At 69.0% G+C, this 114,157-nt stretch carries 103 protein-coding genes, 3 tRNA genes, 1 other RNA gene and 1 pseudogene (2 of these 108 running past the window's edge); 63 read left to right on the forward strand and 45 right to left on the reverse strand.

Going from position 1 to position 114,157, the window contains the following annotated elements:
* A protein-coding gene (locus FHG54_RS06420; protein WP_139416536.1) for a nitroreductase family protein crosses the window boundary here: on the reverse strand, positions 1–235 show its 5' end (the start). The gene continues 296 nt to the left of window position 1, outside the view; 235 of the gene's 531 nt are visible here — the first part of the coding sequence; the start codon lies at positions 233–235; its stop codon lies off the left edge, out of view.
* A gap of 24 nt (positions 236–259) precedes the next feature.
* The gene (gene msrB, locus FHG54_RS06425) at positions 260–661 is read right to left on the reverse strand and encodes a peptide-methionine (R)-S-oxide reductase MsrB (protein ID WP_139416537.1); all 402 of its coding nucleotides are present in this window, start codon (positions 659–661) and stop codon (positions 260–262) included.
* 265 nt (positions 662–926) lie between these two features.
* Here msrB and FHG54_RS06430 point away from each other — a divergent pair, with 265 nt between their 5' ends.
* The 7 genes from FHG54_RS06430 (at position 927) to FHG54_RS06460 (ending at position 7,429) form a co-directional block, all read left to right on the forward strand.
* The gene (locus tag FHG54_RS06430) at positions 927–1,223 is read left to right on the forward strand and encodes a DUF3263 domain-containing protein (RefSeq protein ID WP_139416538.1); all 297 of its coding nucleotides are present in this window, start codon (positions 927–929) and stop codon (positions 1,221–1,223) included.
* 27 nt (positions 1,224–1,250) lie between these two features.
* Positions 1,251–1,808 carry a LytR C-terminal domain-containing protein gene (locus FHG54_RS06435; RefSeq protein WP_139416539.1) on the forward strand — a complete coding sequence of 186 codons (558 nt, stop codon included), beginning with the start codon at positions 1,251–1,253 and terminating at the stop codon, positions 1,806–1,808.
* A gap of 195 nt (positions 1,809–2,003) precedes the next feature.
* A complete protein-coding gene (locus tag FHG54_RS06440; RefSeq protein ID WP_139416540.1) occupies positions 2,004–2,207 on the forward strand; it encodes a cold-shock protein in 204 nt (67 codons plus the stop codon).
* A gap of 77 nt (positions 2,208–2,284) precedes the next feature.
* The gene (locus tag FHG54_RS06445; RefSeq protein ID WP_139416541.1) at positions 2,285–3,331 is read left to right on the forward strand and encodes a DUF3048 domain-containing protein; all 1,047 of its coding nucleotides are present in this window, start codon (positions 2,285–2,287) and stop codon (positions 3,329–3,331) included.
* A 125-nt stretch (positions 3,332–3,456) separates the two neighbouring features.
* Positions 3,457–5,076 (forward strand): chaperonin GroEL, encoded by a 1,620-nt coding sequence (gene groL, locus FHG54_RS06450; RefSeq protein WP_139416542.1) that lies wholly within the window; start codon positions 3,457–3,459, stop codon positions 5,074–5,076.
* A 341-nt stretch (positions 5,077–5,417) separates the two neighbouring features.
* Positions 5,418–6,692: a multidrug effflux MFS transporter gene (locus FHG54_RS06455; protein WP_139416543.1), complete on the forward strand. Its 1,275-nt coding sequence runs from the start codon at positions 5,418–5,420 to the stop codon at positions 6,690–6,692.
* Positions 6,693–6,763: 71 nt separating this feature from the next.
* Complete coding sequence (locus FHG54_RS06460; RefSeq protein WP_139416544.1) at positions 6,764–7,429, forward strand: phosphatase PAP2 family protein; 666 nt, start codon at positions 6,764–6,766, stop codon at positions 7,427–7,429.
* Here FHG54_RS06460 and narI read toward each other — a convergent pair.
* Genes narI through FHG54_RS06480 form a run of 4 tightly spaced genes read right to left on the reverse strand, consistent with a single transcriptional unit; the run spans position 7,416 to position 14,276 of the window.
* Positions 7,416–8,180 (reverse strand): respiratory nitrate reductase subunit gamma, encoded by a 765-nt coding sequence (gene narI / locus FHG54_RS06465; RefSeq protein ID WP_139416545.1) that lies wholly within the window; start codon positions 8,178–8,180, stop codon positions 7,416–7,418. The genes FHG54_RS06460 and narI overlap by 14 nt on opposite strands.
* Entirely contained in the window at positions 8,177–8,851 is a 675-nt protein-coding gene (narJ, locus tag FHG54_RS06470) for a nitrate reductase molybdenum cofactor assembly chaperone (protein WP_232333715.1), read from the reverse strand. The genes narI and narJ overlap by 4 nt, the downstream gene beginning before the upstream one ends.
* 32 nt (positions 8,852–8,883) lie before the next feature.
* Positions 8,884–10,524: a nitrate reductase subunit beta gene (gene narH / locus FHG54_RS06475; RefSeq protein ID WP_139416547.1), complete on the reverse strand. Its 1,641-nt coding sequence runs from the start codon at positions 10,522–10,524 to the stop codon at positions 8,884–8,886.
* Positions 10,524–14,276 (reverse strand): nitrate reductase subunit alpha, encoded by a 3,753-nt coding sequence (locus FHG54_RS06480; protein ID WP_139416548.1) that lies wholly within the window; start codon positions 14,274–14,276, stop codon positions 10,524–10,526. The genes narH and FHG54_RS06480 overlap by 1 nt, the downstream gene beginning before the upstream one ends.
* Before the next feature lie 228 nt (positions 14,277–14,504).
* Between FHG54_RS06480 and FHG54_RS06485 the strand changes: the two genes are divergently transcribed.
* Both FHG54_RS06485 and FHG54_RS06490 read left to right on the forward strand, forming a co-directional pair.
* Positions 14,505–15,722: an MFS transporter gene (locus tag FHG54_RS06485; RefSeq protein ID WP_139416549.1), complete on the forward strand. Its 1,218-nt coding sequence runs from the start codon at positions 14,505–14,507 to the stop codon at positions 15,720–15,722.
* A 38-nt stretch (positions 15,723–15,760) separates the two neighbouring features.
* Positions 15,761–16,267 carry a MogA/MoaB family molybdenum cofactor biosynthesis protein gene (locus FHG54_RS06490; RefSeq protein ID WP_139416550.1) on the forward strand — a complete coding sequence of 169 codons (507 nt, stop codon included), beginning with the start codon at positions 15,761–15,763 and terminating at the stop codon, positions 16,265–16,267.
* Between the two features lie 45 nt (positions 16,268–16,312).
* Here the strand turns inward: FHG54_RS06490 and FHG54_RS16740 are convergent, their stop codons facing one another.
* The 5 genes from FHG54_RS16740 to FHG54_RS06515 form a co-directional block, all read right to left on the reverse strand.
* Positions 16,313–17,266, reverse strand: coding sequence for a DUF6457 domain-containing protein (locus FHG54_RS16740; protein ID WP_168197132.1), 954 nt, complete (start codon positions 17,264–17,266; stop codon positions 16,313–16,315).
* Positions 17,263–17,739 (reverse strand): cyclic pyranopterin monophosphate synthase MoaC, encoded by a 477-nt coding sequence (gene moaC / locus FHG54_RS06500; protein WP_139416552.1) that lies wholly within the window; start codon positions 17,737–17,739, stop codon positions 17,263–17,265. The genes FHG54_RS16740 and moaC overlap by 4 nt, the downstream gene beginning before the upstream one ends.
* On the reverse strand, positions 17,736–19,001 hold the full coding sequence (locus FHG54_RS06505) for a molybdopterin molybdotransferase MoeA (protein ID WP_139416553.1): 1,266 nt from the start codon (positions 18,999–19,001) through the stop codon (positions 17,736–17,738). Before FHG54_RS06505 ends, moaC begins: the two co-directional genes overlap by 4 nt.
* A gap of 70 nt (positions 19,002–19,071) precedes the next feature.
* Complete coding sequence (locus FHG54_RS06510; RefSeq protein WP_139416554.1) at positions 19,072–20,367, reverse strand: molybdopterin molybdotransferase MoeA; 1,296 nt, start codon at positions 20,365–20,367, stop codon at positions 19,072–19,074.
* A 14-nt stretch (positions 20,368–20,381) separates the two neighbouring features.
* A complete protein-coding gene (locus FHG54_RS06515) occupies positions 20,382–20,630 on the reverse strand; it encodes a MoaD/ThiS family protein (RefSeq protein ID WP_139416555.1) in 249 nt (82 codons plus the stop codon).
* Positions 20,631–20,895: 265 nt separating this feature from the next.
* Here FHG54_RS06515 and FHG54_RS06520 point away from each other — a divergent pair, with 265 nt between their 5' ends.
* The 3 genes from FHG54_RS06520 to FHG54_RS06530 all read left to right on the forward strand — a co-directional run bounded on the left by FHG54_RS06520 (position 20,896) and on the right by FHG54_RS06530 (position 23,021).
* Positions 20,896–21,333 (forward strand): hypothetical protein, encoded by a 438-nt coding sequence (locus FHG54_RS06520; RefSeq protein WP_139416556.1) that lies wholly within the window; start codon positions 20,896–20,898, stop codon positions 21,331–21,333.
* A 49-nt stretch (positions 21,334–21,382) separates the two neighbouring features.
* Positions 21,383–22,543, forward strand: coding sequence for a ThiF family adenylyltransferase (locus FHG54_RS06525; protein ID WP_139416557.1), 1,161 nt, complete (start codon positions 21,383–21,385; stop codon positions 22,541–22,543).
* Between the two features lie 64 nt (positions 22,544–22,607).
* Positions 22,608–23,021, forward strand: coding sequence for a molybdenum cofactor biosynthesis protein MoaE (locus tag FHG54_RS06530; RefSeq protein ID WP_139416558.1), 414 nt, complete (start codon positions 22,608–22,610; stop codon positions 23,019–23,021).
* A gap of 60 nt (positions 23,022–23,081) precedes the next feature.
* On the opposite strand, the gene moaA is transcribed toward FHG54_RS06530, so the two are convergent.
* The 5 genes from moaA to FHG54_RS06555 all read right to left on the reverse strand — a co-directional run bounded on the left by moaA (position 23,082) and on the right by FHG54_RS06555 (position 27,466).
* Entirely contained in the window at positions 23,082–24,200 is a 1,119-nt protein-coding gene (gene moaA / locus FHG54_RS06535) for a GTP 3',8-cyclase MoaA (RefSeq protein WP_139416559.1), read from the reverse strand.
* Positions 24,201–24,247: 47 nt separating this feature from the next.
* Complete coding sequence (locus FHG54_RS06540) at positions 24,248–25,366, reverse strand: sulfate/molybdate ABC transporter ATP-binding protein (RefSeq protein ID WP_139416560.1); 1,119 nt, start codon at positions 25,364–25,366, stop codon at positions 24,248–24,250.
* The gene (locus FHG54_RS06545) at positions 25,363–26,124 is read right to left on the reverse strand and encodes an ABC transporter permease (protein WP_233437942.1); all 762 of its coding nucleotides are present in this window, start codon (positions 26,122–26,124) and stop codon (positions 25,363–25,365) included. The genes FHG54_RS06540 and FHG54_RS06545 overlap by 4 nt, the downstream gene beginning before the upstream one ends.
* 89 nt (positions 26,125–26,213) lie before the next feature.
* Positions 26,214–27,056, reverse strand: coding sequence for a molybdate ABC transporter substrate-binding protein (gene modA / locus FHG54_RS06550; protein WP_139416562.1), 843 nt, complete (start codon positions 27,054–27,056; stop codon positions 26,214–26,216).
* Positions 27,053–27,466, reverse strand: coding sequence for a TOBE domain-containing protein (locus tag FHG54_RS06555; protein ID WP_139416563.1), 414 nt, complete (start codon positions 27,464–27,466; stop codon positions 27,053–27,055). The genes modA and FHG54_RS06555 overlap by 4 nt, the downstream gene beginning before the upstream one ends.
* Before the next feature lie 129 nt (positions 27,467–27,595).
* Between FHG54_RS06555 and FHG54_RS06560 the strand changes: the two genes are divergently transcribed.
* On the forward strand, positions 27,596–28,129 hold the full coding sequence (locus FHG54_RS06560) for a nucleoside deaminase (RefSeq protein ID WP_139416564.1): 534 nt from the start codon (positions 27,596–27,598) through the stop codon (positions 28,127–28,129).
* A 13-nt stretch (positions 28,130–28,142) separates the two neighbouring features.
* Here FHG54_RS06560 and xdhC read toward each other — a convergent pair whose 3' ends face one another.
* The 3 genes from xdhC to FHG54_RS06575 are packed head-to-tail and all read right to left on the reverse strand — an operon-like array spanning position 28,143 to position 32,859.
* On the reverse strand, positions 28,143–28,988 hold the full coding sequence (gene xdhC / locus FHG54_RS06565) for a xanthine dehydrogenase accessory protein XdhC (RefSeq protein ID WP_139416565.1): 846 nt from the start codon (positions 28,986–28,988) through the stop codon (positions 28,143–28,145).
* Between the two features lie 11 nt (positions 28,989–28,999).
* The gene (xdhB, locus tag FHG54_RS06570) at positions 29,000–31,417 is read right to left on the reverse strand and encodes a xanthine dehydrogenase molybdopterin binding subunit (protein ID WP_139416566.1); all 2,418 of its coding nucleotides are present in this window, start codon (positions 31,415–31,417) and stop codon (positions 29,000–29,002) included.
* On the reverse strand, positions 31,414–32,859 hold the full coding sequence (locus tag FHG54_RS06575; RefSeq protein WP_139416567.1) for a xanthine dehydrogenase small subunit: 1,446 nt from the start codon (positions 32,857–32,859) through the stop codon (positions 31,414–31,416). The genes xdhB and FHG54_RS06575 overlap by 4 nt, the downstream gene beginning before the upstream one ends.
* A 332-nt stretch (positions 32,860–33,191) precedes the next feature.
* Here FHG54_RS06575 and FHG54_RS06580 point away from each other — a divergent pair, with 332 nt between their 5' ends.
* From FHG54_RS06580 to menC, 9 genes are all read left to right on the forward strand, one after another.
* Complete coding sequence (locus FHG54_RS06580; RefSeq protein ID WP_139416568.1) at positions 33,192–34,484, forward strand: DUF6986 family protein; 1,293 nt, start codon at positions 33,192–33,194, stop codon at positions 34,482–34,484.
* Positions 34,485–34,517: 33 nt separating this feature from the next.
* A complete protein-coding gene (locus FHG54_RS06585; protein ID WP_139416569.1) occupies positions 34,518–35,330 on the forward strand; it encodes a bifunctional allantoicase/(S)-ureidoglycine aminohydrolase in 813 nt (270 codons plus the stop codon).
* A 20-nt stretch (positions 35,331–35,350) separates the two neighbouring features.
* Positions 35,351–36,727 (forward strand): allantoinase AllB, encoded by a 1,377-nt coding sequence (gene allB / locus FHG54_RS06590; RefSeq protein ID WP_139416570.1) that lies wholly within the window; start codon positions 35,351–35,353, stop codon positions 36,725–36,727.
* Positions 36,727–37,224: a 2-oxo-4-hydroxy-4-carboxy-5-ureidoimidazoline decarboxylase gene (uraD, locus tag FHG54_RS06595; RefSeq protein WP_139416571.1), complete on the forward strand. Its 498-nt coding sequence runs from the start codon at positions 36,727–36,729 to the stop codon at positions 37,222–37,224. The genes allB and uraD overlap by 1 nt, the downstream gene beginning before the upstream one ends.
* A complete protein-coding gene (gene uraH, locus FHG54_RS06600) occupies positions 37,221–37,562 on the forward strand; it encodes a hydroxyisourate hydrolase (RefSeq protein ID WP_139416572.1) in 342 nt (113 codons plus the stop codon). Before uraD ends, uraH begins: the two co-directional genes overlap by 4 nt.
* Positions 37,563–37,596: 34 nt before the next feature.
* A complete protein-coding gene (pucL, locus tag FHG54_RS06605; protein WP_210415480.1) occupies positions 37,597–38,496 on the forward strand; it encodes a factor-independent urate hydroxylase in 900 nt (299 codons plus the stop codon).
* Between the two features lie 80 nt (positions 38,497–38,576).
* Positions 38,577–39,851, forward strand: a complete 1,275-nt coding sequence (locus FHG54_RS06610) for a saccharopine dehydrogenase family protein (RefSeq protein WP_139416574.1) — start codon at positions 38,577–38,579, stop codon at positions 39,849–39,851.
* On the forward strand, positions 39,848–40,666 hold the full coding sequence (locus FHG54_RS06615) for a hypothetical protein (protein WP_139416575.1): 819 nt from the start codon (positions 39,848–39,850) through the stop codon (positions 40,664–40,666). The genes FHG54_RS06610 and FHG54_RS06615 overlap by 4 nt, the downstream gene beginning before the upstream one ends.
* A complete protein-coding gene (gene menC, locus FHG54_RS06620; RefSeq protein ID WP_139416576.1) occupies positions 40,663–41,871 on the forward strand; it encodes an o-succinylbenzoate synthase in 1,209 nt (402 codons plus the stop codon). Before FHG54_RS06615 ends, menC begins: the two co-directional genes overlap by 4 nt.
* A gap of 148 nt (positions 41,872–42,019) precedes the next feature.
* Here menC and FHG54_RS06625 read toward each other — a convergent pair whose 3' ends face one another.
* Together FHG54_RS06625 and ligD are read right to left on the reverse strand one after the other, a co-directional pair.
* Positions 42,020–42,874 (reverse strand): aminoglycoside phosphotransferase family protein, encoded by an 855-nt coding sequence (locus FHG54_RS06625; RefSeq protein WP_233437891.1) that lies wholly within the window; start codon positions 42,872–42,874, stop codon positions 42,020–42,022.
* Positions 42,871–44,106 (reverse strand): non-homologous end-joining DNA ligase, encoded by a 1,236-nt coding sequence (gene ligD / locus FHG54_RS06630; protein ID WP_139416577.1) that lies wholly within the window; start codon positions 44,104–44,106, stop codon positions 42,871–42,873. Before ligD ends, FHG54_RS06625 begins: the two co-directional genes overlap by 4 nt.
* 120 nt (positions 44,107–44,226) lie before the next feature.
* Between ligD and FHG54_RS06635 the strand changes: the two genes are divergently transcribed.
* Positions 44,227–44,712, forward strand: a complete 486-nt coding sequence (locus tag FHG54_RS06635; RefSeq protein ID WP_139416578.1) for a hypothetical protein — start codon at positions 44,227–44,229, stop codon at positions 44,710–44,712.
* Positions 44,713–44,767: 55 nt separating this feature from the next.
* Complete coding sequence (locus FHG54_RS06640) at positions 44,768–46,642, forward strand: helicase HerA-like domain-containing protein (RefSeq protein ID WP_139416579.1); 1,875 nt, start codon at positions 44,768–44,770, stop codon at positions 46,640–46,642.
* 34 nt (positions 46,643–46,676) lie between these two features.
* On the opposite strand, the gene FHG54_RS06645 is transcribed toward FHG54_RS06640, so the two are convergent.
* The 3 genes from FHG54_RS06645 to ffs form a co-directional block, all read right to left on the reverse strand.
* Entirely contained in the window at positions 46,677–47,282 is a 606-nt protein-coding gene (locus FHG54_RS06645) for a hypothetical protein (protein ID WP_139416580.1), read from the reverse strand.
* 118 nt (positions 47,283–47,400) lie between these two features.
* Positions 47,401–47,485, reverse strand: a tRNA-Ser gene (locus FHG54_RS06650).
* An RNA gene (gene ffs, locus FHG54_RS06655) (signal recognition particle sRNA small type) lies at positions 47,484–47,580 on the reverse strand. The genes FHG54_RS06650 and ffs overlap by 2 nt, the downstream gene beginning before the upstream one ends.
* Positions 47,581–47,718: 138 nt before the next feature.
* On the opposite strand from ffs, the gene pta reads away from it, so the two are divergent.
* The 5 genes from pta (at position 47,719) to FHG54_RS06680 (ending at position 54,341) form a co-directional block, all read left to right on the forward strand.
* Positions 47,719–49,896: a phosphate acetyltransferase gene (gene pta / locus FHG54_RS06660; RefSeq protein WP_139416581.1), complete on the forward strand. Its 2,178-nt coding sequence runs from the start codon at positions 47,719–47,721 to the stop codon at positions 49,894–49,896.
* Positions 49,893–51,083, forward strand: a complete 1,191-nt coding sequence (locus tag FHG54_RS06665; RefSeq protein ID WP_139416582.1) for an acetate/propionate family kinase — start codon at positions 49,893–49,895, stop codon at positions 51,081–51,083. Before pta ends, FHG54_RS06665 begins: the two co-directional genes overlap by 4 nt.
* An 85-nt stretch (positions 51,084–51,168) precedes the next feature.
* A complete protein-coding gene (locus FHG54_RS06670) occupies positions 51,169–51,747 on the forward strand; it encodes an ArsR/SmtB family transcription factor (RefSeq protein WP_139416583.1) in 579 nt (192 codons plus the stop codon).
* Complete coding sequence (locus tag FHG54_RS06675; protein ID WP_139416584.1) at positions 51,711–53,048, forward strand: MFS transporter; 1,338 nt, start codon at positions 51,711–51,713, stop codon at positions 53,046–53,048. Before FHG54_RS06670 ends, FHG54_RS06675 begins: the two co-directional genes overlap by 37 nt.
* Positions 53,049–53,255: 207 nt before the next feature.
* Positions 53,256–54,341, forward strand: coding sequence for a fatty acid desaturase family protein (locus FHG54_RS06680; protein ID WP_139418330.1), 1,086 nt, complete (start codon positions 53,256–53,258; stop codon positions 54,339–54,341).
* A 63-nt stretch (positions 54,342–54,404) separates the two neighbouring features.
* Here FHG54_RS06680 and FHG54_RS06685 read toward each other — a convergent pair whose 3' ends face one another.
* Positions 54,405–54,776, reverse strand: coding sequence for a TraR/DksA family transcriptional regulator (locus FHG54_RS06685; RefSeq protein ID WP_139416585.1), 372 nt, complete (start codon positions 54,774–54,776; stop codon positions 54,405–54,407).
* Between the two features lie 78 nt (positions 54,777–54,854).
* Between FHG54_RS06685 and FHG54_RS06690 the strand changes: the two genes are divergently transcribed.
* The 3 genes from FHG54_RS06690 to FHG54_RS06700 all read left to right on the forward strand — a co-directional run bounded on the left by FHG54_RS06690 (position 54,855) and on the right by FHG54_RS06700 (position 58,601).
* Entirely contained in the window at positions 54,855–57,443 is a 2,589-nt protein-coding gene (locus tag FHG54_RS06690; RefSeq protein WP_139416586.1) for a DNA polymerase III subunit gamma and tau, read from the forward strand.
* Between the two features lie 2 nt (positions 57,444–57,445).
* On the forward strand, positions 57,446–58,042 hold the full coding sequence (gene recR, locus FHG54_RS06695) for a recombination mediator RecR (protein ID WP_139416587.1): 597 nt from the start codon (positions 57,446–57,448) through the stop codon (positions 58,040–58,042).
* Between the two features lie 199 nt (positions 58,043–58,241).
* Entirely contained in the window at positions 58,242–58,601 is a 360-nt protein-coding gene (locus tag FHG54_RS06700; protein WP_139416588.1) for a nuclear transport factor 2 family protein, read from the forward strand.
* 5 nt (positions 58,602–58,606) lie between these two features.
* Here FHG54_RS06700 and FHG54_RS06705 read toward each other — a convergent pair whose 3' ends face one another.
* Positions 58,607–59,101 (reverse strand): hypothetical protein, encoded by a 495-nt coding sequence (locus tag FHG54_RS06705; protein ID WP_139416589.1) that lies wholly within the window; start codon positions 59,099–59,101, stop codon positions 58,607–58,609.
* 149 nt (positions 59,102–59,250) lie between these two features.
* On the opposite strand from FHG54_RS06705, the gene FHG54_RS06710 reads away from it, so the two are divergent.
* A complete protein-coding gene (locus tag FHG54_RS06710; protein WP_139416590.1) occupies positions 59,251–60,525 on the forward strand; it encodes an aspartate kinase in 1,275 nt (424 codons plus the stop codon).
* A gap of 323 nt (positions 60,526–60,848) precedes the next feature.
* Entirely contained in the window at positions 60,849–61,907 is a 1,059-nt protein-coding gene (locus tag FHG54_RS06715) for an aspartate-semialdehyde dehydrogenase (RefSeq protein ID WP_139416591.1), read from the forward strand.
* Between the two features lie 75 nt (positions 61,908–61,982).
* Here FHG54_RS06715 and FHG54_RS06720 read toward each other — a convergent pair whose 3' ends face one another.
* On the reverse strand, positions 61,983–62,603 hold the full coding sequence (locus FHG54_RS06720; protein ID WP_139416592.1) for a MerR family transcriptional regulator: 621 nt from the start codon (positions 62,601–62,603) through the stop codon (positions 61,983–61,985).
* A gap of 83 nt (positions 62,604–62,686) precedes the next feature.
* Between FHG54_RS06720 and FHG54_RS06725 the strand changes: the two genes are divergently transcribed.
* The 4 genes from FHG54_RS06725 to FHG54_RS06740 all read left to right on the forward strand — a co-directional run bounded on the left by FHG54_RS06725 (position 62,687) and on the right by FHG54_RS06740 (position 67,503).
* Positions 62,687–63,103 carry a hypothetical protein gene (locus FHG54_RS06725; RefSeq protein WP_139416593.1) on the forward strand — a complete coding sequence of 139 codons (417 nt, stop codon included), beginning with the start codon at positions 62,687–62,689 and terminating at the stop codon, positions 63,101–63,103.
* A gap of 116 nt (positions 63,104–63,219) precedes the next feature.
* Positions 63,220–63,666 carry a VOC family protein gene (locus tag FHG54_RS16745; protein ID WP_139416594.1) on the forward strand — a complete coding sequence of 149 codons (447 nt, stop codon included), beginning with the start codon at positions 63,220–63,222 and terminating at the stop codon, positions 63,664–63,666.
* Between the two features lie 157 nt (positions 63,667–63,823).
* Complete coding sequence (locus tag FHG54_RS06735; protein WP_233437906.1) at positions 63,824–65,254, forward strand: malate:quinone oxidoreductase; 1,431 nt, start codon at positions 63,824–63,826, stop codon at positions 65,252–65,254.
* Positions 65,255–65,721: 467 nt separating this feature from the next.
* Positions 65,722–67,503 carry an ABC-F family ATP-binding cassette domain-containing protein gene (locus FHG54_RS06740; protein ID WP_139416596.1) on the forward strand — a complete coding sequence of 594 codons (1,782 nt, stop codon included), beginning with the start codon at positions 65,722–65,724 and terminating at the stop codon, positions 67,501–67,503.
* A 49-nt stretch (positions 67,504–67,552) separates the two neighbouring features.
* Here the strand turns inward: FHG54_RS06740 and FHG54_RS06745 are convergent, their stop codons facing one another.
* Positions 67,553–68,956, reverse strand: a complete 1,404-nt coding sequence (locus FHG54_RS06745; protein ID WP_139416597.1) for an MFS transporter — start codon at positions 68,954–68,956, stop codon at positions 67,553–67,555.
* A 264-nt stretch (positions 68,957–69,220) separates the two neighbouring features.
* On the opposite strand from FHG54_RS06745, the gene FHG54_RS06750 reads away from it, so the two are divergent.
* Positions 69,221–69,529, forward strand: a complete 309-nt coding sequence (locus FHG54_RS06750) for a hypothetical protein (RefSeq protein WP_139416598.1) — start codon at positions 69,221–69,223, stop codon at positions 69,527–69,529.
* 691 nt (positions 69,530–70,220) lie between these two features.
* Here FHG54_RS06750 and FHG54_RS17050 read toward each other — a convergent pair.
* Positions 70,221–71,111 carry a trypsin-like serine protease gene (locus tag FHG54_RS17050; protein ID WP_338025698.1) on the reverse strand — a complete coding sequence of 297 codons (891 nt, stop codon included), beginning with the start codon at positions 71,109–71,111 and terminating at the stop codon, positions 70,221–70,223.
* Between the two features lie 112 nt (positions 71,112–71,223).
* On the opposite strand from FHG54_RS17050, the gene FHG54_RS16520 reads away from it, so the two are divergent.
* From FHG54_RS16520 to FHG54_RS06795, 7 genes are all read left to right on the forward strand, one after another.
* On the forward strand, positions 71,224–72,933 hold the full coding sequence (locus tag FHG54_RS16520; protein ID WP_198165973.1) for an Rv2578c family radical SAM protein: 1,710 nt from the start codon (positions 71,224–71,226) through the stop codon (positions 72,931–72,933).
* 138 nt (positions 72,934–73,071) lie between these two features.
* Positions 73,072–74,325 carry a sensor histidine kinase gene (locus FHG54_RS06770; RefSeq protein WP_139416600.1) on the forward strand — a complete coding sequence of 418 codons (1,254 nt, stop codon included), beginning with the start codon at positions 73,072–73,074 and terminating at the stop codon, positions 74,323–74,325.
* Positions 74,322–75,473 (forward strand): hypothetical protein, encoded by a 1,152-nt coding sequence (locus FHG54_RS06775; RefSeq protein WP_139416601.1) that lies wholly within the window; start codon positions 74,322–74,324, stop codon positions 75,471–75,473. The genes FHG54_RS06770 and FHG54_RS06775 overlap by 4 nt, the downstream gene beginning before the upstream one ends.
* A gap of 19 nt (positions 75,474–75,492) precedes the next feature.
* Positions 75,493–76,134: a thymidine kinase gene (locus FHG54_RS06780; protein ID WP_139416602.1), complete on the forward strand. Its 642-nt coding sequence runs from the start codon at positions 75,493–75,495 to the stop codon at positions 76,132–76,134.
* 117 nt (positions 76,135–76,251) lie between these two features.
* Complete coding sequence (locus FHG54_RS06785; RefSeq protein ID WP_139416603.1) at positions 76,252–77,133, forward strand: universal stress protein; 882 nt, start codon at positions 76,252–76,254, stop codon at positions 77,131–77,133.
* Positions 77,130–78,254, forward strand: a complete 1,125-nt coding sequence (locus FHG54_RS06790) for a heparan-alpha-glucosaminide N-acetyltransferase domain-containing protein (protein ID WP_139416604.1) — start codon at positions 77,130–77,132, stop codon at positions 78,252–78,254. The genes FHG54_RS06785 and FHG54_RS06790 overlap by 4 nt, the downstream gene beginning before the upstream one ends.
* A 23-nt stretch (positions 78,255–78,277) precedes the next feature.
* Positions 78,278–79,585: a UDP-glucose dehydrogenase family protein gene (locus FHG54_RS06795; protein ID WP_139416605.1), complete on the forward strand. Its 1,308-nt coding sequence runs from the start codon at positions 78,278–78,280 to the stop codon at positions 79,583–79,585.
* 41 nt (positions 79,586–79,626) lie between these two features.
* On the opposite strand, the gene FHG54_RS06800 is transcribed toward FHG54_RS06795, so the two are convergent.
* From FHG54_RS06800 to FHG54_RS06820, 5 genes are all read right to left on the reverse strand, one after another.
* Positions 79,627–79,700: transfer RNA gene (locus tag FHG54_RS06800), tRNA-Pro, on the reverse strand.
* A 366-nt stretch (positions 79,701–80,066) separates the two neighbouring features.
* The gene (locus tag FHG54_RS06805; protein WP_168197133.1) at positions 80,067–80,528 is read right to left on the reverse strand and encodes an SIR2 family protein; all 462 of its coding nucleotides are present in this window, start codon (positions 80,526–80,528) and stop codon (positions 80,067–80,069) included.
* Between the two features lie 269 nt (positions 80,529–80,797).
* On the reverse strand, positions 80,798–81,289 hold the full coding sequence (locus FHG54_RS06810) for a hypothetical protein (RefSeq protein ID WP_139416607.1): 492 nt from the start codon (positions 81,287–81,289) through the stop codon (positions 80,798–80,800).
* Between the two features lie 71 nt (positions 81,290–81,360).
* Positions 81,361–83,793: a glycoside hydrolase domain-containing protein gene (locus tag FHG54_RS06815; protein WP_139416608.1), complete on the reverse strand. Its 2,433-nt coding sequence runs from the start codon at positions 83,791–83,793 to the stop codon at positions 81,361–81,363.
* Positions 83,790–84,875 carry a hypothetical protein gene (locus FHG54_RS06820; RefSeq protein ID WP_139416609.1) on the reverse strand — a complete coding sequence of 362 codons (1,086 nt, stop codon included), beginning with the start codon at positions 84,873–84,875 and terminating at the stop codon, positions 83,790–83,792. The genes FHG54_RS06815 and FHG54_RS06820 overlap by 4 nt, the downstream gene beginning before the upstream one ends.
* A gap of 781 nt (positions 84,876–85,656) precedes the next feature.
* Between FHG54_RS06820 and FHG54_RS06825 the strand changes: the two genes are divergently transcribed.
* Positions 85,657–86,250, forward strand: a complete 594-nt coding sequence (locus FHG54_RS06825; RefSeq protein ID WP_139416610.1) for a hypothetical protein — start codon at positions 85,657–85,659, stop codon at positions 86,248–86,250.
* 417 nt (positions 86,251–86,667) lie between these two features.
* On the opposite strand, the gene FHG54_RS06830 is transcribed toward FHG54_RS06825, so the two are convergent.
* Positions 86,668–87,147: an ATP-binding protein gene (locus FHG54_RS06830; RefSeq protein ID WP_139416611.1), complete on the reverse strand. Its 480-nt coding sequence runs from the start codon at positions 87,145–87,147 to the stop codon at positions 86,668–86,670.
* On the opposite strand from FHG54_RS06830, the gene FHG54_RS06835 reads away from it, so the two are divergent.
* Positions 87,131–88,344, forward strand: a protein-coding gene (locus FHG54_RS06835; RefSeq protein WP_139416612.1) for an IS3 family transposase whose coding sequence is annotated in 2 segments (ribosomal slippage) — positions 87,131–87,425 and positions 87,425–88,344 — 1,215 coding nt in all. Because the reading frame shifts where the segments join, the coding sequence is not laid out codon by codon here. The genes FHG54_RS06830 and FHG54_RS06835 overlap by 17 nt on opposite strands.
* A gap of 36 nt (positions 88,345–88,380) precedes the next feature.
* Positions 88,381–88,713 (forward strand): annotated as a pseudogene (locus tag FHG54_RS06840) (transposase); the annotation flags it as partial.
* 23 nt (positions 88,714–88,736) lie between these two features.
* On the opposite strand, the gene FHG54_RS06845 reads toward FHG54_RS06840, so the two are convergent.
* From FHG54_RS06845 to FHG54_RS06875, 7 genes are all read right to left on the reverse strand, one after another.
* Entirely contained in the window at positions 88,737–88,976 is a 240-nt protein-coding gene (locus FHG54_RS06845) for an ATP-binding protein (RefSeq protein WP_232331630.1), read from the reverse strand.
* Entirely contained in the window at positions 88,973–90,250 is a 1,278-nt protein-coding gene (locus FHG54_RS06850) for a Mu transposase domain-containing protein (RefSeq protein ID WP_233437893.1), read from the reverse strand. Before FHG54_RS06850 ends, FHG54_RS06845 begins: the two co-directional genes overlap by 4 nt.
* 611 nt (positions 90,251–90,861) lie before the next feature.
* Positions 90,862–91,485 carry a response regulator transcription factor gene (locus FHG54_RS06855; protein ID WP_139416613.1) on the reverse strand — a complete coding sequence of 208 codons (624 nt, stop codon included), beginning with the start codon at positions 91,483–91,485 and terminating at the stop codon, positions 90,862–90,864.
* Entirely contained in the window at positions 91,482–92,540 is a 1,059-nt protein-coding gene (locus tag FHG54_RS06860) for a sensor histidine kinase (RefSeq protein WP_139416614.1), read from the reverse strand. The genes FHG54_RS06855 and FHG54_RS06860 overlap by 4 nt, the downstream gene beginning before the upstream one ends.
* 329 nt (positions 92,541–92,869) lie before the next feature.
* Entirely contained in the window at positions 92,870–93,424 is a 555-nt protein-coding gene (locus FHG54_RS17130) for a peptidoglycan-binding domain-containing protein (RefSeq protein ID WP_139418331.1), read from the reverse strand.
* A 100-nt stretch (positions 93,425–93,524) separates the two neighbouring features.
* Complete coding sequence (locus FHG54_RS06870) at positions 93,525–94,526, reverse strand: metallophosphoesterase (RefSeq protein ID WP_139416615.1); 1,002 nt, start codon at positions 94,524–94,526, stop codon at positions 93,525–93,527.
* A gap of 13 nt (positions 94,527–94,539) precedes the next feature.
* Positions 94,540–97,200, reverse strand: coding sequence for a transglycosylase domain-containing protein (locus FHG54_RS06875; RefSeq protein ID WP_139416616.1), 2,661 nt, complete (start codon positions 97,198–97,200; stop codon positions 94,540–94,542).
* 174 nt (positions 97,201–97,374) lie between these two features.
* Here FHG54_RS06875 and FHG54_RS06880 point away from each other — a divergent pair, with 174 nt between their 5' ends.
* The 3 genes from FHG54_RS06880 (at position 97,375) to FHG54_RS06890 (ending at position 99,327) form a co-directional block, all read left to right on the forward strand.
* Positions 97,375–97,602: a Sp36 family protein gene (locus tag FHG54_RS06880; protein ID WP_056652364.1), complete on the forward strand. Its 228-nt coding sequence runs from the start codon at positions 97,375–97,377 to the stop codon at positions 97,600–97,602.
* A complete protein-coding gene (locus tag FHG54_RS06885) occupies positions 97,602–98,072 on the forward strand; it encodes a RidA family protein (protein WP_139416617.1) in 471 nt (156 codons plus the stop codon). Before FHG54_RS06880 ends, FHG54_RS06885 begins: the two co-directional genes overlap by 1 nt.
* 322 nt (positions 98,073–98,394) lie before the next feature.
* Positions 98,395–99,327 carry a DUF559 domain-containing protein gene (locus tag FHG54_RS06890; RefSeq protein WP_139416618.1) on the forward strand — a complete coding sequence of 311 codons (933 nt, stop codon included), beginning with the start codon at positions 98,395–98,397 and terminating at the stop codon, positions 99,325–99,327.
* A gap of 392 nt (positions 99,328–99,719) precedes the next feature.
* On the opposite strand, the gene acs is transcribed toward FHG54_RS06890, so the two are convergent.
* The gene (gene acs / locus FHG54_RS06900; RefSeq protein ID WP_139416619.1) at positions 99,720–101,672 is read right to left on the reverse strand and encodes an acetate--CoA ligase; all 1,953 of its coding nucleotides are present in this window, start codon (positions 101,670–101,672) and stop codon (positions 99,720–99,722) included.
* Between the two features lie 466 nt (positions 101,673–102,138).
* Here acs and FHG54_RS06905 point away from each other — a divergent pair, with 466 nt between their 5' ends.
* Genes FHG54_RS06905 through FHG54_RS06925 form a run of 5 tightly spaced genes read left to right on the forward strand, consistent with a single transcriptional unit; the run spans position 102,139 to position 105,369 of the window.
* Positions 102,139–103,314, forward strand: a complete 1,176-nt coding sequence (locus FHG54_RS06905; RefSeq protein WP_139416620.1) for a TadA family conjugal transfer-associated ATPase — start codon at positions 102,139–102,141, stop codon at positions 103,312–103,314.
* Positions 103,315–103,322: 8 nt separating this feature from the next.
* Complete coding sequence (locus tag FHG54_RS06910; protein WP_168197134.1) at positions 103,323–104,333, forward strand: type II secretion system F family protein; 1,011 nt, start codon at positions 103,323–103,325, stop codon at positions 104,331–104,333.
* 58 nt (positions 104,334–104,391) lie between these two features.
* A complete protein-coding gene (locus FHG54_RS17135; RefSeq protein WP_139416622.1) occupies positions 104,392–104,661 on the forward strand; it encodes a DUF4244 domain-containing protein in 270 nt (89 codons plus the stop codon).
* Positions 104,662–104,677: 16 nt separating this feature from the next.
* A complete protein-coding gene (locus FHG54_RS06920; protein WP_232331615.1) occupies positions 104,678–104,986 on the forward strand; it encodes a TadE family type IV pilus minor pilin in 309 nt (102 codons plus the stop codon).
* On the forward strand, positions 104,986–105,369 hold the full coding sequence (locus FHG54_RS06925; protein ID WP_139416624.1) for an Rv3654c family TadE-like protein: 384 nt from the start codon (positions 104,986–104,988) through the stop codon (positions 105,367–105,369). The genes FHG54_RS06920 and FHG54_RS06925 overlap by 1 nt, the downstream gene beginning before the upstream one ends.
* Positions 105,370–105,451: 82 nt before the next feature.
* Here FHG54_RS06925 and FHG54_RS06930 read toward each other — a convergent pair whose 3' ends face one another.
* Positions 105,452–105,688 (reverse strand): hypothetical protein, encoded by a 237-nt coding sequence (locus tag FHG54_RS06930; RefSeq protein WP_139416625.1) that lies wholly within the window; start codon positions 105,686–105,688, stop codon positions 105,452–105,454.
* A 210-nt stretch (positions 105,689–105,898) separates the two neighbouring features.
* On the opposite strand from FHG54_RS06930, the gene topA reads away from it, so the two are divergent.
* The 5 genes from topA to FHG54_RS06955 all read left to right on the forward strand — a co-directional run bounded on the left by topA (position 105,899) and on the right by FHG54_RS06955 (position 112,301).
* Positions 105,899–108,718: a type I DNA topoisomerase gene (gene topA, locus FHG54_RS06935; RefSeq protein WP_139416626.1), complete on the forward strand. Its 2,820-nt coding sequence runs from the start codon at positions 105,899–105,901 to the stop codon at positions 108,716–108,718.
* Positions 108,715–109,335 (forward strand): dTMP kinase, encoded by a 621-nt coding sequence (gene tmk / locus FHG54_RS06940; RefSeq protein ID WP_139416627.1) that lies wholly within the window; start codon positions 108,715–108,717, stop codon positions 109,333–109,335. The genes topA and tmk overlap by 4 nt, the downstream gene beginning before the upstream one ends.
* Positions 109,336–109,378: 43 nt before the next feature.
* The gene (locus tag FHG54_RS06945) at positions 109,379–110,569 is read left to right on the forward strand and encodes a DNA polymerase III subunit delta' (RefSeq protein ID WP_139416628.1); all 1,191 of its coding nucleotides are present in this window, start codon (positions 109,379–109,381) and stop codon (positions 110,567–110,569) included.
* On the forward strand, positions 110,566–112,146 hold the full coding sequence (locus FHG54_RS06950; RefSeq protein ID WP_139416629.1) for an alpha/beta hydrolase: 1,581 nt from the start codon (positions 110,566–110,568) through the stop codon (positions 112,144–112,146). Before FHG54_RS06945 ends, FHG54_RS06950 begins: the two co-directional genes overlap by 4 nt.
* A gap of 79 nt (positions 112,147–112,225) precedes the next feature.
* A tRNA-Thr gene (locus FHG54_RS06955) sits at positions 112,226–112,301 on the forward strand.
* Between the two features lie 83 nt (positions 112,302–112,384).
* Here FHG54_RS06955 and FHG54_RS06960 read toward each other — a convergent pair.
* Positions 112,385–112,891, reverse strand: coding sequence for a winged helix-turn-helix transcriptional regulator (locus tag FHG54_RS06960; RefSeq protein WP_233437894.1), 507 nt, complete (start codon positions 112,889–112,891; stop codon positions 112,385–112,387).
* 21 nt (positions 112,892–112,912) lie between these two features.
* On the opposite strand from FHG54_RS06960, the gene FHG54_RS06965 reads away from it, so the two are divergent.
* Positions 112,913–114,157 carry the 5' portion of an MFS transporter gene (locus FHG54_RS06965; protein WP_233437895.1) on the forward strand. Its footprint extends 207 nt past the window's final position, so only the first 1,245 of its 1,452 coding nucleotides appear in the window; it begins with the start codon at positions 112,913–112,915; its stop codon lies off the right edge, out of view.

The following is a 114,157-nucleotide window of genomic DNA, read 5'->3' on the forward strand; positions in this document are numbered from 1 at the left end:
GCGGAGCGCGCAACGGTTTGGCCGCGAGCCGGGCGCCGGGCTCGCCGTCGAGACCCGCGGCGGCAGCGAGTGCAGCGCCGACGCGGTCCCGCGCGTCGCCCCGCAGCGCGATGACCCGCCAGGGACGGAGCGCACCGTGGTCGGCGACCCTTCCGGCGGCCTCGAGCAACGCGCGGATCTCATCGTCGTCGGGCGCAGCGTCGGTGACCTTCGGTGCCGAGCGCCTCGTCAGCATCGCCTCGCGAACCGGCGAGCCCACTCAGGACTCGGCGGTGAAGTCGAGGGCGAGGGAGTTCATGCAGTAGCGGTCGCCCGTCGGGGTGCCGAAGCCGTCGGGGAAGACGTGGCCGAGGTGCGAACCGCAATTGGCGCAGCGCACCTCGATGCGCACCATGCCGAGCGAGGAGTCCTCGATGAGCGTGACCGCCTCGGGCCGCACGGACTCGTAGAAACTCGGCCAGCCGCAACCCGAGTCGAACTTCGTGCCGCTCTTGAACAACTCGGCGTCGCAGGCGGCGCACGAGTAGACCCCGGCGCGCTCCTCATCGAGGAGTTCGCCCGTCCACGGGCGTTCGGTCGCGGCCTCGCGCAGCACGGCGAACTGCTCGGCGCCGAGTTCGGCGCGCCACTCGTCGTCGGTCTTCTGAACGTTGTACGCCATGATGGTCCTTCCGGTGCTCGCGTGGATGCCTCTCCATGCTTGCAGGTCTGCCTGTGGATACCGACATCGGTTGCAACGCGGCGTCGCACCGATGTGTTCCGCCGAGACCTGCGAAGGGTGCCGTCGCCTCGCCTGATCCTGCGCGCGGCCTGCGCGCGGTCTGCGGGCGGAGGGCACACGCCGTCGCCGCTCGGCTCGTGCACGGCTCGCGGTGTCTAGGATGACGAGCAGGCGGTGCACCGTGCTCGCCGCGACGGGAGGTCGGATGAGCGCCGAGCGCCTGCCGAACCGTCCCGCCGATCCGGCGCTCGACGAGCGTGCCGTCGAGGTGCTCGCGTTCGAGGCCCGTGCCTGGCAGCACCCCGGCGCGAAGGCCGAGGCGATCCTCGACGAGTTCGGCATCTCGGCCGCCCGGTACTATCGGATTCTCGGCGAGCTCATCGACACGCCCGCCGCTCTCCGGCACGACCCGATGCTGATCAAGCGACTGCAGCGGATGCGTGCAGCCCGAGCGGCGGCGCGAACGCGGCGTTCGCTCTCGACCGGCCGACCGCTCGACTGAGCACGGCCCCGACACCTGACTGGACCCATGGCGCAGAAGTTCCCCCGCGATCGTTTCGACTCGATCCCGCACGGCATCGACCGTGTCGGTGCGCATCGAGCGCCGGCGCGTCGAGGTGCAGGCTGGATCGCGTTCGGCTGGGCGACGCTCGCGACGGTCGTGCTCGTCGCCGTCGGCATCGGCGGCGTCATGCTCTTCAACGATCGCCTGAGCTTCGGCGACCCGCCCGTCGCGACGCCGAGCGCAGCACCGGTCGAGACCGCCGAGCCCGTGGTCGCCCCCGACATCCCCGTGCTCGTGCTGAACGGCACCGCGACGTCGGGGCTCGCGGCGCAGGCCGCAGAGACGCTCACGGCCAACGGGGTGCCCGTCGGATCGACGGCGAACGCCAGCGAAGAAACGCTCACCGAGACGGTCGTGTACTACGCGACCCCCGAGCTCGAGGGCGCAGCTCGCGGCGTCGCGCAGTTCCTTCCCGAGGCCGATGTGCGCGTGTCCGACCAGTTCCTCGCCACCGGCAATCAGCTCGTCGTCGTGCTCGGTTCCGACTACGCGACGGCAGTGGCGGCCCCGCCGGCGGGCTGATCCCGCGAATCGTTGCCATTCCGATATCCGCACAGCTTCGCAGCCCCTTGTGCAGGAGCGCCCGGTCGTGAGTATCTGGATGCGGCCGCTCTCCGGCGCGGCGGGGTTCCGTACCGGCGCCCTGCACGCGACTGAGCGGCCCGGCACAGGCCACGGGCGCGTGCTTGATCGGACACGGCAACATGGGAGCAACGCATGGCGAACGGAACCGTCAAGTGGTTCAACGCTGAAAAGGGCTACGGATTCATCACCGTCGATGATGGAGGGCAAGACGTCTTCGTTCACTTCTCGGCGATCGACATGGCCGGGTACAAAGTGCTCGAAGAGGGCCAGCAGGTCGTCTTCGAGGTCGGCACGGGCTCGAAGGGCCCGCAGGCCGAAGCGGTCCGCCCGGCCTGACGAGGCTTCGGGAACGCGCCGCCGCCCCGGCGGCGCGTTCCCGCCTGCCCCGCGGTGCTCGCGGCTACGCTGACGGCATGGCAACGCAGTCTGCGCCGGTCGGGCGTCGGGGGGCGCGCCCCGCGCTGCTCGTCGCGGCCGCCCTGCTTCTGGCGGGATGCCAGTCGGTTCCCGGTGAACAGCGCCCCGATCAGGGCGAGCCGGCCAGGCCGACGGCCGATGCCGCGGCATCGGCCGTCTCGTTCGCACCCCTTCGCGGTACGCCCGCAGACGCCGCGGCGATGGCCCACCCCTCGCTCGCCGCGAAGATCGACAACCACGAGGCTGCGCGTCCGCAGATCGCGTTGAACCGCACCGACCTCGTCTTCGAGGAACTCGTCGAGGGCGGCATCACCCGCTACGTCGCGATCTGGCACTCCGACATCCCCGACGAGATCGGTCCCGTGCGATCGATCCGGCCGATGGATCCCGACATCGCCTCGCCGTTCGGCGGCATCATCGCCTACTCGGGTGGCCAGGAGCAGTTCGTCGAGATGATGATGGCGACGCCGCTCGTCAACGTCGTCTTCGACTACGACGACACGGGACTCTTCTTCCGGGGCGATGAACGGCCGGGTCCGCACGACGTGATCCTCCGTTCTGCGGAGGCCGTCTCGCGCAATTCCTCGCTCGCGCCGCCGCCGCCGCAGTTCGCGTACGGCTCCGCCGACCCGCTCGCCGAGCCGGCGCTCGTTGCGACACCGACATCGCGCATCGACCTCGTCTTCTCGGATGCACGGTTCCCCGCATGGGAATGGGATGCCGCGGCATCCGTCTGGCTGCGCTCGCAGGAGGGCGCACCCGACCTGGAGTCCTCGGCCGAGCGGGTGCGCGCGACGAACGTCGTGACGCTGCGGGTCGGCATCGATTGGAGCTACGGCGAGGTGCCGAAGACCGTCATGATCGGCTCGGGCGAGGCGTGGGTGTCGGTCGCGGGCCGCACGGCGCACGGCACCTGGGCGAAGGATGCCGCGGACACGCCGATCACCCTCACCGCAGACGACGGCTCGCCGCTGCGTCTTGCGCCGGGCAACACCTGGGTCGAACTCGTGCCAGGCGAGGGTTCGGCGACCTTCACGCCCTGAGCGGACAGGCTCGGGCTCGCTTGCACTCATGGCGGTCGAGTGCCAGAATCGAGTTGGCACTCACTCGATTTGAGTGCTAACCCAACGAATCTTTGAAGACGTCCGAGAAGGGACGAGAAACACACATGGCAAAGATCATTGCTTTCAACGAGGAGGCCCGTCGCGGCCTCGAACGCGGCCTCAACACGCTCGCCGATGCGGTGAAGGTGACCCTCGGCCCGCGCGGTCGCAACGTCGTGCTCGAGAAGAAGTGGGGCGCCCCCACCATCACGAACGACGGCGTGTCGATCGCCAAGGAGATCGAGCTCGACGACCCGTACGAGAAGATCGGCGCCGAGCTCGTCAAGGAGGTCGCCAAGAAGACCGACGACGTCGCCGGTGACGGCACCACGACCTCGGTCGTGCTCGCCCAGGCGCTCGTGCGCGAGGGCCTGCGCAACGTCGCAGCCGGCGCAGACCCGATCTCGCTGAAGCGCGGCATCGAGAAGGCCGTCCAGGCCGTCGAGGTCGAGCTCCTCGCCAACGCGAAGGACGTCGAGACGAAGGAGGAGATCGCAGCGACCGCCTCGATCTCCGCCGCCGACGAGCAGATCGGTGCACTCATCGCCGAGGCGATCGACAAGGTCGGCAAGGAGGGCGTCGTCACCGTCGAGGAGTCGAACACCTTCGGCACCGAGCTCGAGCTGACCGAGGGCATGCGCTTCGACAAGGGGTACCTGTCGGCGTACTTCGTGACCGACCCCGAGCGCCAGGAAGCGGTCTTCGAAGACCCCTACGTGCTGATCGTGAACAGCAAGGTCTCGAACATCAAAGACCTGCTGCCCATCGTCGACAAGGTCATCCAGACCGGCAAGCAGCTCCTCATCATCGCGGAAGACGTCGACGGCGAGGCGCTTGCGACCCTGATCGTCAACAAGATCCGCGGCATCTTCAAGTCGGTCGCCGTCAAGGCTCCCGGCTTCGGTGACCGTCGCAAGGCGCAGCTGCAGGACATCGCGACCCTCACCGGTGGCCAGGTCATCTCCGAGGAGGTCGGCCTCAAGCTCGAGAACGTCACCCTCGACCTGCTCGGCACGGCTCGCAAGGTCATCATCACCAAAGACGAGACGACCATCGTCGAAGGTGGCGGCGACGAGGAGGCCATCGCCGGCCGCGTCGCGCAGATCCGCAAGGAGATCGAGAACACCGACTCCGACTACGACCGCGAGAAGCTCCAGGAGCGCCTCGCCAAGCTCGCGGGCGGCGTCGCCGTCATCAAGGCGGGTGCGGCGACCGAGGTCGAGCTCAAGGAGCGCAAGCACCGCATCGAAGACGCCGTTCGCAACGCGAAGGCCGCCGTCGAAGAGGGCATCGTGGCCGGTGGCGGCGTCGCCCTCATCCAGGCCGGCAAGTCCGCCTTCGAGAAGCTCGACCTCTCGGGCGACGAGGCGACCGGTGCGAACATCGTTCGCGTCGCGGTCGACGCGCCGCTCAAGCAGATCGCCCTCAACGCCGGCCTCGAGCCGGGAGTCGTGGTCGACCGTGTGCGCAACCTCCCCCTCGGCCAGGGCCTGAACGCCGCGACCGGCGAGTACGTCGACATGCTCACCGCCGGCATCAACGACCCGGTGAAGGTCACCCGCTCGGCACTGCTCAACGCAGCGTCGATCGCCGGCCTCTTCCTCACCACCGAGGCCGTCGTCGCCGACAAGCCCGAGAAGAACCCGGCTCCGGTCGCCGACCCGACCGGCGGCATGGACTTCTGATCCTGAGCGGAGCGCAGCTCCCGTGGTGGTCGGGGCCCGGTGACCGGCGCTTTCAGTCGGTCGTCTCGAAGCCCGGTCCGCGCCTGATCTGACGCACACGCCTGATCCGACGCACCAAGATGGGCGTCTCCCTCCGGGGAGGCGCCCATCGTCGTTTCCGCTCGGGGGTTGTTCTCAGCTTTCCGCGCGGTATGATGAAGGGTTGTCGAATCGATTCGAGGCCGCGCAGTCCGCCTTGGATCCTCGATCGGCGGCGTCCGTGTGACGACGCCATCACCATTCACCGGGTGTCCGAGGACGTGCCCCGCCCAGCTCACGCTCGACCCCGCTCAGGAACTCGCATGTCCGTCACTTCTTCCATCCCCGTCATCCGTCCCGACGACTACCGGCAGCCGGCGCACCCGGGCGACCGCCTCACCCGCCGGCAGCGGCTCGTCTACGTGCTCGTGCTCGGTGCGCTCACCGCCCTCGGGCCGTTCACGATCGACCTCTACCTGCCGGCGTTCCCCGTGCTGCAGGAAGAGCTCGGCGTCTCAGCGGCGGCGGTGCAGCTCACCCTGACCGGCACGATGGTCGGCTTCGGACTCGGTCAGCTCATCGTCGGACCATGGAGCGACAAGGTGGGTCGCCGCCTTCCGCTCATCCTCGCGACGGCCCTGCACATCGCGGCATCCCTCGCCGCGGCCTTCGCGCCCGACATCGTGTGGCTCTCGGTCTTCCGCTTGTTGCAGGGCTTCGGGGCCGCCGCCGGCGGCGTCGTCGCCATGGCCATGGTGCGCGACCTCTTCGGCGGCAAGCCGCTCGTTCGCATGCTCTCGCGCCTCGCCCTCGTCAACGGTCTCGCACCCGTCATCGCGCCGGTCATCGGATCGCAACTGCTCTCGGTCATGGACTGGCGCGGCATCTTCGTGGTGCTCGCGATCTACGGTGCGGCCGTCGTCGTCGCGGTCGCGTTCTTCATCGTCGAGACCCTGCCCGCCTCGCAGCGCGGAGTCTCGGGTCACACGACGCTCCGCGATCGCTACGCAGCCCTCTTCCGCGACCGGGTCTACCTCGGCGCGGCGATCATCGGCGGCATGACGTTCACGGGGCTGTTCAGCTACCTCTCGACCTCGTCGTTCCTCTTCCAGGAGGTCTACGCGTTCAACGCGCAGGAGTACGGACTGCTGTTCGCGGTCAATTCCGTCGGCGTCATCATCGGCGTACAGACGAGTGCCCGCCTCATGCGCGGCCCGGTGCAGCCGCAGTGGATCCTCGCCGCCACGACGGTCGTGCACCTCGCGATGGCCGCGACGATCATGATCCTCGACAGTTCTGGCGCCGGGTTCTGGGGCACGGCGATCCCGCTGTGGTTCTACATCCTCGCGTGCGGCTTCTCGTTCCCGGCCGTGCAGGTGCTCGCCCTCGCGCACCACGGAGCTGAGGCCGGCACCGCTGCGTCGCTGCTCGGTGCGCTGAACTTCGGCCTCGCGGGCGTCATCTCGCCGCTCATCGGCCTCATGGGGGTCGGCAGCGCCGTGCCCATGGCGCTCGTGATGGTGCTCGCGGCGGTCGTGGCCGTCGCTGCGCTCTGGCTCCTGGTGCGCCCGAAGACGGTGCCGCCGCTCAGCGAGTGAGGCCGCGACATCCGTCGCCGAATCGGCCGGGCATGACGCGGATGCCGCGGCGCCGCCGGTAGCGTGAGGGCATGACGAGCGAATCTGCCGAGACGTCGGCGACCGTGCGCGGCGTGCGGCGCGCGCCGGTCGTCATCGCCGGAGCGTCGGCCCTCGTGCTTGCCGCCCTGCTCGGCATGCTGGTCACCGTCTGGACGGGCAGCATGCCGCTCGCCGTCGACGAGGCGTGGGCGGAGTTCGCGGTGAGCCTGCGCACTCCCGTCGGCGACTGGTTCGCCTACGCCATGAACACCGTGGGCGGAGGCGACATCGGTGTGTTCGTCGTGCCGATCGGGGCTGCGATCGTGCTGCTCATCGTGCGCCGTCCATGGGGCGCCCTGTATTTCATCGCGGCGTCGGCGGCGAGCGCCGGCGTCGTGCAGGTGCTCAAGCAACTGTTCGGGCGGGCGAGGCCCGAAGACATGATCGTCGTCTCAGACTTCGGATCGTTCCCGTCGGGCCATGTCGCCAACGCCGCGACGATCGCAGTGGTCGTCGGCGTGCTCGTTCCGCGCACGTGGGTGTGGGTGGCCGGCGCGGTGTACACACTGCTGATGGCCTTCAGTCGCACCTACCTCGGCGCGCACTGGCTGACCGACACGGTCGGCGGGGCACTCGCGGGGGTCGGCATCGCGCTGCTGCTCTGGGCGGCGCTCGCGCGCCCGCTCGAGCGGGAACGAAGGATCAGAGCCGGGTGAGCTTCTTCGGGTCGGGTTTCTCGATCGGTTCCCACCCGCGCCGGGGCTTGCGGTTCGAGCGCTGGTCGTCGCGTGACCGGTAGACGATGTACGGCCTGAACAGGTAGCCGATCGGCGCCGAGAACACGTGCACGAGCCGCGTGAACGGCCAGAGCGCGAACAGCAGGGTCGCGGTCACCACGTGCAGCTGGAAGGCGAGCGGCACGTCGGCCATCAGCTCGGGCTGGGGCTGCAGGAAGATGAGGCTGCGAAACCACGGGCCGATCGTGCCGCGGTACTCGTACCCTGGACCGAGCACCTGGTACATCACCGTCGCCGCGGTGCCGAACGCGATCGTCGCGCCGAGGAAGACGTACATGACCTTGTCCATGGCCGTCGTCGCGAGGAACACCGTTCCGACGGTGCGGCGGCGGTAGATGAGGATGACGATCCCGGCGATGGTGAGCACGGCCGCCGCCGTGCCGAGCACGGTCGCGCCGATGTGGTACATGTGCTCGTCGATGCCGATCGCGTAGAGCCACTCCCGCGGAATGATGAGGCCCACGAAGTGACCCGCGATCACGAACAGGATGCCGAGGTGGAACATCGGCGATCCCCACCGCAGCAGCCGGTTCTCGTACACCTGGCTCGAGCGCGTGGTCCAGCCGAACTTGTCGTACCGGTGGCGCCAGACGTGACCGACCACGAATGTCGCGAACGCCGCGTACGGCAGCGCCACCCAGAGCAGGATCGAGAGTGCATCGCCGTTCATGCCCGGACCTCCTCATGGGGTGCGCCCGTCGGCGAATACGGCGCCAGGTTGCCGAGGAACGAGAGCCCGACCGTCTCGGTCGGTGGCCCCTCGTTCACGAGCGTCAGGTATCGCTCACGGGTCGCGTCGTCGATCTCGGGCAGCGACATGCACACGGCGCTCGCCACGGCCGCGTACGGACTGTCGATGCGGGCGAGCGCAGCCCGCAGCACCTCGAGCCCCTCGCGGTGGGCGGCGATGAGCTCGGCGGCCACGGGCGAGTCGCTGCGTGCCGAGAACTCGAGCACAGCGGGCAGGAAGTCGGGCAGTTCATCGGCCTCGAACTCCCAGCCCGCGGCGCGGTACGCCTCGAGGAACGCCACGAGCGCGGTGCCGCGCCGACGGGTGTCGCCCGCGGCGTAGTAGCTGAGGTACAGGCAGCACTTCCGCTTGAGGTCGAACGTCGCGACGTACTCCTGTTCGAGCGCCGTCGACGACACGGCGCGCGCGTGGCCGAGGAAGGTCGCGAACTCGGCCGCGAGCGGCTCGGGCAGGGCGGCGACGGATGACTCGATCAGGGGCATCCGCGTCGCGAACTCCGGCCCGGGGTATTCGAGCAGCAGCGATGCGGCCATGTGCGCCACACGGCGTTGCTCGGGCGTGAGCTTCAGGGTCTCGACGGGCCGCGGCATCCGATTCAGTCGAATCTGCAGTGGGAGTCGCATCAGTTGCCGTCCTTGTTCGGAGGGAACAGGCCGCCGGGGCTGCCGTTGCCGTCCCAGTTGAGCAGATTGACCCGGCCGGGCGTCGACGGGCGGTCGGCGGTCTGCCGGTCTTTCAGCGCGTGGAAGTTCTCGACCGCCACGGGAACCTGATCTCCGCTGGCCGCGCCGAACGGGCCGGCGCCTCCCATGCCCGGTCCGCCGTCGTAGTCGAGCGAGCACGCGAGTTCGTCGAGTTCACGCGCCTGCTCGGTGTGGGCGGCGGGAATCACGTAGCGCTCTTCGTACTTCGCGATCGCGAGCAGGCGGTACATCTCCTCGATCTCGGTTCCCGTCATGTCGACGGATGCCGCGATCGACGGATCCTGCTGTTCGCCGAGGTTGACGCGGCGCATGTGCGATCGCATCGCAGCGAGCTTGCGCAGCGAGCCGGCGACGGCGGGCACGTCGCCGGCGGTGAAGAGCCCCGCGAGGTACTCCATGGGAATGCGGAGCCGGTCGATCGCCGCGAAGAGGGTGCGCGCGTCTTCGCCGTCGTTGCCGGAGGAGGCCACGACGTCGACCACGGGCGAGAGCGGCGGGATGTACCAGACCATCGGCATCGTGCGGTACTCGGGGTGCAGCGGCAGCGCCACCTTGTAGTCGTTGATGAGCTTCCAGATGGGGCTGCGCTGCGCCGCATCGATCCAGTCTTCGGGGATGCCCGCCTCGCGGGCAGCCTCGACGACCGCGGGGTCGTGCGGGTCGAGGAACACCGCGCGCTGCGAGTCGAGCAACTGCGTCTCGTCTTCGACCGACGCGGCCTCGGCGACCTTGTCGGCGTCGTAGAGCACGAGGCCGAGGTAGCGGAGCCGCCCGACGCAGGTCTCCGAGCACACGGTCGGCAGCCCGACCTCGAGCCGCGGGTAGCAGAGCGTGCACTTCTCGGCCTTGCCGGTCTTGTGGTTGAAGTAGACCTTCTTGTACGGGCATCCGCTCACGCACATGCGCCAGCCGCGGCAGGCGTCCTGGTCGACGAGCACGATGCCGTCTTCGACGCGCTTGTACATGGCGCCCGACGGGCACGAGGCCACGCACGACGGGTTCAGGCAGTGCTCGCAGATGCGGGGCAGGTAGAACATGAAGGTCTGCTCGAACTCGGCGGCGACGTGCTCGCTCATGTGTTGGAGGATCGGGTCGTCCTGCATCGTCTCGCGCGAGCCGCCCAGGTTGTCGTCCCAGTTGGCCGACCACGAGATCTTCATGTCTTCGCCGGTGAGCAGGCTCTTCGGCTTGGCGACGGGAGTGTGCTCGCCGGCCGGCGCGTTCAGCAGCATGTCGTAGTCGTAGGTCCACGGCTCGTAGTAATCGTGGAGCTCGGGCAGGTTCGGGTTCGAGAAGATGCGCGAGAGCTTCTTCAGCCTCCCGCCGCTGCGCAGCTTCAGGCGCCCGCGCTTGTTGCGCACCCAGCCGCCGCCCCACTTCTCCTGGTCTTCGTATCCGCGCGGGTAGCCGATGCCCGGCCGCGTCTCGACGTTGTTGAACCAGACGTACTCGACGCCCGAGCGGTTCGTCCACGCCTGCTTGCAGGTGACGCTGCATGTGTGGCATCCGATGCACTTGTCGAGGTTCATGACCATCGACATCTGGGCCATGACCTTCATCAGTACTCGACCTCCTGGCTGCGGCGGCGGATCACGGTGACCTCGTCTCTCTGGTTGCCGGTCGGCCCCAGGTAGTTGAACGCGAAGCTGAGCTGGGCGTATCCGCCGATCAGGTGGCTCGGTTTCAGCAGCACCCTGGTGAGCGAGTTGTGGATGCCGCCGCGCAGGCCGCTCGTCTCGGTGCGCGGCACGTCGACGGTGCGATCCTTCGCGTGGTACATGTACACCGTGCCCTCGGGCATGCGGTGCGAGACGATCGCGCGGGCGACGACGACGCCGTTGCGGTTGTACGACTCGATCCACTCGTTGTCGCGCACCCCGATCTTCTCGGCGTCCTTCGGGCTCATCCAGATCGTCGGTCCGCCGCGCGAGAGCGAGAGCATGAACAGGTTGTCCTGGTACTCCGAGTGGATCGACCACTTCGAGTGGGGCGTGAGGTACCGCACCGCGACCTCGGCGTGACCCTCGGATCCCGATGCGCCGGTCGCGTCGGTCGACCCGACCTGCGAATCGCCGAACAGCCGGTGCAGGTCGAGGGGCGGCCGGTAGATCGGCAGGTTCTCGCCGAGCTCCGACATCCAGTCGTGATCGAGGTAGAAGTGCTGGCGGCCGGTGAGGGTGTGCCACGGCTTCAGGTGCTCGACGTTGATCGCGAACGCGGTGTAGCGGCGCCCGCCGTGCTCGGATCCCGACCACTCGGGGCTCGTGATCACCGACACGGGGCGCGCCTGCGTATCGGCGAAGGTGATGCGCGATCCCTCGTGGTCGCGGGCGAGGTGGGCCATCTGCTGCCCGGTGCGCCGTTCGAGCTGCTCGAAGCCCTGCACCGAGAGCCGCCCGTTCGTGGTGCCCGAGAGCGAGAGGATCGCCTCGCAGGCCTTGATGTCGGTATCGAGCAGCGGATGCCCCGCGCCCGCCCCGCTCGTGGCCACTCCGTTGACCTGCTTCAGGCGCTCGACCTCGGGCGTCGGGTCGAACACGATTCCCTTGGTGACCATGCCGAGTTTCGTCGCGAGCGGCCCGAGGGTCGTCATCTTCTCGGCGATGGCCGTGTAGTCGCGCTCGACCGTGATGAGCTTCGGCATCGTCACGCCCGGCTTGGGCGGCAGGCCCTCGACGACCGTGCCGTGCGGCGTGGCCATGGCGTCGGGGGTGTCGTGCATGAGCGGCGCCGCGACGAGGTCGGTGCGGGTGCCGAGGTGCCCGACGGCGAACTCGGAGAGACGCTTGGCGAGCAACTGGAACAGGTCGAAGTCGGTCTTCGTCTGCCACGGCGGCGCGATGGCCGGGTTGAACGAGTGCACGAACGGATGCATGTCAGTCGACGACAGGTCGTACTTCTCGTACCAGGTGGCCGCGGGGAAGACGACGTCGGAGAAGAGGGTCGTCGAGGTCATGCGGAAGTCGGTGGTCGCGAGCAGGTCGAGCTTGCCCTCTGGAGCCTCGTCGTGCCATTCCATCGTCTTCGGCCGGCGGTCGGGGCTCGTCTCGGGGGCGCGCACGGCGGAGTCGGTGCCGAGCAGGTGCTTCAGGAAGTACTCGTTGCCCTTGCCCGACGAGCCGAGGATGTTCGCGCGCCAGACGTTCAGGACCCGCGGGAAGTTCTCGGGGGCGTCGGGGTCTTCGCAGGCGTATCTCAGCGACCCGTCTTCGAGGCTCTCGACGACGTAGTCGGCGGGCTCGCGCCCCGCGGCACGCGCGTCGTCGACGAGGTCGAGCGGGTTGCGGTTGAAGCTCGGGTAGCTCGGCATCCAGCCGCGCTTGGCGGACTCGACGAGGCAGTCGGCCGTCGTGCGCCCCGTGAACGCGCCCTTCGCGAGCGGTGAGGCGAGCTGGTCGGCCGGGAGACCGTCGTAGCGCCATTGGTCGGTCGCGAGGTACCAGAACGCCGTGCCGATCATCAGTCGGCCGGGACGCGACCAGTCGGAGCCGGTCGCGTACTGGTTGTACCCGGTGAGGGGGCGCACCTTCTCCTGGCCGACGTAGTGGGCCCAGCCGCCGCCGTTCACGCCCTGGCAGCCGGTCATCGTGGTGAGCGCGAGGAACGTGCGGTAGATGGTGTCGGAATGGAACCAGTGGTTCGTGCCGGCACCCATGAGGATCATCGATCGCCCGCCCGACTTCTCGGCGTTGTCGGCGAATTCGCGGCCGATGCGCTCGGCCTTCTCAGCGGGAACGCCGGTGATCTCCTCCTGCCATGCCGGGGTGCCCGGGGTCGAGGCGTCGTCGTAGCCGGTGGGCCAGTCGCCGGGGAGCCCGTCTCGGCCCACCCCGTACTGGGCGAGCAGCAGGTCGAACACGGTCGTGACGGTGTGCTCGCCGATGCGGGCGACCGGCACGCCGCGGCGCACGGCGCCGGCGCCGCCCTCGTGTTCGCCTCCGGGTTCAGGGGCTTCATCGAAGCGCGGCAGGTCGACGGCGACGGATGCCCCGCGCCATACGTTCCCGTCGGCGATCGAGAGCAGCGGATCGATGTCGCCGAGATCGAGGTTCCACGAGCCCTCGGCGTCGGCGTCGAATCGATGGCCGAGCGAGCCGTTCGGCACGACCGGCTCGCTCCTGGAGTTCAGCACGACCGTCTTGAACGCGGCGTTCCCTGCGCGTGCCGTGAAACCGCCGAGGTCGGCGGCGGTGACGAACTTGCCGGGCACCCACGCATCACCCCGGCGGTCGAGGGTGATCAGGTACGGGGCATCCGAATACGTCTTCAGGTACTCGGCGAAGCGCGGGGTGCGCCGTTCGACGAGGAACTCGCGGAGGATCACGTGGCCCATCGCCATCGCGAGGGCGGCGTCGGTGCCGGGATGCGGGGCCAGCCATTCGTCGGCGAACTTCGTGTTGTCGGCGTAGTCGGGCGAGACGGTGACGACCTTCTGCCCGCGGTATCGGGCCTCGGTCATGAAGTGCGCGTCGGGGGTGCGGGTGACCGGCACGTTCGAGCCCCACATCATCAGGTAGCTCGCGTTCCACCAGTCGGCCGACTCGGGTACGTCGGTCTGGTCGCCGAAGACCTGCGGGCTCGCGACCGGCAGGTCGGCGTACCAGTCGTAGAACGACTGCATGGTGCCGCCGATGAGGTTGATGAACCGCGACCCGGCGCCGTGCGAGACCATCGACATCGCCGGGATCGGCGAGAAGCCCGCGATCCGGTCGGGGCCATAGGTCTTGATCGTGTGCACGTGCGCGGCCGCGACGATCTCGAGCGCCTCGTCCCACGTCGCCCGCACGAGTCCGCCCTTGCCGCGGGCCCGCTTGTAGGCGCGGGTGGCATCGGCGTCGGACATGAGCGCGGCCCACGCGTCGACGGGGTCGCCGCCGACCCGCTGCTTCGCGTCGCGGTAGAGCCCGAGCAGCGCGCCTCGGATGTACGGGTAGCGAACCCTGGTCGGCGAGTACGTGTACCAGCTGAACGCGGCGCCGCGCGGGCAGCCGCGGGGTTCGTACTCGGGTGAATCGGGACCGACCGATGGGTAGTCGGTCTCCTGCGTCTCCCACGTGATGATGCCGTCTTTCACGTACACCTTCCACGAGCACGAGCCCGTGCAGTTCACCCCGTGCGTCGACCGCACGACCTTGTCGTGCGACCAGCGGTCGCGATAGAACACGTCGCCCTGACGGCCGCCCTCGAGGAACACCGACCGCAGGTCGGGCGAGACCGTGCCCGGTCTCAGGAAACGGCCGAGCGAGAGCAGCCCATCTGCGAGCGGGCCGTCGGTGGACGGCTGGTTCGAGGTGCTGGACGCTTGGCTCACGGAGGCCTCCCTGAACGGGCGGCGAGTGTCACCATGAACTCGGCTTCACGGCCGCGGTCTTCCGCCCATTATGCGTGAGTTCCATCGCGGGGCATAGAACCTCGCCGCAACTGATCGATCCGCGGAAGCACCGTCTGATGATGCCGGGTGCTGGCGCAGCGGGAAGGGTATCGATATGGTCGGCACCAGACGGCGCGGCCTCATGATCCCGCCGAGCAGGGGGGCGACATGCAGGCGACGGCGACGAGGCGCGAGGCAACCGGGCTGCGGGGCCAGTTCGGCCAGGTCCTGCTGGCGACCCTCGCGTCGACGGTGGGCTTCTGGGCATGGATGGCGATCGCGCCGCTCCAGCAGACGTACGCGACCGAGATGGGTCTCGATGAGGGGCAGATCTCGCTCATCCTCGCGATGCCGGTGCTGGTCGGAGCTCTCGGCCGCATCCCAGTGGGCGCGCTCACCGACCGGTTCGGCGGGCGCAGGATGTTCACCTTCGTGCTGCTCGCTTCGGTGCCGCCGCTGCTGCTCGTCGCGCTGGCGGGCGTCCTCAAGAACTTCCCGCTGCTCATGGTGGCGGGCTTCGTGCTCGGTGTGGCCGGCACGATCTTCGCCGTCGGGGTGCCGTTCTCGAGCGCGTGGTACGAGGCGAAGCGCCGGGGATTCGCGACGGGCGTGTTCGGCATGGGCATGATCGGCACCGCGGTCTCGGCGTTCTTCACGCCGCGATTGGCCGAGAGCATCGGATACCTGCCGACCCACCTGCTCATCGCGGGGGTCATGGTGGCGACCGCGATCGTGGTGTGGCTCTTCCTGCGCGACTCGCCCGTCTGGGAGGCGAGCCGCCAGCCGCTCATCCCGAAGGTCATGGGGGCGCTCCGGCTCCGCATCACGTGGGAGATGTCGTTCCTCTACGCCATCGTCTTCGGCGGCTTCGTCGCCTTCTCGACCTTCCTGCCGAAGTACCTCACCACGATCTACCCCGACGAGGTCGACCCGATCGGCGCGGGCACCCGCACGGCGATGTTCGCCGTGGCCGCGGTGGTCGCCCGCCCGATCGGCGGTGTGCTGGCCGACCGGTTCGGGCCGAAGATCGTCTCACTCGTCTCGCTCGCGGGCATCGTCGCGTTCGCCTACGTCGTGGGCCAGCAACCGCCGGAGGGCATCGTCACCGGCGCCACGTTCCTCGCGATGGCCGCGGCGATGGGGCTCGGCATGGGCGGTGTCTTCGCCTGGGTCGGGCCGTCGACGCCGAAGGACAAGGTGGGTGCGGTGACCGGGGTCGTGGCGGCGGCCGGCGGTCTCGGCGGGTACTTCCCGCCGCTGGTGATGGGCGCCACGTACTCCAGCGTGACGAACTCCTATGCACTCGGGCTGTGGCTGCTCGTGCTCGTCGGCGCCGTCGCGCTCGTCGTCGCCGGCATGCTCCGCGACGCGCGGCCGGGCTCCTGATGGCGGCCGCCCGCGAGCAGCGGGCCTAGCCTTGGTGCATGGCAGAGCACGGTGAGCGCATCAGGGCGGCGGTGATCACGGTCAGCGATCGCTCGGCCAGCGGTGAGCGAGCGGATGCCTCGGGCCCGGCCGCCACCGCAGGCCTGGCCGGTGCCGGATTCGAGGTCGTGCACGTCGCCGTCGTACCCGACGGCGCCGAGGCGGTCGAGGCCGCCCTCGCCGCGGCGCTCGCCGCGGGCGTTCGCCTGATCGTGACGACGGGCGGCACCGGTGTCGGCCCGCGCGACCTCACCCCCGAGGGCACGCGTCCGCTGCTCGCGGCCGAACTGCCCGGCGTCTCCGAGGAGATCCGTCGGCGCGGGGCATCCGTCGTGCCGACCGCAGTGCTCTCGCGCGGGCTCGTGGGAATCGCTGCGACCCCAGGCAGGCCGCGCGCGGTCGTCGTGAACCTGCCCGGCTCGACGGGTGGCGTCGCGGACGGGCTCGCCGTCGTCATCCCGCTGATGCCGCACCTGGTGGCACAGCTCGACGGCGGCGATCACTGAGGTGTGAGATCCGGCGCGTGCGCTCGACCGCCTCAGGCGGTCGGGTCAGGCGGTCGGGTCAGGCGGCCAGCCCTCGGCGAGGACCGTCGCCCTTGCCGACAGCTCGGCGATCGATCCGTTGCCGGCGCCCGCTGCGAGGCCGACGAGGAAGGTGCTGAGCGGCGCTGCCGGCCGTGCGACGCCGTGGGCGACGTCGCGGGCGAGGTCGAGGATGTCGCCGACCGGAACCGCGGCAGGGTCGATGCCGAGCTCGGCCGCCAGGGCGACGATCCACTCGTCGAGCGATTCGGGCGAGTGCGATGCGGTGGACATATCGGCTCCTTCGGTGGCGGGCGCGGTGGCGGGGGAGTGGGGTGGACGTGCGCGCCGGGCGCGCTCGAGGTCGTCCCAGGTGTCGACGTCGTCGGCGAGCCCGTCTGCCGCGACGATCGATGTCAGCGCCAGTCCGTGCACGAGGGTGCGCATCGACGCGCCGTTCGGGTCGTGGAGGCTGTCGAAGGCCCGTGCGAGCGCGTCGCGCCGGTAGACCGCGGTGAGCCATTGCTGGCGGCCGTCGTCGAGGCAGACGCCGTCGACCGTCGCTTCGGCGCGTCGCGCGGCGTCGATGAGCGCGACGGCCGCGTCGCCTGCGTGCGGCAGGTCGCATGCGAGCACGAGCACCCATCTGTTCGCCGGAGTGTCGCTCTCGGCGGCGCTGTGGTCGACTCCCGCCCGATCGAGTGCGGTGAGGCCGGCCGCGAGCCCGGCGACGGGACCGCCGAACGGCGGCTCCTCGCGCGCCGTGAGCATTGCACTGGTGGTGTGGCTCTCGCGGCCTGCGCCGAGACTGTCGGGGCCGACGACGACGATGCGTTGCGCCGCGACCGTGGCCGCCGCGTCGACCGCGATGTCGACGAGGCGCGTGCCGCCGATCACGAGTTCGGCCTTCGGCGAGCCCCCGAGTCGCGATGAGCGGCCGCCGGCGAGCACGACGGCCTCGAGACCGGGCCATCCGTTCACGGGCGGTGCCAGTCGCCCGACTTGCCGCCCGTCTTCGTCTCGAGCCTGACGCCCTCGATCGACACCGACTTGTCGATGCCCTTGACCATGTCGACGATGGCGAGGGCGGCGACCGACACCGCGGTGAACGCCTCCATCTCGACGCCCGTGCGGTCGGCGGTGCGCACCGTCGCCGAGATCGCGACCCCGTCGTCGTCGACGGCGAGGTCGACGACGACGCCGTGCACGCCGATGACATGGGCGAGGGGCAGCAGTTCGGCGCATCGCTTCGCAGCCTGGATGCCGGCGATGCGGGCGACCGCGAGCACGTCGCCCTTCGGCACGCTCCCGTCGCGCAGGTGCTCGACGACCTCGGGGCCGCACGCGACGCGGCCGGTCGCAGTGGCGCTGCGCACCGTGGGCGTCTTGTGCGTCACGTCGACCATGCGGGCTTCGCCGTGCGCATCGAGGTGGGTGAATGGATGCTCGTTCATGAGGCCACCAGCATGACAGTCACGGGGTCGCCCCCGCGAACCTCGTCGACATCGGCGGGAACGATCGCGTACCCGTCGGCGGCCGCAAGACCGCCGACGAGGTGCGAGCCGGCGCCGCCTCGGGTCGCCGGGCGCACCAGCGGGCGGGAGCCGGCGTCGACGAGATCGTCGGCGTCGAGGAGCACGACGGGCATGAACTGCACCCGTGCGCTCGGCACCCGCCAGCCCTCGGCGGCGATCGCCGCGATTCGGGGCCGCTGCACGTCGAGTGCTCCCTGCAGTCGCATCAGCGCAGGCCGTACGAACGCCTCGAACGAGACCGCCGTCGAGACGGGGTTGCCCGGCAGCCCGAACACGGGGGTCGGCGGGTCGTCGCCTCGGTGCAGCATGCCGAACGCCTGCGGCTTGCCCGGCTGCATCGCGATGCGGTGGAAACCGACGGTGCCGAGCGGGGCGAGCGTCGCCTTGACGACATCGTGCGCGCCGACGCTCACGCCGCCCGAGAGCACGATCACCTCTGCGCCGGCGTCGAGGCCGCGGGCGAGTTCGGCGAGGAGCGCTGCTTCGTCGTCGGGCACCGTTGCGACGTGCACGATGTCGGCGGATGCCTCGCGCACGAGACCGGCGAGCAGCAGCGAGTTCGATTCGGGGATCTGCCCCCGTTCGAGCGGATGGCCAGGCGCGACGAGTTCGCTGCCGGTCGAGATCACCCCGACGCGGGGCGCCCGGCGCACCGCGACGTGCGCGAGCCCAGCGGCAGCGAGTGCCGACACACGCGCGGCGGTGAGTCGCACCCCGGCGGAGAGCACGGCGTCGCCGGCCCGCAGATCTTCGCCTGCGCGCCGCACGTGTGCGCCGGGTCGCGGGCTCGTCGACACGGTGACGACCGGGTGGCCCGCGTCGGTGTGCTCGACCGGAACCACCGCGTCGGCCGAACTCGGCATCGGCGCACCCGTCATGATGCGCACGGCTTCCCCAGCGCCGAACAGGGGGTCGTCGGCACTGCCGGCGGCGACTTCGGCGACGATCCGCAGTGCCACCGGGCGATCAGTGCTCGCCGCGGCGACGTCGGCATGCTGCACCGCATAGCCGTCCATCGCCGAGTTGTCGAACACCGGGATGTCGAGCCGGCTGCGCACGTCGACCGCGAGGACATGCCCGTGCGCGTCGGCGAGCGGCAGCTCGACGGGGGCGAGCGGATGCATCGCGGCGAGCACGCGTGCCACGTGTGCATCGACGGTGTCGAGGTCGCCGGTGCTCATCGCGCCTCGATCATCATGCGCCCGACGTCGGTCACGAATCGCCCGCCGTCAGTCATCGATCCGCCAGACGTCAGTCATCGATGCGCCAGACGTCGACGAGTGCTCCTGCAGGCAGCGCGTCGACGCCGACCGGCAGGTGCACGAGCACGGTGGCGATCGCGTAGGCGTGCAGCAGGTGCGAGCTGGGTGCGCCCACCTCGACGGCGCCGTTGCCGTCGATGACGCCGCGTCGCACCTGGTGCTTGCCGATCGGTGAGGTCACCGAGTGGGCGAGCCTGAGATGAGCACGCGGCCGGTCGGGAGTGAGCCCCGCGAAGGCGCGCAGCACCGGCCGCAGGAACAGTTCGAACGAGACGAGCGCGCTCACCGGATTGCCGGGGAAGGCAAGGACCGGCACTGCGGTGGTGCCGGGGCCGAGAACGACCCGGCCGAGGCCCTGCGGACCGCCCGGCTGGATGGCGACCTTCACGAACCCGACGCCGCGCGATGCGAGTGCATCGCGCACCACCTCGAACGCTCCCGCGCTCACGCCGCCGGTCGTGACCACGAGATCGACCATGCCGGCCGAGCCCTCGAGTGCGGCGATGACGGCGTCGGGGTCATCGGGTGCAAGCGTGTCGCGCACGAGGGCACCCGCCTCTTCGAGCGCGGCTCGGAGCATCGAGGTGTTGGCGTCGTGGATCTGCCCGGGCGAGAGCGGCATGCCGGCAGGACGTAGCTCGTGGCCGGTCGAGAGCAGCAGCACGCTGATGCGGCGTCGCACCGCGACCTGAGTGATGCCGGCCGCGGCGAGCGTGCCGAGCTGAGCAGGGCCGAGCCGGGTGCCGGAGGGCAGCAGCACAGCGCCGCGCGCGACGTCGGTGCCGACCGCGCGCACGAAGGTGCCAGGAGCGACCGGGTGGGCGAATCGCACGGAGGTGCCGGGCGCTGCATCGCGCGTGCGGCCGCCGAGCCGGGGAAAGCGGGGCGGATCGGCGGCTTCGACCGGAACGACGGCGTCGGCGCCGTCGGGCACGGCTGCGCCGGTCATGACGGGTGACGCGGTGCCGGGGGCGTGCGTGCGGATCGGATCGCCCGCGGCGGTCGTTCTGCCGACCGGCAGCGCGACGGGCGTCTCGGGTCGAGCCGCCGCAAGGTCGGCCGAGGCGACCGCGTACCCGTCCATCTGCGAGTTCGCGAACGCGGGAAGGTCGTCTGGGGCGAGCACGTCGTGCGCGAGCACCCGGCCGTGCGCGCGTACGCGACTGTGCGGGCCCGAGACGGCATCGAGTGCGAGCACCTCTGCACCCTCCGCCGCCTCGAGCGATGCGTGCAGAATGGCGAGCAGTTCGCGCACCGCGCGCTGATGCTCGACGAAGGTGCGCATGTCGGCCACCGTGCTCAGCCGCCCGCGAACGGCGGCAGAATGTCGACCCGGTCGGCGAGCGGATGCCCCGCCTCGCGTCGCACCGTGCCGTCGACGAGGAACGAACCCGAGCGCAGCACCCGTTCCATCGGCGCGCCGTAGCGCGAGACGAGTTCGTCGCGCAGCGCCCCGAGCGTTGCCGTGCCACTGACTTCGAGCCGCTCTTCGTCGACGCCGGCCGCCTCTGCGGCCGCCGCGAAGTACCGAACGGTCACGAGCGCCATGACACTGATGCTACCCGCACCGTCCCGGGCCACGCTGTCGTGTGTTCAGGGGGAGAGTCGGGACGAAGTACGTCTAGCCAGCGGAAATCCGACTGCGCCGGCGGGTCGAGTTGCCTCCGATCCACAGCCCGATCAGCAGCATACCCACGAAGCCGTACTTCAACCGAGCCGCTGCTCACGGAACGCGTGGCGACCGCTGCTTCGCGATGCTCCTCCGCCCTCGACTTCGGGGCGCGTTCGTTCTGTCTGGGGCTACCGTTGAGGCATGGACGACACCCGGCCGGCGACGGCGGAGGACGTGCACGATCTGGCCGCGTCGATGCCCCACGTCGTTCTGTCTACCGGGCGGCTCGGCAATGCCGTGTACCAGGTCGGCAGCACGTCGTTCGTGTTCTTCCGGAACCCGCGTCCGGAGGTCGTGATCGCTGCGGCGGCCGCCGAAGTCGGCCCGTCGGTCGAGACCGAATGCACGGGCAGAGAACGGCTTCGCATCGATGAACTCAGCGCCGACCAGTTGCGCGCCGACCAAGTGCGCGCCGACCAGTTGCGCGCAGACGCGGCACGCGACCTGCTGCTCGACGGCACCCTCGACTTCCGAATCCACGCTGGCCGACGCGGTCTCGCAGGTGCGGCCGGTCGTTCACGTGACGGTTCCGGTGCTGAAGCTCGTGGGAGAGTCCGAGTCGCCCGGGATCCGTCCTGATCCAGCACGATTCAGTTCCGCACACACGCACCGAACGTAGAATTGCCGCATGCGCGCACGTCCGGCACCACTGGTCGAGCCGTCGGCACCGCTCGCCCCCGAGCGCATCGCGCGGTTCAGCCGGCAGATCATGCTGCCCGGCTTCGGCGAACTCGCGCAGCGCCGCCTCGCCGCAGCACGCGTGCTCGTCGTCGGTGCCGGCGGACTCGGCAGCGCGCTCGTGCCCTCCCTCGCGGGCGCGGGCGTCGGCACGCTCGGCCTCGCCGACGACGACATCGTCGAGCTCTCGAACCTGCACCGCCAGATGAGCCACGGCGTCGCCGACATCGGCCGGCTCAAGGTCGACTCGCTCGCCGACACCGTCGCCGCCATCGACCCGGAGTGCCGGGTCGTGCGCCACACCGAGCGGTTGAGCGCGGCGAACATGCGCGACATCCTCGCCGGGTACGACCTGGTCGTCGACGGCAGCGACAACTTTCCGACCCGCTATCTCACGAGCGACGCCGCCGTGCTCGAACGCAAGCCGCTCGTGTGGGGCGCGATCCTGCGGTACCACGGTCAGGTCGGCCTGTCATGGCACGAGCACGGCCCCACCTATCGCGACCTCTTCCCGTTGCCGCCGGCGCCCGACGAGGTGCTCTCGTGCGAGCTCGGCGGAGTGCTGCCGACCCTCTGCGCCACCGTCGGGGCTCTCATGGCGGGCGAGGTCGTCAAGCTCATCACCGGCATCGGTGAACCGCTGCTCGGCCGTGTGTCGACCGTCGACGCGCTCTCGGGTCGCAGCCGTGAGATCGAGTACGAAGCGATTGCGGATGCCCCGGCGATCACCTCGCTCGTCGACTACGAGCTGTTCTGCGGGGTCGACGACGCCGCGGCGCAGGCCGCCGCCGCATCCGTGCCGCCGATCTCGTCGGCCGAACTGCTGCGTCGCCTGCGAAGCGGCGAGCCCATGCACCTGATCGACGTGCGCGAGCCCGCCGAGGCGGCGTTGCGGCGCATCAGCGGCAGCGAGCTCGTGCCGCTCGGCGAGCTCGTCGGCGGCGCCGTACCCGGTGCCGGCGAGGGCGCCATCGTCGTCTATTGCGAATTCGATGTGCGGTCGCGCCGCGCAGCACGCCTGCTGCGCGAGCTCGGGCACGCCGACGTCGTGTACCTGGCCGGCGGCATCGACGCGTTCTCGTCGGTCGCCGGCGAGCTCGTGCACCGCTGACCACCTCCGACACCACCGCCAACTCCGACACTCCGACACCACAGCCACCACGCGAGAGGCACGCATGAACCCGAACGCCGCCGTCGTCACCACCGAGCCGATCGACGAGGCTGCCGTTCGTGCCGCGGTCGAAGCAGAGACGAGCGGCGCGGTGGTGATGTTCCACGGTGTCGTCCGCAACCACGACGGCGGCCGCGAGGTGCTCGCGCTCGACTACCGGGCGCATCCCGACGCCGAGCGGTTCCTCGCCGAGTGCGTGCGGCGCATCGCCGACGAGACCGGCGTCGCCGTCGCGGCCGCACACCGCACGGGTGAACTGCGCATCGGCGACGTCGCGCTCGCCGCCGCGGCATCCGCTGCCCATCGTGCCGCAGCCTTCGACGCGTGCCAGCGCCTCGTCGACCTGATCAAGCAACAGGTGCCCATCTGGAAACGCCAGCACTTCGCCGACGGCGCCTCGGAGTGGGTCGGGCTCTGAATCGTGCCTCGTTCGCGGTGAGGGCGGCCACGCGCGGCGACCCGGGGCGTCAACCGCCGGTCAACCGCCGAGGTACGACATCTCGGGCTTTCGGCGGGCGGTTCGCAGCTCTGGTGTGAGGCTCGCCCGCTCCTCGGAGTAGCGGTCGTCGCGTGCGCCCCAGATCGAGGCCATCGCCCGGGCGAGCCCATCATCGTCGACGCCCCCGCGAAGCAGCGCCCGCAGGTCGTGCCCTTCTGTCGCGAACAGGCACGTGAAGAGCTTGCCCTCGGTCGAGATGCGCGCACGGTTGCAGGTGCCGCAGAATGCATTCGTGACGCTCGAGATCACGCCGATCTCACCGCCCCCGTCGACGTAGCGCCAGCGCGCAGCGGTCTCGCCCGGCACCTGCGCACCGATCCGTTCGAGCGGGAGCTCGCGGTCGATCGTTTCGACGATCTCGGCCGAGGGCACGACCTCGTCGAGGCTCCAGCCGTTCGAGTTGCCGACATCCATGTACTCGATGAACCGCAGGCTGAACGGCGTTCCGTGGAAATGGCGCGCCATCGGCAACACTTCCCGGTCGTTCACCCCGCGCTTGACGACCATGTTGACCTTGATCGGCCCGAGTCCGGCGTCGTGCGCCGCGTGCAGACCCGCGAGCACGCGCGCCACCGGGAACCTCACGTCGTTCATCGCCTGGAACACGGCGTCATCGAGCGAGTCGACGGACACCGTCACCCGGGTCAGACCTGCTTCGCGCAGTGCCGCCGCCTTCACCGCGAGCGCCGCACCGTTGGTCGTCAGCGCGATCTCGAGCGGCCTGCCGTCGGGCGTGCGCAGCTCGGCGAGCGCGGCGACGAGGTCTTCGATGCCGCGTCGCAGCAGCGGCTCGCCGCCGGTGAGCCGCAGCTTCTCGACGCCGTTGGCCGCGGCCGCCCTGGCCAGGCGGGTGATCTCCTCGAAACTCAGCAGCTCATCGTGCTCGAGAAAGGCGTGGTCGCGACCGAAGACGGTCTTCGGCATGCAGTAGACGCAGCGGAAGTTGCACCGGTCGGTGACCGAGATGCGCAGATCTCGCAGCGGGCGATCGAGCCGGTCGGCCAGCCCCCCGGTCGACGGCAGGCGGCGCGCGCCGGCGGAGGTTCCGTCGCGGGAACGGGGCGTCTCGAGTGCAACGTCCGGGTTCACGATGGTCACCCCCTGTCCGTGGCGTCCACCGTAACACCGTCGGCGCCGCGGCCGGTTCAGGATCGGGCTCGCACCGAGACCTCCGAGGCCGGAACCGTGAACATGAGCCGGGCGTCGGTCGCGAGGTCGAGCGCGACGGCGGCGGCCGAGGGCACGTCGACCGCCAGCCGCGGGTACTCCGCGATGCCGATGCGCACGCCGCCGGGCACGGGCTGCAGTACCGCGACGGTGCCGATCCAGCGGTTGGCGGATGCCGCAGACTCGCCGGGCCCGGCAGGCGTCACATGCACCGAGCCCGGGCTGAACACCGCCGATGCCGGCGTGCCCGGTGCCGGTGGTGTGCCGGCGCCCCGGAGCGCGGGCGCCGCTTCGGCGCCCGACATGCTCGAGACGACGACCCCGTCGTCGTCGACCGAACCGATGACGAGGTTCACGCCGGCGAGTGCCGCCACGAACCCGGTCGCCGGGTGTCCGAGCACCTCGGCCGTCGTGCCCCGCTGCACGATGCGTCCGTCGTGCAGGATCGCGGCCCGATCTGCGAGCACGATCGCGTCGAGCGGATCGTGGGTGACGAGCAGGATCGGGATCGGCGTCGGCCACGGCCGATCGGTCAGAAGCGCCCGCATGGCGGCAGCGGTCTCGACGTCGAGCGCCGCGAAGGGTTCGTCGAGCAGGAGTACCTCCGGGCGCGCGGCGAGCGTGCGGGCGAGGGCCACGCGCTGCTGCTGACCGCCCGAGAGCGCTGCCGGGCGTCGCGCCGCGAGTTCCGGCGACCCCACGCGTTCGAGCCAGCGCCTCGCCGTCTCTCGCGACGCCTGCACGCCGGCACCCTGGGCGCGCGGTCCGAACGCGACGTTGTCGAGTGCGCTCAGGTGCGGGAACAGCATCGGCTGCTGGCCGAGCAGGCCGACTCGGCGGTCCTCCGGCGGGATGTGGCGCAGCGCACGACCCGGTTCGGCGTCGCTGAGTTCACGACCGTCGACGTGCACCGAACCCCGACTCGGCGCGAGCTGGCCCGCGATGGTCTGCAGCAGCGTGGTCTTTCCCGAACCGTTCGGGCCGAGCACCGCGAGCGTCTCGCCCGGTGCGACCTGCAGTGAGACGTCGAGCGAGAAGTCGCCGAGCCGGGTCGTGACGGCGGCGACGAGCCCTGCGGATGCCGCTGCGTCGCTCATCGCGCGGCATCTTCACGCCAGCCGCGCATCACGAGGAGCACTGCGACCGCGACGACGATGAGCATGAGCGAGAGGGCGATCGCCGTGTCTTCGCTGACGCCCGATCCGTTGAACGCCGTGTAGATCGCGAGCGGCATCGTGCGAGTCGTGCCCGCCGCATTGCCGGCGAAGAGCGCGGTCGCACCGAATTCGCCGAGCGCCCGGGCGAAGCAGAGCACGGTTCCGGCGAGGATGCCCGGGCCCACGAGCGGCAGGGTGATGCGCCGGAACACCGTCGACCGGCTGGCGCCGAGCCTTGCGGCGACGACCTCGAACCCGGTGCCCGCGGTGCGCAGCGCACCCTCGACGGAGATCACGAGGAACGGCAGCGCGACGAACGCCTGCGCGATCACCACGGCGGCGGTCGTGAACGGCACTCGAACGCCCGCCACCTCGAGCACTCCGCCGAGCAGGCCGTTGCGCCCGAGCAGCGCGAGCAGCGCGATGCCCCCGACGAGCGGCGGCAGCACGAGCGGCAGCGTCGCGAGCGTGCGCAGCACGGCGGCCACCCCACGCGAGGCGCGGGCGATGACGACGGCGAGCGGCACCCCGAGCACGATGCACACGAGGGTCGCGACGCTCGCCGTCGTGAGCGAGAGGGTGAGCGCCTCGAGCGCGGCGGGGGAGGTGACGGCGGCCGGCACTCCGGCCCAGTCGAGTCGCACGAGCAGGGCGAGCAGCGGAAGCACCAGGAGGGCGGCACCGAGCGCCGCCGGCACCGAGAGCCAGACCGGGAACCCGGTGCCGGAGACGCGCCGCGGTGCTGCCGTCGGCGCCTGCCGTTCGCGCGGCGGGTCGTCGACGACGGTCACGGACTGCCGAACCCGAACGAGGCGAGCACCTTCGCTCCGTCGGCGGAGTGTACGAACTCGATGAACGCGCGTGCGGCCTCGGGATTCGCCGCGTCTTCGAGTGCGGCGATCGGGTAGACGTTCGTCGCGGCATCCGCACCCTCGATCGGAATGCCGTCGACCTCGCCATCCGCCGCCGTGATGTCGGTGACGTAGACGAGTCCGGCGTCTGCCTCGCCCGTGCGTACCTTCGTGAGCACCGCGCTCACGTTCTGCTCTTCGCTCGCGGGGGTCAGGGTGATGCCGGCGAGCTCGATGAGTGTGGCGGCCGCGTTGCCGCAGGGCACCTCGGGTGCGCAGACCACGACGAGCGGGTCTGCGGTCGCTGCATCGTCGAGGTCGTCGAGGCTCTCGATGCCGAGCGGGTTGCCGGGTCTCACGGCGATCTCGAGCACGTTGGTCGCGAATGCTTCGGGCTCGCCGGCGATGAGGCCCGCGTCATCGACCTTCGCGAGGTTCCGCTCGTCAGCCGAAGCGAACACGTCGGCGGCGGCGCCCTCGATGAGCTGGACGGCGAGGGTGGATGAGCCGTCGTAGGTGATGGGTGCGACGTCGAGGGAGGGGTGGCGCGCTTCGAACTCCGCCGCGAGTTCGTCGAATGCGCCGCCGAGCGAGGCGGCGGCGAAGATCGTGAGCTCGCCGCGCAGCTCGGTGGTGGAGCCCGTCGCATCGGACGGTCCGTCCGCGCCGGCGGACGAGTCGGTTGCCGTACCCGCGCCGGCCGCGCAGCCTCCGAGGGTCAGCGCGACGAGGGCGGCCGACGCGATGAGCGCGAGCGGATGGAACGCCTGCCGGCTCATGCGCGGGTGTCCTGCTCGGTCTCGAGGATGACCATCGTGGCCTTGACCACCGCGACCCCCTTCGAGCCGACCTCGAGGCGCAGCTCACGGGCGGCCTCCGCCGACATGAGGGAGACGACCCGATGCGGCCCGCACTGCAGCTCGACCTGGGCCATGAGGCCGTCGATCTCGACGCGGGTGACGAGGCCGACGAACCGGTTGCGCGCGCTTCGGCGAACACTGCTGCGATCGGTCGGGGCCGTGTTCGCAGCGATCTCGGTGGCGCGCGCCGCGAGCTCGTCTCCGGCGACGACCTGGCGCCCCGCGGCATCCTTCTCGGCCCGAAGCAGGCCTTCGTGCACCCACCTGCGCACGGTGTCATCGCTCACGCCGACGAGCGAGGCCGCTTCACTGATCCGATACTGCGTCATGAATTGGACGATAGTTCCGCGAACGCGGAACTGCAAGCAGGTTCTCGTCGTTCGCACCATCAGGGCTGAGCGAGCCGGACGCCCGGCTGTTACGGTCGAAAGTCAGGCGAGACGGCGAGGAGGCACCGAATGGATCCGTTCGACACCGAGGCCGCTCGGCAGACTCCGGCGGCCATTCCCGACGCCGGGGTCGCGGCCGGCCACCTCGACCGTGCGGTCGAACTCGCCACCGAGAACGTGCGCCGGAGCGGAGGGCCGTTCGGTGCCATCGTGGTCTCGGCCGACGGGCAGATCTTCGAGGGCGTCAACCGGGTCACCGCGAACCTCGATCCCACCGCGCACGCGGAGATCTCGGCGATCAGGGCGGCATGCCAGGGCCTCGACACCTTCGATCTCAGCGGCGCCACGCTCTTCACGAGCTGCGAGCCGTGCCCGATGTGCCTGGCGGCCTCGCTGTGGGCCCGCATCGATCGCATCTTCTTCGCCGCGGATCGGAACGATGCCGCGGAGGCGGGCTTCGACGATGCGGCGTTCTATCGCTACTTCGAGGGCGGCGCCGAGGAACGGAACGTGATGCCGGTCGCGAGCCTCGATCTCGGTGATGCACGGCGCGTCGCGCCGTTCACCGAGTGGAGCCGCACCACCTCGCGGATCGAGTACTGACGCTGCGAGGGTGTCAGTCGGTCATCGGCTGCACGTCGCCCGGATCCGGTTGCGCGATGAGCTGGAGAAGTCGCGCCGCGACGCTCACCGCGATCGTCGCGGGGGCCTTTCCGGCGACCTCCGGGATGCCGATCGGTGTCTCCACGCGTGCGAGGGCCGTTTCGTCGTGGCCGAGGTCGAGAAGCTGCGTGCGGAATCGTGCCCATTTCGAGTGCGAGCCGATGAGGCCGATCGACCCCAGGGCCGCGTGCCGCAGCGCGGTGTCGGTGATCGCGAGGTCTTCGACGTGATCGTGCGTCATGATCAGCACGTGCGCGCCAGGCGGCAGCAGGGCCAGCCCGGCCTCGGGAACGGGCTCATGGTGGAGGTGCACCGAGGCGACGGCGTCGCCGAGGATGCCCGAGACGCCCGGCACGCCGAGCCGCTCAGGTGCGAGCATCTCGCTTCTGGAATCGACGAGGTGGAGTTCGAGTTCCTGGCGGCCGAGGATGCGGGCGAGTTCGATCCCGACGTGACCGACGCCGAACACGGCGACCGACGCCGCGACCGGCACGGGTTCCAGCAGCATGGTGACCTCTCCTCCGCAGCATTGCACGCCGTAGTCCGTCGTCGTCTTGTCGCTGAGTGTCATCGTCAGCAACTCCGGCTCCGCGGCCGCGGCGGCGAGCATCTCACGAGCGCGGTCGGTCGCGGTCTGCTCGAGGTTGCCGCCGCCGACCGTGCCGTGCACCGCATCGGGCGCGACGACCATCTTCGCCCCGCCGTTGCGTGGGGCATGACCGCGCACCATGGCCAGCGTCACGATCACCGCGGGCGTCCGTTCGTCGCGGAGACGCTGCAGGGCGTCGAGCCAGTCCATGGCGCCCCCGGCTAGGGCCCGGTCGTGCCGGCGGGGACGAGCCCGGGTGCGCGCTCGTCGCCGGCCCTGTCGTGCGGATCGGGGCCGGCCGCAGCGTCGGCGGCCGCGGCGCGTGCGGCCTCGATGGCCCAGAAGATCTGCTCGGGCGTCGCAGGCGAGCCGAGTTCGACGCTCCAGCCGGCTGGGCCGAACTCGCCGACCGCCGCGCGGATCGCCTCGCGCGCGCTGAACGCGAGCATCAAGGGCGGCTCGCCGACGGCTTTCGAGCCGTAGACCACACCGTCTTCGCGGGCGTTCTCGAAGAGATCGACGTTGAACTGCCCGGGCATCTCCGAGAAGCTCGGCAGCTTGTAGGTGCTCGCCGACTGGGTGAGCAGTCGTCCGCGCTGCTCGCCGTCGGACTCGTCCCAGCGAAGCTCCTCGAGCGTGAGCCATCCGACTCCCTGCACATACGCGCCCTCGATCTGGCCGACGTCGACCATCGGCGAGAGCGAGTCGCCGACATCGTGCACGATGTCGACGCGGCGCAACCGGAGCGCCCCCGTGAAGCCGTCGATCTCGACCTCGGTGACGGCGGCTCCGTACGCGAAGTACTTGAACGGCGAGCCCCGCATCAGTTCGGGGTTCCAGTGCAGCCCCTCGGTTCGGTAGTAGCCGGTCGCCGACAGCTGCACGCGCTGCAGGTACGCTTCGTTCGCGACCTCGGCGAACGTGAGGCGTTCGTCGAAGCGGCCGAGCGCGGTCACGAACCCGCCCTCGAACCGCACGTCCCGTTCATCGACTCCGAGGAGCCTGCCCGCGACGGCCGCCATACGACCGCGAATCTGCTCGCAGGCGTCTTTCACGGCGCCGCCGTTGAGGTCGGAACTCGAGGAGGCGGCGGTGGCAGAGGTGTTCGGCACCTTGTCGGTGCGGGTCGGGGCGAGCCGAACCTGCTCGAGCCGGAGGCCGAGCGCCGTCGCCGCGACCTGCAGCATCTTGGTGTGCAGGCCCTGGCCCATCTCGGTACCGCCGTGGTTGACGAGCACCGAGCCGTCTTTGTAGACGAGCACGAGGGCGCCGGCCTGGTTGAACGTGGAGAAGTTGAACGAGATGCCGAATTTCACCGGGGTGATCGCGATCCCCCGCTTCGTTTCGGCGGTCGCCGCATTGAACGCGGCGACCTCACCCCGTCGTGCGTCGAGATCGCTCTCGGCGACCAGCCGGCTCCAGATCGCCCCGAGCCGTTCGGCGTCTTTCACCGGCTGTCCGTACGGAGTGCTCTGGCCCGGCCGGTAGAAGTTCTTCCGCCGCAGCTCTGCCGGGTCGATGCCGAGCACCGGGGCAGTGCGGCCGAGGATGTCCTCGATGAGGAACATGCCCTGCGGTCCGCCGAAACCGCGGAAGGCGGTCTGCGAGGTCTTGTTCGTCTTCGCGATGCGGCCGCGTACATGCACGTTCGGAATCCAGTACGCGTTGTCGAAGTGGCAGAGCGCGCGCCCGAGCACCGGCTCCGAGAGATCGATGCTCCATCCGCCGTCGGAGGTGAGGGTGGCGTCGAGCGCCTGGATCATCCCGTCTTCTGAGAACCCCGCCTTCCAGGTGATGTGGAAGGGGTGACGCTTGCCCGTCATGGTGATGTCCTGCGTGCGGTTCAGTCGCAGGCGCACCGGTCGCCCGGTGAGCTTCGCACCGAGCGCGGCGATCGCAGCGAACCCGTGGGGCTGCATCTCTTTGCCGCCGAACGCGCCGCCCATGCGGAGGGACTGCACGGTGACCCGATTCGACGGCACGTCGAGCACGTGCGCGACGATCTCCTGCGTCTCGGACGGGTGCTGCGTCGAGCACTGCACGAAGTACTGGCCCTCGGAATCGAGGACGGCGAGCGAGGCATGCGTCTCGAGGTAGAAGTGCTCCTGGCCGCCGACCTCGCAGACGCCCTCGAAGACGTGGGCCGAGCCCGCCATCGCCCCCGATGCATCGCCGCGAACGACCGTGCGCGCGGTGCCCTGGAACGAATCGGCGGCGATCGCCTCGGCCACGGTGATGCACGAGGGCAGCGCCTCGTACGCGACCCGCACTGCCTCGGCACCGAGTCGCGCCGCCTCCGGCGTCTCGCCGAGCACCCAGACGAGGGCGTGACCCGTGTACATCGCCTCGCTCGGGAAGAGCGGTTCGTCGTGCCTGATGCCGGCATCGTTGACACCGGGCACATCGCCCGCCGTGAGCACGCGAACGACGCCGGGCACCTCGTAGGCGGGGGAGACGTCGACGCTCACGCTGGCGTGCGCCTCGGTCGACTGCACCGGCCAGGCGGTGAGCACGCCTGCGGTCTTCGCGGCGAGATCGTCGGTGTACATCGCCGCTCCGGTGACGTGCAGTGCCGCGCTCTCGTGGGCGGTGCGGAGGCCGACGACGGGATTGGCCGGGCGGTCGGCGAGCGAGCTCATGCCGGAACCTCCCTCGATGCGATGAGCGTGGTGCTGTACACCTTCAACAGCGCGTTGCCGAGCATGAGCGAGCGGTACTCGCTCGACGCACGGTGATCCGAGATCGGTGTGCCCTCGGCCCGCAGCACCTTCGAGGCGGCGCGAACGGTGGTGAGGCTCCATGGCCGGCCGACGAGTGCCGCTTCCGTGGCGCGGGCGCGCAGGGGCGTTGCGGCAACCCCGCCGAGACCGACGCGTGCAGCGGTGACCACTCCATCGTCGACGTCGAGCGCGAAGGCTGCGGCGACGCTCGAGATGTCGTCGAACCGCCGCTTGGCGATCTTGTGGAACGCGGCGATGCCGGCGAGCGGCAGCGGGATGCGCACCGAGCGGATGATCTCATCGGGTCGGCGCAGCGTCTGACGGTAGCCGGTGAAGTACTCGGCGAGGTCGACCTCGCGCTCACCGCTGCGGGAAGCGAGCACGAGGCGTGCGCCGAGGGCGAGGAGCGCGGGCGGGGCGTCGCCGATCGGCGACCCCGTACCGAGGTTGCCGCCGAACGTCGCGCGATTGCGGATGAGCCGCGACGCGAACTGGGGGAGGAGTTGCGCGAGCATCGGCACGCGCCCGTCGAGTCGGCGTTCGACCTCGGAGAGCGTGAGGGCCGCCCCGATCTCGATCACCTCGCTGCCGACCACGAGCGCCCGCAACTCGTCGAGATGCTCGATCGCGACCACGAGCGCCGGGCGGAGTCCGCGGAGATTCACCTCGACACCGAGATCGGTGGACCCCGCGACGAGCACCGCCTCGGGTTCGTCGCGGAGCACGTCGACGGCCTCGTCGAGGCTCGCCGGGCGCAGGAACCGGCCGCCGCCGGATCGGACGTCGGTCGGCACGGCGACGGGCGCGGGCGCGGCACGGCGCGCGGCCAGGTCGTCGTCTGCGGCCGGAGAGCCGAGCGCGTACGCGGCATCGCGGATCGGACGGTAGCCGGTGCACCGGCAGAGGTTGCCGCTGAGGGCGTGCAGGTCGAATCCGTTGGGCCCGAGCTCCTCGTGCGCTTCGCCGGTGCTCACGGGGGCCCGACCGGCACGGTAGTACTCGTCGGCCATGCTGCAGGCGAACCCGGGGGTGCAATACCCGCACTGCGAGCCGCCGGCTTCGGCGAGCCTCTCCTGCACCGGGTGCAATGCCTCGGGCGAGCCGAGGCCCTCGGCGGTGACGATCTCCTGCCCGTTCAGGGCGGCGGCGGGCACCAGGCAGGCGTTCACGGCGGTCCAGGCCGTGCCGCCCCGGTCGTCGGGCGTGGCGAGCAGCATCGCGCAGGCGCCGCACTCGCCCTCGGCGCAGCCCTCTTTGCTGCCCGTCAGCCCGGTATCGCGCAACCAGTCGAGTGCCGTCGTATGCGCGGCGGCGAGGAGGGGCCGTCGCAGACCGTTGACGGTCACGGCGACGTCATCCATGGTCGTACCCCTCTGCGGCGCCGCGCTGCGCTGCGCCTGCCACCGGGTCGCGTCCGGCGTCCGGTGGTTCGAGTCTACGCGTCGACTCCGGCAGACCCGGGAGCTCCCGAGCGTCGCCGTGCCACGAGACATTGCGGCCATGTCGCCGACACCGCGAAGATGAAGGGTATGCGGGGCGCCTCGGTATCAGCGCTTCGCCGCGAGCCACGAAGGAGTGGAACCGCATGACCTGCCACCTCACCGTGCCCGCGCTCACCGTGATCGCGCTCATCGTGCCCGCCCCGACCGTGCCGGCCCCGACCGTGCGCGCCGCCGAGGGACTCGGCTGAGCGATGGCCCACATCCGCAGCGCACGCGCCGCTCCCGCTCCTCGCACCGCACTCACGGCGGCCGATCTCGCCTCGGTCGACCGCCGCCTCGCCTCGACCGACGCGCTCCTGGCGACCGCCTACCCGGGCGACGACGGCTCACGGCAGCCGGTGCACACCGTCTACGTGCCGGCCGACCGGTACGACGCCGGACTTCCGGCCGATTGGGGCGTCGCCGCGCTCGCCGCTGTCGAGTCCGTGGGCGGTCTCGAAGCGCTCGCCGCCCGAGTCGGCCTCGACCCGGAGCTGGCCGGCACCGTCGCGGCCGACGTGCGCGACAAGCTCGAACGGGAACCCATCGAAGACCTCCGCCTCGACTTCGAGGACGGCTACGGCGATCGCGGCGACGAGGTCGAGGACGCCGACGCGTGGCGCATGGCGGAACGCGTCGCGGCGGCCGTAGGAGCGGGTCTCGCCCCGCCCTTCATCGGCGTGCGCATCAAGGGCTTCGAAGCGTCGGCGCGGGCGCGCGGCATCCGCACCCTCGATCTCTTCGTGGGCACGCTCCTCGCGCGCGGCGAATTGCCCGACGGGCTCGTGATCACCCTGCCGAAGGTCTCGACGGTCGCGCAGGTCGAGGCGATGGCCGAGGTCGCGGCAGCGCTCGAGCGTGTGCACGGGCTGCCCGACGGCCGGCTCCGCTTCGAAGTGCAGGTCGAGACCCCCCAACTGGTGCTCGGCCCCGATGGCGTCGCGCCACTCGCCCGGTTGCCGCTCGCCGTGCCCGGTCGCATCAGCGCGCTGCACTACGGCACCTACGACTACAGCGAGGCGCTGGCGATCTCGGCGGCGAACCAGTCGTTGGATCATCCCGTCGCCGACCACGCGAAGGAGGTCATGCAGCTCGCGGTCGCGGGCACCGGCATCCGGCTCTCCGACGGCTCGACCAACATCCTCCCGATCGGCGACCGGGCCGGCGAAGCCTGGCGCCTCCACGCCCGCCTCGTGCGCCGGTCGCTCGACCGCGGCTTCTACCAGGGCTGGGACCTCCACGCGCACCAGCTGCCGACCCGGTTCATCGCGACCTACGCGTTCTACCGGGAAGGGTATGCCGCGGCATCCGTGCGCCTGCGCGACTACCTCGAGAGCACGCCAGGTGCGGTGCTCGACGAACCGGCCACCGCCCGCGCGCTCGCGGGCTTCGTGCTGCGCGGCGTCGAGTGCGGGGCGCTCCCCGGATCCGGCGTCGTCGCCGACCTCGGTATCGATCGACACGCGCTCACCGTGCTCGCCCATCCGAAACTCGCGAAGGGCTGAACGGATGCCCCGCCCCGACGACAAGGAAACCGCATGAGCTACTTCACCCCGCAGGGCGGGCTGCCCGCCCAGACCGAACTCCTCACCGATCGCGCGATCGTGAAGGAGGCCTACACGGTCATTCCGAAGGGGGTGCTCCGCGACATCGTGACGAGCAGGCTGCCGGGCTTCACCTCGACGCGGTCGTGGATCATCGCACGGCCGATCGAGGGATTCGCGACGACCTTCTCGCAGCTGATCGTCGAGATCGGGCCGGGCGGCGGGGCCGAGCAACCCGAACGGGAGGCCGGTGTCGAGGGCGTCGTGTTCGTCACGGCCGGTTCGCTGACGCTCGCGCTCGACGGGATTCGGCACGTGCTGCAGCCGGGCGGCTACGCCTATCTCGCGGCCGGTGCGACGTGGTCGCTCGCGAATGAGGGTGCCGGGGTGACGAGCTTCCAGTGGATCCGGAAGGCCTACGAGCCGGTCGACGGCATCGCACCGCCCTCGTCGTTCGTCGCCCGCGACCAGGACATCGAGCCGCGTGAGATGCCGGGCACGAACGGGGCATGGGCGACGACCCGCTTCGTCGATCCCGACGACCTCGCGCACGACATGCACGTCAACATCGTGACGTTCGAGCCGGGCGGAACGATCCCGTTCGCAGAGACGCACGTGATGGAGCACGGGCTCTTCGTGCTCGAAGGCAAGGCCGTCTACCGACTGAACGACGACTGGGTCGAGGTCGAAGCGGGCGACTTCATGTGGCTTCGAGCGTTCTGCCCGCAGGCGTGTTACGCGGGCGGCCCCGGTCCGTTCCGCTACCTGCTCTACAAAGACGTGAACCGGCAGATCCGGCTCACATGAGTCGCGCGGAGGGTGCGGAGATGCCGGATGATTCCTTCGTCGCGTCAGCGGGGTCGATCGAGACCTTCGATCTCGTCGTCCGAGGCGAACGCGTGCTGCTCGGCGAGGAGTTCTCGCCGGCCGAGGTCGCTGTGCGGGGCGGCGTCATCGCGCGCATCGCGCCGTCGGGCACCGGGCTGAGGGCGCCGGAGACCGTACAGCTCGCCGCCGACGAGGTGCTGATCCCCGGCCTCGTCGACACGCACGTGCACGTGAACGAGCCCGGCCGCACCGAGTGGGAGGGCTTCGTCTCGGCGACGCGTGCGGCTGCGGCGGGAGGGGTGACGACCATCATCGACATGCCGCTCAATTGCGATCCGCCGACCACTTCGGTCGCCGCGCTCGATGCGAAGCGTCGCGCAGCCGCCGGGCAGATCCTCGTCGACGTCGGGTTCTGGGGCGGGGTCGTGCCGGGAAACCTCGCCGAGCTCGGGCCGCTCGACGACGCAGGGGTCTTCGGGTTCAAGTGCTTTCTGCTCGACTCCGGCGTCGAGGAGTTCCCCGCGATCACGGCCGACGAGATGGAGGCCGCGATGACGGAGCTCGCCAGGGCCGGCTCGCTCCTCAACGTGCACGCCGAAGACGCGCACCTGATCGACGCGGCACCGCATCCGCACAGCACCCGGTACGCCGACTTCCTCGCCTCGCGACCCCGCGAAGCGGAAGACACCGCGATCGCCGCCGTGATCGAGCGCGCTGCGCGCACAGGCGTGCGCGCGCACGTGGTGCACCTGAGCTCCGCGGACTCGCTCGGCCGCATCGCGGAGGCCAAGCGTGCCGGGGTGCGACTCACGGTCGAGACGTGCCCGCACTACCTGACCCTCACCGCCGAAGAGATCCCGGCCGGGGCCACGGCGTTCAAGTGCTGCCCGCCGATCCGCGAAGCTGCCAATCGCGACGCCCTCTGGGAGGGGCTCGAGTCGGGCGTGATCGACTTCATCGTCTCCGATCACTCACCCGCGCCGCCCTCGATGAAAGACCCGGGTCACGGCGACTTCGCCCCGGCCTGGGGCGGAATCGCCTCGCTCCAGCTCGGTCTCGCCCTCGTCTGGAGCGAGGCTCGCAGGCGCGGCATCCCGCTCCAGCGGGTCGTGGAATGGATGTCGGGAGCACCGGCGCACCGGGCCGGACTCACGGGCAAGGGCCGCATCGCCGAAGGCGCCGCGGCCGACCTCGCCGTCTTCGCACCCGACGAGACCTTCACCGTGAACGCCGCCGCGCTCGAGCACCGCCACCCCGTGTGCCCGTACGACGGGCGCGACCTCTCGGGTGCGGTGCGGACGACCCTGCTCGCGGGACATCCGATCGACCGGAACGTCGCGCGCGGCCGGCTGCTGCGCAGAGAGAGGATCGAGTGATGCGGCTCGAAGAGTTCAACGCGCTCGATCGCCCGACGGCGATCGAGGCGCTCCGTCCGTGCCTCGACGTTCCGCGCTGGGGCGAAGCGATCGCCGACGGCCGCCCGTATGGTTCGACCGACGAGCTCGTGGAGGCGGCCGGAGTGGCGGCGTCGCCGCTCAGTCCTGAGGAGGTGGAGGGCGCGCTCGTGCACCATCCGCCCATCGGCCGACGGCCCGGAGGTGAGACCGCCGAAGCGCGGATGTCGCGCGGCGAGCAGGCGGGCGTCGACCCGGCAGACTCCGCCGTCACTGCGGCGCTCGCCGCCGGAAACCTCGCGTACGAGGAGAAGTTCGGGCGGGTCTTCCTGATCCGCGCCGCGGGCAGATCCGCGAGCGAGATACTCGAGGTGCTCGGCGAGCGCCTCGCGCACTCGTCAGCAGAGGAAGATGCCATCGTCGCCGAGCAGTTGCGTGAGATCGCCGCGCTCCGGCTGAAGGGACTCGTGACCGCATGACCACTTCCCAGATCACGACGCACGTGCTCGACGCGACGGTCGGCCGCCCCGCCGTGGGCGTTCCCGTCGAGTTGTCCGTTCGCGAGGCATCCGATTGGGTGCGCATCGGCGCGGGTGTCACCGACGACGACGGCCGGGCGACCGGCCTCGGCCCGGCCTCGGTGCCCCCTGGCGAGTACCGCCTGCACTTCGATACCGGCGCGTTCTTCGCCGCGAGTGGCACCGACACGTTCTATCCCGAGGTCGTGCTCCACTTCGAGGTCGCCGAGGCGGGCCGGCACTACCACGTGCCGCTCCTGCTCAGCCCCTTCGCGTATTCGACGTACCGAGGAAGCTAGGCACCCGCGAATGGAGACCCCGAATGGAGACTCGATGACCGACCGCAAGATCGTCCTCGGACCGAACCGGTACGGCAAGGCCGAGGTTCGCGTCGTGAAGGTGACCCGCGACACCGACCGTCATGAGATCGAAGACCTCAGCGTCACGTCGCAGCTTCGCGGCGACTTCGCTGCGGCGCACCTGTCGGGCGACAATGCGCACGTGGTTCCGACCGATACGCAGAAGAACACGATCTTCGCGTTCGCGCGCGACGGAGTCGGCTCGCCCGAGGCCTTCCTGCTGCGTCTCGCCGACCACTTCACCTCTTCGTTCGACTGGGTGAGCGGTGGCCGCTGGCAGGCCGAGAGCTACGCCTGGCAACGCATCGAGGCGCACGGTGAACCGCACGACCATGCCTTCGTGCGCTCTGGTCGGGAGACGCGCACCGCCCTCGTCGTCGTTGACGACGGCGAACGGCACGTGCTCGGCGGGCTCGAGGGGCTCACGGTGCTGAAGACCACGCAATCGGGCTTCGAGGGCTTTCCCCGAGATCGGTACACCACCCTGCAGGAGACGGGCGACCGAATCCTCGCAACGGATGTCGCGGCCCGCTGGCGTTACGTCGGCGCCGAAGTCGACTTCAACGCCGTCTACGACAGTGTGCGGGGGCTGCTGCTCGAGGCGTTCGCCGAGCGGTACTCGGCCGCCCTGCAGGCGACGCTCTTCGAGATGGGCACCCGGGTGCTCGAGGTGCACCCCGAGATCGCCGAGATCCGGTTCTCGATGCCGAACAAGCACCACTTCGTGGTCGACCTCAGCGGGTTCGGCCTCGACAACCCGAACGAGGTGTTCTACGCCGCCGACCGGCCGTACGGGCTCATCGAAGCGGCCGTCACGCGCGAGGGGCTCGCGCCCGCGCCCTTCGCGTGGGAGGGCGTCGACGGATTCTGCTGATCGGGTGGCGCGAGGCATCCGCTCTTCGACGAATGATGCCGCGCATCGACGAACGATGCCGGCCACGCTACCGTCGAGACATGCGCATCCTCCTCGTCGGCGCCGGGGGCGTCGGTGACGCCATCGCCAAGATCGCCGCCCGCCGTGATTTCTTCGAGCTGCTCGTGATCGCCGACTACGACGAGTCGCGTGCCGAGCGCACCCTCGCGTGGATCCGCGGTCGGCACGGCGACGAGGTCGCGGCGCGGTTCGACACCGCGCAGATCGACGCCGGCGACCCCTACGTCGTCACGGCGGTCGCACTCGAGTACGGTGCGACCCACGTGATGAACGCCGTGGAGCCGAAGTTCGTGCCCTCGATCTTCGCCGGTGCACTCGCCGCGGGCGCCGACTACCTCGACATGGCGATGAGCCTTTCAGAACCGCATCCGAGCGAGCCGCACTCGCTCACGGGCGTGAAGCTCGGCGACGACCAGTTCGCGCAGGCGGGCGACTGGGAGGCCGCAGGGCGGCTCGCCCTCGTCGGCATGGGTGTCGAGCCCGGGCTCTCCGACGTGTTCGCACGCTACGCCGCCGACCGGCTCTTCAGCGAGATCGACGAGCTCGGTGTGCGTGACGGCGCGAATCTCGTGGTCACCGACGAGGAGGGCACTGAGATCTTCGCCCCGTCGTTCTCGATCTGGACGACGATCGAGGAATGCCTGAATCCGCCCGTGATCTGGGAGAAGCACGCCGGGTGGACCACGACCCCGCCGTTCTCCGAGCCGGAGGTGTTCGACTTCCCCGAGGGCATCGGCCCTGTCGAGTGCGTCAACGTCGAGCACGAGGAGGTGCTGCTCATGCCGCGCTGGATCGATGCGAAGCGCGTGACCTTCAAGTACGGACTCGGCAGCGAGTTCATCAACGTGCTGCAGGTGCTGCACCGGCTCGGTCTGGATTCGGTGAGCCCGGTGGCGGTGCGCAGCGACGACGGGCGGGTGCACGTGGCCCCGCGCGACGTCGTCGCCGCGACGCTGCCCGAACCGTCGAGCATCGGTCCGCGGATGACGGGCAAGACGTGCGCCGGGGTCTGGGTCACGGGCACCGGGGCCGACGGCGCCCCGCGCGAGGTCTACCTGTACCACGTCTCCGACAACGAATGGACGATGCGCGAGTACGAGAGCCAGTGCGTCGTCTGGCAGACCGCCCTGAACCCGGTCATCGCCCTCGAACTGCTCGCCGGCGGCGTGTGGGCCGGCCGCGGCGTGCTCGGCCCTGAGGCGTTCGACGCGGTGCCGTTCCTCGAGCTCATGGCACGGCCCGAGGCCGAAGGCGGGTACGGCCAGGCCTGGGGCATGGAGGATCGGGCGGCGTGATCGAGCCGCGTCGGAGTGCGCCTGCGCCCGCGTGGCCTGCGGCAGTCGAGCTTGCGGATGCCGCGGCCGCGCGTGCGGGTGTCGTCACCCGATCGGCGGCGGGCGCCGAACTGGGCCGGGTGCTCGCCCGGTTCGAGGCGACGTGGGGCGCAGGGCGAGGGCCCGACCGGTCGATGCTGCAGGCGATCGCGCACGCGGGCAACACGATCCTCGTCGCCGTACCCGCTGCCGAGATCGGAACGGATGTCTCGGTGCTCGGCGCCACCCTCGGCTTCCTCGGTTGGGAGGAGGGCCTCCACCTGCATTCCCACATGAACGCCGTCGACCCTTCAGTGCGGGGCCGCGGCATCGGGGTCGCCCTGAAACTGCGCCAGCGCGCTCTCTGCCTCGAGCGCGGCATCGACGAGATGCGGTGGACCTACGATCCGCTCATCCGCCGCAACGCCCACATGAACCTCGTGCGGCTCGGCGCCGAGGTCGCGGCCTTCCGCCCTGACTTCTACGGCCGCCTCGACGACCGCATCTCGGGCGCCGACCGCAGCGACCGATTCGAGGTGCGGTGGCGCCTCGATTCTCCGCGCACGCGGCGCGCACTCGCCGGCCGGCCCCAGCCGGACTGGTCGTCGCACGGCGGCCTGGCGCTCGTCGCGGACTTCGAGCAGGTGCGAGCGGATGCCCCGGCTGAGGCCGCACGTCTGCGCGAACGCGCGCACGAGTCCTTCGCCGCGCTCGACGCGGCACGGCTGCGCCCCGAGGTGGGTGCGACGGGCGACTACGTCTTCACGAACGACGATCCCGATCGGGAGGCATCATGACCGGCCAGGCCCAGACGCACGCGGCGCCGACATCCTCGGCGCCGCGCATCGAGGCGATCGAGCTGCATCGCATCGAGGTGCCGCTCGTGCGTGCGTTCGAGACGAGCTTCGGCCGGGAGACGGAGCGCGAGGCGCTGCTCGTGCGGGTGCGAACCGACGCCGGCGACGGCTGGGGCGAGTGCGTCGCCGGCCGCGACCCATTCTACTCGGCCGAGTACGTCGACGGAGCGGCATCCGTCGTCGAACGCTACCTCGCTCCGGCGCTGCTCGACGCACGCGGTACGACGGCTCCCGCGCGCGACGACTCCCGATCGGCGGGCGTGCCGCTCGCGGCATCCGTGGCACCGACGCTCGCCTTCGTCGCCGGCCACCGCATGGCGAAGGGCGCCCTCGAGGCCGCCGTGCTCGACGCCGAACTGCGGTCGCAGGGGCGTTCGATGGGGGAGTCGTTCGGTGCGGAACGCGACTGGGTCGACTGCGGCGTGTCGGTCGGCATCGCCCCGACGCTCGAGGAACTGCTCGACGAGGTGACCGGCTACCTCGAAGAGGGCTACCGGCGCATCAAGCTGAAGATCAAGCCCGGCTGGGATCTCGTGCCGGTCGCCGCGGTGCGCGAGCTGCTCGGCCCGGACGGTCTGCTGCAGGTCGACGCGAACACGGCGTACACGGCCGACGACATCCCGTTGCTCGCGAGCCTCGATGCATTCGGGCTGCTGCTCATCGAGCAGCCGTTCGCCGAAGAGGACCTCGCGACCCATGCACTGCTCGCGCAGGCGTGCGAGACGCCCGTGTGCCTCGACGAGTCGATCCTCGACGCCGCGACGGCCGTCGATGCGATCGAGCGCGGCGCGACCTCGGTCGTCAACATCAAGCCCGGGCGAATGGGCGGGTACCTCGAGGCGCTGCGCGTGCACGACGCCTGCCGGGCCCTCGACGTGCCCGTGTGGTGCGGCGGCATGCTCGAGACGGGTGTCGGCCGGGCCGCGAACGTCGCCCTCGCGGCGCTGCCGGGATTCGTGCTGCCCGGCGACACCTCGGCGTCGTCGCGCTACTATGCCGACGACCTCACCGAGCCGTTCGTGCTCGGCACGGGGGAGCACCGCGGGCAGCTTCGGGTTCCGGATGCCCCGGGCACGGGCGTGACCGTGCGCGAAGACCTCGTGCGGGAGTGGGCGAGCGCGGCACCCGTCGCGCTCGCGCGCTGACGGGCTCGCGCCCGCGCGCTGACGCCGTCGCGCCCGCTGCACGTCGCGACGCCGTCGCGCCCGCTGCACGTCGGAGGACGGGTCTCGTGTCGGAGGCAACCGATCGGCTCACTCCGACGCGAGAACCGTCCTCCGACGCACGGTGACCTCACGCTTCGAGGAGGGTGAGCGCTCGCTCGCCGATGGCGGCCGCCGAGTCTGCACGCGCCGGGTCGTCGTCGAGTGCGAACCAGGTCGACGAGAGGGCGCACCACGCGACGAGCCACCGGGCGAGCCGCGCCGACTCGATGCCGCTCGCCTCGGCGACCACGCCGAACTGTCGCTCGAGGCGGCCGGGTCGCGCCGCACGCTCGTGCGAGGGGTTGCAGAGCACGTTGCAGTAGTCGAAGGATGCCTCGCCGATGAGGCCCTTCGGGTCGATCGCGAGCCAGCCGCGCTCGCCGAAGTCGAGCACGTTGCCGTGGTGCAGGTCGCCGTGCAGTACAACGGCGTCGCGAGGATCGTCGAAGAGCTCGGCTGCGAGGTCTGCGCCTCGCCGGTGCAGCGGTCCGAGCCGGTCGGCGCCCGCGAAGAGCTCGCGGAACCAGGTCGGCAGGTCGATGAGTCCGGGCGGATCGGGGCGTTCGAGCACGAGACCGGATGCCCCGTGGATGCGGCCAGCCGCCTCGCAGATGATGCGGGTGGCTTCGTCGTCGCGGCCGTCGGTCACCATGCGCACGAGGTCGCGGGGCCCGGTCGCGCGCTCGAGGAGCAGGGCCTCCCCGTCGTGCTCGAGCACGCGCGCGGCGCCCCGCCCGGCGAGCGCGACGAGCAACTCGGTGCCACGCACCTCCTCGTCGGTGTGCGCGAGCCGCAGCATTGCCGGCACGCCGTCGCCCGTCAGCACGGGGATGATCCGGCTCGATGTCGTGGTCAGCGGATCGCCGTCGGGGCGCAGCCGCCAGCGTCGGAGCCACGCGGCATCGCCGGCCAGCCCGGGGTCGACGGGTCCGAGGTCGCTCACTCGCGGTTCCACTCCCTGCCGGCCCACGGGTCGTAGTCGATCTCGAGCGGCTCCTGCTCGGGCCGATCGGCCTCGGGCACGTGCTGCAGGTTCACCCGGATGCGGTACCAGAGCGATGAGCTGCCGCGCATGCCGTCGACGAGGGTGTCTGCGGGGTGCAGGAGGGCAGCAGCCCCGGGATGCCGGGCCTTCCATCGCTCGAGTCCTTCGAGCGCCTCGGGCTTCGTCTCGGCTCGTGCGATCTCGATGAGCGGCATCGTCGAGGTACGGCGCCCCGAGCCGTCGGTGGACCTGGGCGGTTTCTCGGCCGGGCCGAGCTGTTCGGCGAGCGCGAGCAGTCCCTCGAGGCTGCCGACCTCGTCGTCGATGCCTGCCGCCGGATCGCCTCGCTCGGCGAACCGCTCGAGCACGGCCCTGACGGTGAATCGCTCGGGATGGCTGCTGCGCACCTCGCTCCAGTCGAGCGGCGTCGAGACCCGTGCGTCCGGCAGCGGACGGATCGAGTACGCGGATGCCACGGTGCGATCCTTCGCGTTCTGGTTGAAGTCGACGAAGACGCTCTCGCCGCGCTCCTCCTTCCACCATCTCGCCGAAGCCAGGCCCGGTGCCCGGTTCTCGACCTCGCGCGCGAGGGTCTCTGCGGCGAGCCGCACCTCCCGAAAGTCCCACCTCGGCTCGATGCGCACGTTGATGTGCAGCCCGCGCGAGCCCGAGGTCTTCGGCCACCCGACGAGCCCGTGATCGGCGAGCACTTCGCGCGCCACCATCGCGACGTCGATGATCTGCCCCCACTCGACGCCCGGCATGGGGTCGAGGTCGACGCGCAGTTCGTCGGGGTGGTCGAGGTCGGAGGCTTGCACCGGATGCGGGTTGAGGTCGAGGCATCCGAGATTCACCACCCAGGCGAGCGCGGCGGCGTCGCGGATGACGACCTCTTCGGCCGAGTTGCCCGAGGCGTAGTGCAGCGTCGCCGTCTCGATCCATTCCGGACGCTTCTCTGGGGCGCGCTTCTGGAAGAACGCCTCCTGGTCGATGCCCTTCACGAAGCGCTTCAGCACCATCGGCCGCCCGCCGGCGCCGCGGAGGGCTCCTTCGGCGACGGCGAGGTAGTACCGCACGACGTCGAGCTTCGTGAGGCCGGGCTCAGGAAACACGACCTTGTCGGGGCTGCTGATGCGCACCTCGCGGTCGTCGATCTGCAGCACCTCGGCCGTCGTCGCCTTGGGGCTCACGGTCTCCACACTATGACGCGGCGCGGCCGAGCGGGAGGGTCGCGTCACCTCATCGAGGGAGTGCGAACGCGGACCGCGTTGGAGTACCGTGTTGCCACCACTGGTCGCGAAGGAGTCACCATGGGGCGGACATCTGCGTTTCGGATCGTGCGCTGGGAGCGCAAGTTGCTCTACATCGCGGTCGCATGGATGGTCGCGATCGCGATCGCCGACCTGTCCCGGGCGCTCGGCGCGACTGAAGTCGCATACGAGTTGGTCAACACGCTCGTGAACCTCGCCGCGTTCGCGTTCGCGGTGCGGGTCTTCCGCGGTCAGGGCGAGCCGGTCGACCCGCCCAGGGCATGGTGGCGCATGACCGCCTGGCCGGCGCTCAGCCGTCGACTCGGCATCCTGTTCGCCGTGCTTGCCGCGATGGGGGTGCTCGGTCTGGCGTTGCCGGCGGCGGGCGTCGGCCAGTTGCCGCGAGCCGCGTCGGTCGCTCTCGTGATCGGCGGGTCGGTCCAGATGGCGTTGCTCGCAACCCTCTACCTGAACTCGGCGGTGCGCATGGCCCGCCTCGGCATCGCGAAGCCCGAGCGTTTCCGCTCGAGCATCCGTCTGACCTGAGCGGAAGCCGAGCGGCGCTCGGCCCTGCTCGCACGCCCCGCCATATGATCGCATCATGGTCGATGACGCGGTGAAGCAGGCACAGGAGGCGGCCGACGCGGCCGCCGAGGCGGCGAAGGCACTGCAGGCGCAGGCCGTTGAGGCGATCCGCAAGGCCGAGGAGGCCGCCGCGCTCGCGAAGGCTGCGGCCGAAGCGGCGACGGATGGCTCGGCCCCGGCTGATCCCGACGCGCCGGCCACCGACGCGCCGGCCACCGACGCCCCGGCCACCGAAGCGCCGGCCGCCGAAGCATCCGGCCCCCTCGATGCGGCCCAGATCGAGGTGATCCGCAGCGGCTATGCGCTGCAGGGCGCCGCGCTCGAGATCGGCGCCCTCGTCAACGGAGAGGCGCTGCCCGACGTGCCGGTGCGCATCCCGCTCGCGATGACGAACCGGCACGGGCTCGTGGCGGGTGCGACCGGCACGGGCAAGACCCGCACGCTGCAGGTGCTCGCGGAACAGCTCTCGGCGGCCGGCGTCGCCGTCTTCGCCGCCGACATCAAGGGCGACCTCTCGGGAATCGCAACCCCGGGGGAGGGCAGCGAGAAGCTGCTCGCTCGCACGGCCGGCATCGGCCAGGAGTGGACGCCGGCGAGCTTCCCGACCGAGTTCTACTCCCTCGGCGGGGTCGGCCGGGGCGTGCCCATTCGGGCGACGATCTCGGGCTTCGGGCCGCTGCTGCTGTCGAAGGCCCTCGGACTCAACGAGACCCAGGAATCGAGTCTCGGCCTCGTCTTCCACTACGCGAACACGAACAACCTCGCCCTGCTCGATCTCGAAGACCTGCGGGCGGTGCTCGCCTACCTCGTCAGCGACGAGGGCAAGCCAGAGCTCGAGGGCCTCGGCGGGCTGTCGAAGGCGACCGTCGGCGTGATCCTTCGTGAACTCATCACCTTCGCAGACCAGGGCGCCGACGTCTTCTTCGGCGAACCCGAGATCGACACGGCCGAGTTCCTGCGCGTGGCATCCGACGGGCGCGGTGTCATCAGCCTGCTCGAGGTGCCGGGCGTCGCCGACAAGCCGGCGCTGTACTCGACGTTCCTCATGTGGCTGCTCGCCGACCTCTTCTCCGACCTGCCTGAGGTGGGCGACCTCGACCAGCCGAAGCTCGTCTTCTTCTTCGACGAGGCGCACCTGCTCTTCGCCGACGCGTCGAAGGACTTCCTCGCTCAGATCACGCAGACCGTGCGGCTCATCCGATCGAAGGGCGTCGGGGTCTTCTTCGTGACTCAGACGCCGAAGGACGTGCCGGCCGACGTGCTCGCCCAGCTCGGCTCCCGAGTGCAACACCAGCTGCGCGCCTTCACCCCCGACGACGCGAAGGCGCTGCGCGCGACCGTGTCGACGTATCCGAAATCCGGCTACGACCTCGAAGAGGCGCTCACCCAGCTCGGCACGGGCGAGGCGATCGTCACGGTCATGAACGAGAAGGGAGCCCCGAGTCCCGTCGCGTGGACGCGACTCCGGGCGCCGCAGGCGTCGATGTCGCCGTCGCCCGACGCCGTGATCGACGCGGCCGTCGCCGAGTCGCCCCTGCTCGTGAAATACGGCACCGGCATCGACCGGGAGTCGGCGCACGAGATTCTGACGAAGAAGCTCGCGGATGCCGCGGCGAAGGTCGACGCCGAAGAGGCCGCGAAGGCGAAGGCGAAGGCGGAGGCCGAGTTCGAGAAGATGCAGGCGAAGATCGCAGCGGATGCGGCGAAGGCCGACAAGAAGGCGGGGGCCGAGTACGACCGGCTGATGAAGCAGACCTCGGGCGCCGCACGATCGCGTTCCTCCCGCTCGAAGGAGAAGTCGGCCCTCGAGCAGGTGCTCGGATCGAGGACGACGCGCAACGTCATCACGAGTGTCATCACCGGTATCTTCGGCATGGCCAAGCGTCGGTGAGGCTCGTCGTGCGAGCGTTGCGCGATCGCCGCGTTCAGCGACTGAGCGAGCGCCGTTCGAACCAGTAGAGCAGGCGCGGGTTCGACTCCCGCAGGTCGGCGAGCGTCATCGGCTCCGACCCGGCGGTCTCGTCGACACCGAGAACTTCGGCGACCCGGTCCATGGTCGGTCCGTCCCAGAACCTGCCGCGCATGCGGAACGCGCCGCGGCCGGTGCGGTCGACGACGAAGAGTTCCTGGCTCGTGTCGAGGCTGTTGCCACGGTAGAGCTGCACACGCAGCACTCCGGCGATATCGCGGCCCGCGACGGTCGAGACGCCGCCGAAGAACCCCCGCTCCACGATGCCGTACCTGCTGATCGACGCGTTGGCCCGGCGGTAGCCGACCCATGCGGTGAAGATCACGGCGAGCACGGCCACGGTGGCCACGGCGATCAGCGGCCAGGCCTCGACCGGATCAACCAGCCAGAGCACGGCGGCCAGCACCGGAACGGTGAGCACGGCGATCGGCAGCCCGACGCTGCGCCCGAGCGTGCGGCTGGGCCTCAGGGTGATCACCCTGAGGCCCTCGCCCCCAGGTGCCGCAGCTTCGATCGAGGAGTCCCCTGCGTCCCCGCTCCTCGTCTCCATCGCCGCTGACATCCCTCACATGATGGACGCTTCGCAGGATCGGCACCATTCGGCATTAATGAGGACACGGGCGGGTGAACAAAGAACGGCCCCGAGTGATCGGGGCCGTTCTCGGTGTGGTGCCACCGGGCGGAGGATGGGGGATTCGAACCCCCGAGGGCTTGCACCCAACACGCTTTCCAAGCGTGCGCCATAGGCCACTAGGCGAATCCTCCCGGGGACTCCTCACGCACCCGCCAGAGCCCGGTTGCCCTTGCTGCGTTTCCGCCCTGGGGGAGTTGGCCTGGATGGCGCCACGTGAGGAGCCGGAGACAGTCTACCCGAGCGCGAACGCCGTCTTGACCGCGGGCCGCGAGCCGGCGTCGCACCGGCCGGGCTCGAATCCATCGAAGGGATGCCGAGGCGGATTCCCAGATATCCGCCCTGCCGCGGCCAATAGGCTGAGCGTGTGGCGCACCGCATCTACATCTGTTCGGCAGAGGGCAACACGGGCAAATCCACCGTGGCACTCGGCACCCTCGACACCCTGACCCGCAGGGCGACCCGGGTGGGGGTGTTTCGCCCCATCGCACGCTCGACGGCCGAACGCGACTACGTGCTCGAACTGCTGCTCGCCCACGAGGGTGTCGTCCCCATCGACTACGACGACGCGGTCGGCGTGAGCTACGACGACGTGCACGTCGACCCCGAGGGCGCCCTCGCGACGATCGTGCGGAGGTTCAAGGCCGTCGAAGACCGGTGCGACGCGGTCGTCGTCATCGGTTCGGACTTCACGGATGTCGGGAGTCCGACCGAACTCGCCTACAACGCGCGCATCGCGGCGAACATCGGCGCCCCGGTGCTGCTCGTGCTCGGCGGCAGGGTGAGCCATGGGCAGGGGAGCAGCCGCACCGAGCGGCTCGGCTATTCCGACGCGCGCACCCCCGAGGCGCTCGCCCAGCTCACGGAGCTCGCCGTCGAGGAACTCGAGCGCGAGCACGCGAGCCTGCTCGGTATCGTCGTGAACCGGGCCGACCCCGATCGGCTTCCCGAGATCGTCGAGGCGATCGCCCGGGCCCCGTACGTCGAGGCGTCGCTTCGACAGATTCAGGGCGGCGCCGGGCCGCATCAGGACACCGTGGTCGCCGCATGGGCGATTCCTGAAGACCCCTACCTCGTCGCCCCCTCGATGCTCGCCATCATGAACGCGGTCGACGGAACCCTGCATGCCGGCGATCCCGAATTGCTCAACCGCGAAGCGCTCGGGGCCATCATCGCCGCGATGTCGATGGAGAACATCCTCACGCATCTCACCGAGGGCGCTGTGGTCGTCGTGCCGGGAGACCGCAGCGAGGTGCTGCTCGGCGTGCTCACGGCGCACGCGAGTGCGACCTTCCCGTCGTTGTCCGGCATCGTGCTGAACGGCGGCTTCCCGATCGCCGAGCAGGTCGAGCGCCTCGTCGACGGACTGAAGGCCGGGCTGCCGATCATCCGCACCGAACTCTCCAGTTACGACACCGCGCTCGCGATCACCCACACGCGGGGCCGGCTCGCGGCGGACTCGCAGCGAAAGCGCGACACGGCGCTCGCCCTCTTCGAGACGCACGTCGACGGCCAGGCGCTGCTCGACCTGCTCGAGGTCAGACGGCCCGAGGTCGTGACGCCGCTCATGTTCGAGTACGAGCTGCTCGAGCGCGCACGGCAGCAACGACGACGCATCGTGCTGCCCGAGGGGTACGACGACCGAGTGCTGCGTGCTGCGGCGACACTGCTGTCTCGAGACGTCGCCGACCTCACGATCCTCGGCGAAGAGATCGAGGTGCGCTCCCGTGCGCTCAGCCTCGGCCTCGACATCTCGAAGGCCGAGGTGCTCTCCAACCACGACTTCGTGCATGTCGCCCGCTTCGCGGAGGAGTACCAGCGCCGGCGTGCACACAAGGGCGTCACGCTCGAGCAGGCGCGAGAGACGGTGCAAGACGTGTCGTACTTCGGCACCATGATGGTCGAGCTCGGTCTGGCCGACGGCATGGTCTCCGGTGCCGCGCACACCACGGCGCACACGATCCGCCCGTCGTTCGAGGTCATCAAGACGAAGCCCGGCGTCGAGGTCGTCTCGAGCGTGTTCCTGATGGCGCTCGCCGATCGGGTGCTCGTCTACGGCGATTGCGCGATCGTGCCCGATCCGACCGCCGAGCAGCTCGCCGACATCGCGATCTCGTCGGCCGAGACGGCGGCGCAGTTCGGCATCGAGCCGCGCATCGCGATGCTCTCGTACTCGACGGGCGAATCCGGCTTCGGCGCCGACGTCGACAAGGTGCGGCGCGCCACCGCACTCGTGCGCGAGCGAGCCCCCCAGCTCGCGGTCGAGGGGCCGATCCAATACGACGCCGCGGCCGATGCCGCGGTCGCCCGCACGAAACTTCCCGAGTCGCAGGTCGCTGGGCGTGCGACGGTCTTCATCTTCCCCGACCTCAACACCGGCAACAACACGTACAAGGCGGTGCAGCGCTCCTCGGGCGCGGTCGCGATCGGGCCCGTGCTGCAGGGCCTCAGAAAACCCATCAACGACCTCTCTCGCGGCGCCCTCGTGCAAGACATCGTGAACACCGTGGCGATCACGGCGATCCAGGCGGCGGATGCCTCATGAGCGTCGTTCTCGTCATCAACTCGGGCTCGTCGTCGCTGAAGTACCAGCTCATCGAGGTCGAGGCCTCGCAGACGCTCGCGAGCGGGCTCATCGAACGCATCGGCCGGGGCGTGGGGCACTCCAGGCACGACAGCCTCGGTTCCACCTGGGATGCAGCGGTCGAGGTCGCCGACCACGAGGGCGCCTTCGCGGTGATGCTCGAGGCGTTCGCCGCGCACGGCCCGTCGCTCGAGGCCCATGCGCCGATCGCGATCGGACACCGCGTCGTGCAGGGCGGTGCGCGATTCATCGAACCCACCGTGATCACGCCGCTCGTGAAGATCAACATCGATGAGCTCTCGGCACTGGCACCGCTGCACAACCCCGCGAACCTCGAGGGCATCGAGGCGGCGCAGCGCGCGTTTCCCGACGTGCCGCACGTCGCCGTCTTCGACACGGCATTCCACCAGACCATGCCGCCCGCGGCATACACGTACGCGATCGACCGCAAGCTCGCAGAGAAGCACCGCATCCGCCGATACGGGTTCCACGGCACCTCGCACCGCTTCGTCTCGCGGGCGGCGGCGGATTTCCTCGAACGCCCCGTCGACGAGCTCCGCATGATCGTGCTGCACCTCGGCAACGGGGCATCGGCCTGTGCGGTCGCCGAGGGGCGCTCCGTCGAGACGAGCATGGGCATGACCCCGCTCGAGGGGCTCGTGATGGGCACCCGTTCCGGCGACATCGACCCCGCGGTGCTGTTGCATCTCGAGCGACGGGCGGGTTTCGACGCCGACGGGCTCGACGACCTGCTGAACACGAAGAGCGGCATCCTCGGCCTGAGCGGACACGCCGACATGCGCGACCTCGTCGCCTCGCGTGCGACGGGGGATGCCGCCGCGACGCTCGCCCTCGAGGTCTACGCGCACCGTGTGCGCGCGTATGTCGGCGCCTACGCCGCGCAACTCGGCCGGGTCGACGCGATCGCGTTCACGGCAGGAGTCGGCGAGAACTCGTCTGAGGTTCGCGAACTCTCGCTCGCGGGGCTCGAGGGCTTCGGCGTCGAACTCGACCCCGAGCGAAACCGCGTGCGGGGCACGCACGCCCGGCGCATCTCGACGGATGCCTCGAAGACGGCCGTGCTCGTCGTGCCGACGAATGAGGAGCTCGAGATCGCCCGCCAGACACTGGAGCTCGTCGGCGCCTGACCGGCAGCGAGCAGTGTTCCACGCTCGCACGCAGCATTCTACAAGAACTCTTGTGCAAGTGTTCTTGCAGAACTAGCATGGGGCCATGGCAGAACCCGGAAGTTCGATCGACCTGCACGATGCGGGCCCGATGCGCGCGCTCGCGCACCCGCTGCGACTGAAGATCCTCGGCCTGCTCCGCGTCGACGGCCCGCAGTCGGTGGGGCAGCTCGCCGAGGCGACTGGCGCGGCATCCGGCTCGGTGAGCTACCACCTCGCGACCCTCGCGAAGCACGGCTTCATCGTTCCGGCACCGGAGTTCGAGCGAGACGGCCGCGAACGGTGGTGGCAGGCCGCTCACGAGTGGACGAGCCTGTCGTCTGCCGAGTTCCTGGGCGATCCCGACCGCTACGAGGCATCCGAGGCACTGAGGCGGGCGGTGCTCGAGTCGTCGCACCGCGAACTGCAGGAAGCGCTCGCCGCCGAGCACACCCTCGAGCCCGAGTGGGTCGCGGCATCCGACTCGAGTGACGGTGCGGCCCACCTCACGCTCGAGGAGTTCCGCGAACTCACCGCCGATCTCGCGGCCGTTCGCGAGAAGTGGATGGTGCGGGGCCGTGCGGCGAAGCCGGGCACCCGCATCGTGCGATGGATGACCCACACGTTCGCCAGGCCCGAACGATGAGCGAGGCCGCGGTGCTCGCCGAGCGAGTCGAGGGGAGCCGTGCATCGCGCCGGCGCCTGCCGATCTCCGCGCTGTTCACCGCGCAGTTCTTCTCGCTGTCGGGCAATGCGATCGCCCTCATCGCGATCCCGATCATCGCCCTGGCCCAGACCGGATCACCGCTCGCGGCGGGCGTCGCCGGGGTCTTCGCGACCGTGCCGCTCGTGATCGGCGGCGCCCTCGGCGGCGTGCTCGTCGACCGGTTCGGCTACCGCGTCTCCAGCATCGTGGCCGACGTCGCGAGTGCGCTCACCGTGATCGCGATCCCGGTGCTCAGCGCCACCGTCGGCCTGCCGTTCGGCGTGCTGCTCGCGTTGGTGTTCCTCGGCGGCCTGCTCGACCCGCCGGGCGACACTGCGAAGACGGTGCTCGTGCCCGATCTCGCCGAGGTCGCGCGGATGCCGCTCGCCCGCGCGGCGGGAGTGCAGGCGACTGTGCAGCGCACCGCGTCAATGGTCGGCGCGGGCGCTGCAGGCGTTCTCGTCGCGTTCATCGGCGCGACGCCCGCGCTGGTGGTCGACGCCGCGGGGTTCGCGGTCTCGGCGGTGCTCGTCGCCTGTTTCGTGCCGCGTCGCGCCGCGACATCCGCCGCCGCGATCGGCGACGGCGATCGGGCGAAGGGCGGCTTCATCGCCGGCATCCGTTTCATTGCCGCGTCGCCGCTGCTCCGCGTCATCGTGCTGCTCGTCACGCTCACGAACGCGATCGACGTGGCCGGAATGACCGTGCTCAAACCCGTCTATGCGACCGAGGTGCTGGGGGAGCCCGCAACGCTCGGCTTCATGCTCGGATGCTTCGCGGCCGGCGCCCTGAGCGGGTCGGCACTGTTCGGGGCGTTCGGGCATCGCTTCTCGGGGCGGCTGATGTTCGCGAGCTGTTTCGTGCTCGGCGGTGTGCCGCCGTATCTCACGATGGCCATCGGTGCTCCGTTGCCGGTGCTGCTGACCGTGCTCGCGCTGTCGGGGCTCGCAGCGGGCGCGATCAACCCGATGATCTCCACGGCCATGTACGGCCAGGTGCCAGACGGCATGCGGGCGCGCGTGTTCGGTGCGATGACGGCCGGCGTCGCGGCATCCATGCCCCTCGGCGCTCTGCTCGGCGGGCTGGCGGTCGAGCAGTTCGGCCTCGTGCCGACGCTCGCCGTGTGCGCCGGGATCTACCTCGCGCTCGCGTCGAGCCCGCTGTACCTCGGCTCGTTCGCTGGGCTCGCGGCCGCGCGCCGCGAGAGCGCCGACCCCCGAATCGGCGTCGATGCCGACTGACACCCCTACGGGGGTACGGGGGGTGAATGGCTCACTCGTGTGATGTGATCGCGCGTGCCGTGTTCGTACGCTCACGGCACGGCCGGCATCAGCAGGTCGAGCACACCCCCGAAACGTTCGTCTGACTCGTTCGCGCTTTCGGGCGACGAGAGATGAGCGCATGTGAGCCTGCAGGTCGTAGATCGCCCCGACGAAGCCCTGGGCACGATGTCGCCCGTCATTCTCACAGCGGGTCGCCGTCGCGAAGGCGTGGATCCGGCGCAGAGCGGGTTCGCCCGGCTCTCGCGCCAGATCAAGGCCGAGGGGCTGCTCGACCGTTTCGTGGGCTTCTACGTGAGGAAGGCCGTCTTCTGGGCCGTCGTGTTCGGCGCGGCCGTCGCGGCATCCGTCGTCATCGGCGACTCGTGGTGGCAGCTCGTCGTGGCCGCCGCGCTCGGCGTGATCCTCACCCAGTTCGCGTTCCTGGCGCACGAGGCCTCGCACCGGCAGGTCTTCCGGTCGGGACCGGCCAACGACTGGGCTGGTCTCATCCTCGCGAACTTCGTCGTCGGCATCAGCTACAGCTGGTGGATGAACAAGCACACCCGGCACCACGGCAACCCGAACGTCATCGGCCGCGACCCCGACATCGCGAAGGACACGATCTCCTTCCTCGAAGAGGATGCCGCAGGCAGCCGCGGTCTCGTGCGCATGATCACGCGCAAGCAGGGCTACCTGTTCTTCCCGCTGCTGCTGCTCGAGGGCATCAACCTGCACGTGCACGGCATCCGGCATGTGCTCGGCAGCGGCAAGGTCAAGCGACGCGGTCTCGAGATCACGCTCATCGCCGTTCGCCTCGTCGGTGTTCTCGCCCTCCTGTTCTGGGCCTTCCCGCCGCTCCTGGCCACGGTCTTCCTGCTCGTGCAGCTCGGTGTGTTCGGCGTGTACATGGGCGCCTCGTTCGCCCCGAACCACAAGGGAATGCCGCTCATCCCGCGGGGCGTTCGCGTCGACTTCCTCGAGCGTCAGGTGCTGACGAGCCGGAACATCCGAGGGGGCCGGTTCATGGACTCGTTCATGGGCGGCCTGAACTACCAGATCGAGCACCACCTGTTCCCGAGCATGGCGCGGCCGGCGCTGGCTCGCACGCAGCAGATCGTGCGCGACTACTGCCGAGAGAACGACGTGCGCTACACCGAGACCGGACTCGTCGAGTCGTACGGGATCGTCATCGCGTACCTCAACCGGGTCGGGCTCGCCGCCCGCGACCCCTTCGACTGCCCGATGATCAACTCGTACCGTCGCCGCGACTGACGCGAGGCGCTTGCGTGCATGCGGGCGCCGGCGCGGGCGGGTCGGCGGCGTGCGAAGCCGTGGTCAGCGCGCGTGCCTGGCGCAGTCGATGCAGAGCGTCGCGGTCGGGCGTGCCTCGAGGCGCGGCACGGTGATGCGCTTGCCGCAGTTGCCGCAGAAGCCGTAGCTGCCGTCGTCGATGCGCGCGAGCGCGTGGTCGATGTCGGCGAGTTCGGCGCGAGCGTCGGCGAGCACCGCGGTGCGCTGCGACCACTCCTGCGTCATGGTCGGCCCTTCCGGGTCGTGCTCGTCGTCGGCCGTCGCACCCGATCTGGCGGCACGCACCTCGCTCATGACGTCGCCGAACTCGGCGAACCTGCCCTCGGCATCAGCACGCTCCTGCAGAAGTATCGCCCGGAACCGATCGAGCTGTGCCGGTGTCATCGTCGACGTCATGGCGCCCCCTTCCGATCCCCGAATGGTACGCCAGCGACGTCAGTTCGTCGTGTCGGACGCGGCAACTACGATTGATGCGTGGTCACCGCACTGTATCGCCGCTACCGGCCAGAGACGTTCGCCGAGATGATCGGGCAGTCCCAGGTGACCGAGCCGCTCATGACGGCGCTCCGCACCGATCGCGTCAATCACGCCTACCTGTTCAGCGGCCCACGAGGCTGCGGCAAGACGACGTCGGCTCGCATCCTCGCGCGCTGCCTGAACTGCGCAGAGGGCCCGACGGATGTCCCGTGCGGCGTCTGTGCCAGCTGTGTCGAGCTCGCACGAGACGGCGGTGGGTCGCTCGACGTCGTCGAGATCGACGCGGCCTCGCACAACGGCGTCGACGATGCTCGCGACCTCCGCGAACGCGCCGTCTTCGCGCCCGCGCGCGATCGCTTCAAGATCTTCATCCTCGATGAGGCGCACATGGTCACGCCGCAGGGTTTCAACGCGCTGCTGAAGCTCGTCGAAGAGCCGCCCGACCACATCAAGTTCATCTTCGCGACGACCGAGCCAGACAAGGTGCTCGGCACCATCCGCTCGCGCACGCATCATTACCCGTTCCGGCTCGTGCCGCCGGGCCCGATGCTCGAGTACGTGCAGCAGCTCTGCACCGAAGAGGGCGTCGAGGTCGCGCCCGGCGTGCTGCCGCTCGCCGTGCGCGCCGGCGGCGGATCGCCGCGAGACACGCTCTCGCTCCTCGACCAGCTCATCGCGGGCTCCGACGGCCCGACGATCGACTACGAGCGTGCGGTGGCGTTGCTCGGCTACACGCACGGAGCGCTGCTCGACGAGGTCGTCGATGCGATCGGCGCCGGCGACGCGGCGGGGGCGTTCGCCGCGGCCGACCGGGTCGTGCAGACCGGGCAAGACCCCCGTCGCTTCGTCGAAGACCTGCTCGAACGACTGCGCGACCTCATCGTCGTTTCGGCATCCTCGCCCGAGACGGCCGCGGCCGTGCTTCGCGGAGTGCCCGAAGACGAGCTCGCCCGCATGGCGGCCCAGGCCGCGGCCTTCGGCCAGGCCGAGCTCTCGCGCGTCGCCGACCTCGTCAACCAGACCCTTACCGAGATGACCGGAGCCACCTCGCCCCGACTCCACCTCGAGCTCATGCTCGCGCGTGTGCTCGTGCCGGCGGCCGACCACACCGAGCGCGGCGCACTCGTGCGCGTCGAGCGGCTCGAGCGCCGCGTCGGCGTCGACGACGGAGCGGGGGCGGCACCGGACGCGGTCGAGTCGCGCCCGGCGACGCGCCCTCGGGTTCCGGCGGCCGAGCCGGTGTCAGCGCCGCGGTCGGCGCCCGCTGCACCCGTCGAAGCGGTGCCCGCAGCGGCGCTCGCGCCCGAGGCGGCGGCTGCGTCTGCGCAGGCAGAGCCGGCTGCGCCTGCGGCTGCGTCTGCGCAGGCAGAGCCGGCTGCAGAGGCAGAGCCGGCTGCGCCTGCGAAGCCGCTCGCGCCGGTCACGCTCCAGCAGATGCGCGACGCGTGGCCCGAGGTGCTCGCGTCGCTGCAGCGCACGAAGCGCAGTGCGTGGATGGTGGCGTTCACCGCACAGGTGCGCGACTTCCGAGACGGCGAAGTGCTCGTGCTCACCTTCCCGAGCGAACAGGATGTCGCGGGCTTCCGGGGCGGCGCACCGGGCCAGAGCGTCAGCGACATGTTGCGCGGCGCCATCGTCGACGTGCTGGGTGTGCGGGTGAAGTTCGTCGCGAAGGTCGACGGCTCCGGCGGCACGCCGGTCGGCGCGTCCCCGACGGCTCCTGCGCCGACACCTTCCGAACGGCACGATCGGGGTGCGACATCGGCGCAGCCAGCTGCGGGGGCACCGACCGACTCGGCGTCGGGGTCGCCCGGTCGGGGCGCCGAGACCGCACCGTCCGCGCGCCGGCCGTCGGGGTCCACGGCGGCAACTCCGACTCGGTCGAGCTCTGCGCCGGGTTCGTCGGCACCGGGTTCGTCGGCACCGGGTTCGTCGGCGCCGGGTTCGTCTGCGCTGGGTTCGTCTGCGCTGGGCTCGTCCGCGCCGGGATCGTCCTCCCCGTCCGGCCCGGTGGACTCGTGGGCGACCGTCGCCATCCCGCGTGACCCGGTCGAGGGTGACGGCGCCGCCGACGGCGCCGAGCCTGGGCGATCGGTGACTCGCACCGCAACGGCCGTCGCCGAGCGGCCCGTCGCCGAGCGGCCCGTGGCCGTGCGGTCGGTACCGGGCGCCGACTCATCCGTCACACCGCCTGTCGAGGGCGGTCGCGACGACCTCGGCGATGTGCCCGACGACGCAGATGCGCCGCCCGAAGACGAGGAGCCGCCGTTCGATCCCGGGCCGGCGCCCGAGACGACCGTCGAGGCATCCGTGCGCGCAGCAGAACCTGCCGCCCCCGCCACCGGCCCCGCTCCCGCCACCGCCCCCGCCCCCGCTCCCGCCCCGGCCCCCGCCACCGCTCCCCATCCCGCAACTGCCGCCACTCCCGGTCGTGCACCGAAGGGAACGAGCCGCCCGCTGCCGACCTCGTCGGGCGCCGGCGGCATCCAGCGCTATGGTGAGGCCGTCGTGCGCGAGGTGCTCGGGGCGACCTTCCTCGAAGAGGTCGAAGCACCGCCGCGGCCCGGCTTCGGGGAGCGTGGCTGAGCATGTACGAGGGCATCGTCCAAGAACTGATCGACGAACTCGGGCGTCTGCCCGGCATCGGTCCGAAGTCGGCGCAGCGCATCGCCTTCCACATCGTGCAGACCGAGCACTTCGACGTCAGCCGGCTCGCCGAGATCCTGATGCAGATCCGCGACAAGGTGCGGTTCTGCGAGATCTGCGGCAACGTCTCCGAAGAGGCGACGTGCGGCATCTGCCGCGACCCGCGACGCGATCCGACCCTCATCTGCGTGGTCGAGGAGGCGAAGGACGTCGTCGCGATCGAGCGCACCCGCGAGTTCCGCGGGCTCTATCACGTGCTCGGCGGCGCGATCAGCCCGATCGACGGCATCGGCCCCGATGAACTCCGCATCCGCCAGCTCATGCAGCGGCTCGCCGACGCCACCGTGACCGAGGTCATCATCGCCACCGACCCGAATCTCGAGGGTGAGGCGACCGCGACCTACCTCAGCCGACTGCTCTCGACCCTCGAGATCCGCATCACCCGGCTCGCCTCGGGCCTGCCCGTCGGCGGCGATCTCGAGTACGCCGACGAGGTCACCCTCGGACGCGCGTTCGAGGGGCGGCGCGTCGTCGGCTGACGACGCTCGCGCGCGCCGTGCGCTCGCGCGCTCGCGCGCGATCCCGTCGGAGGACGCGTGTTCGGTCGGAGGCAACGGATCCGCATCCTCCGACCGAACAAGCATCCTCCCACGCGAGCCGGCGGCGGGGCGGCGGCAAGCGCGGCCGACGGCGGGCCGGTCGCTTGACGCTCTGCGCGAGCGACGTTAGAACGGAGTCATGGCGAGCAACGGTGCGAAGTGGGTCGCGGGGTACGTCGCGGCGTGGAAGTCCAACGATCCCGGGCAGATCGGAGCGTTGTTCACCGACGACGCACGATATCTCACGAGCCCCGATTCCGAGCCGCGGGTCGGTCGAGACGCGATCGTCGCGGGCTGGCTCGACGACCTCGACGAGCCCGGCTCATGGGCGTTCGACTGGCACATCGTGCATGAAGACGATGGCTTCGTCGTGATCGAGGGGCGCACCGAGTATCCGGCCGACCGCGACTTCCTGAACCTCTGGATCGTGCGTCTCGCCGACGACGGCCGGGCGACCGAGTACACCGAGTGGTACATGCCGAGGCCGCACGAGGGCTGACCCCGTCAGCGCAGCACTTCGACGAGCACGACCCACGCCAGGGTGAGCGCAGAGATGATGCTGAGCATCGCTCCGACCGCCATGGCGATCAGGCCCGCCTCGACCGCGCCCGCCAACACGAGGACGGCGCCGATCAGGAACCCGGCGATCGGAAGCACCCCCAAGAAGCCCTTCGCGATGCGGTCCCGCGTCGGAATGTCGTCTTCCCTGGCCACCACGATGATCACGTGCCACTGGAACACGCCCGCCAGCACCGCGGCGACGAGCACTTCGATGCCGTAGGCGGCGACGGGTTGCCCGGGAACGAGGCCGAAGGCGCTGGCCACGATGGCGAGCACGAGTGCGGCGATCGACGACGCCGCACGCGCCGGCAGCGTCGCCGAGGTCATGATCACGGAGATGTTCACCGACATCGCCACGATCAGGAGTCCGGCCAGCGCGGCCGTCGCGCCGACCATCGCAACGTTGAACTCGGACCACACGTCAAGCGCATCGGACATGACCGCATGTTAGCGGCGTAGAGAAGGGGATGCGAGGATGCGCGGCGGCCTTCACATGGCCGTCACAATGCCGGGCGCACATGTGGGCCGCCGTAAGATGGTCGACGCCGGGTGGATGTTCCCCGGCCCATCCAATCGGGAGTGACCACGTGAGCTTGATCGTGCAGAAGTTCGGCGGATCCTCCGTCGCCGATGCGGAGAGCATCAAGCGGGTCGCCAAGCGCATCGTCGAGGCCCGAAAGGCGGGCAACGACGTCGTCGTGGCGGTCTCCGCGATGGGCGACTCGACCGACGAACTCCTCGACCTCGCGAACGAGGTCACGCCGATCCCGGCGCCGCGCGAGCTCGACATGCTGCTCTCGGCGGGCGAGCGGATCTCGATGGCGCTCCTCGCGATGGCGATCAAGAGCATGGGCCACGATGCGCGTTCGTTCACGGGCAGCCAGGCCGGCATGATCACGGATGCCACGCACGGCGCCGCCCGCATCGTCGACGTCACTCCCGTGCGTCTGCGCGAAGCGCTCGACGACGGCGCGGTCGTCATCGTTGCGGGCTTCCAGGGCTTCAACCGCGACACCCGTGACATCACGACGCTCGGCCGCGGCGGCAGCGACACGACGGCGGTCGCGCTCGCGGCGGCGCTGGGGGCCGACGTGTGCGAGATCTACACCGATGTCGACGGTGTGTTCACCTCCGACCCGCGCATCGTGAAGAAGGCGCGCAAGCTCGACCGCATCACCAGCGAGGAGATGCTCGAGCTCGCGGCATCCGGAGCCAAGGTCCTGCACATCCGAGCCGTGGAATATGCTCGCCGCCACGGCGTGACCCTGCATGTGCGCTCGTCGTTCAACAACAGCGAGGGGACCGTCGTCTACGACCCCGCGCGCCTTCCCGAAGGAGAAGCTGTGGAAGAGTCCGTCATCGCAGGTGTCGCGGTCGATCTCACCGAGGCCAAGATCACGGTCGTCGGCGTGCCCGACAAGCCGGGGGTCGCCGCGAAGATCTTCAAGATCGTCGCAGGCACGGGTGCGAACGTCGACATGATCGTGCAGAACGTCTCGGCGGCCTCGACCGGTCGCACCGACATCTCGTTCACCCTTCCGAAGTCCGACGGCGAGCGTGCGCTCACGGCGCTCGCGGGCTCGCAGGAGGCGATCGGCTTCCTCTCGCTGCAATACGACGACCAGATCGGCAAGCTCTCCCTGGTCGGCGCCGCGATGCGTTCGGCCGCTGGGGTCTCTGCGCGCCTGTTCGAGGCGCTCTACACCGCCGGCATCAACATCGAGATGATCTCGACGAGCGAGATCCGCATCTCCGTCGTGACGCGCGCCGACAGCGTCAACGACGCCGCACGTGCTGTGCACTCGGCGTTCGAGCTCGACGGCGACGACGACGCGATCGTGCACGCGGGCACCGGTCGCTGACTCCTCCGCGGCATCGGCCCGCGACATCCGCCTGCAACACCCGGCCGCGACATCCGGCCGCAACATCCGCCCGCAACATCCGGCCGAAATGTAGGACTTCTCCGCCGTTGTAGGACGCAGTCGCATCAGGGCGTCCTACAAACGAGGAAATGTCCTACAAACTTGAAACAGAGTTGCGTGACCAAACTTGAAACAGAGTTGCGTGACCAAACTTGAAACAGAGTTGCCGTGACGCAACTTGAAACAGAGTTGCCGTGACGCAACTTGAAACAGAGTTGCCGTGACGCATCATGAGCGTGAAGCGAAGAGGATACGAGGAAGAAATGGCTACCAACGGAGTGAACATCGGCGTGGTCGGCGCGACGGGCCAGGTCGGCGCGGTCGTGCGGCGCCTGCTCGAGGAGCGCGACTTCCCGGTCGCCTCGATCCGCTACTTCGCAAGTGCACGCTCTGCCGGGTCGACGCTGCCGTGGAAGGGCGAGGAGATCGTCATCGAAGACGCCTCGACTGCCGACCCGAGCGGCCTCGACATCGCGATCTTCTCCGCCGGCGCGACGCTCTCGAAGGCACAGGCGCCGCGGTTCGCCGCCGCGGGCGTCACGGTCGTCGACAATTCGAGCGGATGGCGCATGGACCCCGAGGTTCCGCTCGTCGTCAGCGAGGTGAATCCGCACGCGATCGACCAGGCGGTGAAGGGCATCATCGCGAACCCGAACTGCACGACCATGGCCGCGATGCCCGTGCTCAAGGTGCTGCACGACGAAGCCGGGCTCGAACGACTCATCGTGAGCACGTACCAGGCGGTCTCGGGTGCCGGTCTCGCCGGCGGCGAAGAGCTCCTCGAGCAGGCGCGGGCCGCGGTCGCTCAGGATGCGATCGGACTCGTACAGGACGGTTCGGCGGTGGAGTTCCCCGCGCCCGAGAAGTTCCCGCGCACGATCGCCTTCGATGTGATCCCGCTGGCGGGTTCGATCGTCGACGACGGCGACCTCGAGACCGATGAAGAGAAGAAGCTCCGCAACGAGAGCCGGAAGATCCTCGAGCTGCCTGGCCTGCGTGTCGCGGGCACTTGCGTGCGCGTGCCGGTCTTCACGGGCCACTCGCTCTCGCTCCACGTCGAGTTCGCGAACGAGATCACGCCCGAGCGTGCGACCGAGCTGCTCGCGGCCGCTCCCGGCGTCGAGCTCTCCGACGTGCCCACGCCGCTGCAGGCGGCCGGCTCCGACCCGAGCTTCGTCGGACGCATCCGCCGCGACCAGTCGGCGCCAGAGGGCAAGGGCCTCGTGCTCTTCGTCTCGAACGACAACCTGCGAAAGGGTGCGGCGCTGAACGCCGTGCAGATCGCGGAGCTCGTCGCCGCGAAGGCGCCCGCGGCGGTCTGAGGAGCGAAGGGCGACGCGAGCGGATGCCTCGGGCGCACCGCCGCCCGCACGACGGAGCACGCGGCTCGGTGAACCTCAGCTCTCGCGGCCGAGGCGTCGCACTGCGGCGTCCTGATGCGCGAGACGCCGGAGGGCGAGGAGCACCGGTTCGTACAACGCGGTGCCGAGCACGGTGTACTCGACGGCGGCGTGGGCGTCCGGCGGCATCCGTTCGAGGTCGAAGTCGGCGAGGTCGCGCGCGGCGGCGCCGTACCGTGCGAGCCGTTCATCGCTGATCGGCAGACCGGCGTCTGCCGCGGCGACGAGCGCGCGCTCGAGCTGGGCGACGGCGGCGAACTCGGGGTCGTAGACCTGCCCGAGCGCCTCGAGCGCAGCGCGCGCCCGAGGGAACGGATCGACCGCATCGACCGGATCGGCGCCGGCCGGCGGCAGCGCACCGACGGCGAGCCCGAGTGCGGCATAGAGATCATCGCCGGGCTCGTCGACGAGCTCGATCACCGCGCGCGCCTGCTGCACGCTCAGACCGACGGGCCCGGTCAGCGCGCGCACGAGCCGGAGCCGGCGTACGTGGCCCGCGTCGTAGCTGGCCTGCGTGGCCGAGGTCACGGTGCCCGGTTGCAAGAGCCCCTCGCGCAGGTAGTACTTGACGGTCGCGACCGGCAGACCCGCCTCGGCGGCGAGTGCGGAGATGCGCATCCCGGCTCCTTGCATTAGATAGTGTCACTCTCTAGTATTGGAGAGTACAACTATCTAACCATGGACAACCGAAAGGACCGGTCATGCCCGCAGACGACGTCATCCTCGTCGGCATCCTGCTGCTCGCCCTCGTCACGGTCGAGAGCGGGGGCTACTTCCTCACCCGGGTGGTGCGCGGATCGGTGCCGGCGAATCGCCTCCAGGCGAACTTCTTCCGCGCCGGCCACGCCCACGCCGCCGTACTGCTCGTGCTCTCGATCGCGATCCTCTCGGTGATCTCGCATGCCGCGCTCGACGGATTCTGGCTCTGGCTCGCGCGGGTCGGTGTCCCGATCGCGGCGATCCTCATGCCGGCGGGGTTCTTCCTCTCGGTGCTCGGCCGTGATCCCGAGAAGCCGGGGCGGCTCATCGTGCTCCTCTGGCTCGGCGTCGTCTCGCTCACGGCGGCGCTCGTGACCGCCGGCGTCGGCCTCATCGCGGGCGGCGTCGCGGCACTCTGAGCGAACGGATGCCTCGGGCGCACCTGCCGCCCGAGGCATCCGCTCGCCTGCGCCCGAAGCGGGGCGCGCCCACGCACAGGGTGCGAGTTCGGGCCGAGCGGCGTAGCGTCAGGCGCATGGCCATTCCCCAGCGCTTCTCGCTCGTCACGCTCGGCGTCGCCGACGTCGAGGCCGCCACGGCGTTCTACCACCGGCTCGGCTGGCGCGAAGCGCCGTCGTCGGTGTCCGGCGAGGTCGTCTTCTTCGCCACGCCGGGCGGCGTGCTCGCCCTGTGGGAGACGGCCGAGCTTGCGAAGGATGCGGCGCTCCCGACCATGCACGCGAACGCCCCCGCCTTCCGCGCCGTCGCCCTCGCGATCAACCTCGATTCGCCCGAAGCGGTCGACGATGCCGTCGGCGACTGGGTGCTCGCGGGCGGCTCGATCTCCAAGGCGGCCGGCCCAACCGAGTGGGGCGGGTACAGCGGCTACGTCGCCGACCCCGACGGCAACCTCTGGGAGCTCGCCCACAACCCGTCGTGGCCGCTCGACGAGCGGGGCCTGCCGATGCTGGGCGGTGCATGAGCGACGCTGGGCGGTGCATGAGCGACGCTGGGCCGCGCATGAGCGACGCTGGTCGGCGCGTGAGCGACGCTGGTCTGGGGCACCATCCGGGGCATCTACACTGGAATCCGTGACTTCAGAGGAAACCGTCGACGTCGTGCTGATCGGCGGGGGCATCATGAGCGCCACGCTCGGCTCCCTGCTCTCGCGACTCCAACCCGACTGGACGATCCGCGTCTACGAACGCCTCGGCGAGGTTGCACAGGAGTCGTCGAACGCGTGGAACAACGCGGGAACCGGTCACGCCGCGCTCTGCGAGCTCAACTACATGCCCGAGCAGCCCGATGGAACCGTCAGCGCGAGCAAAGCCGTCGCGATCAACGAGCAGTTCCAGATCAGCCGGCAGTACTGGTCGTACCTCGTCGAGCAGGGCGCGCTGCCAGAACCGCAGAACTTCATCAACACCGCGCCGCACATGACGTTCGTCAAGGGCAATGCCAACATCGAGTACCTGAAGAAGCGCGTCGCCGCCCTGCGGGAGCAACCGCTCTTCCCCGACCTCGAGTACACCGAAGACCTCGAGCGCATCGCCGAGTGGACTCCGCTCCTCGCGAAGAAGCGCAATCCCAAGGCGCGCGTCGCCGCGACCCGCACGGTCGCCGGTACCGACGTCGACTTCGGTGCTCTCACCACGTTCCTCTTTCGCGACATCGAGACGCGCGGCGCCGAGATCGCCACGAACCACCAGGTCACCCGCCTCAAGCGTCAGAAGAACGGCACGTGGAAGCTCCACCTGCGCCACCTCGTCGGCAACACCCCCAAGGTCGTCAACGCGCGCTTCGTCTTCGTTGGTGCGGGCGGCGGCGCGCTGGCCCTGCTGCAGCATTCGGGCATTCCCGAGATCAAGGGCTTCGGCGGCTTCCCGATCTCGGGCCAGTTCTTCCGTACGACGAACCCCAAACTCGTCGCACAGCACCACGCGAAGGTCTACGGCAAGGCCGCGAAGGGTGCGCCGCCGATGTCGGTGCCGCACCTCGACACCCGGGTCGTCGACGGCGAGACCGCGCTGCTCTTCGGGCCATACGCCGGCTTCACGCCGAAGTTCCTGAAGACCTCGACGTGGTTCGACCTGCCGTTCTCGGTGCGACTGCACAACCTCGGCCCGATGCTGCAGGTCGCGTTCAAGAACTTCGACCTCGTGAAGTACCTCGTCTCGGAGCTGCTCGCCTCACGCGACAAGAAGCTCGCGGCACTTCGCCAGTTCATGCCCACAGCCAAGAGCGAGGACTGGGAGCTCATCACGGCCGGCCAGCGCGTGCAGGTCATGAAGAAAGATCCGGAGAAGGGCGGCGTGCTGCAGTTCGGCACCGAGGTCATCACCGGAGCCGACGGCAGCATCGCGGGCCTGCTCGGCGCCTCGCCCGGCGCATCGACCGCCGCGCCCATCATGCTCGACGTGCTCGGCCGCTGCTTCCCGGGCCGCATGGCCGAGTGGGAGCCCAAGCTGCGCGAGATGATGCCGAGCCACGGCACACTGCTCTCAGGCAACGCGGATGCCGCGGCGACGTCGCTGGCCGAGACCGCGAAGGTGCTCGAACTCACGGCGTAGCACCCGCGCGTGGGGCGTGTTTGTAGGTCGAAGCTGCCTTTGTAGGGCGCCGCAGCGCCGTTGCGTCCTACATCTCCGCCTGCGTCCTACATTCCGCCAAGCCGCGTGCGTAGCACCCGCGCGTGTGCGGCATCCGGCGCGGTGGTTGGTATTCTCGGCGAGCTCTGCTACCGTCGTACCCGCTATGAAGTGAGTACACACCCTCGTCCCGCGCCTGAGGCGCCGTTGACATCGGGTGTGCGCACGGTTCGGGTCTCCGGTTGATCTGGGCATCGTGCTGTTCGCGACGGCATTCGCGCGCACCCGAGCTGCGACGGCAACGCCCGGCGGGATCCTCTCCGCTCCCGGGCGGTCGTCGGCGCCGCGCGCCCGCGTTCCGCCGGCTCGGTGCATCGTGCCGCTGCACGCGCGCCGCGGCATCCGTCGACCGCCCGGGGGCTTTCGCACACAGGGCAAAGGCGTACCGCATGACTGTATCCATCACCCATTCCCACCATCTCCGTGTCGACGGCCTCTCCGTCTCGTATCCCGATCGACGCGTCTTCACCGACCTCGGTTTCGCGGTCGCACCGGGCCAACGCCTCGGACTGATCGGCGAGAACGGCGCCGGCAAGTCCACACTGCTCCGGCTCATCGCCGGCGAATTCGAGCGGGCGGATGCCGCGGCATCGCCCGGCTCGAACGCCGAGACCTCGGGCCGCATCGTGCGGCCGCGGCGCACGTCGCTGCTCGCCCAGGAGCTGCCGTTCGCACCGCAGGAGCGCGTCGGCGAGGTGCTCGAGGCGGCCCTCGCCGAGGTGCGGGCGATCGAACGCGAACTCGACGCCGCGGCGACCGCGCTCGCGAGTGACGCCGCCGAGCCGAGTGACGCGGGCGACCCGGCGGCCGCCCGATACTCCGCCGCGCTCGACGCCGCGGAAGGCGCCGAGGTCTGGAGCGCCGAGGCCCGCCGCGACGAGCTCCTCGAGGGGCTCGGCGTCGGCGATCTCGGCCTCGACCGGCGCATCGTCGAACTCTCGGGGGGTCAGCGCTCGAGGTTCGCGCTCGCAGCCCTGCTGCTGAGCGCCCCCGACGCGCTGCTCCTCGACGAGCCGTCGAACCATCTCGATGACGCCGCGGCGGCGTTTCTCGAGGATCGGCTCCGCGCGTGGCGCGGGCCGGTGGTGTTCGCGAGCCACGACCGCGCGTTTCTCGACCGGGCGGCCACCGGCCTGCTCGACCTCGACCCGGGGCGGGCGGGCGCGCTCGCCCACTCTGCGTCGAGCCACGCCGCATCGACCGCGTCGCGTGATGACGCGCTCGCAGCTTCGGGCGGCACCGTCTTCGGCGGCGGGTTCAGCGAATTCCTCGATGTCAAGGCGAAGGAGCGAGTGCGCTGGCGGCGCCAGTACGACGACGAGCAGTCGGAGTTGAAACAGCTTCGCAGCGATGTCGGCGGCGCCGCTCGTCGCGTCGCCCATGGCCGAGCGGCCACCGACAACGACAAGTTCATCCGCCACTTCAAGGGCGAGAACGTCGATCAGGCGGTCTCGCGCCGAGTGCGCAACGCCGAGCTGCGACTCGCGACGCTCGAGCGCGAGCAGGTGGCGAAGCCGCCGTCGCCCCTGGTGTTCGCCGGCATCCCGTCGGGCTCCCACGCGCTCGAGGAGTCATCCGGTCTGCTCCTGCAGCTGTCGGATGTCGCGGTCGACGGCCGCCTCGCGATCGAGTCGCTGCAGGTTGCTCCGCTCACGCGGCTGCTCGTGACGGGCGCCAACGGCGCGGGCAAGTCGACGCTCCTGAATGTGCTCGCGGGGGCGCAGCGCGTCGACGACGGTCTCGTGCACCGGCGCAAGGGGCTGCGCGTGCAGCTGCTCGAGCAGGACGTGCGCTTCGCCGACCTCGCCACCTCACCTCGGCGTCTCTACGAGCGGGTGCTCGGCGAGCGGCGTGCCCAGCAGGTGCCGCTCGGCGGCCTCGGGCTCATCGCCCCGCGCGACGAGTCGCGCCCGATCGGCGCGCTCTCGGTCGGGCAGCAGCGCCGGCTCGCGCTCGCGCTCGTGATCGCCCGGCCACCGCACGTGTTCCTGCTCGATGAGCCGACGAACCACCTCTCACTGGCCCTCGCGACCGACCTCGAGGAGGCGCTCGGAACCTACCCCGGTGCCGTCGTCATCGCGAGCCACGATCGCTGGCTCCGTCGCCGGTGGTCGGGCGACGAACTCGAGCTCGCCGCGGGCAGCAGGGCGCCGGTCGCGGCGCTCCGATGAAGCGAGCGGATGCCGCGGGGCGCGTGTCGCCGCGGCATCCGCTCACTGCTCATTCGGGCCCGGCCGGCGCCGCCCGCTTGTCGCGCCAGAGCACGACGGCGGCCAGGAACAGGCCGGCAAGCACGGCGATCACCGTCGCGAGCAGGGTCCAGTCGGTCGGATCGGTGCCGCCAGCGAAACTGAGCCCGACCACCACCGTCGAGCCGATCGAGCCCAGCGAGCGCGCCGTCTGGAACAGGCCCGCGGCCTGACCCACGCGATCGGGCGGCGCGGCGACGTAGAGCGACTGGGTGATCGAGATGAGCACGATCCCGTACGGCACGCCGACCGCGGCCATCAGCAGCAGTACGATCCAGGGGCTCGTCGATCCGGCGAGCAGTTGCAGTGCGAGAGCGGATGCCGCGAGCCCGATGCTGCCGGCGACGAGCGCGGTGCGAATACCGCGTCGGTCGATCATGCGCTCGACGACGGGCGCGAGGATGACGGTGAAGGCGGCCAGCGGAAGCATCAGCGCGCCGACCGCGTCGGTGCGGTAGCCCCCGTGGTTCTCGAGGTACTGCGGCACGCCGAACAGTGCGCTGTAGAGCACGAGGTTCGCCAGGATGAACGTCACGTACACGCGGATGAGCGGAAGGTTGTCGCCGAGCAGGCGCAGATCCATGAACGGCGTGGTGCACGTCAGCTCACGCCACGCGAAGAGCGAGCCCGCGATGATCGCGGCCACGAGGAACCACCAGTTCGGGTCGGTCGCGATGTCGAGCAGGAACAGCAGGAGCGTCACGACCGTTGCGGCGAACAGGATGATGCCCGGCAGGTCGGACTCGGCAACCGTTCGTCGCAGGGGAACATGCTCGCGCGCTGCGTCGCGCGGAGCAAGCACACGAGTCGCGAGGATCGCGAGGGCCGCGAGCGGCACGTTGACCCAGAAGATCGCCTCCCAGCCGAACGCCGTGATCAGCAGTCCGCCGAGCACCGGGCCGACGGCCGCCGAGCTCGTGTCGACGAGCTGAATGCGCGCGATCATCTTCGGCGCGCTCAGCGTGCTGGTCGCGGCGATCGAACGCAGCATCGCCGCGGCGCTCGGGAAGGTGGTCGAGGTGCCGACCGCGAGCAGCACCCGCACGGCGACCACCCAGCCGAACGCCGGTGCGAACGGGCCGAGTGCCCCGGCGACGGCGACGATCGCAAGACCGATGGTGAAGACGCGTCTCGGGCCGTAGCGGTCGGCAATGCGACCCATCACCGGTTGGAGCACCGCGGACGTGAGATAGAAGGCCGTGATCACCCACGTGACCGTGGCGACATCCACCGAGAACTCGCGTTGGAGGGTCACGAGCGCGACCGCGACCATGCCCGAGTTCACGGCGCTCAGGGTCGTGCCGGTGCAGAGGGCGGCGATCGTCCAGTCGGCGCGGGCAGCGGGGGCGGCCGGGTCACTGCGTCGCTGCGACATCCGCTGCCTCCTGTCCGGTGTCGACGGATGACTCGCTGCGAGCCTTGCCACCTCGATGCCCGGTGTCAAGCACGGCACTGGACAGATCGCTCGAATATGTGTTCTGGGTATCTGCTCGAATGAAGCAGCGCCGGCGGAGGGCGCTCGCTTCAACACGCGGCCATCGCCGACGTGGTGGCGCGTCGTGACGACCGAGTCAGGATATGCGTTGGGTCGTATCGCCAACGCGCCCCTTGTACCCTGAGCTGCATGAGGAAAAGGTCGATGGCCGCGGCGCGACTCTCAGTGGTGATCGCGTGTATGGCGTTCGTGGGGACGGCGTGCGCGGCGCCCGATCGCTCGGCCGGTGACCTGGTCTCGGACGATCAGCCCATCGTGGTGCTGTGCCAGGGAAATGAGGTGCCCGTGCAGGCACTGGAGGACCCGAGGCCGGCGAGCGAGCTCGCACCCGCTGCCGCGCCGGCCCTCGACGGACGCGGTGTCTCCGGTTTCGATGCGCTCGATTGGCTGATTGCGCAGGAGAGCAACGATCGTGTGATGTTGATGGACAAAGCTCGCCGTTCCGCAAGATGACGGCCGCGGCGACATCCGCGAATACATGTACATCGTCATCTCCACCGATTCCATGCCAGCTAATCCCGGCGAGTCGGAATGGGCAGTTGTTGAGTCGTCGACCTGCTCGCCGATGCTTGACCTCGGCGAGCTGAATGCAGCGAGAGTTTCCCTCGATCCCTCGTCGCCGCCCGCCCCCCGAGTCTGACCATCTCGCACTACTCGTCACGGAGTTCGCGTGCAACTCGGGTCAGGACGCCACCGGTCGGGTCGAACTCGTCGAGATCGCCGAGACTGAGTCCACGGTTGAGTTGGTCATCGGGGTGCGGCCGTCGGGCGCCCGTGAGGCATCGTGTCAGGGGAACCCGGCGACACCGTTCACTATAGATCTCGAGCGGCCACTCGGGGGCCGCGTCATCTTGAACGCCGCAGTGGTGCCCTCGCGGGAGATCACGCCATCATCGGTGCCCTGAATCGACGGGGCGTCGGTTGGGACGAGAACGCGCATTGCGGCTGCCAGATGCAGCGGCGCGCCCGCGCAGACGAGATGGCCGAGAGACTGAGAGGCGTCCGCTGGTCCATCCATGATGCGCCCATTTGAGCTGGGACGCCGCGGCTACGGCCAGACATAGTCGCATGAGGGAAGCGCAACGCTGGTGTCGGCATGCCGGCACGCAACACTCACACCCGGTGAGCGGTCACTACATACCGTCTAGTCGTTGCTCCAGACCGCACCATCGGCGTCTGTGACGATCGGCGGAAAGTCGGTGCTTTCGCTTGGAGGCATCAGGTCGCCCGATGGAGCCTGCATGCGGGCGCTCGGGAAGAAGTTCATGCTCGCACCCCACTGACTCAGAAGCGTGTCAATGGGGTAGTAGCACCCGAGGGTGGCACCGTTGTAAACGATCGACCCGACATGCATGCCAACAGCGCGCAAGCCTTGGCTATCATTCCGCCAAACGGGCCCGCCGGAGTCTCCTCCCGCTCGAGCGTACGTTGCGCAGTAGACATAGACTCCGTTCCGTGGATACCGGTATTGGATCGTCCCTTCAGTCCTACCGGTCGTGATGCCCATCTTGCCGACCAGTGTGCCGTTCGTCTGCTCATAGTTGGGCATCTTCCCGGTCACGCGTCCATTGGTCCCAGGAGGAGTTTGTCCCGTCCGCGGGTCAACCACTATCTGGTACATCGTGACACCGGCGTCAGGTCGGATGAGCCCGGAGTCGCCCTCGGTGCCGTTGAACTTTCGGTACGCCATCGTGCCGAAAGGGACGGCGGTCCCGGACACCCGTTCTCCTACCCCGAAGCAATGGCCGGCAGTCAGGATGAACGTGCCGCTTGTGCCCTGAATGGTCCAACCGCCAGTGCACCACGGCTCGGAACCCCGGTAAAGCGGGTGGCCGGCAAAGTAGCCATAAGACAGTGCTTGAGCAGGCTGTGAAGCTCCGAATAGGACGACCAGAAGCGCTGCAATCAGGGCAGTGATGCCTCCCCTGGCTATCCTCCGCAAGTGGGACTCCTCTTGTTCAAGATTTCGATGGTTCTGCTCCGCCGCTACGGCAGGCTCGACATTGAGCCCGCCCTCCCAAAACTTACGTGTCAACAGGCGGGCTCAACGTCCCGGCTCGCCGTGAGGTACCTGCCACACGTCGCCGCTGAGTGGCGAAACGAACTTCATCCATACAGATATCCAGAATATGTGTTCGAATGTCGGTATGCGGTGGAGCGGGCAGGAACTGGGCGTCGAGCAGTCGGGCGTGCTGCCCGGGCTCGCGAAACTCAACAATCTCGTGCGTTCGGTACAGACGCCGGAGTTCGCCGGCGTCACCTTCCACGAGGTGCTCGCGAAGTCCGCGCTCAATCGCGTTCCCGGCCAATCAGCGATGCCGTTCGGTTGGACCATCAATCCCTATCGGGGTTGCACGCACGCCTGCACCTACTGCCTGCACCCTGACACGCTCATCACGATGGCCGACGGACGAGAGCGGCCGCTGAGGTCGGTGGAGGTTGGCGACGAAGTGCTCGGCACGCGCGTCCACGGTCGGTATCGGCGATATACGACATCGAGGATCGTCGCGAAGTGGGCGACACGAAAGCCGGCGTTCAGAGTCACGCTGGCCGACGGTACGCGGCTCGTTGCGAGCGGCGACCATCGCTTCCTCACGGTGCGAGGGTGGAAGCACGTGACGGGCCGGATGTCGGGAAGCTCCCGACGCCCCTATCTGACGACCTCGAACTCGCTGATGGGATTCGGAAACCGCGGCAGAGAGGTGTCGCCGGACGCGTTCTCCGAGGAGTACAAGCGTGGCTACCTCGCCGGGATGATCCGCGGCGACGGCATGATGCTGCGACGAACCTACACGCGCTCCGGAGGCGGCGAGTACGTGGCCAGCCAAGTGGGTTCTGCTGTGAAGACCGCGAGCGACCTGCAGGTCATCGCGATCGATCCGCTCGACGAGGTCGTCGACATGCTCGACCTCACCACCACCACTGGGGACTTCATCGCGAACGGAGTCGTCAGTCACAACTGCTTCGCCCGACCGACGCACACCTATCTCGACCTCGACGCCGGCGCTGACTTCGACCGGCAGATCATCGTGAAGGTCAATGTCGCCGAGGTCGTGCGTCGCGAGCTCGCGAAATCGGCCTGGCGACATGAGCCGGTCGCGCTCGGCACGAACACCGACCCCTACCAGCGCGCCGAGGGGCGCTATGCGCTCATGCCGGGCATCATCGAGGCGCTCGCCTCGAGCGGCACGCCGTTCAGCATTCTCACGAAGGGCACGCTGCTGCGGCGCGATCTGCCGCTGCTCGTCGACGCCGCGTCGCACGTTCCCGTCGACATCGCGATGTCGATCGCGATCTACGACGACGAACTGCAGCAGTCGATCGAACCGGGCACCCCCAGCACGAGGGCGCGGCTGGCGACGGTCTCGGCCGTGCGCGATGCCGGCTTCGACTGCTCCGTGTTCCTGATGCCGATCCTGCCCCACCTCACCGACACGAAGGCCCATCTCGACGAGGCGTTGCGTTCGGCGAAGTCGGCAGGAGCCACGAGCGTGCTCTACTCGGCGCTCCATCTTCGCGGCGCGGTGAAACCGTGGTTCATGCAGTGGCTGGGGCGCGAGCACCCCGAGCTCGTTCCGCAGTACCGATCCATGTACTACGGCTCGAACGCGTACGCACCGAAGGCCTATCGGCAGTGGCTGGGCGAACGCATTCGCCCGCTGATCAGTGCGCACGGTCTCGAGCGCGGTCGCGAAGATCCGGTCACCGGGGGAGTACGGTCGTCGGCGCTCGCGCGCGGTCCGGCGACGTGGCGCGGCGCCCGAGCCTCTCGGCGACCTGGCTCCGACGGGGTCGCCGTCCGGACCGAACTCCCCGACGCCCTGAACCTTCCGCACGATCCGTCGGCACTGTTCTGACCGAGTTCGCCGTCGGTTCGGCCGAGTCGCCCGCGTGGCGCGCACGAAACTGGGATAATCCGCAGAAGCACGAACGGCGAAGTTCGCGCGGGGGCGAACGTCGACGTTCGCGTGTGCGGCACCGAGCGGAGGATCACGATGACCCTGGGGTTGCCGGGACACCTTGCGAGGGAATCGCTCAGCAGGGCGCTCCGCAACGCAGGGCACTGCGCGGCATTCGCCTGCCTCGGTATGGCCGCAGCACTCGTTGCCGTCGTCTCGCTGCTGCAGGATCGTTCCGACCGCTGGATCGGGTTCGCGCTCGCCGTCGGCATGATGGTGCTGCTCGCACTCGTCGCCCGGTACGCCACGGTCACGCTGACCGTCGTCTATCTCGTCGCCGGCGCCGGTGCTCTGCTCGCCCTCACCGTGCTCGTGCTGCGCAGTGGCGAGTTCCCGTCGACGAACAACGCGGTGCTCGCTCTCGTGGGAGTCGCGCTGCTGCTCGTCGGCGGAGCCGGAAACGGTTCGACGATCGCGATCATCTGGGCGACGCTCGGCTTCGCCCTCGGCCAGGTCGCGATGCTCGTCGGAGCCGTCGTGACGGGCGGAGTGTTCATGTCGAACGCCGCCACGTGCTTCGCCTTCGTGGTGGTGGTCATCGTGCGTGTCTTCGACGGTCTCACTCGCCGCGCCGGCATGCGTCGCGAAACCGGGTTGCACCGTGCCAGCCAGCAGACACGAGAACTCGCGATCCGGCACGACTACGAGCTCCGCGCCACGGCGCGGCTGCACGACACCGCGCTCAGTCATCTCGTGGCGATCGCGGCCGCGGGCTCCGGCCCGGTCGATGAGCGGTTGCGAGCGGGCATCCGTCAGGATCTCGGTCTCGTCGTCGGTCGCGACTGGGCGATCGACCATGCGTCGAGCGGCGAGGCCGGCGACCGCGAGGGGGTGGGGGGCGCGAAGGCGCTCGGCGAGCGGCAACTCGATGACGATGACGGACATCCGCCCGCAGAATCCGACGTGCCCCCGCTCGACCATTCGTTCACCGCGGCGGAGAACGCGGGCCTCAGGGTGCGGGTCACCGGCGATGTCGCGGTGCTCGGCACACTGGGGCCGCGCCGTGCCGCCGCACTCGACGCCGCGGTGGCGCAATGCCTGATCAACGTCGCGAGGCATTCCGGCGTCGACGAGGCGGAGCTCGCCCTCGGCCTCGGCGGTGGAGAGGTGACCATTGCCGTCATGGACAGCGGTATCGGATTCGATGAGGCTCAGGTCGCCCCCGATCGCATCGGGCTGCGCACGTCGATACGTGCCCGCATCGAACAGGAGCACGGGACGGTTCGGCTCTGGTCGTCGAGGGGCATCGGCACGACCGTCGTGCTGACGGTTCCCGAGGGCGGCGCATGAACGGGCATCTGCGTCTCACCCAGCAGGAGGCGGACCCGATCGGCGCGATCGCCGCCGCACCCATCGTGACGATCGGCGCTTCGGTCGCGTTCGTGGTGGCGCTCGGGTTGACCTGGGCCCACTGGAACGAGGTCGGCTCGCCCCTGGCCGCGGTGGTCGCTCTCCTCCTTCTCGCCGCTGCCGGATCGGTCGCCGCCGTCTGGGCACTGCCGGCTCATGCACCGTTCACCAACGAACGGCTCTGGATCGTGGTGACGCTCGCCGTTGGAGCCGCCATCGCCGAGTACGTCAGCACCATCGGCAACAATCGCGAGGTCTACGACGACTTCGGTCCGGCGGTCATCGGCCTGCTGATCCTCTCGCTCGCACCGTACATCACGTGGCTCTCTGCATCGCTCGCCGGCGTCTTGTCGGCAGTGGTGCTCTCGATCCTCGCCGCGGGGGCGACGATGTACGCCTCCTCGGAGGCCCCGATCGGCGGCATCCTCATCCTGAACGCGGCACCGGTGCTCGCGATGTCGGCCGCGGCGGCCGGGTACTCCTACCGCATCGTCTCCGACACGCTCGCCTGGCAACGGGCGGCCAATCGGGTGGCCCTGCAGCGCGATGCAGAGCTGCGCGCGGGCATCGCGCGCACTGTGCAGCAGAGCGGGGTCTCGGTGCTCGGCAGGGAAGTACTGCCGTTCCTCGCCGGTGTGATGACGGCCGAGCGCATCTCCGTGTCCGACGCCGGACGGGCGCGCGAACTGGCCGAAGCGCTCAGGCGGGCGTTGCGGGCCGGCCTCGAATCGACGTGGATCGACGATCTCGCAGCGAACATCCGCGTGGCGCGTGGCATCGACACGATCGTCGACGATCCGACCGGTGCCGCCGACGACCTCGGCGCCGATCAACGTTCGGCGGTGACCGCGCTCATCTCCTGGCTCGGCGATGCCGCCAGGTCGCAGCTCATCAGAGTGGCCTTCACGAACGAGGGCGATGAGGGCGAACGCGGCGTCGTCACGATCGTCTCCGCGCCGGGCAGCGCCCCGCCGAATCGACGTGAACTCGACCGATTCGTCGCCGTGGCACGAGCGGTGGCGCTGCGAGCGGATGCTTCCCTGACGCGAGAGAATGTGACAGTGGAGTTGAGATATGACATCGAGTGAAGACGGGCGCTGCGAGTAGATGGCGAAGCTGTACTTCCGCTACGGGGCGATGAACTCCGGCAAGTCGACGGCGCTGCTCCAAGCCGCGTTCAACTACGAGGAGCGCGGTCACCGGGTGCTGCTCGCGAAGCCCACGGTCGATACGAAGGGCGACCGAGACATCGTCTCGCGACTCGGCGTCGTGCGCGAGGTCGACTTCACGATCGCACCGGCCACGGATGTGCTCGACCTGTTCCAGTCGCACCGCAATCGGGTGATCGAAGAGCGCGGCCGCGACGTGAGCTGCCTGCTCGTCGACGAAGCCCAGTTCCTGAACTCGGAGCAGGTCGACGATCTCCTCCGCATCGCTCTCATCGATTCGGTGCCGGTGCTCGCGTACGGCATTCGCACCGACTTCCAGACCGTGGCGTTCCCCGGCAGCAGGCGACTGCTCGAGGTCGCCCACAGCCTCGAAGAGCTGAAGACCATCTGCCGTTGCGGGCGCAAGGCCATCTTCAACGCGCGACTCATCGACGGCGTATTCGTCTTCGACGGAAACCAGGTCGCAATCGATGCCTCGACGCAGCTCGGCGAAGACGGTGCTCACGCGGTCTCCTACGAGTCGCTCTGCGGGGTGTGCTACCTCGAAGAGAGCGGCGGCGTGCTCAACGGGCGTCGCTGACCGGGCGATCGAGGAGTTGCCTCGGCACGGAGTTGCCTCGGCACGGCCGGATGGCGCCGCGGGCTGGCGCATTCGCTGCGTGTCACGTGAAGATGGAGTGAGACCCGGAGGTGCGCCATGAACGAGATCACGGTGGACGAGATCGCGGTGGGCGTCAGCACCGGTGGCTCGGCCACCATGCGGGCGGTGCGCTGGGCGGCCGAACGGGCGTCGACGCTCGGCAGTACGCTGCGCCTCGTGCATGTCATCGACGGGGCGCCCGCTGATCGCGAGGGCGCGGAGGCGACTTCAGGGGAGACACCCGGTGCAGCTGACGGGCGGTCGCGGGAGTGCCTCGACGAGGCCGGGGCCGTCGTCGCCGACGTCGACCCCGGCATCGAGACCGTCACGACGCTCGAACGCGGCAATGCCGTCGACGTGTTCGAACGCATCTCTGCCGAAGCCTCGATGCTCGTGGTCGGCAGCGATTGGCACGATGGGCGCCGGGCGAGCCGGCGCCGCGTACTGAGCCTCCGCATCGCGGCGGTGAGCCAGACGGCGGTCGCCGTCATCCCCGACTTGGAGCCGGTCGGCCGGCGAGGCGTCGTCGTGGGCGTCGACGGCTCGCACGCCTCCGACCACGCCCTCGCGTTCGCCGCTGACGAGGCCGAGCGCCTCGGTGAACCGCTCATCGCCGTGCACTCGTGGGATGTCGTCGCCATGGTCGGCGGTGAGTACGGCTACGGAGCGCCCCTCATCGCCACCGACGACCTCGCCCGAGCCGAGGCCGAGATCCTCGAGACGGCACTCGCGCCGGTCGTCGCCGCGCACTCCGGGCTCGAGGTGCAGCGCGTCGTCGTCGCGGGCGACCCGGTGAACGACCTCACCGAGGCCGCGATCGAGGCGCGCCTGCTCGTGGTCGGCAGCCACGGCCGCGGCGCGCTCGCGAGGTTCCTGCTGGGTTCCGTCAGCCAGGGCGTGCTCGCCGACCTCGTGGCGCCGACGGTCGTTCTCAGGTGACCCGCGACGCCACACACCTCGACGAGGCCGCGGCGACGGCACGCACGGCGAGGCGCCTCGACGGTGTGGACGCCGCGCGGGGGCTCGCCCTCATCGGCATGTTCGTTGCGCACGTCGCGCCCGCCGCGACATCCGCCGATCTGGAGTCGCTGATCTCGATCGCCGACGAACGGCCACGCCTGCTGTTCGCGCTCACCGCCGGCATGGCGTTGGCGTTCATCTCGGGCGGCACGCGGCCGATCGTCACCGGACGAGGCCGGCTTCGGCGGCAGATCGCGATCCGCGCGGTCATTCTCATCGCGCTCGGGCTGCTCATCGCGGCCACCCTGCACCCGCTCGTGTTCATCATCCTCGACGTCTACGGCGTCGCGTTCCTGATCCTGCTGCCGTTGCTGTTCATCCCCGCGCGGGCGGCCCTCGGCTTCGGCATCGCCCTGCTCGCGGTGATGCCGGGGCTCGCCGAGTTCGCGAGCACGACCGAACCCGTCATCGCGCTGCAGCAGGGCCCGTACGCGATCGTCGTCGACTGGTTCGTGAGCGGCGCCTACCCGGTGGTGGAGTGGGTGCCCGTCATGCTGGTCGGACTCGGCCTGGCCCGCCTCGGTCTGACCTCGCGGCGAGTCGTGGCGACCGCCGCGCTCTGGGGTGCCGCGGCGGCCGTGGTGCTGCTGCCGATCGTCGCGATGATGCCAGCGCCCGTGCCGATCGGCGGAGTCGCGGTCACCGGGGACGATCGCTTGGTCTCGGCACTCCGCACCTCGCTCGAGGCGGTCGGCAACGTCGGGGTCGGCGTCGTCGTCGTGGCCGGGATGCTGCTGCTCACCTTCTTCGCCCGGCCGACCGTGCGCCGCGTCGCCGGCGCCGTGCTCTCGCCGATCACCGCGATGGGTTCGATGCCGCTCAGCATCTACACGCTGCATCTCGTGGTGCTGGCCGCGTCGATTCGCATCGAAGACGGCTTCTATACCGACGACTCCCTCGAACTCATGCTCGGGCTGATCATCGGCTCGATGGTCTTCGCCTGGCTGTGGCGCCGCTTCCTCGGTCGCGGCCCGCTCGAACGGGTGCTCAGGTGGGCGAGCGGTCGAAGCCGAGCGGATGCCGCGGTGCGGCAGAATTGAACGGTTCGAACGAGAGGATCTCGATGCGTATCTCTGTTATCGGTTGCGGCTATCTCGGCGCCGTGCACGCCGCGGCGATGGCCGAACTCGGCCACGAGGTGGTCGGCATCGACGTCGACGAGCGCAAGATCGCGGCGCTCGCCGGCGGCAAGCCGTTCTTCTTCGAGCCGGGGCTCCCCGAGATCCTCACCTCTGCGACCGCAAGCGGCCGGCTGCGCTTCAGCACCGATATCGCCGAGGCCGCCGAAGCCGAGGTGCATTTTCTCGCTGTGGGCACCCCGCAGTCGGCCGAGACCGGTGCCGCCGACGTCTCATTCGTCGATGCGGCCTTCACCGCGCTGCTGCCGCATCTGGCAGATGGGGCGCTCGTCGTCGGCAAGAGCACGGTGCCGGTCGGCACGGCGGGCCGGCTCGCCGAGCAGCTCGGGGCCGACGCGCCATCGGCTCGCCTCGTCTGGAACCCCGAGTTCCTGCGCGAAGGATTCGCCGTCAGCGACACCCTCTCGCCCGATCGACTCGTGTACGGCGTCGCCGAGGGTGACGACCATGCGGCATCCGTGCTCGATCGTCTCTACCGCGCCGCGATCGAGGCGGGCACACCGCGCATCGTCACCGACTACGCCACCGCAGAGCTCGTGAAGGTCGCCTCGAACGCCTTTCTCGCCACGAAGATCAGCTTCATCAACGCGATGTCCCAGATCGCGGAGGCCACCGGTGCGGATGTCACGGCTCTCGCCGACGCAATGGGGCACGACGACCGCATCGGACGACGGTTCCTGAACGCCGGCGTCGGATTCGGCGGCGGGTGCCTGCCGAAGGACATCCGCGGGTTCATTGCGAGGGCCGACGAGCTCGGCCTCGGCGACACATTCGCCTTCCTCGGCGAGGTCGACGAGATCAACCTGCGGCAACGGCGACGGGTCGTGGATCTCGCCGTGCAGGACCTCGACGGCTCGGCCGACGGCAAGCGCATCGCCGTGCTCGGCGTCACCTTCAAACCCGACTCCGACGATGTGCGCGACTCGCCGGCGCTCGACATCGCCGTGCAACTCCAGGGGCTCGGCGCCGACGTCGTGATCACCGATCCCGAGGGGCTCGACAACGCGCGTGCACGCGTGCCCGCCCTCGCCTCCGTGCCGACGACGCGCGAGGCGCTGCTCGGTGCCGACCTCGTGATCCTCGCCACCGAATGGCGCGAGTACCGCACGCTCGATCCCGAGGCCGCGGGCCGACTCATGGGGGAGCGGCGCATCATCGACGGCCGCAACGTGCTCGACCCCGCTGCCTGGCGCGCTGCCGGCTGGCACTACCGCGGGATCGGCCGGTCGTAGGCGTGAGAAAGCCCCCTCCCGAAGGAGGGGGCTTCACCCGGTCGGGGTGACAGGATTTGAACCTGCGACCTCGTCGTCCCGAACGACGCGCGCTACCAAGCTGCGCCACACCCCGGGTCGGCCCTTGCGGGCCTCAACAAGAATAGCCGATAAATCGGCGGCAGGCTGACCACGACGGATGCCGCGGCATCCGCTCTGCGCAGACCTGCGGCGCAGAGCTACTCCGCGGCCACCGGCGTGAGCAGCTCTATGCTCGGCATATGACGTTGGACACATTTCCCGTGACGTAGCTGAGCGTGCCGTGCGAACTCATCTAGCGTCATGCGCAACTCAGCATGTAGTGGTGCTGATGCGAAGGGACGAGACGTGAAACCAAAGAAGGTCGTGCCGGATCCCCGTCGCCAGACCACCCCGAGACGATCAAGCCATATTCGGCAAGGATCCGGGCGAGTAAGTTCACTGGTTTGCTTCGGATACTCGCTTAGCTCGTCGACGGTGTTGCGTTGATCAAGGGGGCGTAGTCGCCGTGCAGCTTCAGGATCGTGCATGGCACGTGCTGCAGCGGTTCCATGCCCGCGATCGCCGCCTCGCTCGAGATGACCTGCGGACTCACGCCAGTTGCCTCGATCGCGCGCTCGAGAAGGCGGTCGAAGTTTGTCGTCACGATCACACGAACGAGCCCGCGTTTGACGAGTGCGGCGATGGTGTGGTGGGCGGGATTCGGGATCTTCAACCCTGCCTCGCGTTCCTCCTCAGTCGTCTCGAAGAAGCCGGCGAGAAGCGCCCGTCGAGAGGCGGAAGTCGAAGCAAGACTTTCCAGAAGGTTGGAGTATCCGAGGGCATCCCCGTCGCCGTGAGCATCCCACCACGCTTCGGTATCGAAGTCCTCGTCAACAGTGCTACCGCCGGCGACGGCGGCTCGCCGGACGAGCGCTTCCACCACACCCCATCCAGTGGGGATGCTCGCCCCGGCCGACGTTCCGGAACCGATGAGGAGGGCATAGACGCCAAGCTGGGCATAGGGCGGTTGCCATGCTAATCCGTGGGGCGAGGATCACCATGACCTCACCTTACGCGGCGCTCGATGAGCCATTGGGCGAGCGCTGAGCGAATCGAACAACGACGACCAGGCGAGGAGCCGACGCTCCATCCAGGTGTCAATGGTCCACACGCGTGACCGCGGTCCCTCCACGATGTGACTATCGGATGCGATCAGGGGAGCTGCACGATTTCAGGGGATGACAATTGGGCGATGAGGCTGGAGTTCAGCCACCAGAGAGCGGTGAAAATCGCAATAGGCGAGACCAGACGCACCCAGACTGGGATCCCACCGATTCTGGCGAGCACTACCACCAGCAGGCCTGTCAACAACGGAAAGAAGGCGGTCAGTACGGTGCCGAACGCCGACCAGGTGCTCAGCCCGCATGCTGTTCGTATCGCGACACCCTCATCGTCAGCGGCGGTCGCCAGAAACGCCATGGGAGAAAGGAGCAGACCCCCAAGAATCAGAAGCCCGAATGTTGTGTAGTCGACTCCACCGTACTTTGCTGACTTAGGCGAGTTGTGTGCCCAGATCAGGAGCAGCAGCGACATGAGCGCGACGCAGTAGGCCCATGTGGCATCCGCTAGCGCACCCTGCCATTGCACAACACAGCGTGCGGCACGGCCGGTGGGCAAGAGCAAGAGAGCCGATGCGAGCAGCATGCCTGTCGAGCCAAGGCTTCCCGCTAGGTATCTGAAGACTGCTCTTGCCTTCGCGGCGGTAGCTTTCTGGTTCATTGCTGAGCCGCGACAACAACGTCCGCGAATCCATTTGCCAGACCGTCGAGCTCTGTTGCCAGGACTGTCGGCGAAGGTGACAATGTCGGCGCTGGCTCGCCTGGCAGTCTGACATCGACTAGTTTGCTAATCGCCAATTCTGTTGGCCACGGTGAGGTGAACACCGACTTGGCTGCGGCGACGAGGTTCGCTCGAGAACCGAATCTCTCCGCCATGAACTGCTTGGCAAGCCAGCCCGGGTCATCTTCGATGGCGCAGAGCATCTGTCGGGCGATTTCATCAACTGAGCCGCTCCCATTGGAAAGTCGTTTTGCCCAGAGGAAGGCGGCCATGTCGGCAAGCAGGTCACCGCTGCCAAAAGAGTTCGCTCCTGATCCGAGGTTCGCGGCGGTCCAGGCCCGTACGTTCAGCACGCCACCAGAGCTTGCAAGTCGAGCCGCTTCGTAGTCTTCCCAGAAGGTTGCCAAGTCTCCAGCCCATCCGCCGATGTCCGAAACTTGAAAAGTCGCGCCTGGTGCGGGAACGCCCCAGTTCGTGTAGCCGCGCGTCGACGCGGCACAATGCGTTGTGTCGCCGAACTGTGCGTCGACAGGTCGAGGGTACATTTCGCTTCCGGCGCGAGCATCGAACTCTGCGAATGCGAGCTCAAAAGCAGCCCACTCGGGAGCATCCTGCGGGAAGAGATTCGGATATCTCGGCGTATAGAAGTGCGTCCAAATCTCGTCAAGCTCTCCGTTGCCTCCGCCAATCCAGTAGGTCGGCTTCTGAAGCCAGTTCAGCACCATGTCATCACGAATGCCCTGGGTCATGTATGTGTCCGGGCTCACCTGATCTGAGAGGTATGCCAGCCCTGCCACTCGCCAGAAGAACGCTTCGTCAAATCCGGATGCCTGCCCAGACGTGAATCTTCGAGGTGTTCGCCGAAGCTGCGCGCTGGAGAGGGACTGCGCTCGGGTTGACTTGACGACCTTGTCGACCTCGATGGAAGCGTCACCGCTCCCCACCTCGATGGTGAGAATTTGGTCGTACGCCCAGTTGGGCGGGAGCGGGAAGCCGAGATTCCCGCTATAGCCTGTCGACATGTCGCTGACGAACGAGGACTCCGTGAGGCCCTCGGCCGCTAGCTGAGCACAAACGTTTCTGGTGCCGTATACACCGAGCTTGTAGACAACTGTCTTGGACGAGTCGAGAGCGTCGCGCACACCGCGGAAATGCGGAACAACCACTGCGTCGATGTCGTCCTGCGTGGCATCAAAGTCCACGGACAGATAGACCCGGTTGCCGGTTACGATGCCGAGCTGTCGCATCCGGGAGGCGATCCGTTCGCCCTGCTCGTATCCAAGGCTGTATGAGAACTGATCCGCAGTGTCATTCCATTCCTGGTAAATCGGAAACCACGTGCGGCCATTCGCCCAGATGCGGGCTGGTTCATCGTGGGTAATGCGCTTCTCGAAGCCATTGATATACCGCCCGACGACTTGAAAGCCCGCCCCAGTGATCGACCCAACGTTGACGGATGTCAACGGCGTGGCGGTATCACACGCCGTCGCCGGGCGATTGACGTCTCCTGTGCTCACGAGCAACGACGCCCAAGTAGAGAAGTTCGCTGCCCCTGTCGCCGGGAGCTCAACGAACTGTTGGAAGCCGGTCGTTTGCGTTCTGGTAGCTGCGTCGAAGGTACCGGTGAACGGGGCTTGCGTGTAGCCGTTGAAGATGAGAGCTGCTTGATAGAGCCGGATCATCTTTCGTGCGCCATCGGTATCCCCGAGTGAGGCAGTGCCGTGATCGCGAATGCCCTGCTGTGTTCCGGGGCCAAAATTGCCGTTCGCGACTCCGTCAGCCATGCCGATTTCATACTGGAGCGCGTACATGAGCCCCTGCTGAACCTGTCGGGAAAATATCCCGTCACAGGGGATCATCTGGAAATCAGCCCGGTCGAGGTAGTGGCCGTTCATCCACTTCTGCACGGCGCGGGTCTCGCTATTGCCGTTTCCGATGACGATGTAGGCATCCATCGTCAGAAGGCTCTTGAACAGTTTCGGCGGTACCGTCTGACCGGCGCTCAGCCCCGCGTCCAGCCGGACCGAATTGACGCTGGATGCGACATCCTCGTCCCAGAACTCGTAGATCAATCCGCCCCAGTAGCCTTTGCACCAGAGTGCCAACTGGAGAATGCCGACGATGTTTGGATGTGTGGCCGCGGTGGCCGCCCGTACATTACCAACCTGGGACTCGAGCGCTGCGAGAGTTCCCGGTCCAAAGTTGTCGGAGGTGGCAGTGATGCCAAGCTCAAGCTGAAGGGCACGTATAGCCGAGTACATCGTTAGCCAGCCGGTCTCCCCGTTCATGGGTGCGTCCACGTACCCGGCGCGCCCACTGAACGTGTTATTGAGCCAGGTCTGCGCGTTCTCAACCTGGGGATCGCTCATTGTCCCTCCTTGGCGGCGATGTTCTTGGTATCGAGGCGGTTGGGGTCGTCAGAGAGTGTCTCCGCGTTCCCGACACGGCGGCGGGGGGCGTCCTGCGTTCCTTCGGTGAGGATGGTGACTGCCGAACGTTGCGGAGACGGCTCGGCGATCTGCGGATCAGCATTTGGCCAGCTCAACCCGATCACATGAGACGCGCCGACTGGCATGGCCTCGTTGATGGTGAGGACTACTGTGTGCGCGAGACCGGTTGCAGGGGCGCTGACCGTGATGAGTGTCGGATCGAGTTGCTCGGGTCCGCTCGCCAGCGACGTGACAACAGGCATTCCGGCCTGTGCTTGATCGACGGTGATCTCAACCTGCACGCCTGATGGGGTGGGATTCGGGCCGATGCTACGGAGGTTGATCGCAACGGGAACTCGATAGAAAACGTTCTGCTCAGGGTTGGTCAAGGCAGCCCACCCTGCAGAAGGTACCAGCCCCCACGGGGCGACCTGAACGATCGATTCTAGGATCAGGCGTCGTTCCAGTCGTTGGACCACCTTGCCGTCGGCGTCCATCAGGGCGAGCTTCACTATGGGCGCGCTGACCCCGTCGATTCCGTCTTCGGGGTAGAGCATGCGCCCAAGAAGAGGGAGGTAGATCCTGACCTGCTCGCCGCTCAGTGAACGCCTGTCTAAGTTGAAGATCACGGATGCCGTTGAGCCGTCCAGTGAAGTGTCATCGGCCTTCACAGTGGTCAGCCCGTCGGCGTTCTGGACTGACAGGAATCTGCGCTGAGCCAAGACGCGTGGGTCAGATAGAAACTCGGCGCTGACCGTTTGGACGCGTTCGGGGAGAGTCGAGATGGCGATCACGGTCGCCAGTTGCCAGACATGCTTCACCGTGAAGTCTGCGGAGAAAAACTCGATGGTCTGCCGGTTCTCTGACGTGATTGCGTCAGAGAGTGTCGCTGCCTCCACCCGACCGCCAGACTGATCCCACACCACCGTCGCGGCCACTACGCCGGCAGCGCCAACGATGAGTTGGCGCCGGCTGATCGAGAACCCGTTCATCTTCTGTCGGCTTTGTCCGGGCGTCTGCATGCTGTCAACGATGGCCGGGCTCGGCAGGCTGAGCAATCACAAAGACCCGTTCACGGCGAGAATGTGACTTTAGTGACATCCATTTGCCGGGCCCGCTTCGCAGGTGGCCGCCGTCTCGGCGGAGGTTCGCGCCGGTGCCTCATGCGCCTGTCTGTGCCGCCGGCACTCGCTTCGATGGCGATGCGCCATGTCGCGGTGCTCGAGACCCTTGCGGACGCATCCGAAAAGGCTGGCCCACTGCGTCGACGTCGCTGTGGTGTACGCCTCCAACGCCCTCGTCCGCCTCATCGAACTCAATAGTGCGGAGGTCTGAATTCCGAATGGGCATGCGGTGCTCGCGCCACCCACGTTGCGTCCTCTTTCCGTCCTGGATTGGTTCGAAGACGCGTGGGAGACCGGCCCGCTCTCGGATGTGCTCGACGAGAGGCAGCGTGAACCTCAGAGGCTGTGGCTGTGCCCATGAGTTTCGATAGCCTTTTGCTGAGTTCCGAGAACGCTCCGCTGAACACTGACCGGCAAAGTTGTTGAGCCGTGCGGCACTCGGCGTCGCTCTCACGCATCTTTGTAGTTGCTGTCTCCGAGGAGCTGATAAGCACAGAGCTGTGCAGGTCAGTTTCGGATCGTCCACGCGGGCACTTGATATGTGACTTTTGGCCAGTTGCCCTTCCTCGCTCGCCAGGCGATAGTTGGGCGAACTCACGCGACAGGGACTCCTGTCGCTTCCTGAATGGCATGAAGCACAATGCGGTTCAGGCGAGCACGATGGAGAAAAGAGGGGACGATGATCACCAGGAAACTGATTGCGGCTATCGCAGCCGGGGCGGCCTTGATTGTGGGCGGCGTGAGCATCAGCGCGGCCTATGCTGCCAGTGAGAATTCAACCGATGGCGCGTCCCGTGTCGAAAGGACGGTGCCAGCCGCTGCGGTGCAACCCCCCGTCGCCCCGGCGGCGACTGAGACCGATGCTCTCGCTGCTACTCCGGCGCCGGCTGCGGCCCTGCCGCCGAACGGAAGCTCCGGGGTCGTTGATGGCATTCCGTTCTACGACGCAAATAGCGACCCGACCCTGATTCAGTACCCAGCTGACTGGGCTGAAGATGAGCTCGTAAACGCCCGCGTCTGGGTCGAGATGATGACCATCACCGCCAAGTGCATGGCAACGCAAGGTTACCCGTTCCAGTACACCCTGTGGTGGGACATCCCGCAGGACGTGGATCCCGCTGTAGCGGCTCGCCTCCGCGAGTCGCCAGCGAAGTACGGGACGCCTGCATTCGGGGCCCTCTTCGGGGATCCTGATTCTCCGGAAGCGGGCGCGGGGTGCCATGCCGAGGCACGAAATCAGCTGGGAGACAACCCGGCCGTGCTGGCCAACTGAACGCTCAAACGGAACCCTTTGGCAACAGTGCCGAGGCGTTGCCAATCCGACTATTTCCACAACAACAAGGAGGACACGTGCTGAGCAGGCGTCAATTGATCTTCACTGCAGCCGTCGGCGCCGTAGGCGCGTCGGTACTCACTCAGGGGACAACGCTGTCGAGTGCGCAGGCGGCTGTGACTGATATCGAGGACCGTTGGGGTGTGACCTTGCGGGGCGCAGCGACGGATCCGTCCCAAATCGCCGTACCAAGATCATTCGATGCAGCCGAAGCTGCGAACTGTCAATGGCCAATAGTTTCTGCCCGTAGGTGGCCAGCAGAGATGCCCGCTGGTGGCCACGGAATCTGCCCGGTCATGGCCAACAGATCTGCCCACCAGGGGGTTGGTGGCGTTGGCCGTGCGCGGTCGGGGGTGCTCAGCTCATCGCGGTGACTCCTCTGCCGGCGAGGGCTTCGGTGAGCCGGATGGAGTCGCCCGAGGTTTGGCAGACGTGGGCGTGGTGCAACAGCCGGTCGACGGTCGCGGTGGCGAGGGTCTTGGGCATGAGCTCGTCGAAGCCGGCGGGGTGCAGGTTCGAGGACACCGCGATCGAGCGTTTCTCGTACGCGGCGTCGACGAGGCGGTACAGGCCCTCGGCCGCGTCGGCTCCGACCGGGAGCAGCCCGATGTCATCGATCACGATCAAATCAGCGCGGAGGATCCGCGCGACGACCTTCGTGACGGAGTCGTCGGATCGGTGCGCCCGCATCAGCGCGCCGAGGTCCTCGAGTCGGAACCACGCGACCCGCATCCCGGCCTCGACGACCTGCTGGCGGGACTGCTGAAGGTTTGGTTGACTCCTGACCCGCATCTGTTGGGGTGCGGGAGGATGGAGCATCATGCCCAAGAAGTACACGGATGAATTCAAGCGCGATGTCGTCGCGGTGGTTCGGCAGGGAGGGGCGACGCAGCGGCAGATCGCGGCGGACTTCGGGATCTCGAAGACCGCACTGTCGACCTGGATCCAGAAGGTCGAGCTCGAGGAGCGGGGGCTGATCGATCGTGCACCCGATGGGAGTCTGCCGGCCGGTGATGACGGGGTCGCGTTGCGGGAAGCGTTGAAGCGGATTCGGCTGCTCGAGCAGGAGGCCGAGGTCATGCGCCGCGCGGTCGCGTATCTGTCCCAGGCGGCACTCCCAAAATGATGTACCCGCTGGTCCGTGACCTTGCCGATACGACCGCGCCCGTCCGGGTGCCGGTCGCGGTGACCTGCCGGGTGCTCGGCTTTTCGAAGCAGGGCTATTACGCATGGGTGGCCAACCCGGTCTCTGACCGGGACTGGGGCGAAGCGCATCTGATCAACGCCGCGTACGACGTCCATCACGACGATCCGGCGTTCGGGTATCGACTGATCAGCGACGAACTCGCCGAGCAGGGGTTCGTGCTCAGTGAGCGGCGGGTGTGGCGGCTCTGCTCGCAGCAGGGCTTGTGGAGCGTGTTCGCGAAGAGGAAGAGCAAACGGCCTCGCCCCGGGCCTCCCGTGCACGACGATCTCTGCGCCGTGACCGATGAGCACGGGCGGATTCGGCACGAGTTCACCGCTGACGGCCCGAACGAGTTGTGGTTGACCGACATCACCGAGCACAAGACCGCCGAGGGCAAGCTGTATCTCTGCGCGATCAAGGACGTGTACTCGAACCGGATCGTGGGCTACTCGATCGACTCGCGGATGAAGGCGCGTCTGGCCGTCGACGCTCTCACCATGGCTGTCACACACCGAGGGAACCCGCGGGGCGTGATCGTGCACTCCGATAGGGGGTCGCAATTCCGTGCCAGGAAATACGTTCGCGCGCTGCGCCAGCACAAGCTGCACGGATCAATGGGCCGTGTCGGGGCGTGTGGCGATAACGCGGCGATGGAATCGTTTTTCGCCTTGCTGCAGAAGAACGTCCTCGATCGGCAGAAGTGGACCACCCGGGAAGAGCTCAGACGAGCGATGATCACCTGGATCGAACGGACCTATCACCGGCGGCGACGCCAACGCGGACTCGGCAAGCTCACGCCCATCGAGTTCGAGACCATAATGAGAACCGACGTCGCTCTCGCGGCATAAGGACACGAGTCAACTCAACCTTCAGCAGTCCCGACCGAGAAGTGGGGCACACGGTACGGGGCGATCGTGGGGCTCTGGGAATCGGCGTGGGAGGAGTTCATCCCGTTCCTGGACTACGACGTCGAGATCCGCAAGATCATCAGCTCGACCAACGCGATCGAGTCGCTCAACGCCCGCTACCGGCGGGCGGTGCGGGCCCGCGGTCACTTCCCGACCGAGCAGGCGGCGTTGAAGTGCCTGTATCTTGTCACCCGTAGCCTCGACCCGACCGGGCGAGGCCGCACCCGATGGACGATGCGGTGGAAGCCCGCGCTGAACGCGTTCGCCATCACCTTCGCGGACCGCTGGCCGGCCGCGGAAACTTACTAATCAAAGAACGCCGGAAACACCGTTCATGAGATAGTCCCATTCCGGCTCGCGAACCGGAACCGGCCCGCCAATCGCCTGGCGTCGGTCGCGGTGACCTCGATCTGGAGGAGCCGTTCGAGCGTGTGGGTGGGGGTCCATCCCTCGGCCTGTGCTTGGTCGAGCACTCTGGGGAGGGCGTCGGCGGCGTCAGCAAGTTTCAGGTCGACGAGATGGTTCCGCAGCTGCTGGTAGACACTCGCGGCGGTGGTCGTAGTGGTGGTCATCGGAGGGTGTTCCTGTTCTTCGCGGCCTGCTCGTAGGCGGCCAGGCTGATCACGGTCGAGGAGGGCGGGGCAGCGCCGGTCAGGACCTGCGCAGCCCGAAGCGCGGCGGGCCCGGGCGGGATGCGTTCCTTGCGCCGGTGTGGGCGTCCCGGCGGTGCCGAGGCCATTGCGATCGCTTCCAGCGCGGTGACGTGTCCGCTGTCACGGATCGTGACTCCGAGGCCGGACTCGGCGAGGCGGTGCCGGGCGACGACCGTGCCCGCGGCGGTGGCGATGTCGATCGTGTTGGCGCCGAGGCGCTGGTGCACGGTAACTCTCGTGGCGGCCAGCTCGGGCGGGACGGAGTACCGGTTCCCGCGCCAGTCGATCAAGGCCTGCCGAGTCGCGGAGCGCTCCTCGGTCACCACGACGGGGAACACGAGCGGCGGCAACGGGCGGAGCCGCTCTGCTGCGAACATCGCCGCCGCGGTCGTCTTGCCTGTCTCGGTCTGCCGGGGCCGCTCGTCCTGCCGTTTCGCGAACGCTTCGACGCTGGCTTGCGCCTGCTCGAGGGTGAGCTCGTCGGGAAGGTTCCGCCACCAGCGTTGCGCGGCGGTGTGGTTGTTCTTCTCGACCACGCCCTTCCGGTTCCCGCTGCGGGGTCGGCAGACGATGGGCTGGACGGCGTGGTGCTTCGCGAACGCCGCGAACATCGGTGTCAGATCCCCGGTCACGGGGTCCAGCACGGTCCGCATCCGGTCGAACCGCCAGACCCTGGTCAGCCCGCCCAGCAGCGCGAGCAGGGTCGTCATCGCGGCCAGCAGGTGCGGGATATCCATCGACGGCGAGATCACCGCCCGCCAGGCTCCGGAGTGCGCGAGCGAGCCGACCAGCAGGAACGCCCGCTTGCGCGGGAACCGCCACCCGGCGGGTGGGTCGGGTAGCTCGAGCCAGTCGAACTGGGTCTCCTCCCCGGGCGGGTGCTCGATGATCGCGTTCGGACGTTTCGTGACATGCGCGCAGGCCGTGCACGCCGGGCGCAACCCTCGGACCCGGATCTGCCGCGTCAACGTCGGATACGACCCGGTGAACCCCAGCGGCACGAGCTCGTCGAACAGCGTCGCCGCCCACAGGTGCGGATCCTCGGCCAGCCGGGCGGTGACATAGTCGACGAACTCATCGAACGCGTCCGGGGCGGCGCGTTCACGCACCCCAGGGCTGCGGTCACCGTACAGGTAAGCGCGGATGGTCTTGCGGTCATGGTTGGTGCGGCGGGCGATCTCGCTGATCGTCATCCCTGCCGTTTCAGAGCGTGGATATCCACGCTGCTCCTCTCTGAGAGCATGAGAAACAGGGCCTCCCTCGAAGGCTGGTGTGTGGTCAGAGACCACCAGCATCGAGGGAGGCCCGCCTCATGCGGCGGAGCGACCCACGGTGGGGAATTTCGATGAGCAGAAGTGGGGACTTTCAGTGAGCGCCGTCATCGGCTCGGCCGGCGCAGACGCGAGCCCAGTGTCCGTGACGCAGCAAGGACCGACCGCACGCGTCGATGTCGCCGAGCCGACTGAGATGGATGATGTCGTGGCTCAGGTGCGGGAGCTCCCCGGATTCGGAACCGGCCCCATGAACGCCGTCACGATCCGGTCGCAGGCATCGCCCGAGGCTCCGGTCACTCGGAAGACGATCGTGGGGGATCAGGTGGTGTTTCCGATCGAACCGGACTGCACGGGCAGCACTACGTAGCCGTTGACGAAGCCCTTGCGCCGGGCTCCCGCTGGTGCTCGACCCTGAGGCGGCCGAGGCGCAAGGTCACCAATGATCGCGTCGCAGTCACGAACCTCTCGCATGCCCCTACGCGACCATCACGGCAGGTGCCGCTGGCGGACAAGTGCCAACCGATCTCGACTCAAGGACGGGCGTCTGCGAACTCCCCGAGGGTCCGGGCCCGTCGCACGGCATCCGTGCGCGAAGCAGCGCCGAGCTTGGCGAAGATGTGGGTATTGTGGCGCTTCACGGTGCCGACCGAGATCGAGAGCTGCTGACTGATCGCCTGGTTGGGCAGGCCATCGCCGATCAGCTTCAGCACCTCGCGCTCCCGGTGCGAGAGCACCGACTCGGAGGAAGCGCGGCGGGTCTCTGCTCGCGCGCTGACCGCGGGTGCAGTCTGGCGCACGGCGGCGATGAGCTCAGAGGAAGTGGCGGATTTCGAGATGAAGGCGCTCGCGCCGGCCGCCAGCAGGTGACTCGCGAGCACGCGGTCCCGGTGCATGGTGACGATGACGATCCGGGTATCCGGTGCCTCCGCGAGTACACGGGTAATCGTCGAGAGCACGGGAACGCCGGGCATCTCCACGTCGAGCATCAGCACGTCGGGGCGCTCTGCGAGCGTGGTGGCGAGGGCGCCGGCGCCGTCGGATGCCTCGCCCACGACCTCGATGCCAGCCCCGGTAGTAAGCACGGCGCGCATGCCGTCGCGGAACAGGTCGTGGTCGTCAGCGATGACGACCCGGATCACAACTTTGCTGTTCATGCGTGACGGGGCGCGACGAAGGGAAGCGCGAGTCGGAGCCCGGTTGCGCGAGGCGCATTCAGGAACTCGACCGCCGCGCCGATGAGCGCGGCGCGCTCGGCGATGCCGCGGAGGCCGAGTGAAGACGCCTGCAGCCTGCCATCGTCGTAACCGTCGCCATCGTCGGTGACGGTGATCGCGACCCTCGTCGGAGTCCACTCGAGTCGGACTGCGATGGCGGTGGCGTTCACTGCGTGGGTGCGCGCGTTGCGGGTCGCTTCCATGACGATCGTGAAGAGCTCCTCCTTCGCCAGCGCCGTGAGGGGTCGTGCGTCTCCGGTCTCGACGGCGTGCACGGGAAGAACCCCGCCACCGCCGGTCGCGTAGGCGTACTCGTCGATCGCCTCGAGCAGCGAGCGATTACCGACGAGCGAGCGGAGGTCGAGCGCGAGATCCTGGGTGTCTGCGAGGGCGACGCGAAGAATGCGCATCGCTGCAGTGACGGACTCGTCCGGTCTCGTCGCGTTCGCGACCTCGAGGCGTTGAAGGCCCGCGGCGATGCCGTGGGCGATCCGGTCGTGCAGCTCGCGGGAGATCCGCTGGCGACTGTCGTATTGCGACTGCTGCAGCCGCGCGCGGAGGACTTCGACGTACGCGATCGCGCCGGGCGGGAAGCGGCGCCAGATCGCGTGGTGGAGCGCGCCAGCGACGTCGACCTCGCGGCCGGGGTATCCGTCTGTCGCAACGCGGGAGGCGATCATCGGCAGGGCGATCGAGAAGAGCAGTTCGGCCGCCATGAGCGGCTCGGCCGGATCCATCTCCATTGCCGCAGAGCGCTGACCGTGCGAGTTGAGGTCAGGGAGGTCACCGTACTCGACGGAGACCGCGGGCAGGTCCACAGCTCCTTCGATCGCGGCGAGCGTCTCGGCGACGATCGCGCGCACGTGGAACTCGAGGCCGCCGTCGACGGACACGTTGTTCGCCAAAATGCTCCCGCGAGCCAAGAGCTTCACGCGCAGCTCCTCGAGGATCTCGTCGGGAACGGTACGTACGTCTTCTGGTGTCGTGTCGATCACTCGTGCCTCCTCAGCAACGCGCTCAACGCTATCCGGAGGCTCTGACGCGAACAACGAACAGACCGGTCACGGGCTGGAAATGCGACGAAGGGCGTATCCGGAGGTGGGGCGTGTATGCCGAGAAGCGTCTACGACTGGTGGATGTGGTGTCGGCCGATCTGAGCCTAGATGTCCCGCTTGTGGAGCGTCTCGCCACCGAAGTTCAACTTCGGCGCGAGCGCTTTCGTCGCAGCCGAGATCGAGTGGTTAGTCACCGAGCCGCTCGGTGGTCATCCGAGCCGCGCGATCGCGAACTTAGGGAGGGAGCCTAATGGCTGTAAGGAGGGAGCCTACTGGTTGTAAAAGGTCGCGTGGAGTGACCGAGTCAGTCCCCACCAGCTGTTGGGGCCCATAACGCCGTCAACTGGGCCCGAGTAGAATCCGGTCTGTCGTGCATATTCTTGAATAGCTCGGTATGTGTTCGTACCCGGGATCCCGTCGACTGGCCCACCATAGCCGTAGATTCTAAGCCAGGACTGGAAGCCCTTCCAGCTGTTTACCCCCATGGCCCCGTCGACCGGCCCTGTATACCTGAAGTCATTTGCGTATGCCAGTGCGGGACCGCCTTGGACGCGACATTGTGTGAGCGTCGAGAGGTAAGTGTCGAAGATGTCGTCGCTATGAACATTGAGCAAACAGTAGTCCGTCCAAGTGTTGGCCTGAGCTGGCACTGCGCCTCCTAGAGCAATGGCAACCCCCAGAACGGCTGTTGCGGCTGTTGAGATGAACACCTTGCGACGCCTCATTTGTATTCTCCTTGCTTGAATTCTGTACAGCGACGGTTGGTCGTTGCTGGAAATGGAAACTTCGTGCGTCGTTATTCTTTCGCGCTCAGCCAGCACCATCAATGTGCCGAAGGGCACATTCTTTCTTCGGCCGCCGCCGCGGAACCGTCGGGATTGCCTCCGTCTGGTGTAGGCTCTGCGCAACCACCGTGTGCTCCGACTAAACCGCCGCGCTCGGAACCAGCGTGAGCAGCGAGGCCTCGGGAGGGCAGGCGAAGCGCACCGGAGCGTAGATCGACGTGCCGAGGCCCGCCGACACGTTGAGGAACGCCGACCGCAGCCCGTGCTGCCAAGTACTGAGCCCCTTTACCTGCTGGCGCGGAATGTCGCAGTTGGTGACGAGGGCGCCGAAACCCGGCACGCAGACCTGGCCACCGTGGGTGTGCCCGGCGAGTATGAGCTGTGCGCCGTGGTTCACGAACGAGTTGAGCACGCGCAGGTACGGCGCGTGCGTGACGCCCACGGTCACGGTCGGACGAAGGGCGGCCGGGCCCTGCGTCTGTCGAGGGGATGCCTCGTCGGGCCATGTCTCATCGCCGAGCGGATCGTCGGCGCGAAGCTCGTCGATCGCCGCGGTGATGAGGTCGAGCCGGTCGTAGCCCTTGTGCGGATCGTCGACGCCGAAGAATTCGAAGTGCGTGCCGTTGAGGTCGAGGGCCGCCGCGGTGTTGTCGAGATCGCGCCATCCGAGCTCGGCGAAGAAGTTGTGCAGTTCGCCGATGTCGAGCCGCTTCGCGCGAAGACCGAGGCGCGACGGGCCAGTGAAGTAGGCGAGCGGGTTCTTGAGCACCGGTCCGAAGTAGTCGTTCGAACCGTTGACGAAGACGCCGGGAACGTCGCGGAACGGCTCGAGGGCCCGCCGGACCCCCTCGATGCCGCGTTCGTGCCCGAGGTTGTCGCCGGTGTCGACGACGAGGTCGGGCCGCAGATCGGCGAGGCTCCGCACCCAGTCCTGCTTGTCGCGCTGCCACGGCGCCATGTGCAGGTCGGAGAGGTGCAGCACGCGGATCGGCTCGGCACCGGGCGGGAGCACCGGCACATCCGCTCGCCTGAGTGTCCATCTCGTGCGCTCGACGAGCGAACCGTACGCGAATGCGGCAGCGCCCGCCGCGGCGATCGCGAGTGCGACCGTCGCGACGGGCGAGGTGCGAGTCGTGGCCACGAAGTCTGCGTGACTAGTCGTCGCCGGGGGCGTCGCCGCCTCCGCCGAGCCTGCCGATGGAGATCGTGACCTGATCGCCGGGTTTCGCGGATGCGCCGGCGGCCGGGTTCTGCGAGAGCACCACGCCCACCTTCGTCGGGTCCGTCGTGCCCTCGTTCTGGCGCTGCACCCTGAAGCCCGCCTGCTTGAGCGCGGCATCCGCCTGGCCGTCGGTCATGCCGACGACGTTCGGCACCCCGGTCATCGAGCCGTTGCTCGTGAAGATGCGAACGGTCGAGCCCTTACCGGCCTGCCCCGTCGGATCGGTGCCCGTGACGGTGCCCGCCGGCTGGTTCGAGTCCTGCTGGCCGCCGTCTTCCGCGACGAAGCCCGCGGTCTCGAGCGCCTGCTTGGCGGCGTCGAACGAGAGGCCGGTCACCTGCGGAATGTCGGCGAGCACCTGCTTGAACGCGGACTGGTCGGGATCGGTGAAGTCGGCCCCCCCGTACCGGGTGTCAGCGAGTTCCATGATCGACCGCCAGATGCGGTGGCGCGCCCTCGAGGCTTCTCCGCTGTCGAAGTCGACGCGTCGAAGGTTCTGGCGGTTCTCGCCACCGGTGACGTTGCCGACCCAGACTGCGGTCGACGCGGTTTTGCTCGCGCCGATCATCCAGGTGTCGAAGGCGTCGTCGGTCGTACCCGTCTTGCCGATGTGCTCGATGCCGGTGCCGGTTCTCGACTCGCCGGCGGTGCCGCCGTTGAAGGTCTGCTTCATCGCATACTGCATCGCAAGCGCGACCTCTGGCGTGACGGCGGCGGTGCACGTCGACTTGGGCGCTTCGACGGGCGTGCCGTCGCTCTCCGTGATCGACTCGATCGCGATCGGCGTGCACGTCACACCGTCATTGGCGATGCCGGCGAAGGCCACGGCCATGCTGAGCGGGGACACCTCTTCGGTGCCGAGCACCGCGGCAGGCTGGAACTCCGCGTCGGGATTGATGGCCTGGCTGCCGTCGGGGTTCAGCACCGGGGTGCCGTCTTCATTCCACGCCCACCGCTGCCCGAGTTCGAGACCGTCGGCCCGCTTGACGCCGAACGCCTCTGCCGTCTTCTTGATGCCGCAGAGTTCGACCTGCTGTGCCATCGCCATGAACGACGAGTTCACGGAGTACTTCGTCGCGTCGACGGCGTTGTTCGCCGTGCGCGAGTCGTCGTTCTTCGGGTTGTAGCCGGGCGTGCTGATGGTGCCGCCGCTGCACGCGCCGGGGAACGAGGCGAACGTTCGTCGTGAGCCGTTGAACGACTCGAGGAGGGAGTGTCCTTCTTTCAGCCACTGGCCGAGTGTGAACACCTTGAACGTCGAGCCGGGCTGGAAGCCGCTGGATCCGCCGTAGTCGAAGTCGGTGCTGTAGTTGATCGCGGAGGTCGTGGGATCGGTCGCGAGGATCTCGTCGGCCTGTGAATACGTCTTGTTCTGCGCCATCGCCAGCACCTTGCCGGTGCCGGGCTGCACCGTGACGGCCGCGGACCCGACATCGAATCGCGGATCGGTGAAGGGCACATTCTCGGCGACGGCCTCGATTGCGCGCTGCTGCAGCTCGGGGTCGAGCGTCGTGTACACCTGCAACCCGCCCTCTTCGAGCTTGCGCCGGCCCTCGTTGATATCGGTGGTGGCCGGGTCGTCGTAGGAGTGCAGGATCACGTTCTTCACGTAGTCGCAGAAGTACGCGCTGCCGGCAGCAGTCTGACAGCCCGTGCTCGGCTCCGTGATGACCGGCGTCACCGGGGAGACGACGGCCGCGTCGTGCTCTTCCTGCGTGATCTTGCCGTACTTCAGCATCTCGTCGAGGATGTAGTCGCGGCGCTGCTTGTTGGCCGCGTACGGCACCGGTTCGCCGGCCTCATTGACGGTGGCCGCGCCGTTCTCGGGGTCGTCGGGCTGATCGAGGCGGAACTTCTCGGGGTGGTTGACGATCGCGATGAGGCTCGCGGCCTCGGGGAGCGAGACGTCGGCCGCCGACTTGCCGAAGTAGTACTGCGACGCAGACTCGATGCCGTACACCCGCCCGCCGAATGCGGCGATGTTGAGGTAGCCCTTGAGGATCTCGTCCTTCTGGTACTTCTTCTCGAGGGCGATGGCGTACTTCATCTCCTTGAGCTTGCGGGAGATGCCGGCATTGCCGTCGGATTCGGTCGCGGCAGCGTACGCTGCGTCGCGCTCCTCTTCGGTCTTCGCATCACGGATGCCGTTGTTGATGAGCACGTTCTTCACGTACTGCTGCGTGATGGAGGAGCCGCCCTGCGTCTCGCCGCCGATCACGAACTCGTTCATCACCGCGCGAGTGGTGCCCTGGATGTCGATGCCCGCATGCTCGTAGAACCGCGGGTCTTCGCCTGCGATCGCGGCATCCTTGACATAGAGGCTGATCGCCTCGAACGGAACGACCTCGCGGTTCTCGCTGAAGAACGACGCCATGAGTCCCTGCGTGCCGTCGGGCTGCACGGCGTAGATGTCGGTCTTCGCCGAGAGCTCTTTGATGTCGAGGTAGCCCGGAAGGTTCTCGAAGAGCGAGATGCCGTTGTTGGCGGCCATGCCGGTGACAGCGAGTGCCGGAGTCACGGCGGCGGTGACGAGCACACCGGCAAGAGCGCTCATGCCGACGATGCCGAGGATTCCGGCACCGACGTCGCTCATCGTTCGTTTTTGGGCAGACATATAGTGGAGCGTAACGGAGAAGACTGACAAAATCCGCCATGCATGCTGAGCGCGCCATCATGGTGGAGGCTCGCCGATGCACGCGAAACCTGCATTCCGTTCGACACCACAGTGAGTGAGCGATCGACGCTCACGGCCGAGAGACGAGGAACCATGACGACCTGGGAGTACATCACCACTCCGCTGATGATCCACAACACGGCGGCGATCCTGAACAACTGGGGTTCCGAGGGATGGGAGCTCGTGCAGATCGTGCAGGGGCCCGAGGGCGGCCTCGTCGCCTACCTGAAGCGCCCCACTGGCGGCGAATCGTCTGCTGCGGCATCCGCCGGCGCGGCCGCGGCCGCACAAGCCGCCAAGCAGTTCGAGGGCCAAGCCTGATGGCCGCCGCCGAAGCACGCCTCGCCGAGCTCGGCATCGAGCTGCCCGAGGTCGCCACTCCCGTCGCCGCATACGTGCCGGCCGTCGTCACCGGCGCCTACGTCTACACCTCGGGGCAGTTGCCGTTCACGGCGGGTGCGCTGCCCGCGACCGGCAAGGTCGGCGACGGTCATGGCCTCGTTCCCGCCGCCGACGCGAAGACCTACGCCCGCGCGGCCGTGCTGAACGCCCTCGCGGCGGTTCGTGCCGAGCTCGGCTCGCTCGACCGCGTCACCCGCATCGTGAAACTCGTCGGCTTCGTGGCATCCGACCCCTCGTTCTCGGGTCAGCCCGGCGTCATCAACGGGGCATCCGAGCTGCTTGGCGAGATCTTCGGCGACGCGGGTCGTCACGCCCGCTCGGCGGTGGGCGTCGCGGTGCTGCCGCTCGACTCGCCGGTCGAGCTCGAGCTCGTGGTCGAGTTCGCGTAGTTCTCGCGCTCCTGCGCCGCTGCGCCGCGCGCGCCGCTGCTCGCGTTCCCGCTCCTGCCGCTCGCCGCTGCCGCGCGCCGCTCCTGCTGCCGCGCGCCGCTGCCGCGCGCCGCTCCTGCTGCCGCTCGCCGCTCCTGCCGCTCGCAATGTAGGACGAAGGGCGATGTGTAGGTCGACTTGTTCGATGATCGTCCTACACATCGCCCTTCGTCCTACATTGCTGACGTGTCGATGACTCCTCCACAGATGGTCGTGTGCAGACATCGTCCACAGATGCAGCGTGCGACGGCGCGCAACGGCTCGAGCAGCGGATGCTTCGAGCATGAGACAGCACGATCGAGAGGCCGCCCGTCGTGCCGCCGCCGATCTCGCAGCGGTCGTGAGCGCGCTCGGCTCACTGCACATCGCGCACCGTGTGCAGCTCCAGGCCGCTGGTGTGTCGGCGCGAGTGCTGCGTGCGGCGGTCGACCGGGGGTACGTGCGTCGCGTCAGACGCGACTGGTTCGCCGCGCCGACCTGCGATCTTCGGCTGGTTCGAGCCGCGCACGCCGGCGTGACACTCGCCTGCGTTTCGGCGGCTGTGGTGCACGGCATGTGGGATCTCGAACCGAAGGCGCTCCACGTCAGTGCTGCGCGCAATACACCGCGCATCCACACGAGCATCCCCTCGAAGCCCGCGTGCGCCCTGCCGCTCCGCAAGCACTGGACGCGGCATCCCGAACCCGACGCTGCGCCGCGGGTTCGTGCCCCCATCCAGTCGGTCGCGAACACGTTGCTCACGATTGCACGCTGCCAGCCGCTCGAGCAGGCGGTGATCGTCACTGATTCCGCTCTGCGGCGGGGCCTGATCGAACTCGGCGAAGCCAGCGAACTCGCGGCACGCGATGCCGCGCTCGCAGTGGTGCTCGCGCACGCCGATCCCGCATCGGACTCCGACTCCGAGACCCTCGCGCGCATGCGCCTCGCCCGGCGGGGCATCGTGATGGTGCCGCAGGTGATCATCGACGGCCATCCGGTCGACGGCCTCATCGGCACGGCGCTCGTGCTGCAACTCGATGGCTTCGGGCCGCACAGCGAGCGCCGGCAGCACAATCGCGATCTCCGGCAAGACGATCGGCTTCGCCGCAAGGGGTACATCGTGCTGCGGTACAGCCGCGACCTCGTGGTTCGCGAGTGGTCGATGATCGAGTCGACGGTCCTGGGTCTCGTGCAGAGCGGCAGACACCTGACCGGCGGGCGGCTGCGGGCGTCCTGATGCCGCCCGGCGCGTCTTCGCCGAACCTGGCCTCTGCCGCACCTGCGTGCCGCGCTTACGTGCCGCGCTTGCGTGCCGCGCCTACGCCAGATTCCGCCCAACGAATGTAGGACGTTCGCCGCAAAGTAGGACGAGCTCGCGTGAGCTCGTCCTACAAAGGGCCCAACGTCCTACAATGCGCAGGCGCAGGCGCAGGCGCAGACCACAGGCACAAGTGCAGGCGCAAGTGCAGGCGCAAGTGCAGGCGCAGGCAAAAGTGCAGGCGCAGGCGCAGGCGCAGATCACAGGCGCAGGCGCAGGCGCGAGTGCAGACCGCAGGCGCAGGCGCAGATCACAAGTGCAGACCACACGCGCAAGTGCACGCGCAATTGCTGGCGCAGGGGCGCTGCGCCCTACTTCACCTGCTCGCTGATGACCTGCATGATCGACGTGTCGGCGAGCGTCGTCGTGTCGCCGACCTCGCGTCCCTCTGCGAGATCGCGGAGGAGGCGACGCATGATCTTGCCCGATCGCGTCTTCGGCAGCTCGTTGACGATGAACACCTGACGGGGCCGGGCGATCGCGCCGATCTGCTGGGCGACGTGCTTGCGCAGTTCGTCGCTCGCTTCTGCGACATCCGTCACCCTAGCGGCCTGGCTGGTCTTCAGGATCACGAACGCGACGACTGCCTGGCCGGTGGTCTCGTCGGACGCGCCGACGACCGCGGCCTCGGCAGTCCACGGGTGGGCGACGAGTGAGGACTCGATCTCGGCGGTCGAGAGCCGGTGGCCCGAGACGTTCATGACGTCGTCGACCCGGCCGAGCAGCCAGATGTCGCCGTCTTCGTCGCGGCGCGCGCCGTCGCCGGCGAAGTACTTGTCGCCGAACTTCTCCCAGTAGGTCTCCTTGAAGCGCTCGGGGTCGCCCCAGATGCCGCGCAGCATCGCGGGCCACGGCTCGGTGATCGTGAGGAGGCCGCCGCCTTCGCCCTGGATCGGGTTGCCGTCGTCGTCGACGATGTCGATCGAGACGCCGGGAACCGGCACCTGCGCCGAACCCGGCTTCAGGTCGGTGACGCCAGGAAGCGCCGAGATCATGATCGCGCCCGTCTCGGTCTGCCACCATGTGTCGACCACAGGGATGGAGCCGCCGCCGATGACGTGGCGGTACCAGATCCAGGCCTCGGGGTTGATTGGCTCGCCGACCGAGCCGAGCAGACGCAGCGACCGCACGTTGTAGTCGTGCACGACATCACGGCCCTGCTTCATGAACGAGCGGATGGCGGTGGGCGCGGTGTAGAGGATCGAGACCTTGTACTTCTCGATGAGCTCCCACCAGCGGCCGGGGTGCGGAGTGTCGGGGGTGCCCTCGTAGAGCACCTGGGTGGCGCCGTTGGCGAGCGGGCCGTAGACGACGTACGAGTGGCCGGTGACCCAGCCGACGTCGGCCGTGCACCAGTAGACGTCGCGCTCGGGGTGCAGGTCGAAGACGTTCTTGTGGGTGAACGCCGTCTGGGTGAGGTAGCCGCCCGACGTGTGCAGGATGCCCTTGGGGTTGCCGGTGGTGCCCGAGGTGTAGAGGATGAACAGCGGGTGCTCGGCATTGAAGCCCTGCGCGACGTGCTCGGCGTCGACGGCGGCGAGCTGCTCGCTCCACGACACGTCGCGGCCTTCGACCCAGGCGACATCGCTGCCCGTGCGGTTGACGACGAGCACCGAGCGCACGGTGGTCTCCGCGGCCTCGATCGCCTCGTCGACGGTCGGCTTGAGCGGGAAGGCCTTGCCCTTGCGGTAGCCGCCGTCTGCCGTGATGACGACCTCGGCCTGGGCATCGTCGATGCGGGACTGCAGGCTCTTCGAGGAGAAGCCCCCGAAGACGACGGAGTGCACCGCGCCGATGCGCGCGCACGCGAGCATCGCGACGACGGCCTCGGGGATCATCGGCAGGTAGATGGCGACGCGGTCGCCCGCCTTCACGCCGAGTGCGAGCAGCGCGTTGGCCGCGCGCTTGACCTCGGCGGTGAGCTCGGCGTAGGTGATGGCTCGGCTGTCGCCGGGCTCGCCCTCGAAGTGGAGGGCGACTCGATCGCCGTTTCCCGCCTCGACGTGACGGTCGAGGCAGTTGTAGGCGACGTTCAGCTCGCCGTCGTGGAACCACCTGGCGAAGGGCGGATTCGACCAGTCGAGGGTCTGGGTGAACGGAGTGCTCCAGGTGAGGAGCTCGTTGGCCTGGTCTGCCCAGAAGCCGAGACGGTCGGCCGCGGCGTCTGCATAGAGTTGCTCGCCGGCGACGGCCTGGGCGGCGAACTCGGGGCTCGGGCGGAATCGCCGGATCTCCTCGAGCGCATGATCGATCTGAACAGTCATGTTTCTTCAGTCGCTCCTTCGCGAGTCATCTTTCGGATGGGTCGCCTGCCCCACGCAGCACACTACTCGCCGCGCGGATCGGGTGAAGAATCGTGTCGTTCTGCTGCGTCGCGGCAGCACCGGTTGGATGATTGCTACGCCAAGCTGTGTCCAAGCGCAGAGAATTCTGTGTGTCGGCACAAATGAGGACAGAAAATGCTTGCGCATCCTTCAGCAAGCCGTATGCTGAGTACCGCCCGAACACTCGTTTCGTGGCCTGCAGCGCTCGCGATTCCCCCCAATCCTTGTGCTGCCGAGGCGGCACCTGTTCCCCCCAATGGGTGCCGCCCCCTTTTCGTTCAGGCGTCTTCCCGTCTCGGCGAAGCGTCAGGTCGAGTCCTCCTCCACAGCACTGTGGGGGAGGACTTTTCCGTACCTCCGGTCGAATGGATGCCTCGGGACCGGCGTCGTTTCCTACGCTCGCGGCATGACTCATCCCTTCGTGGCGTCGCCGTCCTGGCAGCGCGAACCTCTCGTCTCACTCGCGACTGAGCGCACGTTCGGGCCGGCCGGGGCGGCGCCGGCGCCGCAGGGCTCGGCCGCAGCCGGCCGGGCGGTGCCTGCAGGAGCCGGCCGGGCGGTGCCTGCAGGAGCCGGCCAGGGAGTGTCTGCCGGAGCCGGCCAGGGAGTGTCTGCCGGAGCCGGCCAGGCAGAGGCGGTCGCACCGACGCAGCGGCCGGGTGCCGATCTCTCCGTACTCGGCCCGCTCGAGCCATTCGCCCTCGACGGGCCGGTCACCGACCTCTTCGTGAACGGTGACCGCGGGCTCTGGATCGATCGCGGCGCCGGCGCAGAGCACGAACCCGAGTGGGCGGCCGATGAAGCCGCGGTGCGGGCACTCGCGGTGCGCCTCATCGCCCGCGGCGGGCGCCACATCGACGAAGCGACTCCCGCGGTCGATGTGCGCCTGGGCGCCGGCATCCGTGTGCATGCCGTACTGCCGCCGGTGTCGGCGACCGGCACGACGATCTCCGTGCGGGTGCCGCGAGCGGGCGGCTTCTCGCTTGCTGCGCTCGCGCGCGCAGGTCTCGTCGACGCCTCGCACGAGGCGGCGCTCCGACAGGCGATCGGCGCCCGCAAGAACGTTCTCATCACCGGCGCCGGCGGCACGGGCAAGACCACACTGCTCGGCGCGCTGCTCGGAGAAGCGCCCGAGCGTGAGCGGCTCGTCGTCATCGAAGACGTCGCCGAGTTGCAGATCGACCACCCGCACGTGGTCTCGCTCGAAGCTCGCCAGGCGAATCTCGAGGGCACGGGCAGGGTCGGCCTCGACGCGCTGCTTCGCGAGGCACTGCGCATGCGCCCCGACCGGTTGGTCGTCGGTGAATGCCGTGGCGCCGAGCTCAGGGAACTCCTCGCGGCCCTCAACACCGGCCATGACGGTGGCGCAGGCACGCTGCACGCGAACTCGCTCGCCGATGTGCCGGCGAGGCTCGAAGCGCTCGGGGCGATCGCCGGGCTCACTCCCGACGCCCTCGCACGGCAGACCGTCAGCGCATTCGACCTCGTGCTCCATCTCGATCGCATCGACGGCCGCCGCCGCCTCGCGCAGATGGGCCGGTTCGAGCAGCGAGACGACCGCCTCACGGTCGACGCGATATGAGCGAGCGGATGCCCCGGCCGCGGCGTGGATCGAGCACACGACGGTCGATCCGGCCGCTGCCGTTCCGCAGCGGCGTCGTGCGACTGCGGCGACGTCGCGATCCTGCCGCGGAGGTCGATGCGATCGCTGCCGTCACCGAACGGCTCGCCGTGCTGCTCGCGGCAGGCGTGCCGGCCGCGACCGCGTGGAGCCATGTCGGCGCGGAGTCGATCGCAGCGCCCGACGCTGCGGTCCTCGCGGCGGCGGCCGTGGCGGCCGGGAATGGCGACCAGGTGTCGCCGGCGATCACGGAGGCGGTTCGGGTGCGTCCCGGCGCTTCGAGCCTGGCCGGTGCTCGCGGCGGCGTGGGGCGTCGCGTCCGGGCCGGTGCGCCGCTCGCCGGGAGCCTGCGCGATCTCGCCGCGGTGCTGCGCGACGAGGCGCAGCTGCGCCGAGAGGTGCGCGCAGCACTCGCGGGCCCGGCGGCGAGTGCCCGCCTCGTGATGGCGTTGCCGGCGATCGCGGTCGTCTTCGGTGCGACGCTCGGCTTCGACACGCTCGGCGTGCTGTTCGGCAATCCCGTCGGACTCGTGTGCCTCGGCCTCGGGCTCGTGTGCTTGTGGGCTGGTCACCGATGGAACGTGACGCTCGCCGCTCGCGCCGGCCGATCGCGCGTCGACGCGGGGCTCGAACTCGAACTGCTCGCGATCGCGATGTCGAGCGGAGTGTCGATCGATCGCGCGAGAGCACTGGCACGCAGCTCCATCGAGCAGTACGTGCCGCACGCCGGCGACGGAGCGGAGGTCGACGCGGTGCTCGGGCTCGCGGCGCGTGCCGGGGCTCCGGTCGCCGAGTTGCTGCGCGCCGAGGCGTTCAGGTTGCGCCGGGCGGCGCGGTCGGCAGGCATGGAGCGGGCCGCCGCGCTCGGCGTGCGGCTCATGCTTCCACTCGGGCTGTGCGTGCTCCCGGCCTTCGTGTTGCTCGGCGTCGCACCGCTCATGATCTCGGTCATCACGGGCACCCTCGGCGGTGCTTTGTGAACCGACCCGACTCGTGCCACCCGACTGCCGGCGAACCGGCAACACAGGAAGGAACACCATGCACCAACACCCCGCAGCCGAACCCCTCGCAGCCGAACCCTCTGCGACCGAACACCCCCGAGACCGCACACGACCCGGCCGCGCGCGCCTCGTCGCCAGGCGGATCGCCGTGCGACTCGCCGGGGAACGCGGAGCAGCGACGGCCGAGTACGCCGTGGCGACCATGGCGGCGGTCGGGTTCGCCGGCCTGCTCGTCATCATCCTCCGCGGCGACGAGGTGCGCGGCATCCTCACCGATCTCGTGCGGAATGCGCTCACGGTCGGCTGAGAGCGAGCGAGGTAGCGTGACCGCGGAATTCGCGGTCGCGCTGCCCGCCATCGCGCTCGTGCTCGCGACGTGTCTCGCCTCGGTGCAACTGGCGGCGCAGCAGGTTCGGTTGACGGATGCTTCGGCCGACGCCGCCAGATCGCTCGGGCGCGGGGAGTCGAACTCCGCGGCGGCGGCCATCGCCGACCGCGTCTCGGGCGGCGCCGATCTCTCGGTGGCGGTCGACGGTCAGTTCGTGTGTGCGATGCTCACGTCCTCGGGCGGGGGACTGCTCGCGGCGATCGAACTCCGGGCCGAGTCCTGCGCCGTGACGGGTGGCCGGTGATGGCTGCCGGGCGTCGCATCGATGCTGCCGGGCGTCGTGTCGATGCTGATCGCGGCGCGGCCTCCGTGCTCGCCGTCGGCGTCATCGGGGCGATGGCCGCGCTCGCCGTGGCGCTCACGGCATTGCTCGGCGTCTTCGTCGTCTCGCAACGGGCGTCGAACGCGGCAGACGCCGCTGCCCTCGCGGCGGCCGACGCGATCTCGGGCGCCGTGGCGGGCGTGCCGTGCGCACTCGCAGACACCGTTGCCGCCCGCAACGGTGCGCGGCTGAGCGCCTGCGAAGGAGACGGCGCCGCGGCATCCGTCATCGTCGTCATCGACACCGTGGCGGGGTTCGCGGTCTCAGCATCGGCTCGCGCCGGACCGCCCGGAGGGCCCGGCTGAAACCCCGGCCGAGGCTCGCCGCCGAGGGTCGAGGGTCGCTCCCGAAACTCGCCGCCGGCGGGTCGTTCCCGAAACTCGCAGCTCAGTCGAAGACGGTCTCGATGTAGCGGTACTCGACGGCCGACGGTCGGTCGTCGCCCTCCGCCGCGAACTCCATGCCGGCCGCGCGGGCATACACGTAGTGCTTGCCGTGATCGGTGCCGAGTTCGAGGCGCGGGCGGGGATCTCCGGACTCGAGGAAGGCGGTGGCCACCGTCTTGCCCTCGAGCGGTCCGTCGACCAGCATCGCCGTGTACGAACTTGTCGTTGAGGTGTCCATGATGGTCATTCTCCTCAGCCCCGCGGGAACCGCAAGAGGCGGAAGGGAATGCCGTGGAACCGGCCCGACGGCACCACGGTGCGCCTCCTCTCGGCGAGTGTGTGTATCGTGTGGCTGTCGGCGGACCATTTCGCCGTCAGATGGCACACCGCTCGGGGGCGCGGTCTCGAATGTGCGTTCTCGTCCCAATCGTCAATACAGAGGAGTCCGGTGTCAGGCGCGAAGAAACTGGTCATCGTCGAGTCGCCAACGAAGATGAAGTCCATCGCCCAATATCTGGGCGAGGGCTACGAAGTGCTGTCGTCCGTCGGGCACATCCGCGACCTCATCGAGCCGAAGAACCTGCCGGCAGAGCTGAAGAAGGGCCCGCTCGGCAAGTTCTCGGTCGACGTCGACAACGGCTTCGAGCCGTACTACGTGGTCTCCGACTCCAAGAAGAAGACCGTCGCCGAACTGAAGCGTGCGCTGAAGGGGGCCGACGAACTCCTGCTCGCCACCGATGAAGACCGCGAGGGCGAGGCCATCGCGTGGCACCTGTTGCAGGAGCTGAAGCCCAAGGTGCCGGTGCGGCGCATGGTCTTCCATGAGATCACCAAGGACGCGATCCAGAAGGCGAAGGACAACACCCGCGATCTCGACACCGCACTCGTCGACGCGCAGGAGACCCGGCGCATCCTCGATCGCCTCTACGGTTACGAGGTCTCGCCCGTGCTCTGGCGCAAGGTCGGCCCCGGCCTCTCCGCCGGTCGCGTGCAGTCGGCGGCCACGCGCCTCGTCGTCGACCGCGAGCGCGAGCGCCTCGCCTTCGTCTCCGCAGGCTATTGGGACCTCGCGGGACGCTTCGCGGACGCGGCATCCGAGGGCTCGCCCTCGTTCGAGGCGAAGCTCGTGCGCCTCGCCGGTCAGCGTGTCGCGACCGGCCGCGACTTCGACGACGCCGGAAAGCTGAAGGGCAAGGCCGTCGTGCTCGACGAAGCGACCGCCGCGGCGCTCGTCACGGCGCTCGCCGACGATGCCGTCTCGCGCACCGTCTCGAAGGTCGAGTCGAAGCCGTACTCGCGTCGCCCGGCGGCGCCGTTCACGACGTCGACGCTGCAGCAGGAATCCGCCCGCAAGCTCCGCCTCTCGGCGCGCGACACCATGCGCGTGGCGCAGTCGCTCTACGAGAACGGCTACATCACCTATATGCGAACCGACTCGCCGTCGCTCTCGCAGCAGGCGATCACCGCGGCGCGCTCGCAGGCGACGAAGCTGTACGGTGCGGACTCGATCCCCGACAAGCCGCGCGCGTACGCCGGCAAATCGAAGAACGCGCAAGAGGCGCACGAGGCGATCCGCCCGTCGGGCGAGGTGTTCCGCACGCCCGCCGAACTGCAGAGCGTGCTGCGAGGCAGCGAGTTCAAGCTCTACGACCTGATCTGGAAGCGCACCGTCGCCTCCCAGATGGCCGACGCGAAGGGCCAGACGGCAACCGTCACGATCGAGGTCGGGCCGACGGCGGCGGATGCTGCGGCTCCCGCTGATCCGACCGCCCCTGTGGGGGGTACGATCGCCGAGTTCACCGCGAGCGGCACGGTCATCACCTTCCGCGGTTTCCTCGCCGCCTATGAAGAGGGCCGCGACGAGGAGCGCAACGCCGAAGAGGCTCCCGGCGAGGCGAAACTGCCTCCGCTGAAGGAGGGCCAGTCGCTCGCCATGGCCGACCTCGAGGCGAAGGGCCATGAGACGTCGCCGCCGCCGCGCTACACCGAGGCGAGCCTCGTGAAGCGGCTGGAAGAACTCGGCATCGGCCGACCCTCGACGTTCGCCTCGATCATCTCGACGATCCTCGACCGCGGCTACGTCACGCAACGCGGTCAGGCACTCGTGCCGAGCTGGGTGGCCTTCTCGGTCGTGCGGCTGCTCGAAGAGCACTTCGGTGATCTCGTGGAGTACGACTTCACCGCCGAGATGGAGGATGACCTCGACCACATCGCCGCAGGCGAGGCCGATCGGGTCGACTGGCTCTCGAGCTTCTACTTCGGCTCGGACAAGCATCGTGGTCTGCGACAGGTCGTCGACAACCTCGGTGAGATCGACGCCCGAGAGATCAACTCGGTGCAGATCGCGCCGGGCATCACGCTGCGCATCGGCAAGTACGGTCCGTACCTCGAGACGGTCGAAGAGGGCGCCGCTCCCGATGCGACGCCTCGACGGGTGAACCTACCCGACGGCCTCGCGCCGGACGAGCTCACCGAGGCGAAGGCCCGCGAACTCATCGATGCGCCCGTGCAGGAGGCGCGCGTGCTCGGTGTGAACCCTGACAACGGCAAGGAGGTCGTCGTGAAAGACGGCCGCTTCGGCCCGTATGTCACCGAACTCGAGCCCCAGCCCGTCGCAGTGCCCGAAGCGGATGCCGCGGCCTCCGCAACCGCTCAGGAGGGTACCGTCGACCCCGCGACCGGTGAGGTGACCGACGCGCCGAAGCCGAAGGCCAAGCGCGCAGCGAAGAAGACGCCTGCCGAGAAGCCGCGCACCGCGTCGCTCTTCAAGAGCATGCAGATCGCCGAGATCGATTTCGAGACGGCGCTGCGCCTGCTGAACCTGCCGCGCGTCGTCGGGGTCGACCCCGAGTCCGAGGCCGAGATCACCGCCCAGAACGGCCGCTACGGCCCGTACCTCAAGAAGGGCACCGACACCCGCACGCTGCCGAGCGAAGACGCGATCTTCGAGATCGGACTCGATGGGGCCCTCGAGTTGTTCGCCCAGCCGAAGTACGGCGCCCGCACCGCGTCGAGCGCTCTCAAGGAGTTCGAGGCCGACCCCGTCAGCGGCAAGCCCATCAAGGTGAAAGACGGCCGTTTCGGACCGTACGTCACCGACGGCACCACGAATGCGACGATCCCGCGCGCCGAGTCCGTCGAAGACATCACCTTCGAACGCGCGGTGGAGTTGCTGCAGATCAAGCGCGACAAGGGCCCGGCGGCGCCGCGGGCGAAGAAGGCGCCCGCCAAGCGGGCTCCGGCGAAGAAGGCGGCGACCAAGAAGTGAGCAGCGGGCTCTTCATCACCTTCGAGGGCGGCGACGGGTCCGGCAAGACGACCCAGGCCGAACTGCTCGGCGCATGGCTCGGTGAGGCCGGGCGCAGCGTGGTGCGCACCCGTGAACCGGGCGGCACCGAGGTCGGAGTCGAGGTGCGCGAGATCGTGCTGCACCATCGCGGTGACATCGCCCCCCGCGCCGAGGCGTTGCTCTACGCCGCCGACCGCGCGCATCACATCGCGACCGTCGTCCGGCCCGCGCTCGCGCGCGGAGAGGTGGTCATCCAGGACCGCTACATCGACTCCTCGGTGGCCTATCAGGGCGCCGGGCGCGTGCTCGATCCCGAGGCCGTGCGCGGACTCTCCGAATGGGCGACCGAGGGCCTCCTGCCCGACCTCACCATTCTGCTCGATCTCGATGCGGCGTCGGCTCGTACCCGGCTCGACGGTGCACGCACACGCTACGACCGACTCGAGGCCGAGGCATCCGAGTTCCACGATCGGGTGCGAAGCGCCTACCTCGCGCTCGCGTCGGCCGAACCCGAGCGGTTCCTCGTGGTCGATGCCGCCGCACCGGTCGACGAGATCGCTGCAGAGATCCGGGCCCGAGTGGCCCGCCTGGTCTGAGCACGCGCAGCTCGTCGTCAGCCGCTGAAGGTAGCGTTGAATCGTGAGCGTGTGGAGTGAACTGACCGGCCAAGATGCCGCGATCGCGCTGTTCCGCAGCGCGGCCGAATCGGCCGGGGCCCCTGCCGCAGCTGGCTCGGGTGCCGGCGCCCAGCAGATGGCCCACTCGTGGCTCGTGACCGGCCCGCCCGGGTCGGGGCGATCCAACCTCGCATACGCCTTCGCGTCCGCCCTCATCTCGGGCCTGCCCGACGGCGACGAGCGCACTCGCGCGCAGGTCGACGCACGCAGCCACCCCGACCTGCACGTGCTCGCCACCGAGGGCGTCATCATCAAGCGCGACGACGTGCGCGACATCGTGCGTCGTTCGCACTACGCGCCGTCGATCGGCAGGCACCGGGTCATCATCGTCGAAGACGCCGACCGCATGACCGAGCAGACCTCGAACTTCCTCCTCAAAGAACTCGAGGAGCCGCCCGAGCGCACCGTGTGGATCCTCTGCGCGCCGAGCGAGGCCGATCTCATCCCCACCATTCGCTCGCGAGTGCGGTCGGTACGACTCCAGGTGCCGAGCATCGCGGATGTCGCGACGCTCCTCGAACGTCGCGACGGCGTCGATCCCGTGCTCGCCGAGCGGGCGGCCCGCGAGGCGCAGAGCCATATCGGCATGGCGCATCGACTCGCGACCAACGAGGAAGCACGGCGGCGTCGCTCCGAGACCCTCGAACTCGCGCTCGCGGTGCGGTCGGCTTCGGGAGCGGTCGCCACGGCCGCGAGATTCATCGAGATCGCCGGTGAAGACGCCAAGGCCATCGGCGAACTGCGCGACGCCGAAGAGCGCGCCCACGCACTGCACTCGCTGGGCGTCGCGCCCGGCCAGGCGGTGCCCAATGCCCTGCGACCGCAACTGAAGTCCCTCGAAGACGACCAGAAGCGCCGCGCCACCCGAAGCCTCCGCGACGGCATCGACCGTATTCTCGTCGATCTCGCGTCGCTCTACCGCGACATCCTGCTGATTCAACTCCACGCCGACGTGCCGCTCGTGAACCGCGAGCTCGAGGCGGGCATGCAGCGGGCCGCGGCATCCGCTTCGCCTGCTCGCACCCTCGCGACCCTCGACGCGATCCAGCAGGCACGCACGCGCATCGAGGGCAACGTCGCGCCGGCCCTTGCGCTCGAGGCGATGCTCGTCTCCGCCATCCGACGACCGACCGCCGAACGAGGGGCCGCATGACCGACTCGACCACCGCCAGACGACAGCGCCGCCGCGACCGTGTCGCAGGGATGCCGCGTGGAGTACGTACCGCCGCAGCCGTTGCCGCCCTCGGGGCGCTCTTGGCTCTCACCGGCTGCGTGTCGTCGTTGCTGACGCCGCAGCAGCCGGTCTCGACGCCGACCGGTGAGCAGGTCGACGCCGAGCTCCGGCCGTTCTACACCCAGGTGCTCGAGTGGGAGCGCTGCGGCGACGACCTCGGTTGCGCCACGGCGACGGCACCACTCGACTGGAACGACCCCTCGGCCGGCGAGACCGAGCTCGCCCTCGTGCGCCATGTGGCGACGGGCGACAAGCTCGGGTCGTTGCTCGTGAACCCCGGCGGGCCGGGCGGTTCGGGGTACGACTTCGTGGCGGACTCGCTCGACTTCGCCGTCGGAGAGCCGCTGCAGGAGCGCTTCGACGTCGTCGGCTTCGACCCCCGCGGCGTCGGCCGCTCGTCAGGAGTCGCCTGTTACGACGCAGCCGAGATGGACGACTACCTCTTCGGCATCACGCCGGGCGAGCGCGGCAGCGATGAGTGGATCGCCGCAGTGGAGATCGCCGAGCGCGACTTCGGCGAGGCATGCGCGGAGAACACCGACGAGTTGCTCGGCAACGTCGACACCGAGAGCGCGGCGCGCGACATGGACCTGCTGCGGGCGGTGCTCGGCGACGAGCGGCTCAACTACCTCGGCTTCTCATACGGCACGTTCCTCGGCGCGACCTACGCCGAGCTCTATCCCGACAAGGTCGGCAAGCTCGTGCTCGACGGGGCCATCGACCCCGCGGCCAGCGAGACCGAGGTCTCACAGGCGCAGGCCGTCGGCTTCGAGAATGCGCTGAAGGCGTACCTCGAGTTCTGCCTCGCCGACACGGAGTGCCCGTTCGACGGCACGGTCGACGAGGCCGTCGACGAGATCGGTCGGTTGCTGGCATCCGTCGACCAGAGCCCGCTGCGCGGTACCGATGGACGCCTCGTGGGCGCCGACACCCTCGTCACGGCGATCATCTACCCGCTGTACAGCGCCGACTCGTGGCCGTACCTCGGCGACATGTTCGAGTCGGTCATGTTCGGCGACGCCGACATGGCGCTCGCCTTCGCCGACGGGTACTACGGTCGCAACCCCGATGGCACCTACCTCGACAACTCGACCGAGGCGTTCACCGCGGTCAACTGCCTCGACTACACGTACCAGTCCGATGTCGCCGTGATGCGCGAGAAGGCCGCCGCCGTCGCCGAAGTCGCCCCGATCATCGGGCCGTACTTCGGCTTCGGTGACCTCGGGTGCGTCAACTGGCCGTATCAGGGTGACCGGGAGCGGGCCGAGATCCACGCGAAGGGCGCCGACCCGATCCTCGTCGTCGGCACCACCGGTGACCCGGCGACTCCGTACGACTGGGCCGTTGCGCTCGCCGAGCAGCTCGACAGCGGGGTGCTCGTCTCGTACGAGGGGGAGGGGCACACGGCGTACAACAAGTCGAACGCGTGCGTCGATGAGGCCGTCGAGTCCTACTTCATCGACGGCACGGTGCCCACCGCCGACCCGAAGTGCTGAAGGTGGTCATCGGCGCTCCCGAAACCCGCTAACATGGATTCTCGTGCCAGTCGGTGCGCTTCGGCGCTCCGGATGCCACGCCGCCTTAGCTCAGTCGGCAGAGCGTCTCACTCGTAATGAGAAGGTCGTGGGTTCGATTCCCACAGGCGGCTCCATCACGCCAGGTGGCCGACGGGCCATCGCGGTGACCGCGCCCACATCTTCGAGACGGGCGATGGCCATCGGGGGCTGCACCTCCTCAAAGGGCAGTACTTGTCGTGACGGCAGTTGCTTGCGCGTTGAGGTCGTAACGGCTTCGCGCCTCGGCGATGTCGTCTTGGTGTCGCTCCGTCCACACCACGAGCGACTGCACGGTTGTGTGCAGCGAACGGCCGAGGTCGGTGAGCGCATAGTCGACGCGCGGGGGTACGACAGGATGCACGGTGCGGTGCACCATGCCGTCGCGCTCGAGCTGACGCAGGGTCACGGTGAGCATGCGCTGGCTGACGCCGTCGATCATGCGTTTCAGCTCGGTGAAGCGCATCGTGCGATCGTCGAGGAGGGCGATCACGAGCAGCGACCACTTGTCGGCGATTCGATCGAGGATCTGCCGCACTTCGCAGTCCTCTCGGATGTCCCATTGAAATGCGTCGCCCCGGTCGGTTCCCCGATGGTGACCGAGTGACTTCGAAGTGCCGTCTTCCGCCATCCATCCATGGTGACGCATGATGTGGTCAGTATCAAGAAATAACTGATCCAACTTCACCGACAGAGAAGGAGCCGGCCCGTGACGACCGACACGAGCTCCATCCCCGCACGGCCCACCCATGCGAACGGTCCGGGGGGCCGCGACGACCGCATCAGGGGCCGCGCACTCGGTCTGCTCGTGGTGCTCTGCGGTGCCGCGTTCCTCGAAGGTGTCGACATCGCGATGTTCGGCGTCGCGCTGCCCGCGATCCGAGCCGATCTCGGACTCACCACGGGACAACTGCAGTGGGTCGTGAGTGCGTACATCCTCGGCTATGGCGGCTTCATGCTGCTCGGCGGACGAGCTGCCGACCTGCTCGGCCGTCGCCGCGTGTTCCTCGTGGCGCTCGCCGTATTCATCGTGTTCTCGGGACTCGGCGGGCTGGCGAGCGAGCCGTGGCCGCTGCTGGCAGCCCGCGCCGCGACGGGCGTAGCGGCCGCGTTCATGATGCCGGCAGGCCTGTCGATCATCACGACGGGGTTCAGGGAGGGACCCGTTCGCACTCGGGCCCTCCTCATCTACGCGGGCATCGGCGCGGCCGGATTTTCGATCGGGCTCGTCACCGGAGGCCTCCTCACCATCTTCGGATGGCGGTGGGTGTTCTTCGCGCCGGTGATCGTGTCGGTTGTCCTCCTGGCTTTCGCATTCCCGCTCGTACCCAAGCCGGAAGCAGGTGCCTCGCGACCACCGCGCGGTCGGGCGGATGTCGCGGGCGCCATTCTGGTGACCGGGGCGTTCCTCGCGCTGCTCACCGCCGTCGAGCAGTCGTCGCACGCCGAACCTCTCGTGACGTGGTCGCTCGCGGCCCTGAGCATTCTCCTCATCGGAGCGTTCGTCGGCATCGAACGGCGGGCGTCAGAGCCGCTCGTCCGCCTGTCGTTCCTGCGCCGGATCCCGCAACTCCGGGCTTACGCAGGCGCTGCGTCGCTCGCGGCGGGCTTCATGGGATTCCAGTTCCTCGTCGTGCTGCACCTGCAGGAGCAGCGCGGCTGGAACAGCCTCGTGACCTCCCTCGCCCTGCTGGTGCTCGGTATCGACGCGATCCTCGCGCCGTTGCTCACGCCCCGCCTGGTCGCCAGGTTCGGGCTCTGGCCGGTCACGCTCGTCGGGCTCGTCGCCGCGGCGGCGTCCTTTCTCCTGTTCTTGCCGGTCACCGACGAGTGGGCGTACGCGGCGATGTTCCCGAGCTTCCTCGCGCTTGGGCTCGCGTTCACCTTCGCCTACGGGCCGCTCACGGTGGCGGCGACCGATGGCGTGGCAGACGAGGACCAGGGCCTCAGCGGG

This window comes from Agromyces laixinhei, from assembly GCF_006337065.1.
Taxonomy (GTDB): domain Bacteria; phylum Actinomycetota; class Actinomycetes; order Actinomycetales; family Microbacteriaceae; genus Agromyces; species Agromyces laixinhei.

Coding starts and splice junctions, on each gene's coding strand:
- FHG54_RS06925 (WP_139416624.1), top strand. CDS start 104,986: ATGGCTGCCGGGCGTCGCATCGATGCTGCCGGGCGTCGTGTCGATGCT.
- FHG54_RS06855 (WP_139416613.1), bottom strand. CDS start 91,485: ATGAACAGCAAAGTTGTGATCCGGGTCGTCATCGCTGACGACCACGAC.
- FHG54_RS16520 (WP_198165973.1), top strand. CDS start 71,224: ATGCGGTGGAGCGGGCAGGAACTGGGCGTCGAGCAGTCGGGCGTGCTG.
- xdhB (WP_139416566.1), bottom strand. CDS start 31,417: ATGAGCTCGCTCGCCGACCGCCCGGCCAATCCCGTCGTCGGCCTCCGC.
- FHG54_RS06845 (WP_232331630.1), bottom strand. CDS start 88,976: ATGACCACCACTACGACCACCGCCGCGAGTGTCTACCAGCAGCTGCGG.
- FHG54_RS06445 (WP_139416541.1), top strand. CDS start 2,285: ATGGCAACGCAGTCTGCGCCGGTCGGGCGTCGGGGGGCGCGCCCCGCG.
- FHG54_RS17130 (WP_139418331.1), bottom strand. CDS start 93,424: ATGGTGCTGGCTGAGCGCGAAAGAATAACGACGCACGAAGTTTCCATT.
- FHG54_RS17135 (WP_139416622.1), top strand. CDS start 104,392: ATGCACCAACACCCCGCAGCCGAACCCCTCGCAGCCGAACCCTCTGCG.
- FHG54_RS06810 (WP_139416607.1), bottom strand. CDS start 81,289: ATGCTGCTCGCATCGGCTCTCTTGCTCTTGCCCACCGGCCGTGCCGCA.
- FHG54_RS06675 (WP_139416584.1), top strand. CDS start 51,711: ATGGATGACCCACACGTTCGCCAGGCCCGAACGATGAGCGAGGCCGCG.
- recR (WP_139416587.1), top strand. CDS start 57,446: ATGTACGAGGGCATCGTCCAAGAACTGATCGACGAACTCGGGCGTCTG.
- FHG54_RS06795 (WP_139416605.1), top strand. CDS start 78,278: ATGCGTATCTCTGTTATCGGTTGCGGCTATCTCGGCGCCGTGCACGCC.
- FHG54_RS06880 (WP_056652364.1), top strand. CDS start 97,375: ATGACGACCTGGGAGTACATCACCACTCCGCTGATGATCCACAACACG.
- FHG54_RS06485 (WP_139416549.1), top strand. CDS start 14,505: ATGCAGGCGACGGCGACGAGGCGCGAGGCAACCGGGCTGCGGGGCCAG.
- FHG54_RS06825 (WP_139416610.1), top strand. CDS start 85,657: ATGATCACCAGGAAACTGATTGCGGCTATCGCAGCCGGGGCGGCCTTG.
- msrB (WP_139416537.1), bottom strand. CDS start 661: ATGGCGTACAACGTTCAGAAGACCGACGACGAGTGGCGCGCCGAACTC.
- FHG54_RS06680 (WP_139418330.1), top strand. CDS start 53,256: ATGTCGCCCGTCATTCTCACAGCGGGTCGCCGTCGCGAAGGCGTGGAT.
- acs (WP_139416619.1), bottom strand. CDS start 101,672: ATGACTGTTCAGATCGATCATGCGCTCGAGGAGATCCGGCGATTCCGC.
- FHG54_RS06735 (WP_233437906.1), top strand. CDS start 63,824: ATGAGCGCCACGCTCGGCTCCCTGCTCTCGCGACTCCAACCCGACTGG.
- FHG54_RS06505 (WP_139416553.1), bottom strand. CDS start 19,001: ATGAGCACCGGCGACCTCGACACCGTCGATGCACACGTGGCACGCGTG.
- FHG54_RS06770 (WP_139416600.1), top strand. CDS start 73,072: ATGACCCTGGGGTTGCCGGGACACCTTGCGAGGGAATCGCTCAGCAGG.
- uraD (WP_139416571.1), top strand. CDS start 36,727: ATGCGGCTCGAAGAGTTCAACGCGCTCGATCGCCCGACGGCGATCGAG.
- FHG54_RS06510 (WP_139416554.1), bottom strand. CDS start 20,367: ATGCGCACCTTCGTCGAGCATCAGCGCGCGGTGCGCGAACTGCTCGCC.
- FHG54_RS06815 (WP_139416608.1), bottom strand. CDS start 83,793: ATGAGCGATCCCCAGGTTGAGAACGCGCAGACCTGGCTCAATAACACG.
- FHG54_RS06635 (WP_139416578.1), top strand. CDS start 44,227: ATGGGGCGGACATCTGCGTTTCGGATCGTGCGCTGGGAGCGCAAGTTG.
- FHG54_RS06645 (WP_139416580.1), bottom strand. CDS start 47,282: ATGTCAGCGGCGATGGAGACGAGGAGCGGGGACGCAGGGGACTCCTCG.
- FHG54_RS06785 (WP_139416603.1), top strand. CDS start 76,252: ATGAACGAGATCACGGTGGACGAGATCGCGGTGGGCGTCAGCACCGGT.
- narJ (WP_232333715.1), bottom strand. CDS start 8,851: ATGCCGCGGCCCGTCGAGACCCTGAAGCTCACGCCCGAGCAACGCCGT.
- FHG54_RS06905 (WP_139416620.1), top strand. CDS start 102,139: ATGACTCATCCCTTCGTGGCGTCGCCGTCCTGGCAGCGCGAACCTCTC.
- FHG54_RS06820 (WP_139416609.1), bottom strand. CDS start 84,875: ATGCAGACGCCCGGACAAAGCCGACAGAAGATGAACGGGTTCTCGATC.
- FHG54_RS06725 (WP_139416593.1), top strand. CDS start 62,687: ATGCCCGCAGACGACGTCATCCTCGTCGGCATCCTGCTGCTCGCCCTC.
- FHG54_RS06430 (WP_139416538.1), top strand. CDS start 927: ATGAGCGCCGAGCGCCTGCCGAACCGTCCCGCCGATCCGGCGCTCGAC.
- FHG54_RS06885 (WP_139416617.1), top strand. CDS start 97,602: ATGGCCGCCGCCGAAGCACGCCTCGCCGAGCTCGGCATCGAGCTGCCC.
- FHG54_RS06930 (WP_139416625.1), bottom strand. CDS start 105,688: ATGGACACCTCAACGACAAGTTCGTACACGGCGATGCTGGTCGACGGA.
- FHG54_RS06580 (WP_139416568.1), top strand. CDS start 33,192: ATGGCCCACATCCGCAGCGCACGCGCCGCTCCCGCTCCTCGCACCGCA.
- FHG54_RS16745 (WP_139416594.1), top strand. CDS start 63,220: ATGGCCATTCCCCAGCGCTTCTCGCTCGTCACGCTCGGCGTCGCCGAC.
- FHG54_RS06705 (WP_139416589.1), bottom strand. CDS start 59,101: ATGTCCGATGCGCTTGACGTGTGGTCCGAGTTCAACGTTGCGATGGTC.
- FHG54_RS06455 (WP_139416543.1), top strand. CDS start 5,418: ATGTCCGTCACTTCTTCCATCCCCGTCATCCGTCCCGACGACTACCGG.
- groL (WP_139416542.1), top strand. CDS start 3,457: ATGGCAAAGATCATTGCTTTCAACGAGGAGGCCCGTCGCGGCCTCGAA.
- FHG54_RS06435 (WP_139416539.1), top strand. CDS start 1,251: ATGGCGCAGAAGTTCCCCCGCGATCGTTTCGACTCGATCCCGCACGGC.
- modA (WP_139416562.1), bottom strand. CDS start 27,056: ATGAGCCGGCAGGCGTTCCATCCGCTCGCGCTCATCGCGTCGGCCGCC.
- FHG54_RS06745 (WP_139416597.1), bottom strand. CDS start 68,956: ATGTCGCAGCGACGCAGTGACCCGGCCGCCCCCGCTGCCCGCGCCGAC.
- FHG54_RS06665 (WP_139416582.1), top strand. CDS start 49,893: ATGAGCGTCGTTCTCGTCATCAACTCGGGCTCGTCGTCGCTGAAGTAC.
- FHG54_RS06640 (WP_139416579.1), top strand. CDS start 44,768: ATGGTCGATGACGCGGTGAAGCAGGCACAGGAGGCGGCCGACGCGGCC.
- FHG54_RS06780 (WP_139416602.1), top strand. CDS start 75,493: ATGGCGAAGCTGTACTTCCGCTACGGGGCGATGAACTCCGGCAAGTCG.
- xdhC (WP_139416565.1), bottom strand. CDS start 28,988: ATGGACTGGCTCGACGCCCTGCAGCGTCTCCGCGACGAACGGACGCCC.
- FHG54_RS06875 (WP_139416616.1), bottom strand. CDS start 97,200: ATGAGCGACGTCGGTGCCGGAATCCTCGGCATCGTCGGCATGAGCGCT.
- FHG54_RS06740 (WP_139416596.1), top strand. CDS start 65,722: ATGACTGTATCCATCACCCATTCCCACCATCTCCGTGTCGACGGCCTC.
- FHG54_RS06670 (WP_139416583.1), top strand. CDS start 51,169: ATGGCAGAACCCGGAAGTTCGATCGACCTGCACGATGCGGGCCCGATG.
- narH (WP_139416547.1), bottom strand. CDS start 10,524: ATGAAGGTCATGGCCCAGATGTCGATGGTCATGAACCTCGACAAGTGC.
- FHG54_RS06720 (WP_139416592.1), bottom strand. CDS start 62,603: ATGCGCATCTCCGCACTCGCCGCCGAGGCGGGTCTGCCGGTCGCGACC.
- FHG54_RS06460 (WP_139416544.1), top strand. CDS start 6,764: ATGACGAGCGAATCTGCCGAGACGTCGGCGACCGTGCGCGGCGTGCGG.
- FHG54_RS06750 (WP_139416598.1), top strand. CDS start 69,221: ATGGCCGCGGCGCGACTCTCAGTGGTGATCGCGTGTATGGCGTTCGTG.
- menC (WP_139416576.1), top strand. CDS start 40,663: ATGACCGGCCAGGCCCAGACGCACGCGGCGCCGACATCCTCGGCGCCG.
- FHG54_RS06890 (WP_139416618.1), top strand. CDS start 98,395: ATGAGACAGCACGATCGAGAGGCCGCCCGTCGTGCCGCCGCCGATCTC.
- FHG54_RS06560 (WP_139416564.1), top strand. CDS start 27,596: ATGGATCCGTTCGACACCGAGGCCGCTCGGCAGACTCCGGCGGCCATT.
- narI (WP_139416545.1), bottom strand. CDS start 8,180: ATGAACGGCGATGCACTCTCGATCCTGCTCTGGGTGGCGCTGCCGTAC.
- moaC (WP_139416552.1), bottom strand. CDS start 17,739: ATGAACGAGCATCCATTCACCCACCTCGATGCGCACGGCGAAGCCCGC.
- FHG54_RS06440 (WP_139416540.1), top strand. CDS start 2,004: ATGGCGAACGGAACCGTCAAGTGGTTCAACGCTGAAAAGGGCTACGGA.
- FHG54_RS06575 (WP_139416567.1), bottom strand. CDS start 32,859: ATGGATGACGTCGCCGTGACCGTCAACGGTCTGCGACGGCCCCTCCTC.
- allB (WP_139416570.1), top strand. CDS start 35,351: ATGCCGGATGATTCCTTCGTCGCGTCAGCGGGGTCGATCGAGACCTTC.
- FHG54_RS06525 (WP_139416557.1), top strand. CDS start 21,383: ATGCGCGCACGTCCGGCACCACTGGTCGAGCCGTCGGCACCGCTCGCC.
- FHG54_RS06850 (WP_233437893.1), bottom strand. CDS start 90,250: ATGACGATCAGCGAGATCGCCCGCCGCACCAACCATGACCGCAAGACC.
- FHG54_RS06520 (WP_139416556.1), top strand. CDS start 20,896: ATGGACGACACCCGGCCGGCGACGGCGGAGGACGTGCACGATCTGGCC.
- FHG54_RS06515 (WP_139416555.1), bottom strand. CDS start 20,630: ATGGCGCTCGTGACCGTTCGGTACTTCGCGGCGGCCGCAGAGGCGGCC.
- pucL (WP_210415480.1), top strand. CDS start 37,597: ATGACCGACCGCAAGATCGTCCTCGGACCGAACCGGTACGGCAAGGCC.
- FHG54_RS06700 (WP_139416588.1), top strand. CDS start 58,242: ATGGCGAGCAACGGTGCGAAGTGGGTCGCGGGGTACGTCGCGGCGTGG.
- FHG54_RS06610 (WP_139416574.1), top strand. CDS start 38,577: ATGCGCATCCTCCTCGTCGGCGCCGGGGGCGTCGGTGACGCCATCGCC.
- FHG54_RS06585 (WP_139416569.1), top strand. CDS start 34,518: ATGAGCTACTTCACCCCGCAGGGCGGGCTGCCCGCCCAGACCGAACTC.
- FHG54_RS06775 (WP_139416601.1), top strand. CDS start 74,322: ATGAACGGGCATCTGCGTCTCACCCAGCAGGAGGCGGACCCGATCGGC.
- FHG54_RS06540 (WP_139416560.1), bottom strand. CDS start 25,366: ATGAGCGACGCAGCGGCATCCGCAGGGCTCGTCGCCGCCGTCACGACC.
- FHG54_RS06530 (WP_139416558.1), top strand. CDS start 22,608: ATGAACCCGAACGCCGCCGTCGTCACCACCGAGCCGATCGACGAGGCT.
- FHG54_RS06715 (WP_139416591.1), top strand. CDS start 60,849: ATGGCTACCAACGGAGTGAACATCGGCGTGGTCGGCGCGACGGGCCAG.
- FHG54_RS06555 (WP_139416563.1), bottom strand. CDS start 27,466: ATGACGCAGTATCGGATCAGTGAAGCGGCCTCGCTCGTCGGCGTGAGC.
- FHG54_RS06910 (WP_168197134.1), top strand. CDS start 103,323: ATGCCCCGGCCGCGGCGTGGATCGAGCACACGACGGTCGATCCGGCCG.
- uraH (WP_139416572.1), top strand. CDS start 37,221: ATGACCACTTCCCAGATCACGACGCACGTGCTCGACGCGACGGTCGGC.
- FHG54_RS06685 (WP_139416585.1), bottom strand. CDS start 54,776: ATGACGTCGACGATGACACCGGCACAGCTCGATCGGTTCCGGGCGATA.
- FHG54_RS06950 (WP_139416629.1), top strand. CDS start 110,566: ATGACCGACTCGACCACCGCCAGACGACAGCGCCGCCGCGACCGTGTC.
- FHG54_RS06490 (WP_139416550.1), top strand. CDS start 15,761: ATGGCAGAGCACGGTGAGCGCATCAGGGCGGCGGTGATCACGGTCAGC.